Below are 111,863 nucleotides of genomic sequence, written 5' to 3'. Positions count from 1 at the left end.
ACTGGTAGCAGGGTTCTTTCATTTACAAACAAGGCTACCTGTGGTTTTGAAAATATTGCTTTAGCATACCAGTTACCCAAAATATTGTCTCCCTTTCCAGCGGGTTCGTTGACGCCTGAAGAGACTCGATCTAATAATTGTTTTGAGCAGTGTAAATAAAACATTGAAAAGTGTCTCTGATTAGGTTAAGGCTGGAATCAATGCATGTGTAACTCTAGGTAGTCCAGATTTACGAACTTGCCATAAGTCATAGGCTGCCTGTAAACCTAGCCAAACGCTAGCACTACCTCCATTTTTCTCGCCTAACCATGCCTCAATACGAAGAGCCATTTCTGGAGAAATACCAGCTTTACCATTGATCACTCTAGAAAAAGCAGCTCGAGTTACACCAAGCTGTTCTGAAGCATCTGTTACGGTTAGTTTTAACGCTGGAAGAATATCCTCTTTCAGAGTAAGGCCTGGGTGGGGTGGGTTATACATTTTAGTCATCATCATTCCTATTCTTTTAGTGATAATCTTGATAATCAACAAGTATTACATCTTCACCTTCAAATTTAAACGTCATTCGACAATTTCCATTTACCGAAATTGAATAGTGATCCTTTAGCTTATCTTTTAAAAGATGCAATCCCCAACCAGGTATATTCATATCTTCCCATTTTTTTGCAACATGTAATCTAGCTAGCTGCCTACTTAGCTTATTCGCATGAGCCGTCTGGATTCTAGACTTTTTACCTGTTTCAAAAAAGAGCTGTAAGCCTTTATGGCGAAATGTTTTAATCATGATGTATCGTATACTGATACTATACGATATGCAACTAGTGTAGTTAAATTATTAATCAATCGTTTTTCTAAGTATTGTTTAAAGTAACGTTCATCACCCCCATATTCCCCCAAAATCTCCCCATAAACCATCGCAACTAGCCACACTTTCTTTTGGCTAAATTGATCACTGTTTTTCCTCCAATCAGATTGTCCTAGCCTAGTGTCAGAAGCTAAAGTATGTGTATGTCAAATAAAAAAGAAAGTACACATCAACTCATACACCGTAACCTAACCCTCTATCAGCGCGAGCATAGTGCCGTATGGCAATGTCGCTATAAGGTAGATAACAAGTGGATTAGAGCTACAACTAAAGAAACCCAGTTTGATTTAGCGGTGAATAAGGCTAAAGAGCTATTGGTAGAAGCAGAAATTCGTAAACGCTCTGGCATCCCAGTGGTTACCAAGCGCTTTAAAGATATCGCTATATTAGCTATTGATCGGATGGAGCGAGCCATAAAAGGTGGCTTGGGTAAGTCAATCTATAAAGACTACATCCGCATCATTAATGAGCACTTCATCCCTAGTCTTGGGCAAAGACTCATTACCAATATTGACTACGATGCTCTGCAGCAGTACTACGATGACCGTGAAGCTAAGTATGGCTTAGCGCTATCGAACAGCAATCGCAAAACACAAAATGCTGCATTTAACAGGGTATTTGATGAAGCCATTGTTATTTATAAGATGCTTTATCTACCTATTTCTCGCTTTTTAAGCCTCAGTTAATTGGGTGTTGTTGGGCAGGTGTCAATTATTCGAGACTAGCTTCCCCATCCGTGCGATCAACATAAGTTTTTGGTTTCCAGTGAACATCGAGCTAAGCTTCAGTATGAAAGTGCTGCTGGAAGTGTTGAGATGAGATGGCACGCACCTAAGCAAAGATCCGAATCAGTAAATGATGAAGACATAGTCCAGGGAGTAGTGAGGGCTACGCAAAATTGAAGTCTTTGATCCTCTAATCAAGTACTGGTGTACCCTCCAGAAAAAGTAAACGCTCTTCAGAAATGATGAGAGGTTTTGGTATTAATGATCTTGGATGATTTTCTCAAATGCGTTTATGAACGACTGAGGAGCCTGAGCACCCTGTAAAAGATATCGATCATTTAGAATGATGGCGGGTACAGAGCGAATATCGGCGTTTGTATAAGTAGCTTCTTCATCCCGAACTTCTTTTGAAAATTCTTCTCCTTCTAGTATCTGTTGTGCTCTAGCTATATCTAATCCCGCTCGATTAACTGCATCCAATACATTGGCATGATCATCTAGATTTACTGCAAGGCAAAAGTAGGTAATCAGCAATTCTTTTTTTAAGACTGCTTGCTTTTGTAGGCCATGATCTTTGGCAGCCCAATACAGCAAGCGGTGCGCATGAAAAGTGTTGTATACCCTTTTTCGACCATCAGGGTGAAATTCAAATCCGGCTACAAGTGCCTTTGTCCTTATATTGGCTTGATTGATTTTGACTTGCTCCACGGCCAAGCCATATTTTTCAGTAAGGTGTTCTATGGCATCTTGACCGCCTTGGGCCATGTTGGGGTTAAGTTCAAATGGGCGAAAATGAACTTCAAAATTTACCCTCTCACTTAATGCGGCCATAGCTTGATTGAGATTACCTAAGCCCACGGCGCACCAAGGGCAAGCTACATCGGATACGTAATCTATTTTGATCGTTGACTTCATTGACTTTATTCTACAGAAGCCTACCGAGAATAGGTATTTATCAATGCAGTTTTTAAGTAATTGGCTAGCCCAGATATTTCTGAGTCAGCCGATCTTCTTTATGCCGCTTCTTTGACTTCCTCAATAGCAAACTTTGAGTTGCCACCAATCAAAATCTTACGCGGCAGTTTTTCTTCGGGAATCACATTTTCTAACTTGATAATGAGCAAGCCATTCTCGATATCTGCAGAGCGCACAATCACAGTCTCTGCCAATGTAAAGTCGTGGCTAAAATCCCGATTAGCAATTCCTTTGTATAGGTATTCTCCTGTTTGCTCAGTCTTCACTTTGCCGATAACCGTGAGTTTATTACCCTCGGCGGTAATATCAAGCTCATCATTTTTAAAGCCAGCCACTGCAATTTCTATTGCATAGTCGCGTTCATTTTTCTTGATGATGTTGTATGGAGGGTAGCTTAGCGCTTTGTTGAGCGTTTCTCCGGAATTCATTTCTTCAATCGCATTAATCAGGCGATCAAAGCCAACAGAGCTTAGTAAAACATTTCTACCAAATGGATAAGACATCGTTTTCTCCTTAAATTAAGCAAGTTCACAATTTCCTGGACCCCGAAGGCATCCAGTTAAGCAATACTTAAGGGTTAATTTTTTAGATTTCAAGGGGCTTGAAATTAGATTTTTTTGCCCATAAATAAATAAATGACGGCAAATATTCCCCATTCAAAAAAGGGTTATTTACTGCTGTCATCTTCAGGGAATTTAATAGCAAACTGACCTAATGGAGAAAATAAAATGCTCGATGCTGACCATTTAGAGCCCCAGGAAAATACCCGGGAGCCCATTACCAGACCCAAGCTAAAGCGCTTGATTCTGGAATACCTGCAAAAGAGAAGTCGGAAAGAAATTCTGTTGGAAGACCCTTGCGACCAGGACTCAGGCTCCCTCGAATAGGCGTTCAAAGGCTTTTTGGGGTCTTGAAATCGCCAACAATATCCCCAAATAAGGTTGATTATTCTTTTATGGGAAATGAAAAAATGACTGTTGCTACAAAAGAAACACTTGGATTTCAAGCGGAAGTAAAGCAGCTTTTGCAGTTGATGATCCACTCCTTATATTCCAATAAAGAAATTTTCTTACGTGAGCTTATCTCGAATGCTTCAGATGCTGCTGATAAGTTGCGCTTTGAGGGAATTGCTCACCCAGACTGGTATGGGGATGACCCAGAGCTGAAGATTAAGGTCGAATTTGATAAGGCCAGCAAAACAGTAACCATTTCTGACAATGGAATTGGCATGAGTAGGGAAGAGGTCATCAACAATCTGGGTACGATTGCACGCTCGGGCACAAAAGAGTTCTTTGCTAAGCTCTCTGGCGATCAGCAAAAAGATGCAGCTTTAATTGGTCAATTCGGTGTGGGCTTTTATTCTGGATTTATCGTGGCCGACCGAATCACTGTAGAGACTCGTCGAGCTGGACTTCCTCCATCTGATGGTGTTCGTTGGGAGTCTGATGGTTCTGGTGTATTTACAATCGAAACCATCGACCGCCCGCAACGTGGAACTTCAATTACCCTACATCTGCGCGAAGGTGAGGATGACTTCCTCAACTCATACAATCTTAAATCGATTATTCGCAAGTATTCAGACCATATTTCTTTGCCAATTCAAATGCGCAAGGAAGAGTGGGATGAAGATAAAAAAGAGCAGGTGATTCGGGATGAGTTTGAAGGCATCAATCAATCATCGGCACTGTGGGCTCGAAATAAAACAGAGATTACAGAAGATCAATATAACGAGTTTTATAAGCACCTATCTCATGATTATGAGAATCCCTTGTGCTATTCATTGAATCGAGTCGAGGGTAGAAGCGAATTTACGCAGCTGCTCTATGTACCAGCGCGTGCACCATTTGATCTGTGGGATCGCAATAAGCGGGGTGGTATTAAGCTTTATGTGAAGCGTATTTTCATTATGGATGACGCTGAGAAGCTGATGCCAATGTATCTTCGCTTTGTTACTGGCGTGATTGATTCGGCTGATTTGCCTTTGAATGTCTCTCGAGAAATCTTGCAAGAGTCTCGTGATATCAAAGTGATACGGGAAAGCTCTACTAAGCGTGTTTTGAGTATGCTTGAAGAATTAGCTAGCAGCGAAGATGAGGGCAAAAAGGAGAAATATCGCACTTTCTGGACCCAGTTTGGTCAGGTCCTTAAAGAGGGTGTAGGTGAGGATCAAGCGAACCAAGAGCGTATTTTCAAGCTTCTTCGTTTTGCAAGCACCCATACTGATTCTTCAGAGCAAACCGTGTCCTTAGCTGAGTATGTTTCTCGTATGAAAGAAGGGCAGGACAAAATTTACTATGTCACTGGCGAATCATTTAATGCTGCTAAAAATAGTCCGCATTTAGAAATCTTCCGCAAGAAGGGTGTTGAAGTGCTTTTGCTGTCTGATCGTGTAGATGAGTGGATGCTCTCATTTATCACCGAATTTGATGGTAAGCAGTTGGCATCTATTGCCAAGGGTGACTTAGACTTGGGAAGTCTGAGTGATGAAAAAGAAAAGAAAGAGCACGAGGAAACTGAGAAGCAATTCAAAGACCTGGTTGATCGTATGAAGAAGGTCTTGGAGAATAAGGCAAAGGATGTGCGTGTTACATTCCGCTTGACCGATTCCCCTGCCTGCTTGATTGCTGATGAAAATGAGCTTTCTGGAAATTTATTGCGAATGCTAAAGGCTGCCGGTCAAAATGCGCCAGATATGAAGCCCATCTTAGAAATTAATCCAGAACATCCATTGTTATCAAAACTAAAAGATGACGATCAGAAATTTGATGAGTGGACTAATCTCTTGTTCGATCAGGCCCTCTTGGCGGAGGGTGGGCAGTTAAATGATCCAGCAGGTTTTGTAAAACGCATGAATCATTTGCTATTAAATTAACCCGCTATCACTCTTCTGCTGCGGGTGTCGTATAACGGCTATTACCCTAGCTTCCCAAGCTAGAGACGAGGGTTCGACTCCCTTCACCCGCTCCAGTAATTTGATAAGCATGACTTCGGTTAATCACCATTCCTCTAAAAGTGCTTTGGGGTAATGAGGCGTTAGACGGTTGTTCTAAAAAATCCTTAGCTCCTAGCTTCAAGTCCTGGTGGGCCCATCAGAAATGGTGGGGGTTTATTTATTCAGAAGTACTTAAAATAGATTTTATCAACTGGGTGGATAGCAAAGAGGATAAAAAGGCTATGAAAAAAATTGGAATCATCGGCATTGGCAAAATGGGTAATGCTATAGCTATCAACTTAATAAAGCGTGGATATGCGGTAAATTTTTATACCCGTCGTCCCGGCTATTTCGAGGATAGGGTTATTTCAAGCGGCGGAAGCAAGAAGATTACAAAGGCTCAGCTAGCTCATGATTCACAAGTCATTCTGTTGTGTGTTACAGGAACGCCTGAAGTTGAGCAAATCATCTACGGTGAGGATGGCCTATTGGAAAGCATACTGCCTGGAACGATCGTCATTGACTGTAGTACATCCATCCCAGAATCAACCTTAAGAATTGCTGCGGATATTGAGGGGAAGAACGCGTATTACTTGGATGCGGCTTTGGCTCGCACTCCAAAAGAGGCGGAAGAAGGCCGGCTTAATCTATTGGTTGGTGCAAGTCAGGAATTATTTGATCAATGCCTACCAATTTTTCAGTGCTTTGCAGAAAATATTGAGCACGTTGGACCATTAAGCTATGGACATCGTTTAAAGCTAATTCATAATTTTGTCGCTCTTGGTTTTTCTGCCGTAATGGCTGAGGCGGTTGCCTGTGCAAAGGCTGCCGATATTGACATGAATTCGTTACTCGCAGTCCTTTCCAAGGGTGCCGGCGAGGGTACGATTATGCGGCGTTTTCAGCCCTATATTCTTGAGCAAGATGACGCAAGTTTTCGATTTACCATTTCCAATGCTTCTAAGGATATTGAATATTACTTGGCGATGGCTAAAGAGCACAACGCTTCGTCTGAGATGGCTAAAACGGCTGGAAAAATGTATGCAAATGCTGTAGTTAGAAGTGATCCAGAATCAACCGTGCCAAAAATGATCGATATTTTGGGTATAGCGCCTGCTTAAGTTTTTACTTTTATCACTGGCATTCTTTTGCCAATGGCTACAACTATTAAAACCGCGCTTGCAAAGAAGATGTTACTGATTGTTAAAGGTTCAAATACCAAAACACTCGATAGCGCGAGAGTACAAAAAGGTTGTAAAAGTTGTACCTGTCCGACATGAGCTATGCCGCCCATAGATAGGCCGGTGTACCAAAAGATATTGCCAACATAAGCAGAGAAAACGCTCACAAATATCAGCGCCATCCATGCTTGCAATGACGCATCCATAATAGGTGTAATAGAAGTCGCCGCTTGGGTGAGGTAGTAAATAGCAATTGGCAAGCTGGGTATAAGGGTAATAATAGCTACCCACGAGATGACTGCTATGCCACCCATTTTATGTGAAAGATTACCTGCCTCAGCATAACCATAGGAGGCTGAGGCAGCAGAGAGCAAGAGGGCAATATCGCTTGCTTGTAGAGTGCCATCACTTTGTTTAATGGAAAACGCAATAACCAATCCACTACCAATAATTGCAGTAATCCAAAATCCACGTGACGGCCTTTCGCCAAAACGCAGCGTCGCGAATAAGGCGGTGAGTAGTGGAGAGATGCCTAGAACAATTCCACCATGAGAGGATGGCAAGTTCTGCATTGCCATCGCAATGGAAATCGGAAAAACAAACGAAATTAGAACAGAAATGATTGCAAGAGTTGGAAGACCATTTCTTTTCGGAAGTGAAATATTTTTGATTAGCAGGTAAATTAAGGTTGCCAACCCTGCGATAGTGGCTCTGTAAAAAGACAGTGGCACGGCTCCAAAATCTGACACCGCCATTTTTGTTGCAGGCAATGTCATGCTAAAAATGACTACACCTACCAGGCCGAGCCAAAGCCCTTTAGTTTCTCTATCCAAATCGAAGTCTCATCATGATTTTTTTGCATTTATTAGCAAGAAGTTTACTAGAGGCTTGTTAGTATCGATCTCTGTTAAATTAAACATTTCGCATCAATAAAAGATTAGAGACGCTGATTATGAAGGTATTAATTACTGGTGGGGCTGGTTTCTTGGGGCAAAAACTTGCTAAGCAATTGTTGAATCAGGGTTCCCTGAAAGATTCTGAGGGTATGGTTCAAAAAATTGATGAGCTAATTCTTGTTGACGTGGTTCAGGCCAATGATTTTGGGGATTCCCGTGTTCAGGTAATCGCGGGTGATATCGCCGATCCTAAACTAATCAAAGGTTTAATTACTCCTGACATCAAATCGATATTCCATTTAGCTGCAATAGTGAGTGGACAGGCTGAGGCTGACTTTGATTTGGGTATGCGTATCAATTTGGATGCAGCCCGTCTATTGCTAGAGACTTGTTGTGAAGTAGGGCATAAACCAAAAATCATCTTTACTAGCTCTGTTGCGGTTTACGGCGGCTCCCTCCCAGAAGTTGTATTAGATACAACAGCACTTAATCCACAATCATCCTATGGAGCGCAAAAAGCCATTTGTGAATTTTTGCTTAATGACTACACTCGAAAAGGTTTTGTGGATGGCAGAGTATTGCGTTTACCCACAATCAGCGTTCGCCCAGGCGCTCCCAATAAAGCGGCATCTTCTTTTGCAAGCGGCATTATTCGTGAACCTTTAAATGGCAAGTCATCTATTTGCCCAGTTTCATCAGAATTACGGATCTGGTTACTCTCCCCGCGATATGCTATTGAATCTTTAATTGCTGGCCATGATTTACATTCAAGTGTTTTGGGCTTAAATAAATCAATCAATCTTCCTGGCGTATCGGTCAGCGTGGGTGAAATGATCGAAGCGCTTTGTAAGGTTGCAGGTGAAGAAGTGGCTTCAAGAATTTCAATGGAGCCAGATCCAAAGGTAGAGGCCATTGTCAGAAGTTGGCCTGGATCTTGGGATGCCAGCAGAGCCAAGAGCTTCGGTTTAAAAGCAGATCCTAATTTTGAAAGTATTGTGCAGGCTTATATTGAAGATGAGTTGAAGAGCTAAGACCTAATATAGTTAAGACTTCGGGATATTTTCAACAATATCTCGTGCTAAAGCACTACCTTCTTCTTTCCAGAAGCTTCTGTCGGCGAATTTAAGTCTCTCTGCAGCATTGATCATATGCCTACTGGCAGCTTGGCGGGCCAAATCGGCATTTCCAGAGGCAATTGCTGCAACTATTGCTTCATGTTCCTCTTGAACTTGTAGCGCAAAGTCTACTCTTCGATCCTCATTGGCTCTAGTAACACTGGTGGCTGCCCGAAGAGAATAGGAAAAAGTATCTACAAACTTGAGCCAATAAGGATTTCCGGTTGCCTGAGCAATCAGCATGTGAAAACGTACATCCTCTTCAACACCACATTCTCCTGCATTCGTTGCTTTTTCAATTTTTCTAAGAGCATCTTCAATGTCTGAGAGTTGCCCTGGCGTTCGTCGAACTGCAGCTAGTGCTGCTATCTCAGATTCAATCCCTCTTCGCACTTCAATAATGTCTTGCAGCGCATGCACAGATTGTTCGGTGACCTCATTCACCATTTCTGGATTGGGTTTGAACTTTTCTCCAATAAAAGTGCCGCTACCTTTACGAGACTCCAAAACCCCATCAGTCTTGAGGGTAGCAATTGCTTCACGAACTACTGTTCTGCTTACCTTGAAGTGTTTAGCAATAGTTGATTCAGAGGGAAGACGAGTTCTTGGACTTAAATTGTTTGCATGAAATTGAGTCAGCAGCGTATTGGCAATACGCGAACCAAGGCCTCCTGCTGAGAAGTGGCTTTTTTTAATTTCTATGTTTGCTAGTTCCAGAAATTGACTCATGAGCAACGATATGAAAAGTTGTCTAATTTAAATTAGAAAAAGTATACAACTTATTAGGGTAAAAGCTAGATATAAATCGTTGACCCCTATATTTTTTATGATTAGGATCCCTATGGTTAAGTTGTATAAAAGTTGTATAGTATCTTACAGAAAAATAAACGCTAATTTAATTTAGCCTCACAGGGAGACAGTAATGACTACTGCAAGTACGGGTACCCCGAGTGCCTTTGAAGATTTAACTTATAAGAAAGTCGCATGGCGCATCATGCCTTTGCTCATGATTTGCTACATCGTGGCATATCTTGACCGAGTCAACGTTGGTTTTGCTAAATTGCAAATGTTGACTGACTTAGGTTTTAGTGAGGCAGTTTATGGTTTTGGTGCGGGCGTATTCTTCTTTGGATATTTCATTTTCGAAGTGCCTAGCAACATCATCCTGCATAGAGTAGGCGCCCGAGTATGGATTGCTCGAATTATGGTGACTTGGGCAATAGTTTCTGGTGCCTGCATGTTTGTAAGTACACCAAGCTCCTTCTACATCATGCGCTTTTTACTGGGCTTGGCCGAGGCTGGCTTCTTTCCTGGCATCATTTTGTACCTCACATACTGGTTCCCATCGCAACGCCGCTCAAAAATTGTTTCAATCTTTATGGCTGCAATTCCTTTAGCAGGATTAATTGGCGGCCCTCTATCTGGTTGGATCATGGAGTCAGTTGCTGGTCTTAATGGCCTTACTGGATGGCAATGGATGTTTATGCTTGAGGCAATCCCAGCAGTGGTTTTGGCTGTGATCGTTTTCATTTACCTGGATGACAATATTAAAAATGCAAAGTGGCTTAATGCGAAAGAAAAAGCATTGTTAGCTGCCGATATTGAATCTGATCAGCAAACTAAAGTAGACCATGGTTCATTCGGTGCGATTCTTAAGGATGGACGTCTTTGGCTTGGTATCGTGGTGTACTTCTGTATCGTGATGGGTCAATACGGACTAACCTTCTTCTTGCCAACATTAATTAAGACTGCTGGCATCAAGGGAGTATTGAATATTGGCTTATTTACTGCAATTCCTTATGGTGCAGCAGTGATTTCCATGATTCTCTTTGGTCGTAGATCGGATAAAACTCGTGAACGCCGTTGGCATTTGGTTGTACCGATGTATATGGGCGCGATTGGTTTAACTGGAAGTGCACTTGCTGGTACAACAAATACTGAAATTGCAGTTGCCTTTTTGACCTTAGCGGCTGCTGGTGTATTGTCAGCTACGCCATTATTCTGGGCATTGCCAACATCTTTCCTGGCTGGGGCATCTGCAGCCGCAGGTATTGCTGCAATTAACTCCGTTGGAAATCTTTCTGGCTTTTTTGCACCATTTTTGATTGGTGCTATTAAGGACGCAACGGGCTCTTCGAATATTGGACTTTACGTTATTTCTGGCGTGCTAATTATTGGATCTTTTGCAGTTCTTAAATTCCCTGCGAAATTAGTCAACAAGTAAGCGTTCAGTAAATTAAGTGCCATCTGCATTGGATAGCGATGGCACTTTTTATTTAAAAGGTAAAAAATGAGTTCCCAGAAAAAATCCGTTGGTGTTATTGGTCTTGGTGCAATGGGACGTGGAATGGCGGGTTCGTTGCGGCGTGCAGGTTATGAAGTCTATGTTGCCGATGTTCGTAGAGAAGCTGCCGAAGAATTTGTTAAAGATGGCGGCGTTGCATGTTCGTCCCCAGCAGAAGTAGCTAAGCATTGCGACATTCTGGTGAGTGTTGTAGTCAATGCCGCACAAACAGAAGAAGTGTTATTCGGCAAAAATGGTGCAGCAAATGCAATGAAAAAGGATTCCGTTTTTGTGATGTGTTCTACGGTTGATCCTCATTGGTCTGTCGCATTAGAGGAGCGCTTAAATGATATGGGAATACTGTACCTAGATTCCCCGATCTCAGGAGGCGCCGCAAAGGCTGCTTCTGGCGAGATGACTATTATGAGCGCTGGCAAACCGCAGGCTTATGCCAAAGTAAGTGGCGCATTAGAGGCGATGGCTGCTAAAGTCTATCGCCTGGGTGATAGTGCTGGTGCTGGTAGCAAAGTGAAGATCATCAATCAGTTGTTAGCAGGCGTTCATATTGCAGCTGCTGCTGAAGCTATGGCATTGGGCTTGCGTGAAGGGGTTAATGCAGACTCACTATATGAAGTGATCACTAATAGCGCTGGCAATAGTTGGATGTTTGAGAATCGTATGGCTCACGTGCTGGCCGCCGATTACACCCCACTATCTGCAGTAGATATCTTTGTTAAAGATTTGGGATTGGTTTTAGATACGGCTAGGGCAAGTAAGTTTCCATTGCCGCTGAGCTCAACGGCTCACCAAATGTTTATGCAAGCATCGACTGCAGGATTTGGGAGAGAGGATGATTCAGCGGTAATCAAAATATTCCCTGGAATTGAGCTTCCAGTTAAAAAATAAATTATTTAGAAGAAAAGATATTTACTTATGGCTGTATTGTTGGGTTGCATTGCAGATGATTTCACAGGCGGTACTGATTTGGCTGGCATGCTAGTCAAGTCTGGGATGAAGACAATCCAATTAATTGGTGTCCCTACTGAGCCAGCACCAGATGATTTTGATGCAATCGTAATTGCTTTGAAGTCCCGCACAAACCCAGCAGCGGATGCCGTTGAAGAATCACTGCGTGCTTTACAGTGGTTAAAAAAGCAAGGTTGCCGGCAGTATTACTTTAAGTACTGCTCAACATTTGACTCAACTTCAAAGGGTAATATTGGTCCAGTAACTGAGACTTTAATGAAAGCGCTCAATGCAAAATTTACAATTGCTTGTCCAGCATTCCCGGCCAATAAGCGAAGCATTTACAAGGGGCATTTGTTTGTTGGTGATGAGCTATTAAGTGAGTCGGGTATGCGCAATCATCCTCTTACTCCTATGACAGATTCAAACTTGGTGCGAGTACTGCAAGCGCAAGTAAAAGGAAAAGTTGGACTTACGGATTACACTTTTGTTAAGGGCGGTGCCAGTCTAATTGATCAGCGTTTCGCTGATTTGCAAAAAGAGGGGTATCAATTTTCGATAGTGGATGCGCTTTCTGATGCTGATCTATATAGCATTGGTGCAGCCTGTGCCGATTTGTCTTTAGTCACGGGCGGCTCTGGAATAGCTATAGGATTGCCAGAGAACTTTAGAAAAAAAGGCCTACTTAAAATTACTGAAGATGCCAATAAGCTGGGGGCTGTTCGCGGCCTCAAAGCAGTTATTGCAGGTAGCTGTTCTTTAGCTACTCAAGAGCAAGTGCGGGTCATGAAAGAAAAATCTCCCGCATATTTTGTTGACCCCATTTCCTTGTTCGATGGTAAAGATGTGGTTGCAGAAGCGCTTGCTTGGGCATCTGAAAATATTGCAAAAGGCCCGCTCTTAATCTATGCCACGTCAGCTCCAGATGTCGTGAAAAGTATTCAGGAGAAAGTGGGTGCAGATAAAGCGGGCGAGATGGTAGAGCATGCTCTTGCACAAATTACTCAAGGCCTTATCAAGCTTGGTGTTGGTCAGTTAATTGTGGCCGGTGGCGAGACTTCTGGTGCGGTAGTGAAGGCACTCGGCATCTCTGGCTTGAGAATTGGTCCTGAGATTGCCCCGGGAGTACCTTGGACCAAGGCTGTTTTTGAACAGTCAGATAATGAGTCCTTGGTGCTGGCATTAAAGTCCGGTAACTTTGGTGGCCCTCAATTTTTTAATGAAGCCTGGGATTACATTCAATGATGATTTCTATTAACGCTCAGTCTGAAGAGTCAAAGCAACGTGAAAAAATAGTTGAGTTTGGAAAATCCATTTTTGACAGAGGGCTTACCGCTGGCAGTAGCGGCAACTTAAGTGTTCGCTTGGATGATGGTTGGCTTTTGACTCCAACTAACGCGTCTCTAGGTCGTTTAGATCCCGCCACCCTTACTAAATTAGATTGGGATGGCAACATGGTCAGCGGATTGCCACCCTCTAAAGAAGCGTTTTTACATCGTGCAATGTATAAGACCCGCAGTGGCGCAAAAGCGATTGTGCATTTGCACTCAACCTATTCCACTGCAGTTTCATGTATGTGTGGATTAAATCATGATAGCTGCATACCTCTTCTCACTCCTTACTTTGCAATGAAGGTGGGGCGCCTACCATTAGCTCCATATCACCGCCCAGGTGATCCTGACTTAGCTTCGGTAATTGAAAGCTTAGCCGTCAAAAATTCTTCGGTACTGCTAGCTAACCACGGCCCAGTTGTTTCTGCTAACTCCATTGAATCTGCCGTTAATGCTGCAGAAGAGCTAGAGGAGACGGCTAAGCTATTTTTGCTCCTTAAGGGAGTTGAGACTCGTCCATTGAATGAGACGCAGATTCAAGATTTAAAAAAACAGTTCAACCTCGATATTTAATCATTTTTGCTCAAGGGTATATCAGTGCCAAAGTTTGCCGCCAATTTAACGATGATTTTTAACGAGTATGAGTTTCCAGCTCGATTTCCCGCTGCTGCAAAAGCTGGATTTGATGCCGTGGAGTTTCTGTTTCCTTATGATTATCCACCTGCCGATGTAGGTCAATGGCTTAAAGAAAACAAGTTAAAAAATGTCTTATTTAATCTTCCTCCGGGTAACTGGGCTGGAGGTGAGAGGGGTATTTCAGCATTACCTGGAAGAGAGGATGAGTTTCGCGCTGGGGTTGTAAAGGCGATTGAATATGCGATAGCATTGGGAACGCCGCAATTGCATATGATGGCAGGCTTAATTCCTGCGAACTCTGATTTGACACTGCATAGCAGAACATATTTATCAAATATGAAGTTTGCTGCAAGGGAGTTGGCTAAGCATAAGCTCAATCTATTGCTTGAGCCAATTAATACACGTGATATGCCAGGTTATTTTCTCAACACCCAAGCTCAAGCACATGAACTTCTTGCTGAGTGTGGCGAGTCTAATGTCAGAGTTCAAATGGATTTCTATCATGCTCAAATTATGGAGGGTGATTTGGCTATGACTTTTAAAAGGTACTTTAAGAATATCGGACATATTCAAATAGCCAGTGTCCCCAGTAGAAATGAACCGGATGATGGCGAAGTAAATTACCCATTCCTATTTAAGTTGTTTGATGAAATGGGCTATGAGGGTTGGGTGGGTTGTGAGTATCGGCCCAGGGGAAAGACTGAGGATGGATTAAGCTGGCTTAAGCAATCCTAATGATGTAATGGCTCAAGAACATTCCCCGTATCGAATTGGTTTAGTTGCTAATAGGGCTCATCAGGATTTGCCGAACTCGACCTTGGTACAGCTTTTGAATGGGTCCAAAGCTTCCATCACCGAAGTTTTGAAACCACATTTTTCGGTAGTCGGTAGAACTATGGATAGCATGAAGGTCTATGATTTATTAACGGACTACCCGGATATTGAACGCCTCCCTTACGGGCATGATGGTGGTTTAATGCGTTTGGTTGCGAGGATTGTGGATCCAGAGCCAGCCAAGTCCTTAGATGCCATTATTTATTTAATGGACCCAGTTGATCCTTCCTCAGCTTTTCCTGAGGCCATCGCGCTTAAGCGCCAGTGCGTTATTCATGGGAAACCTTTTTTATCGACACTAGCTGGCGCAAGAGAGTGGATTGAATTGGAGGCAATGAATTTGACCGGGAAAACGAACCCAGTCCTAGATCCTTGCTTTGCATACGGGAGCCAGGGAATTGCATTAATTTCACATGATGCTATGAAGCCAGAAATGCTCAGGTTGGCAGAAAAGCATTTTGAATTACTCGATCGCTTTAAGGTGCGCTATGCAACAGGTACAACTGGTGGGTTGCTGAATGAATTAGCTAAACAGATGAAGGGCGGCAAGGAGGGGGATGGATGGGTGACTGCTTGCTTGAGTGGTCCAATGGGTGGCGATGCCCAAATTGCAGATCTGGTACTTGATAGGAGGTGTAGTCGAATACTATTTCTAGAGGATCCACATGTTGCGCGCCAGCATGAAGCTGATATTCAGCTGCTTGAACGAGCGGCCCGGGTTGTAACCGATTTTACATCTTGCAATAGTGACAATAAGAACGCTGATCGCTGGTTGGCACTTCTATCAAAAAGAGCCTAGTGTCTAAAATTTTCCCATTCATATCGCACTACCTATTTTATAAATAGTTTTTAAGTGTTTCCCCGCTCCATCCTAAGGGTTCGATTGTTTCGGTGCTGTGCCGATCAGTCTGAATGGGTAAGACTCTAAGGGTTTTATCTGATAGTGAAATCTTCTTTTTTAGCCGAATATCTATTTATTAACTCATATAGATGAGTAGATGAGACATTGGGGTGCTGTGATAGAAAAGAGTTCGCTGGGTTACGTTAATCTCGTCACCATATTTAAAAAGAAAATTGAGTCAGGGGCTTGGGGGATTGGGCAAGCTATTCCATCCGAGGCATCTTTGGCAAAAGAGTATGGTGTTGCAGTAGGAACAATCAGGCAGGCTATTGCTGAGCTTGTCAGTGATTCAATTTTAGTCAAGCGTCATGGAAAAAGTACTACTGTCAGTGGCGGCTTAAACGGCCAATCGATGCTACGATTTTTTCGGGGGAACGTTTCAGGGTCAAATCAGGCAATCCCAACTGCGACCGTGTTATCGGCAAAGGAGGTTCTAGTGGACAATGCTCTATCGGAATTAACTGCTTGGACGACTAAGAGCGCATTTAAGCTTCATCGCATACGATTCATTGATGGAATTTCAGTACTTTTTGAAACAATATATATCCCTTTGCCAAAATTTAAAAAGTTACTCAAGATTTCTCCCCAAGATTACGAGAGCTTGCTCTATCCAATGTATGCCAGCTTATGCGATGTGGCGGTAATTAAGGCCAAAGATACCGTAAGCTTTGAGCTACTTAAAAAAAGCGATGCTAAAGCCTTGAATCTAAGAGAGGGACACCCAGGGGTTCGAGTCGATAGATTGGCCTTTGATATATCTGGAATGGTTGTTGAGTTCCGAACATCCGTTGGAGATGCTATGGCATTCCAATATTCAGCCGAAGTCAATTGATTTGAAAATAGATATTCTAATTCCATTAAAGGAGACAGAGATGCTAAGTTGGTACAGAGAAGTTAGCGTTGTCGAAAGAAAAACTTTTTGGGCTTGTTTTGCCGGTTGGGCGCTAGATGCGCTAGATGTGCAAATGTTTAGTTTGGTGATACCTGCACTTATTGCAACATTTGGCCTAAGTGGTACAGAGGCCGGCTTAATAAGTGGCGTGACGCTGGTATCTTCAGCCCTGGGGGGTTGGTTAATGGGCTCGGTTTCCGATCGCATGGGTCGCGTTCGAGCACTACAAATCACTGTTTTGTGGTTCTCATTTTTTACGCTCCTTTCGGCATTCGCTCAAACCTTCCCGCAAATGTTGATTCTGAAGGCATTACAGGGATTTGGCTTTGGCGGAGAGTGGGCTGCGGGTGCGGTATTGATGGCGGAAATGATTCGTCCAGAACATCGTGGGAAGGCCATGGGGATGGTGCAAAGTGCATGGGCAATAGGCTGGGGTGGCGCTGTACTTTTATATGCCTTAATCTTTTCTTTGCTTGAGCCAACTGAGGCATGGCGCATATTGTTTGCAATTGGAATCTTGCCAGCTTTTTTAATTATCTATATTAGGAAAAATATTCCAGAACCAGCAAAAAGGGAAAAATCGAATTCTAGATCTTTGAACTGGATGGGATTTTTAGGAATTTTTAAACCTCAATTATTAAGAATCACTATCGTAGGGGCTTTAGTTGGTGTCGGAGCTCATGGTGGTTATTACGCCTTAATGACTTGGCTTCCAACATTCCTTAAGAGTGAACGCCATCTATCGGTATTGGGTACCGGCGGTTATTTAGCGGTGGTGATTGTGGCATTCTGGTGTGGATGTATGGCTAGCGCCTATTTATTAGATCGTATTGGGCGCCGTCTAAACCTCATTCTCTTCGCTGCTTGCTGTGCACTAACAGTGATGCTCTATACCTTTTTGTCCTTAACAGATCGAGAAATGCTTTTGCTTGGATTTCCATTAGGTTTTTTTGCGGCTGGAATCCCCGCAAGTTTAGGAGCACTTTTCAATGAACTTTATCCCGCCGAAGTCCGGGGCGCTGGTGTTGGTTTTTGTTATAACTTTGGTCGCATCGTTTCAGCAGGATTTCCCGTGCTAGTAGGGCACATGAGTTCCAGTATGAGTCTTGGGACCGCAATTGGGATTGATGCTTCTCTAGCCTATTCCCTGGTGGTGATCGCAGTCTTTTTCTTGCCAGAGACCAAGGGAAGGGATTTAGCGGCCGTAACAGCGTAAGTTTTCGTGGGGATATTTTATGAATCGACGCAACGCAGTAAAAATGATGATGGGTGGCTTGGCGGGCTTGACTCTGCCAACCCTTGAAGCGCTTGGAGTTGAAAAAATGAATGAACAATTAGTCCCTATGGATACCCATGCTCATATTTTCCACCGCGGTCTAAAGCTTGCCAATGCGAGGCGTTATGCTCCTGAATATGATGCTTATCTCGCAGATTATTTGCATGTTTTAGATGAAAACCATATTGGTAGAGGAGTATTAATACAGCCTAGTTTTTTAGGAACTGATAACTCTTATCTAGTTCAGGCCTTGCGTCAGTATCCAAATCGTTTGAGGGGTATTGCGGTAGTCGATCCCGCCATCACTTTAGATGAGATGAAGGCATTAGATCGCGATGGCATTAGAGGAATCCGACTGAATTTAGTTGGTCAAGAATTGCCGAATTTTTCAAAAGATCAATGGCCAGCTTTCCTAGAGCGTATTCAGTCATTGGATTGGCAAATTGAAATTCATCGAGAGGCGGCTGATTTGCCGACTGTTCTGCAGGCTTTATTGCCAAGAGATATCAAGTTGGTTGTCGATCATTTTGGTCGACCTGATCCAATGTCGGGCATTAATGATCCAGGCTTTAAGTTCATGCTGAATAAGGCGGAGAGTTCTAGAAAAATTTGGGTTAAGGTTTCAGGGGCATATCGAAACGGCAATAATGGCGCAGGCGAGAGAACTGCCCTCGAAGCAATGCCTTTGCTAAAAAAATACCTTGGCTACGATCGGATGGTTTGGGGGAGTGACTGGCCTCATACCCAATTTGAATCTTCGGAGAGTTATGCGAAAGAATTGACGCTTTTATCGGATTGGATTCCCAATAAGGAAGACAAGGATATTGTCTTATGCAAGACACCGGCAAAATTATTTGGTTTTTAAAGGCCCAAAAAGCGCATCCAGTTGTCCAATCAACTAGAACTGAGTTTATCTATAAAATATTTTGAAATTATTTCAACCCTATTTTTTAAAAATAATATAAGTGAGACTTTATGAATTCCACCATTAATCCCGGTAGTCAAGGGATAAAACTACGTTGGTACACAGGTTTAAATCCAAAACACTGGAGGGTGCTGGCGGCCAGTTGGTTAGGTTGGGTTTTTGATGGTTATGAGGCTTATGCATTATTTATTGTGATGCCTTTTGTGCTCAAGACCATGCTCACCCCGGAGATGCTTGCAAACAAAGCAATTTATGCAGGCATAGCAATCGGTATTACCTTATTGGGCTGGGGTATGGGGGGTATGGTTGGTGGAATCATGGCCGATTATGTTGGACGAAAAAAGATGATGGTCTATTCCGTATTCTTTTATGCTTTATTTACAGGGTTCACTGCCTGCGCCAATGATTTTTGGGTATTTTGTTTTCTCCGTTTTATCACTGGATTTGCAATGGGCAGCGAATGGAGTACGGGAGTGGCTTTACTGGCTGAAACCTGGCCCAATCATGCCAGACCAAAAGGCGCTGGATTTTTGCAGTCTGGCTTTGGCTTTGGAACACTCATTGCTGCCTTAACCTGGTTTGTACTCTCGCAAACAATGCCCTTGGGACAAGATACTTGGCGCCTAGTCTTCGTAGTGGGTGCCTTACCTGCTTTCTTCTGTCTCTATATTCGCCGTGCTGTAGATGAGTCTGAGAAATGGGTTCAAGCTATTCGAGCACAACGTTGGGCTGCAACCGAATCAGTTGACGGTGAGCAAAAGCAAGCTAAGCGACCATTTACTCTCACTGAGATATTTAGAGAGCCAGAGAGTCGCAAGCGGACTATTTTGGCTTTTATGCTTTCCCTCACTACGACTGTTGGTTGGTGGGCAATCTCAGCATTGCTGCCTGAGTACGCCGTACAAATTGCAAAAGCTGGCGGTGAATTGACCCCAGCTATTTGGGGCTTAAGAGCTGCTTTGTTGTATACCGGTGGGGCAGTAGTTGCATATCTGATCTCAGGATTTTTGGCTGATGCTATTGGTAGAAGATCTTTCATATTTTTTACCTATCTTGGGTCTTTAATCACTACGGTGATTACCTATCAGCTAGTGCACTCAATTGAGTTATTGATGGTATCTGCCTTTATCAATGGTTTCTTCACTCTAGGATTTGCCTATTCATGGATGGCTATTTATCCAGTAGAACTCTTTACTTCTAGTGTTCGAGCAACTGCTGCATCTTTCATCTTTAATGCGGCACGTTTGATAGCATGGGTTTTCCCAATTATTGCTGGTAGCATTATTAAAACGTTTGGCAGTATTCCGCAGGCCGCTACTTGTATCGGCCTTATTTATCTGATTGGTTTAGTAGTTCCTTGGTTTATGCCTGAAACAAGAGGCAAACCATTGCCAGAATAAATCAGTCAAAGATTGAGATAAATTAGAAATAAATTATGAGTAATCAGAGCGAAGCCACAGCAAAAAAAATGCCACTCGCAGGAATGAAGGTAATCGAATTGGGAACGCTGATTGCAGGTCCCTATGCTGCAAGTTTGCTTGCGCAATTTGGTGCGGAGGTGATTAAGATTGAATCCCCCGGGAATGGAGATCCATTGAGAAATTGGCGCAAGCTTCATCATGGGACATCTTTGTGGTGGTATTCCCAAAGTAGAAATAAAAAGTCTATGACACTGGATCTAAGGGCACCAGAGGGTCAGCAAATTGTGCGTGATTTAGTTAAGACGGCGGACATTGTGATTGAAAATTTCCGTCCAGGCACATTGGAAAAGTGGGGCTTAGGTTGGGAGCAACTCAAGCAAATTAATCCCGCTTTAGTAATGGTGCGGGTTTCTGGGTACGGGCAAACTGGCCCATATAAAGATCGTCCTGGATTTGCTGCGATTGCGGAATCGATGGGTGGCTTGAGAAGTTTGGCTGGTTACCCCGACCGTCCTCCCGTTCGTGTTGGAGTGAGTATTGGCGACACATTAGCCTCTTTATATGGTGTGATCGGTGCATTAATGGCCATGTATCACCTCAAGGTCAATCAAGGTGAGGGTCAGTTTATCGATGTTGCCCTATACGAGGCAGTATTCGGTGTAATGGAAAGTTTAATTCCAGAGTTCTCAGCTTTTGATTTTGTGCGCGAACGCTCAGGTGCCTCATTACCAGGGATTGCACCTTCTAATACGTATTTATGTGCAGATGGTCATTACATCATCATTGCCGGAAATTCAGATAGCATTTATAAGCGATTGATGCACGCTATCGGGCGTAGTGATCTTGCAGACGATCCTAGTTTGGCCCATAACGAGGGACGCGTTCAGCAAGTAGATATGCTTGATCAGGCAATTACAGATTGGACCACTCGACATCCATTGGAAGATGCTCTGGCCATTTTGGATAAGGCAGAGGTACCAAGTGGTCGAATCTATACTGCAAAAGATATCTCTTCTGATCCCCATTATGAGGCGCGAGAAATGCTCGAACCCCATACGCTTCCGAATGGTGATGTAGTTCATTTTTCTGGAATTGTGCCAAAGCTTTCTGGAACACCTGGGCAAACGCATTGGTTGGGCCCTCAGCTTGGAGAGCATACCGATCAAATTTTGCATGATTTGGGGTATGCACAGGAGCGCATTGCTGCTTTGCACGAACAAGGCGTTATTTAATCGAGAAGCATATGCCAACCAAACTATATATACAGGATGTGGCGGTGAGGGACGGATTTCAAATAGAGTCACAGTTCATTCCAACCGAGCAGAAAATTCATCTGATCAATAGCCTTTCTCATACCGGTCTGGCGAAGATTGAAGTCACATCTTTTTCTTCGCCTAAGGCGATACCTGCATTAGCGGATGCCGAAAAAGTGATGCGCGCAATAGAGCGCGTTAAGGGCGTGGAGTATGCGGTTTTAGTGCCCAACCTAAAGGGGTGTGAGCGTGCTTTAGCATGCGAAGTAGATGAAATTAATTTGGTGATGTCAGCAAGTCAAAGCCATAGTCTTGCTAATTTGCGCATGACTCCTGATCAATCCATTAAACAGTTTTCTGAGATTGCCAAGCTCGTTGGTAATTCTGCAAGTATTAATGTATCGCTTTCAACGGCATTTGGTTGTCCATTCGATGGCGACATTCCGCAAGAGCAGGTGTTAACTTATATCCAAAAAATAACTGACTTAGGAATTTCAAAGATTAGCCTATGCGACACCACGGGTGTGGCGAATCCTAGACAAGTTGAGCGCTTGATTCATGCAGTAGTCAATCGATGGCCTGATTTGGTCATTACTGCCCATTTTCACAATACCAGAGGCATGGGTTTGGCAAATGTCATGGCGGCACTGAATGCGGGGGTAACCCATTTCGATGCTTCATTGGGTGGTCTGGGCGGTTGCCCATTTGCGCCTGGTGCTAGTGGCAATGTATGCACTGAAGATATGGTGCATATGTTGCAAGCGATGGGGTACGACACCGGAGTGAACTTAACAGATTTACTCTCATGTGCAAATGAGCTTGAGTCTATTTTAGGTAGAGCGCTACCTGGTCAAGTGATCAAAGCCGGCCCTTCCACTCGTAGATACCCAATGCCTACAGGCGATGGTCAACAACGCCTTTCTGGGGTTAATTTATGTGAGGTTAATCCTACGAGGTAGGTGGCGCTGGTTGTTACGGATTGCAGTAATGACACTTAGCCGGATCAGCAGTGACCTGATTGGCAATCAACTCTTCTTTTTTGTCTCCACATTTAACGCATGACCAGATATTAGCGATAGGGAGATTTGTCGGGACTCCACAATGAGAACAAGGCAATCCTTTTTTAGTTTCCGTAATTGAGTATCCCGGGGATTTGCATCCAGGACAAAGCGAAGTCATTTTTTTAGCTAGATCTTGAGTTGCCTTCAGGATATTTTCCATCCGAGTCGGGTTTATGTGGGCTCGTAGGTCATTCTCTACAAATACATTGCCTTTTTTAGAGAGGTTTCTGGCCCAGTCATAGGCCTGTCTAAGTGATCTAATGGTGTCAATTCCTTTGCGACACTCAAGATGGTATTCATCATCAGGCTTTATAACCAAGTGATGGCTTGGAAACCGAGCCTCAGGTAGAAAGGCGGTGAGCTCATCCCAGCTCGATACTAGCATGTTCGCACTTTGGGCTTCACCACCATAAAAGCCAGTGATTTCTATCTCATGAATATCATCCACCAATATGACTAATTCGTAATTCCAGGGAATTATTCCAGCGAAAGGATCATTTGCAAAAGCACCTTCGCTTGCAATGCCTATTTGGGTGCCCGCAAGCTCCATACCTATCCTCGCTTTCTTCCTGGCAGCATCTAGTTGCGAACCATATCTTGGAATATCGCGAGTAAAGCTTCCTAATTTATCAGTGTCATACCCATTGACATGGCTTACCTCTAGGCCATTCGTACTCAGCAGTAGGGGGCAAATAACAGATTCTTTACCGTGCTGAGTTAAAAGGCTTGCCTGTAATCCGAGATAAGGCTTGAGATCGTTTGGCATATTGACTGTCAAATCCTTTAAGCAAAATAGTTAGCAATTGCGCTATAGATAGGGATTCCTAAAATAATATTCAAAGGAAAGGTAATACCTAGTGACATCCCCATGTAGAGGGCGGGATTCACCTCCGGCATAGCATGACGCAACACGGCTGGCACCGCGATATAGGAAGCGCTTGCTGCCAGAATCATTAGTAGAATCGTATCGCCAAGCGGTACATGAAATAAGTGACATAAGCTCAGCGCAATGAGCGCGTGAACGGGCGGCGCTATGAAAGCATATGCCAGAGTAATAGGCGGCTTCCCTTTAAGTTCACTGATACTTTTGGCGGCAACCAAGCCCATGTCTAGCAGGAAGAATGCCAATAGGCCTTTGAATAAATCAATCGAGAATGGCGCCATGACTTTATGACCGGCATCACCTGATATCAAGCCAACGACCAGTGATCCCAATAAAAGAAGCTGCCCGCCATCAGTAAATGACTCGTGCAACACTTTACCTAATGATGTATTGGAGGTTTTGCTATCGAGATTTTTTTGCCTAATATGGTTTGCAAGCAGGATGGCGATGATGATTGCAGGCGACTCCATCAGTGCCATCGCTGCAGCCATATGCCCCCCATAGCTAATGCCGTTTTGATCTAAGACTTGGGTGGTGGTGATAAAGGTGACTGCGCTAATTGATCCATACGTGGCAGCAATTGCAGCAGCATCCAGTTTGTCAAGCTTGTGCTTGAGAAGGTTGTAGCCTAGCAGTGGAATCAAAATGGCTAGTGTGATTGCCAGCCCAAGACTAAGGGCAATTTCAGGGGTAAATCCAGATTTATTGAGCGCAAATCCACCTTTTAATCCCAGCGCCATGAGGAGGTATAGCGACAGAAAGCGAGAGATGGGCTGTGGAATCTCTAAATTAGATTTAACCAAGCCAGCAAAGATGCCGAAGATGAAAAACAGAATGGATGGGTCTAGTAAATTGGTCATATATTTCCTTTTGGACTCATTCTAGGAAGGTAACTATATAAAGTAAAATCGAAATTAAGATAGTTATATATAGATAAATACCTATGAATATTACTTTTAGGCAATTACGCCTTTTTATGGCTTTGGCCGAGACTGGCAGTGTGAGTGCAGCGGCTCGCATGGTTCATGTAACTCAGCCCACTGCGTCGATGGGGCTCAAGGAAATCACCGATGCTATTGGGGTGCCACTTTATGAAGTGGTGGCCAGAAAAATTCATCTAACGCAAATGGGTCATGAATTAGCAAAAACGGCTAGAGCAATATCTGGTGAATGGGAAGCTTTTGAGCAGCAGGTCGATGGGGTCAAAGGATTAACGCGGGGTAAGTTAAAGGTGGCTGTGGTGAGTACTGCCAAATATTTCATTCCAAGAATATTGGGAATATTTTGTGCGAAATATCCACAAATAGACATTGCCTTAGAAATATTAAATCGGGACGGCGTGGTCAATAGGCTAGAAGAGAACTTGGATGATCTATACATCATGTCTCAGCCACCAGTGCATTTAGATATTGAAGACGAAGTGTTTATGCCAAATCCCCTGGTATTGGTAGCATCTAAGGCACACCCCTTTGCTAATAAAAAAAATATTGAGATTGCCTTATTAAAAGGCGATAAATTTATTTTTAGAGAAAAAGGCTCCGGCACACGAATGACAGCGGATGCGCATTTCAAAAGATTGAAATTTAAACCGGATGTTAGGCTTGAGCTAGGTAGCAATGAGGCTATTAAGCAGGCAGTGATAGGTGGTTTGGGTGTAGCCGTACTTTCTCAATATTCTCTTGGCGATAAAGCTGATCAAGAAGAGGTCGCCATTTTAAAGTGTAAAGAATTCCCAATAGAGTCGAGTTGGCATATTGTGAGTCCAAAGGGTAAGAAGTTATCGCCGATAGCAACTATATTTAAAAAACACTTATCTGAGCAATCCAAGGAATGGGTAAAGGCCTAATAAACCTATTTCATCCGTGCAGTTTGCTTATATTTAAAAAGCTGGGCTGGGGTAAATTTGTTGGGATATGTACTTACCATGTTTGTCTACCTTAACCAGGATGATGTCGCCGGTACTGACATTTTTCCCGATATATGATTCGATATTGACCTGGTGAGTAACTAAGATAAGCGGTGTTCTTGGATTTTCTTTGAGTTGAACTTGAATGAGTTTTTCTAAATCCTGAGTCTGTTTTTTGGCCGTACGCGCATCATCAAAAAAAGAGCCAAGCACAGGGGTGCTGCTGACCGGCCCTTTATTTAACAGCCTTGCTGTATCAAGACAGCGACACCAAGGGCTGCTAAAGATATTTGCAGATAGAATGCCTTGAGTACTTAACCACTGTCCAACCAAGATGGCCTGCTGCCTACCTTTATCCCCCAAATTTCTTTGTGTGGAGCATTGATCTATTTGGTAGCCTGCCGGGTCACCATAACCAGGCGCATCAGCATGGCGCATGAGTAATATATGCTGACCATCATCTAGATCATTTGCAAGATTGGCTCTGGCCTGTAAGGCAAAAAAACTCAGTAAGATAGCGATGAGCAGGGAGATTAGTGTTCTCATAGTTTTTAGACTCAAAAAGATGAAGGGAGTGCTTTGATCAGGGTTTAAGCGATTCTAATATCAGCTAAGGTGTTCTGATCTATCGAGAGGCGAACGCCGAGTGAGCCAGAGTTTGCAAAAACTGGTGATTTTCTCAAGCTAATTTCCAGCGATTGAATTTCGGGGTATTTTGAGCAAATTTGAATGATGCGCGTCATGAGTCTTTCCTGAGTTTCGTAATGACCATGACCTGCAATCTGAATAATCTCCAGGACTAGTGGATCATAGTCAAACACATTTTCCATGAGGTCTTCTGCAATGAAGACTAGTTTTGAGTCAATGAATAGCGTTAAATCTAATAGATGTTCTTTGGGTACGGTGGCATCGGGACCATAGGTGCCAATTTGTGTTTGAAGCTTCAGATCTTTTAATTCAATGCAGGCGTTTGATTGCATAAGGGGCTTTATAAATTGGTTTGGTGTTGTGTCTTTTGAATTTGGGAGGCTAAATGGTGGCCGCTGAGCCAGGCACCCTCCACTCTGCCTCCATTGAGCCAATCCCCGCAGTAGCCTAGTTTTAGATCTTCACAAAGTCTAAAGCCAGAGATTGGAGCGGCATGTCCGCTTGCATAACGCCAGCGGTGAATCGATATTTTGGCTGCATCGCAATTCAAGCCCAGTCTTTTTGCGCAATCAAGAATTTCCTTGGCAGCCTCATCTTTATCCCGCTCCACCCATACTTGACTCCACAGTGGATTGGCATGGATGGTCCACGTCTCCATTCCTGCTCGGTTTGGTTTTGAATTGTTTCGTGATAACCAGCTAATAATCTCACTATTAATGAAAGCCGCATCAAATGGCATATTGGTTTTTTCTGTAAGGGTGGCCATCACTGTCCAGCAAGCTTGCATATTTGCTCGCTTGACAACTTCTTCTATTGGCCGATCTATTGATTGAGTAATCACCAGCGCCTGTGGTGCCGGTAGTGCCAAAACAAGCCAATCAAATTGCTCCTGGATGGCGCCATGCTCTTGGCTATGCAGTAACCATTTGCCTTGATCATAGGCTATATGATGAATGGTTTGGTTTAATTTAACCACTAAGTTTTTGGCTAAATATTGACCAGGGGTGTTCATTGCAGGATTGCCTACATAGCGATTTTCCTTAGAGGCGCTATCTTGCCACTCGCCAGCCTTAAACACCTGAAGACGTGGTTCCCAAATCGCAGCTACATCGTCTTTGATCCATTGTTTGAGTTCATTAATAAATAGTGGATCTCTCGCTGTGAAATATTGAGCTCCATGATCAGCATTCCAATCTGCTGTGCTACGAGTACTCATGCGACCGCTTACCCCACGACTCTTCTCATAGACCCTGACTTGGTAGCCGAGTGCTTTTAAGCGAGTAGCGCAGCTTAATCCTGAAATGCCAGCACCAATGATAGCAACGCTGATTTCGGAGCAATTTTGCTCATGCATGATGAAGCTTCATTTTTCTAAAAGTTAAATTAATCCTGGGCGAATGAATCGTTTTTGTTTTTAGTAAGGCATGTTTCCAAAATTCTTGGGTAGGTGGGTGCATCACCAGGGCGCTACCATTCTCCAGTAAAAGGGTGCTAGTTTTTTTATCTTGTTTATGCTTAAAAGCAAATTTACGGGTAGCACCAAGACTTAATGAGGCAATGGGTGATTGTGAATCTAACTCTTTCTCATCATCACTGTGCCAACCCATGCCATCTTCCCCATCATGGTAGAAATTGAGTAGGCAAGAATTAAATTCTGCATGGGCAAGCTCTTCCATTCGATCCTTAATGACTAGTAATTCCGGGGTCCATACTCGAGGTTCTTTTTTGACGCCAGAGTAGGTATACGTGCATTGCGGATCGCCCACCCAGGCTACTTTGCGACGAGTGGTGATTTTTTTACCAAATAGGATTAATTGATCTGCTTCCCATGGAATTGAATGTTGCAGATGATGCATGAATTGGGCACTACTTTCGACATCCATAAAGGCCGATTGATAGTAAACAGAACCATCCTTTGGTAATCGGTTTAGCTTGGCTTGCTTTATATCGATTTCAAATAAGCTTGTTTGATTCATGAAGGGAGTATGGCCTGAGCGCAAAATCAATAAAAACTCTAGAATATCCTTAATTCTTATTTCTTGATGAGGTCCTACAATGAGTCAGTATCTTTACACCTCATTTATTACTTTGCTCACCATCTTATTGATGCTCGTCCTCAGCTTTAATGTAGGAAGGGCTAGAGGCAAATATCAAGTGAAGGCTCCTGCAGTTTCTGGACATGAACTTTTCGATCGTGCCTACCGGGTTCAGCTCAATACTATTGAAAACGTGCTTATGTTTCTACCGGCCTTGTGGCTCTATGCTGTTTTCCTTGGGGATAAAGGTGCAGGGGACTCCGGTGTGATTTGGCTCATTGCTAGAGTTTGGTATGCCGTTTCATATCAACTCAATCCAGCAAAACGTGGATTGGGTTTCTTAATCTCTATTTTAGTTATAGCTGGCTTGTGGACTGGCGCTGCTTATGGGATGTTTCATCAATTGATGAAGGGTTCAATATGAAAGCCCCAGATAAGCGATGCTGTGGATCGGGTGTTTGCATTATTAATGATGCAGGAGAATGCTGGTGTGGGCAAGTTTGGGATGGTGAAAAAATGACTGCGCCTAGCTTCAACTCCCAGCGAAACGCCAATCAGAATCAAACCGAAGATCCCACTGCACTCAAACCTGAAAAGTAGGCCTTCTGGGGCTGGATAAGGATTTTTAGGGTGCTTTAACCAGAAGATAGATAAAAGTGATTAACTGGAAAAGGTTAATTACTACACTGGCTCCATGAAGTAGGTGAAATTGCCTATTACGTCCACTATCTTTGGCCTTATTTATTTTCGCGGTTAAGTAGAAAAGGGTAAGGGCAAATAACGCTGCGCAGATTCCTAGCAATGCTCTACTGATTGAGTCTGAGGCAGTCCATATGCAGATTAATGTGAGCAACCCTAGAGTGGCGTAATACTTTGGAAAAAAAATCCGCACGTATTTGCTTGACCATTCAACCGGCAACACCTTAAAAACAGTAGGAGCTACTACCACAGTAAAAAAGAGCATGATGCCAACCATGCCAGATAAAAGATAGTTAGTAATCATGATCACTCTCTCAGGAAATTATCCGTAAACTCTACGAAGTGAGTGGGCAGCCACCCCATCTTTAAGAGCCTCACGCACAGGTATTGCAATAAAGTTGATACTCTTTTTAACTGCTAAGCGTTCAATGTAACTTGGGGTGGGCCTCTGAATCAGAGGGAAGGCCCAGTCAGGTAAATTCATCATGCCGGCTCGGCTTATGAGCTTTATAAAAGGTTTTGCAGTGAGATTACTTGGAAAGTTTTCTAATAAATGCACAATACTTCTAGCGCGCTCTCCAAAGTAAAGCTCGGGAATGTAAGATTTAATTGCCTCGCTGGTACTTTGATAAGTAACCGGTAAATCACTTGTACCCATTCTTTTCCCGATAAAGCTCATCTCCAAAAAATATTGATCTTTGTCTTGGGCACTCAGTTTTTCGTGTCGATAGTCTTCAAAGGAACCCATAAAGCTATAAGTCTCGGTCAGATGCACCCAAGAGAGTAAATGGGGGTCTGTAGCGGAATACGGTTTCCCAAATTCATCAAAGCCGGTAATTTTGGTATGAATTTGATTTACCTTCTCGATAATATTGTTGGCCATTTCGACAGAGCCATAGGTCGTTGCTGCTATGAAAAATGCCGTTCTGCCTAATCTACCTTTGAGATCTTGTCTGAAACTTGAGTGATCCCACACTCCCGCTAAGGCTTGAGGATGAAGAGCTTGCAAGATGAGTGAGCTGATTCCTCCAATCATCATGGAGATAAAGTCTGCATGTACTTTCCATGCGACAGATTCTGGTCCGAATAGACCGCGATCTCCTTTGGGGGTCAGGAATGCTACTGGGGGGCCGCCCCCGCCAACCATTTCTCGGATCGTTTTACGAATCAAATCATCAAGCATGGCGCTAATGCATCATGAAATTTTTTAAATCATCATCTTCAATGATTTCAGAAATAAGATCTAGCCTGATACGAGGATTGTTTTGGGCTAGCAAATGATTTTTTTGTGCAAGAGAGATGGGTAGAAGCTCTGCGAGACGATTTGATACCCAGCCACAGTCTTCTGTCATATAGGGCTTCTTAAACGGAGCATCGCTTAATAAATTTTCACTCTGAATCATTGTAATAATTTCGTCTAATAAATTTGCTACCCGCTGATGTTCTTTAGGAATGGGGATAAGCGGATCTTTTTCCAAAAGCATGATTTCACCAACCCACAGACCGTTTGCCTCTTGAGAGCTACTGAGTAACTGAAAGCGCTGCGTTCCAAATGATTTGGTCATGTATAAAGCGGGTTGAATTGGATCAAAGTCCTCGATGAGTGCAAGAGTACCAACGCTAGAGAATCTTGGGGTTGGGTTGTCATGACTGTCATCTTGATGTTGGATGATGCTAATTACGCCGAATTCAGTTTTTTCACGTAAGCACTGCTTGATCATGTCTAGATAGCGTGCTTCAAAAATTTTTAGAGCGATGACCCCATCAGGAAAAAGGACTGTTTCCAGAGGAAACAAGGGAATTTTGCGTAAGGCAACATTGAGATCATTCATCTGATCAATGTAATGGATTTGTAGATTTTCTGCTCAATAGGAAGTAAGGCTAAAACCATTTATTTCAATTTTTGAGGTCCGCCCTGCAATAAATGCAATTTCCGATTACATTGGATCCTTGATACCTGGAGAAACAGAATGATACAAAAACTACGCATCAAGCTTGCCCGTTGGATATTAGGAAAACATTGTCCATGCTATCAAATGGGTTATCACAGCATGGTCGACTTCCAGCAGCGAAGTGCTGATCAGCTGGCTAAATCTAAAGAGCGAAAAAATACTGCTTAATTTCTAGGCAAGCGAGTTTGGTATGAAAACTTGGCAAATGCGAAGAAATTGTGCACTCACGCCAAAACAGCTCCTTAGGTTTTATATTGCTTTAGTTTGCATTTCGGCGACGGTAGCCACTGGTTTTTTATTGGCTGGTGTTTGGGTTATTTTGATTTTCACATGCATCGAACTGAGCGTTGTCACTGCAGGGTTTTTAATTTACTGTAGACACGCGCTCGATTCTGAATCAATTGAAATTGATGGCAGTCGACTAATTGTCAAAAAATTTATTGCCTACAAAGAAACAGTGTATGAATTTAATACCAAGTGGGTAAAAATAGAATTACCCATCGGAGACGGAAAAACATTCTTTATCAGTCAATCTAATCTGCGTATTGAGCTCGGTCAGTTTTTGAGGCGAGAGCAGCAACTTGCTTTAATTTCTTCAGTTTGGGCCCACTTGAGATGATGTCAATCTGCTAAGACGCCATGCGGTTAGGCTACTTAGGGAAATCTGCGTCATTAGTAAGAGTGGGGTGAGGCAATTTAATATTAAAAAGTAGTTGGCGAAGGGTGAAAGCATGACAGGCATGCCATCATGTAGGGCTGTTTCGCGCAAGTAATCCCTACGGGGTATCAGAAGAAAGTTTGTAAAAGCGAGATCCAATATGAAAACGAGCGTCGGAGTGCGAATTGTTTTTAGTTGGAACAAACCTCTTTTAATTAATACATTGGAAACGCTCAATAGGATGAATGCTCCCCCTAAAAAATAATATGAAAGATGCTGGACCAAAAGGTCAGCTTTCATGCCGGCTGCCTGCGAGTCGAAGATGAAAAAGTACATCATTGCGCAAGCAAGGGCTTGTATGAGGGTGCCTCCAGCCAAAATATACGCAATCCATCTCAATAATCGAGTGGTGAGTGGATAAGGGGTTTGGGTAGTATCAACCATGAGATAAAAAGGGTTAAATAATGCATAGCAGCATGATGATTCATTCGGTTTCATACTAACCCCAACTTCATTTTTTTGTCAAAACGTCATGGAAATCACCAAAGCAGTCAAAGCAGCTCTGAATACCCTTATCGATATTGCAAGCCATTCGCCAAATGGTGAGTTAGTACCAGTTCCGGAGATTGCCAAACGACAGCATTTATCCATTAGCCGAATTGAATTGTTACTGCGTCCTTTAAGGGAGTCAGGAATGGTGGTTGGCGTTAAAGGGCGTACTGGTGGCTATCAACTTTCCAAAGATCCTAGAGTGATTACTATTAAAGACATTGTTTTGGCAATGAATCAGATCAAAAAAAGAAAAGTAGAAGTAGCGGACATTGCCAAAGACCTGTATCAGTCACTTGAGGCTTATATGATGAGCTGCATCTCGAATGTCACTTTAGCCTCTGCTATTAAGGACCATGTCCCGGTATTTAGTGAGTTGCAAACGGCGCCAGAGCGCAAATCCTATTTGCCCAAAGAGCCTCAAGCTCAATTGAAGCGAGAAAAAAAACACACAGCCGAGATTAAAAAGGTAGTTTTGACTCATTTCAAGAAGGCGGAGGAAGTTCTGCGCGGTCCAAATTCAGTTTTTGACTTTGCTAATTACCTAAACCGCACCCCTAATTAAAGCGTTTTAGGATAATCAAGGGTCCATGGTTTCAGCTATTTTCGTTGCGTTTGCATTTTCATGAAAAATCAATCAGGGGAGTATCCTGCGCTTGCTTTTGTAGATATTGAAACTACGGGCTCACATTTCGAACGAGATCGTATTACGGAAATCGGAATTAAAACGTTTTTCAAAAATAAGGTGAGTATTTGGGAGAGATTAATTAATCCCCAAGTCTTTATTCCGCAAAATATACAAAGACTCACCGGTATTACGCAACATATGGTGTCGAATCAAGCCACTTTTGAGGATGTAGCAAAAGAAATAAAAGAAGAGCTTGAGGGAAAAATTTTCATAGCGCATAACGCTCGCTTTGATTATGGCTTTCTGAAGGCTTCTTTCAAAAGAGTGGGGATTGATTTCAAGCCTAAAGTGCTGTGTACAGTCAAGCTTTCCAGATTGCTGTTCCCCGATCAAGCTCGTCATAACCTGGACACCATTATTCAGGCTCATGATCTAGAGGTGAGTGCGCGACATAGGGCGCTCGGTGATGCAGATTTACTTTTTCAGTTCTGGCAAGTTTGCGAAAAAGAAGTTGGTAAAGAGCGATTAATAGAGCTTATTCACCAGCTGATAGGCAATGCCAGCCTGCCCCCCAATATCGATCAAGGCTTGATTGATTCCATTCCAGATGCGCCAGGGTGCTATATCTTTTATGGAGAAAATAAGCTTCCCTTATACATTGGCAAAAGCATTTCTCTGCGCAGTAGAGTGATGGGGCATTTTCAGGGAGCGTTAACCCAGCGTAAGGAAATGAAGCTATCCCTGCAAGTGAGGGATATTGACTGGATAGAAACCAGCGGAGAATTAAGCGCACTCATTTTGGAATCTAGGCTCATCAAAGAGCGGATGCCCAGCATGAATATCAAACTTCGACGCTCCAAAGATCTGTGTGCATGGAGTTTGGAAGAGGATTTAGCTGGAATATTGAAACCAGTGCTGAAAAGCCACAAAGATTTATCCCCAGGTCTTCAAGATAATTTGTATGGATTGTTTTATAGCAAAAGAGAGGCTCACTCCTACTTAAGGGCAGTGGCTAAAAAATATCGCTTATGTGAGGTGCTGCTTGGGTTGGAAAAGGGCGAAGAGGGAAAGGCTTGTTTTGGGTATCAAGTAAAACAATGTGGCGGTGCCTGTATAGGATTGACCCCCGCGGAAATGCATAATCTGCAGCTTAAAACTGCAATGAGCTTATACAAGGTACAAGTCTGGCCATTTAAAGGTCCAATCGCCATTAATGATGGCGGTGAAATGATTGTGTTGGATAAGTGGTGTTATCTGGGTACAGCGATCAATGAGGATGAGATATCTGAGCTCACACACTCTGGCGATGCCGAATTTGACCTCGATATTTATAAGATTGTTAAAAAAGCCCTGACAGGGTCATATAAAAATCAAGTCATACCCTTAAGTTAAAAATGACCACAATCATCTACTGGTTTAGGAATGATCTTCGCCTAGAAGATAACCCGGCATTTAAGGAAGCATGTAGAGATGCCACTCTTCTTTTGCCCATTTATATCCATGCAAATTACAAAGATGAGTTGACTCATTGGGGGTTCCCAAGAATCGCCAATCACGCCAAAGCATTTTTACAAGCTTCCCTAAAGGATCTTCGTAGTCAATTGGCTGCAAAAGGTTCGACCTTATTGGAGTTCAAGGGTGATGCAGCAGAAATAATGCAAGTGCTGAGAGATCAGACCCAATCTGGACTGGTGTACTGTGAGCAAATTGAAGCTCCCGAGGAGCTTGACCAAGTTACTGTCATTGAGGGTCTGGGATTTAAGGTTAAACAATTTTGGCAATCCAGTATGTTAGATCCAAGAGATTTGCCATTTGATTTGAAAGATATGCCCGATATCTTTACGAGGTTTCGCCAGGATATCGAGCGTGATGGCCTTTCTTATGCGCTCCCAATAGTGGCGCCAGAATTCATCCCGCCTTTGCCTTGCTTGAATCAGCATGAGGGGCAGCGGGAGAGTCTATTGAGTAAACAAAGTGAATCCCCATTTGTAGGCGGTGAGTGCAGTGGTCTAGCTCACTTGTCTCAATACTTAGATAGGCGACTACCAGATACCTATAAACAAACTCGTAATCAGCTGATGGGCATGGATTATTCCAGTAAGTTCTCGCCTTGGTTATCCCTTGGGTGTTTATCGCCAAGAGTGATCGCTGACAGACTTAAAAATTACGAGTTAATACATGGCGCTAATGATGGAACGTATTGGCTTTGGTTCGAATTATTGTGGAGGGATTATTTCCGTTTTTTGCACTTTAAGTACGGAAGGAAACTTTACCAACCTAAGGGCTTGGGTAAGCAACAGCCAAATAGCTTTCATGAGGAACAGTTTTACCAATGGAGTTCTGGTCTCACAGGTGAGGATTTGATTGATGCCGGCATGCGTGAACTTCAACAAACTGGCTTTCTATCAAATCGGATGCGCCAAGTGCTAGCAAGCTATTGGATTTATGACATGAAGGGCGACTGGCGTGCAGGGGCCGCTTGGTTTGAATCTCAATTAATTGACTACGATGTATATAGCAATCAAGGAAATTGGTTATATATCACCGGAGGTGGTACAGACCCACGCGGTGGAAGACCATTTAATGTTCAGAAGCAAGCTAAGGACCATGACCCCGACGGGGTTTACAGGGCAATGTGGTTGGCAAAATAGGCTTTAAAGTATTGCCAAAGCCGACTATTGCCTTGATGCTTCTATAACAATATTGAGTGTTACCTCATCCCCAACAAAGGGCGTATATTTCCCCAGGTCAAAATCAGAACGGCTTATTTTGGCGCTTGCGTTTGCGCCACACATGTATTGAAGGGTAAGTAGGTTTCTACTGCAATTAAAGTGATCCACTTCAATGCGCACTGGCTTGGTAATCCCCTTGATGGTGAGCTCACCATAGATTGCGGAGATATCATCTTGATTAAAGATAATACTATCGGATTTAAATGTAGCTAGAGGGAACTTCTCGCTTGAAAAAAAGTCCTCGGATTGAAGGATGTGGTTGAAAGTGGGTGACCCAGTACTGATGGAGTTGGTGTTGATGGTCATCTCTACGCTTCCCCCATCATTTTTATCATTGACTCTCACTATGCCACTGACCGCATCAAATCGACTGGTTTGAACAGAGTAATTCAGATGCCTATAGCTAAAACTGACAAAGGTGTGCTCAGGATCAGTTTTATATATTTCGTCAGCCTGAGACAGGCTAACAATAGATAAGCTCAATGCTAACAGGGCCAGCAACTTCAGATACATGATTGAGCTTTATCAGTGTGAGTGAGATGATCCTATTTGACTATGACTTCAATTGATTTCTCAAGCTTCGGGCCATAAGACTGATGTGCTCCATTGGCAAATTGCATAGTGAGTTTATATTTACCTGGGGGGAGTGTCACTTCAGTTTCAGTTTGACCCTTGCCAAAGTGCTTATGCATTTCATCCATCGGGATTACGGTGCCTTCGGGAATACTTTCGGCATTAATGAGGAGATGATGGTGCCCTGTATTGGGCGTCATATCACCTGCGGGTGCCACATTCATTCCTGTAACCGCAAAAATTACTTTAAATGGACTGCTAACAATTGCACCATTTTTGGGTTCTATAAAATCAACTGATTCTGCGAAGACTAGGTGACTGGAGAGGGTTAAGAGAGCGCCTATCAATAGAGAGTGAAGTTTCATGCGATGTTCCTCGTAATATGGTGTGCTTCACTCGCAAAATGAGTGAGCCTTATTCATACTACAGATATATTTGATTACTTGCTTTGAGTATGTTTCCGGCTAATTTGCAAAGACTGGAAAGAATGGCTCCTCAACGAGGATTTGCACCATCTGCTATGCTTTATTGATAGTGAATATAGATAGCCCCGCAATGAATATCAACGCCGATTACAGTCAAAAGGTTGTAGTTAATCACCATGATCTGCCATGGATTCCGAGCCCCGAGCTAGGGATTGAGAGGCGTATGCTTGAGCGCTGTGGTGGTGAAGTGGCAAAAGCAACTTCCATTGTTCGCTACCAAGCTGGATCGAAGTTCCCAATGCATTTCCATGAATTTGGTGAGGAAATCTTCGTTTTGGATGGGATCTTTAGCGATGAGTCTGGTGATTATCCTGCTGGTTCATACATCATGAATCCCCCTGGTTCTTCCCATGCGCCATTTAGTGATTTTGGCTGCACATTGTTTGTGAAGTTACGACATCTGGGCCCTGATCAAGAGAGTGGAGAAGTGATTGATGCGAAAACGGCGGATTGGTATCAAGGGATGGTTCCAGGTCTGCATGTAATGCCATTAATGCGCCAAGGTAGTGGATCGACTTTAGTACGGTGGGCTCCGCAAACCTATTTCAATCCACACAGACATTATGGCGGTGAAGAAATCTTTGTAATCGATGGCGTCTTTGAGGATGAGCATGGTCGTTATCCCGCTGGTTCTTGGATTAGAAGCCCTCATATGAGCCTGCATCAGCCGTTTAGTAAAGAGGGCTGCACTATCTTTGTTAAGACTGGCCACCTACTGGAATGATCTAGATCAGTCGAATTTTTGGGCTGATTTCTAAAGTTAAGGCACTCTCGTTCTCCCAAATAGTTCTCAAAACATCCATCAATCATGCCGGAGCCCTTGTCTCTGGGGGTAATATGTTGACAATAGAAAAATATTAAAAATATAAATCAGGAGAACTCATCATGAAATTAGTAAAAGGGATTGTCATTGCTGCAGGTGTCTTTATATTTGGCGCTAGTGCCTCTGTATATTCTCAGAGCGTAGGTTTAACACGATCAGTAGTGCTGAAAGAGGATGTTTCCGTTCCCAATCGTGAAGCAGTGATTGCGCGTGTTGAAATCGCTCCCGGCGGTGTGGCGGATTGGCACACTCATCCGGGTGATGAGATCAGCTATGTAGCCGATGGCGATATAGTGCTGTTTGTTGCTGGACAGCCGCCACGTAAGATTTCTAAGGGTGAAGGATTTGTAGTTCCTGCTGGGATAGTTCATAGTGCAAAAAATGAAGGGACTACTCCTATCAAACTGGTTGGTGTGTATGTTGTTGAAAAGGGTAAGCCTTTAGCGTCACCAGCCCCTGCGCCGGCGCAGTAATATCAAAAGAGGCGACTTAGTATTTATTGCTTTGTCACTTCTTTCTACTGCCACATGAAAGGTAAAGATTAATGATTCAATGTCATGAGCAAGATGGCATTCTGACCATTCAATTTAATCGCCCGGATAAAAAGAATGCTTTTACTGGCGCAATGTACTTGCAATTGAGAGATGCGCTGATCGCGGGAGATTTAGATCCCGCAGTAAAAGTGATTTTGATTTGTGGCTCTGGAAAAATATTTAGTGCTGGTAATGATATTGCTGATTTTCTTCAATCCAGTTTTGATGAGACAGCTCCCCCAATTCTTTTGTTAGGAGCGCTAGCTCAACTTAAGAAACCGCTGATCGCTGCAGTAGATGGACCTGCAGTAGGCATTGGATCGACTATGCTGTTCCATTGTGATCTGGTATACGCCCAGAAAGATGCTCAATTTATATTTCCATTTGTGGCCTTGGGCCTTGTTCCCGAGGGAGCGGCTACATTATTACTGCCTCGTCTAGTCGGTCATCAAATCGCTTCCGAGGTATTGTTCTTTGGTGAACCTCTTACTGCGGAGCAGGCGTACAAAATGGGTTTTGTAAACAAAGTTATCTCTGAGGAATCCTCTCTTTCATATGCGCATGAGCGTGCCAAGGCTTTAACGGCCCTGCCTTTGGGATCTATTCTGGAAACAAAAGCGTTGCTAAAAAGCGGCAGGGTGAAGGCCGCAATCTTGGACCAAATATCTATTGAGGCACAGGCTTTCATGCAAAGACTCAAGGGCCCAGCCGCTAAAGAGGCTCTGACGGCGTTTATGGAAAAGAGGGTGCCAAAATTTGATCTCTTGGATTAGTAAAAACAGCTGAATCAGTTGTGAAATATTGATCTGCGTCATCGGTCTAGTAATGTAGCCCTGAGTTAAAATCAATCACAAGAAAGAATATCAGAGAGACATGAGAACAGCTGCCCTACTCAACTTCTGCGCTTCAATTGGAAGCACACAGCTCAGTATATGGATTCAGGATCATGGTGAATCTTTTGTGCCAGCGGTGCAAGTCATTCACATTCTTTCAATTTCGGCAATTCTTATTTCTACTTTGATGATTAACGCCAGAATATTGGGTTTTGGTTTTTCGGATAGACCATTAAATTTAGTAATCAAGCGTTTTTCGCCCGCCATCTATTTAGCGCTGACCTGTTTGCTGTTGACTGGTGTAGCAATGATTGTTGGTGAGCCGGCAAGGTCACTAGCCAACATCGCCTTTCAAGTAAAAATGCTGTTTTTATTAAGCGCTCTCCTGATCTTTTTTATCTTTAAAAAAACCGCAAATCAAGATCCTCAGTATTGGGAAAAGAGTCATCAGCGTCAATTCTTTGCAAAACTTCTTGCCCTCACTTCTATAGTTCTTTGGATTGGGATTGTCTTTGCGGGCCGTTGGATTGCCTACCTATAAGAGTCCTACATGCTAATGAACACAATCATTGATTTATTAAATTGGCTCAACGATTCGCAGCTTGCGGTATTAATTAGCGAAAATGATTACCTATTTCCGTGGATAGAGTCTATTCATGTCTTGGCCATTACAATTTTTTTTGGCTCACTCGCCCTGGTTGATTTGCGATTGATGGGATTGGCCTTTTTAGAAAAGACGATCTACAGGGTGAGTGAGGCCATTCTGCCATTGACGTGGATTGCTTTTGGTATTGCGCTCATCACTGGGTCACTACTCTTTATTAGTAAAGCAATCACCTATTCTCACAATGCCTTTTTTCTGGCAAAAATGTGCCTGTTAATTTGTGCCGGAATCAATATGATGATTTTTCAGAAAATCACTGGTCGAGATATGGCTGATTGGGGGGTGGGCAATCACATTCCTCTATCAGCTAGATTGGCTGGATTGATCTCCTTGCTTTTGTGGATCTCAATCATCATCTGTGGTCGCTGGATTGGTTTCACTTTGACACCAACAATGGGAAGTTAATCATGTCGTCTAAACACATCATCCAATTTGTGTTGCGCTTTTGCGCTTATAGCCTTGTTGGATACAGCATTCTCGCCAGCAGTGCTCATGCTCAAGAAAAGCCCATCATTAATCGAGCCCCTGTTGCTAAAGATTATGCTGACTTGGGCAAATTGCCTGATTGGAGCGGTACTTGGAATCCAAATATTAGCGATCAGTTTAATCAGGTCAATACGAATATGCCCCCCTGGAAACCTGAGCAGGCCAAGGTCATTCAGTTTCAGCTTGTAGAAGAGAAGGCCGGTCGTCCGGCTCCCCTCTTCACCAATTGCCTTCCTGAATCAATGCCTTCATGGGCTTTGATTACGCATAACTCGATTGAGTTTTTGTTTACCCCAGGTCGAGTAACTATTCTGGGAGAGTCTGATTCAAACCGTTTACGTCGCATTTATACAGATGGTCGAGCAATGCCCGATGATCCGGATCCAACCTTTCATGGCTACTCAGTGGGGCATTGGGAGGGTAATACTTTGGTGGTAGAAACCACTGGCATTCGACCTCAAACCTATTTGGCAGTAAGTGAAGCGGTGGGCGTACCCAACAATGGCGATGTGCGGGTAATTGAGCGTTTTCATCTTGCAGGTAAAGATATCATGCATGACGATATTGAAATCATTGCCCCGAATGTGCTGACCAAGCCTTGGAAAACCACTCGCGAGTATTTCAGGCAACGTGCGCGCAAATATGAAATTATTGAAGGCGTTTGCTTAGAGGGTTCCTTTTCCGAATCTAAAGATCAGACTGGAAACGATATCTTTGTTCCAATAAAGTATGATGTTGGCGGCAACCGTATTCCGCCTCAATAATCCATTTTTTCTAAATCATGAAATGAACCCGATGAAAACCATCACTAATTTATTTAAATTGGCCTTATTCATAGCAACTGGAATAGTTCCTTTTGCCGTCAATGCCCATCATTCCACTACGATGTTTGATCGCACTCAAGTGGTGACCATCACCGGTGTAGTGAAAGAAGTGCAGTGGACCAATCCGCATGTGGCGATCTTTGTTTCAGGCGCGGTAAAGGAAGGTGATGAGCAATCCTTATGGTTAATGGAGATGACTAGCCCTGGCAATTTAATCCGTGTGGGTGGATGGTCTAGAACGGCAGTGAAAGCTGGAGATAAAGTGGTCGTTGAATTTTTTCCGCTGCGAAATGGTGGCAAAGGCGGTGCTTTAAAGAAAATTACAGAGACTCAAACGGGCAAAGTGTATACAGCGGACATCTTTGCTCAAGAGAATGCAAATCTGGAACAATCTAAATAGTTTGGGTTTCTCTCGGATAATTAAAATACCACCGCTACGGTGGTATTTTTTATAAGACTACATCAGCCACAGTAATATTGCTTTCATGAAAAAAAAGATATTCATTTTATTTTTCTCACTCCTCGCATTACTTGGGTGTGAAAAGTCAGAGCCTCCCCCTAAGCCACCATTTAATGTAAGCTTAACTTTGCCCCAGCTCATGGATTGGGTTCTGGATCCCGCCGCTGATGGAATTTGGGATGCTGTTGCTTGGATCAGCACCACCAAGGGCGAGAAAGTAATAGCGCCCCATACTGAGGCCCAGTGGGACGCTTTGCGTAATAGCGCAGCCACATTGATGGAGGCGAGTAACTTGCTGATGCTTGAGGGTAGGGCGAAAGACAATGGCCCGTGGATGACATATTCGCGAAGGTTGAGTAATGCGTCTGAAAAAACGCTCAATGCTATTGCCAACAAAGATACACAAGCTATTTTCGACGCAGGCTCGGAAATTGATAGCGCTTGTGAAGCATGCCATATTCAGTATGCAAAATTTGACCAAAAAGCCCCTCAAAAATAAGTAATTAGATCTTTTGAGTCGTGTATTTTTGACTATAAAACCCTAATAATTTTATGGTTTTGGCTTGTTTTTGAGCCCATTTTGACCTGCTTAAATAACAGTAAGTCTATGATTTATATATAAATAGTGGTCTTACACCCTATTTATGTTGCGCCGCCGCAAATAATGCTTGATCACTTAGAAGTTTGGTCGTACTATGGTGCATCGCAACAAATTAAACCTTCTTTACTTACATTAGGAAAATTACCATGGCACAAACTCTATTAAACGACCAATTAACTGCTGCTCAAGCTAAAGCTGTTGAAACTGCAAAACATTTGGCACAAGTTGCTGTACAAAGCGCGCAAGAGTTAGCTGAAATCAATCAAGCTGCCGCTAAAGATGCTTTAGTTGCTGCACAAGAAGCAAGCACACAATTGTTGTCAATCAAGGATCCACAAGAATTGGCTAAGTTGGCTCAGCCAGAAGCTACTCAAGAGGTTGTTAAGTACGCTACTTCCTACCAAGCTAAGGTTAGCAAAGTAGTTCGCACTAGCAATAAACAAGTTGCTGAGGTCATTGATGCTTCTATTGATGATGCACGTGATGACTTAGTTAAATTTGTTAAAGAAGCTACTAAGACTGCACCAGCTGGTTCTGAGTCTTTTGTATCTGCATTCAAATCTATTTTTGAAACTTCAGTTCAGCAATTTGATCAGGCTCGTGCAAGCGCAGCTGATGCATTCGCAAATTTTGAAAAGTCTATTGACGCTGCTTTGGCAAACGTTCAAGGTCAATACGCAGTTGCTAAGCCTGCTGCTAAAACACGTAAAGCTGCTTAATACAAAGCTACTCAATACGTATTCTGTTGTACATGAGAAACCGCCCTCGGGCGGTTTTTTGTATTTTTAAGCTTTATGTTCAATTGGCTGCCTTCTAATGGTGCAAGTTAAGTATTTTTGTCATGAATGATCTGTACAGTCAGTTTTATAGGTGGCTTATATTGGCCAACATACTTTGATTGGAGAAGACTTCAATGAAGAAAGAGTTATTTAATTTACTCATGGAAGTTAAGGCTGAAATTCTCAAGTCGATACAGCCTTTGGGCGGAAAGAAAACAATCATCGAAATTCAAGAGCAGCCGCATATGCAAGTGCAATCCTTAGTCAAGGTAGAAAGTACACCTTCGGTAGTGGAAAGGGATGAAAAGAACTTGCTAGAAACGCTTTACTATGAAATTCAAGATGGGGCGCGCCTTAGGAAAATTGCTTATACCGTCTCTGGTTCAATTGATGCAGAAAATATTCTGCTTTGCTTACCGGGGCTATTGGAGACCAAAGCCTCTTTCTTGGGAATCCACCATTTCTTTTTAAAGACCCCTAACTACAAAGTCATTAGTGTAGATTTTTCAGGTCGCGGTCAATCTGACTATCTAGATTCTGACCAATCCTACAAGATGTCACTCTACCTATCTGATCTAAGTCAATTTGTTGAGGGAGTGTTGTTTCGCGATCAAAGCAGGCGCCCTAAGCTCACAGTGCTTGGAACTAGCATGGGCGGTGTACTGGCAATGTATCTTTGCAAGGTATTTGGTTCAAAGATATTCGGCATCGTATTAAATGATATTGCGCTCACCGTCAATTGGACCTCGCTGTACTCACTCTATAAGTCGATGAAAAATGATGCTGGATTTAAAGAGGCAAGAGAGCTCGCCAGGGAATTTGATGTGGATGAGAAAGCGATGTCCGATGTCCAACTGCCCACTCATTTTGATCTTGCTTACCAAGCAGATGTGTGGGGTATGAACTTCCATGAATCTTTAGAGGGATATAAGGGGAGAGTGAGCTTGATCTATGGGGGCGATTCAAAAATTTGTACTAAGCGGCGTGTTTCCGAGGCCAAGACTCACATACCCCGTCTCAAGACCTTTGAGGTTCCTGGTGCGGGACACCCAGCACCATTTACGGTTCCAGTATGTGAGTTTATTCAATCGGCAATGATTTAATTGGCGCCATCTCTTATTTATAAAGTTGATGGAGGGTGCTGATTTCTTTGACTTCTAGCTCGCCAAAAATAAATGATTCTGATCGAATGAGCTGCCACCCTAGGTCTTGGAAGATATCCTGATAGGAGCCAGAAAATTTCTGTGAAATTCCATAGAAAATGTCTGTCAGCTCATCCTCTAATGCCTCTGGAACGGTTTGTGAGAAGTAGATTACTTTTTCGCTGTTGTATGTCTCGCGAATCTGTGCGCCTTTAATATCGGCGATGCAAATGCCAATGTGGGGTAGATAGTTTTTTAAAAATATTGGCTTTTGTTCGGTTACTACTGAACCTAGCTTCCAAACTAAGCCACATTTGATCTCCATGTTGTCGCTTTGAAATACTTCACGTTCAACAATGGATCCTAGCTCTAGGGGAATAATTTGATATTGCATCTTTGACTTCCTTCATTTTGTGGAGTCTTGATGCGTTTGATTATTTCATTGCATTATGACAATTGAGCGATGCCACTCATCTGACTAATATGACAGTTTGATGTCAGCAGCGCGAATATCGGAGACTTTCAGTGTCATACAATAAGTGCTTACTAAATAGGGTTCGTGCCTTGTTTAAACCGGTAGAACTAGATGAATGATCTGAATTCCGCTCCATTCCCGATTGATGGAGTCGTTTTTGCTTGGGCAATGCGATCAGGCAAGAGTGATGAAATCCCCCCAAATCAAATTGGGAATGCCTTGGCTGATCCTGATCAATCAGTATGGCTGCACCTCAATCTATCTCATTCACAGGTTCAGCGTTGGCTTGAAAAAACCAATCTAGTGCCAGAGCGTGCTGTTGCGATGATCCGTGAGGGCGTTACACGCAGTCGCCTCGAGAGAATTGAAAAGTTAGATGACTGCTTGTTGATGGTGATGAATGATTTTCATCAGGAGTTTGGGGGTGCTGATGGGGAAGCTAGTCTAGGTACTTTGTGGGCTATTTTGACCCCGCACTTGATGATCTCCCTTCGAAACAAGCCACTCAATACAACCGATAAACTCAGGGCTGATTTACGCGCAGGAGAGTTGCATCCACATTCTGCGATTGAGTTATTTCATGAACTAATTGATTTGCGTGCAGAGCATTTGAGAACCTTGCTATTTCGTGTATCTGAAAAAATGGATGACTTAGAGGAGTTGCTTCTTAAAGGCAGGGATATACCAGAGCACGAAAATTTGGGTGCCATTCGAATTCAATGCAGTCGTTTGCGACGCCAATTTGCTCCTGAGCTCGTTGCGTTACATCGCTTACAAAAACATCCTCCTTTTTGGTTTTCTAATGAGGACAAAATTCGATTAGCTGATGATTTGGATTTGCTGTCTTTCTTGGTCCAAGATATATCCAACCTGTACGATCGGGCAAGAGTGCTGCAGGATGAGCAGGCTGCCCATGTTGCCGAATTTAATGCGCGTAATTTACAGGTCTTGTCTGTGATGACCGTTATCTTTCTGCCAATGACCCTGATCACGGGAATCATGGGTATGAATATGGAGGATCTGCCGGGCCTTAAAGGGTCTTTTTACGAGATCATGTTCATCATGGGCTTAGCTGGTGCACTGGTTTATGCAGTGCTAAAGCAACGAAGAATTATTTAGCCTACTTAAAACTCTCAGAAACTTATTTGCTTGGCTATCACTTTCTACTATCAATCACTTCCTGTATTTGCCCTAAAACCGTTTTATCTTCCATAGTGCTAATGTCACCTGGATCACGTCCTTCTGCAATCGCTTGCAGAGCACGGCGTACTATTTTTCCGGAGCGTGTTTTAGGAAGTAAATTGACTAAGTAAATTTTTGCTGGCCTTGCTAGTGCGCCTAATTTGGAATCAACGATTTTCATTAACTCTGATTCGATTTCTGGGTCGTTCGAGCCGTCTTTGGTAATGACAAAACCTATAGGTACTTGTCCTTTGAGTTGATCCTCAATGCCTACAACTGCTACTTCGGCAACGTTGCTATGACTGGAGAGGCACTCTTCAATTTCTCGGGTGCCCAAGCGATGTCCGGCAACATTAATCACATCATCAGTGCGCCCAAGAATAAAAAAATACCCATCTTTATCTTTAATTCCCCAATCAAAAGTCGAGTAGGTGAGTTTTCCAGGTACAGTTTCCCAGTAAGTACTAATAAATCGTTTGTCATCACCCCAAACAGTTTGCATGCAACCAGGGGGGAGGGGGCCTTCAATCACAACCACTCCTTTTTTGTCTGGACCCAATTCTTCTCCGGTATTTTCATCGAGTAGTTTGAGGTTGTATCCAAATACTGGTACGCCAGGAGAGCCAAATTTATGCGGCATCACCTCAACCCCCCTTTGAATGGCCATCATGGGCCAGCCTGTTTCGGTCTGCCAGTAGTTATCTACGATTGGTTTTTTAATGGCCTCATGGATCCAGCTTGCTGTTGGTTCATCTAGTGGTTCGCCAGCAAGAAAGAGTAAGCGCAAGGACGATAAGTCATATTTACTTAAATAAGCAGGATCTTGTTTTTTAAGAACCCGAATTGCAGTTGGCGCAGTAAACATCACTGTTACTTTATATTTTTCAACTAATGACCACCAAATGCCTGGATCGGGTCTGAGAGGCGTACCTTCATACATGATTGAGGTCATGCCATTAATCAAGGGGCCATAGACTGTGTAGCTGTGACCTACAGCCCAGCCGACATCAGAGGCGGTGAACATGGTTTCGCCAGCTTGACCGCAAAAGATATATTTCATCGAAGCTGCTAAGGCAACTGCATGGCCCCCGGTATCTCTTTGAATTCCTTTTGGTTTACCGGTTGTGCCTGAGGTATACAAGATATAGGATGGATGAGTAGCATCAACCCATTCCACCGGAACGAGCTCATCATGATATTTTTGATATTCGGTGGCGTAATCTAAATCGCGCTCTGCGATTTGGGTAAACGGTGTCAGGCCCCGATTGACGATCAAGACTTTTTTCGGCTTGTATTTGGCTAACTCAATGGCCTCATCTAGCAGTGGTTTGTAAGGGACAATTTTGCCTGCGCGCATGCCAGCTTCAGCAGTCACAATCACCACTGGCTCCGCATCATCAATTCGAGTGGCCAGGCTATGCGAAGCAAAGCCGCCAAATACTACTGAGTGAATGGCGCCAAGACGAGCGCATGCCAGCATGGCAAAGGCGGCCTCAGCAATCATTGGCATATAAATTAATACGCGATCACCTTTGCTAACCCCGTTCGCTTTCAGGATGGCTGCCATGCGATTCACCTCTGCATAGAGCTCTTGATAGGTATAGATTTTTTCTTGATTGGTCTCTGTAGATACTGCTACTAGAGCTAACTGATCGCCGCGCTGCGCAAGGTGGCGATCAATTGCGTTGTAACTGAGGTTCGTTAATCCGCCCACAAACCATTTGGCAAATGGGGGGTTTGAGTAATCCAATGCCGAGTCATAAGGTTTTTTCCAGTCAATCAGCTTGGCTTGTTCTGACCAAAAATCGCTAGGGTTCTCAATAGATAATTTGTGGAACTCGATATAAGACATACACACTTTCTTTATAGAGATGCTTTAGAAATAATTCTAATTTTGACAATTGAGTGTAAGTGCTTTGCAGTAAAGATCAATCTTCGGGATTACCCTGCATCTCTGATCTAAGGTTTTCCCTAATAAGGCACAAAACTAAATTATTTGAATACATAATTAGCAAGTTGTTAATCTTTCATAAAAAAAATTAAATAGGAGCTATTGATGTCTACAGCAATCAAGGCAGTCCCGATGTCGGCAGAAGAGCGTAAGGTTATTTTTGCTTCATCACTGGGTACCGTTTTTGAGTGGTATGACTTTTTCCTTTATGGTTCACTTGCAGCCATCATTGCGAAACAGTTTTTCTCTGGCCTTGATGCGGGCTCAGCTTTTATTTTTGCTCTCTTAGCATTTGCGGCTGGCTTCATTGTTCGTCCATTTGGCGCCTTGGTCTTTGGTCGCCTTGGAGACATGATTGGTCGTAAATACACTTTCTTAGTAACCATCCTCATTATGGGTGGCTCAACCTTTGTAGTCGGTTGTTTGCCAAGCTATGCATCTATTGGTGTTCTAGCGCCGGTGATCTTGATTGCCTTACGTATGCTTCAGGGTTTGGCTTTAGGTGGTGAATACGGTGGTGCAGCAACCTATGTTGCCGAGCATTCACCAAATGGTAAACGCGGTGCTTATACATCTTGGATCCAGATGACTGCTACTGGGGGCCTATTCCTCTCATTGCTAGTGATCCTGTTTACACGTGAACTCACAGGCGCCGATTTTGATGTTTGGGGCTGGCGGATTCCATTTATCGTTTCCATCGTATTACTTGGCATATCTGTTTGGATTCGTTTATCAATGAGTGAATCTCCTGCTTTCCAAAAAATGAAAGCAGAAGGTAAGTTATCCAAGGCTCCGATTTCAGAATCATTTGGCCAATGGAAAAACTTGAAAGTCGTTTTATTGGCGCTCTTTGGTTTGGTTGCTGGCCAGGCAGTAATTTGGTATACAGGTCAGTTCTATGCCTTGTTCTACCTCACGCAAGTATTGAAAGTGGATGGTAAAACGGCCAACCTATTGATGGCTCTAGCACTAGTTATCGGTACGCCATTCTTCGTGGTCTTTGGCTCACTCTCGGACAGGATTGGTAGAAAGCCTGTGATCATGGGTGGCCTATTACTGGCGGTGATTTTGTATATCCCAAATACGCCGATCTCATTGTTTAATAATTTGACCCACTACGCCAATCCAAAATTGGAAATGGCAATGGCAAATTCGCCTGCGGCAATCACCGCAGATCCGGCTGAATGTTCTTTCCAGTTCAACCCAACCGGCACTACAAAATTCACTAGCTCATGCGATATTGCTAAGCAGGTAATGGCTAATAACTCTGCAAGTTACAGCACTATCCCTGCTTCTGCTGGAGCAGTTACTAAGGTGAAGATCGGCGATCAAGAAATTGAAAGCTATAACGCTAAGGGCCTAGCTCCAGATGAGCTCAAAGCCAAAGATGCTGCGTTTAAGAAGTCGATTCGCGAAGCCTTGGATGCTGCTGGTTATCCTGCTAAGGCAGATCCTGCTCAAATTAACATGGTGATGGTAGTTGTTTTGTTGGCAATCTTGGTTATCTTGGCAACGATGAGCTACGGACCTTTAGCGGCAATATTGGTTGAAATGTTCCCAACCCGTATTCGTTATACCTCCATGTCACTGCCATACCATATCGGTAACGGTTGGTTTGGCGGCCTCTTGCCAACCATCTCGTTTGCTTTGGTTGCTCAGAATGGCAATATTTACTATGGTCTTTGGTATCCAATCATCATTGCGTCGATGACTTTGGTAATCGGAACCTTATTTATCCGCGAAACAAAAAATGTGGATATTTATTCCCGGGACTAAGTAGTCAGTCTTTAATATAGAAAAAGGCCCAATTTTTTGGGCCTTTTTCTTTAGATCGATGCCTCACGCTTAATGCAATCCCAGACTAAATTCATGCGCTCAATTTTTTTATACTCATTGGGCATAATCATCCAAAAGCTCCGTATTACCTCTATCTCTTTGGGGAGAACTAGCTGTAGGCTGCTATCGGGAGCCACCATAAAACTAGGGAGGATTGCTACCCCTAGTCCAGAGCGCGCTGCTTGTAATTGAGATTGAATGCTGGTGCTGCGAAAAGAAATTTGTTTTGGTTTGCAGATTTCATCTAAGTAGCTTAATTCTTTACTAAAGAGCAAATCATCTACATAGCTGATAAATGTCTGCTTATCCAAATCACTACGTGTTGTAATTTCAGGATTGGATTCCAAGTATTCCTTGGAGGCATAAAGCTTTAACTCGTAGTCTCTTAGTTTGGTGACGATGTAAGGCCCTCTTGTGGGTCTTTGCAAGGTGATGGCAATGTCAGCCTCGCGCCGCGATAAGTTCACAATGCGTGGCAATGAAAGTAAGTCGATCGAAATGCGGGTGTACCTCTTACTGAGGCGATGCAAAATTGGCCCGATGACATAGGTCCCAAACCCCTCTGTAGCGCCTACGCGTACCGTGCCAGTAACCTCGGTATTTTCTGCATAATTATTTTTATTGATGCCATGAATCTGGCGCTCTACTTTGTGTGCAATATCTTGCAGCTGTACTCCAGCTTCAGTGAGCTCAAATCCAAGGTTATTGCGAATAAAGAGCTGAACCCCCATTTCTCGTTCTAGTGCTTGAATACGCCGCGAAACTGTGGTGTGGTTTACCCCTAAAGAGCGTGCTGCTACCACTAGCCTTCCATCCTTGGCTAGCGCTAAAAAATACTGTAAATGATCCCAATTCATTGAATTCATTATATTTTTATTGGTAACAAGTGGTTTTCATTGTGTGCATTATTGCAGATTAAAGTTGCAATTTATAGTGTTGTTAATACATTTTTATGCAGCTATGCTTGATCCATTCATACACCAGTGTGTTTTTACTAATCCACTCACTTCAAGCAAGCTAAAGGAAATCCTCATGGCCATAAACCCTCCCAATGTCCCCTTATTTATCGATGGCAAATTGGTTCAATCAAAAACACAGGAATGGCGTGATGTGGTGAACCCCGCAACGCAAGAAGTGTTGGCGCGTGTTCCTTTTGCTACTGCTGATGAATTAAATGCGGCAGTTGCAAGCGCTGCCAAAGCATTTGCTACTTGGAAAAAAACATCTATTGGCGCAAGGGCGCGCATTTTTCTCAAGTACCAACAGTTAATTCGCGAGAATATGAAAGAACTTGCAGCCATTTTGACGGCAGAGCAAGGTAAAACTCTGGCTGATGCTGAAGGTGATGTTTTTCGCGGGTTAGAAGTGGTTGAGCATGCTGCTGCAATTGGAAATTTGCAATTAGGTGATTACGCAAACAATGTAGCGGGCGGTGTAGATACCTATAGTCTCCTACAGCCCATTGGTGTGTGCGCAGGAATTACCCCGTTTAATTTTCCTGCCATGATTCCTTTGTGGATGTTCCCAATGGCTATCGTGACTGGCAATACATTTGTTCTCAAGCCTTCTGAGCAAGATCCGATGGTGACGATGCGTTTAGTTGAGTTGGCGGCAGAGGCTGGTGTCCCAGCAGGCGTATTAAATGTGGTGCATGGTGGTGAATCGGTTGTGAATGGTATTTGCGATCATCCATACATCAAAGCGGTTTCTTTTGTTGGATCTACGCGTGTTGGTACGCATGTGTACAACCGTGCCACCTTGAGTGGCAAGCGGGTTCAATGCATGATGGGTGCAAAAAATCACGCGATCATCATGCCTGATGCTAACAAAGAACAGACTCTCAATAACTTGCTCGGCGCATCTTTTGGTGCGGCTGGTCAGCGCTGTATGGCGATCTCCGTAGCAATTATGGTTGGTGATGCTAAAAATTGGGTAGCCGATTTAGTAGAGAAATCTAAAACCTTAAAAGTGAATGCTGGTGTTGAAGCGGGCACGGATGTTGGGCCATTGGTGTCTCAGGCGGCCTATCAACGAGTCAGTGGCTTGATTGAAAAAGGCATTACTGAAGCCAAGCTCGAATTAGATGGCAGAGCTATTAAGGTGGCTGGCTATGAGAATGGCAACTTTGTAGGCCCAACCATCTTCTCAGATGTCAAACCAGGGATGACTATTTACGAGCAAGAAATTTTTGGCCCCGTGTTGTGTCTCAGTTTTGCAAAGGACATTGATGAGGCGATTGCCATGATTAACAAAAATCCCAATGGCAACGGCACGGCGATCTTTACCCAGTCTGGTGCCGCAGCCCGTAAGTTTCAGGAGGAGATTGATGTTGGTCAGGTTGGCATTAACGTGCCTATTCCAGTACCGGTGCCGATGTTCTCCTTTACTGGCTCCCGTGCGTCTAAACTAGGTGACTTGGGGCCGTATGGCAAGCAAGTAATTGCCTTCTATACTCAAACCAAGACCGTAACCGCACGCTGGTTTGATGATACGACCGCGACTGCTGGTGTAAATACAACCATTAGCTTGAAGTAATGAAAGCCTTTATGACCTACGAAAATCTTATTGTTACCAATCATGGCAAAGTAGCTCTGATTACACTCAATCGCCCAAAGGCCTTGAATGCATTAAGTCCAGATCTCACTAGAGAGCTAGGTGATGCACTAGACGTATTAGAGGCGGATAACGCAACTGCTGCAGTAGTTCTCACGGGGAGTGAAAAAGCGTTTGCTGCGGGTGCCGATATTAAGGCAATGAAAGATTGGTCTTACATGGATGTATACAAGTCTGATTTCATTACGGCAACTTGGGAGCGTATTACCAAATTTCGTAAGCCCACCATTGCAGCCGTTGCTGGTTATGCACTTGGTGGCGGTTGTGAATTAGCCATGATGTGCGATTTCATTATTGCTGCAGATAATGCTAAATTTGGCCAGCCAGAAATCACGATTGGCACCATCCCTGGCGCTGGTGGCACTCAACGCTTGACTCGACTGGTGGGTAAGTCAAAAGCCATGGAAATGGTTTTAACTGGGCGCATGATGGATGCTACTGAGGCTGAGCGAGCTGGCTTAGTGACGCGTATTGTGCCTTTAGATGAACTCATTCCGGATGCCTTAAAAACAGCCCAAAAGATTGCCTCTATGTCTCTGCCAATTACCTTGATGGCTAAAGAGGCAGTCAATAGTGCATATGAAATGACTTTGAACGAAGGCATTCATTTTGAAAGACGTCTGTTCCATTCAACCTTTGCTACTGAAGATCAAAAAGAGGGTATGAATGCTTTTTCTGAAAAGCGACCACCCGTATTTAAAGATCAATAGAAATTAAGGGGCTCATCATGAAATTAGGATTTATTGGTTTAGGTAATATGGGCGCACCTATGGCTCGTAACCTGCTCAAAGCAGGCCACGACTTAACCGTGTTTGATGTAGTTCAGGCTAACGTGGACGCCCTAGTGAAAGCTGGTGAGGGTCACGCACAATCTGCCAGTACGCCAGCAGCTGTTTTGGAGTCAGGGGTTGATGCAGTGATCACTATGTTGCCAGCAGCTCAGCATGTCAAATCAGTCTATCTTGGCGAGCAAGGTATTTTGTCGGCCAATGTAGTCGGTGTCGTTTTAATTGACTCCTCTACCATTGACCCAATGTCGGCTCGCGATGTTGCCAAGGCAGCAGCGCAAAAGGGTGCCTTGATGTTAGATGCTCCCGTGTCCGGGGGAACTGGAGGCGCAGAAGCTGGGACGCTTACTTTTATGGTTGGCGGCGAGGAGGCTTTATATGAGCGCATGAAGTCACTGTTAGCATGCATGGGCAAGAATATTGTTTATTGCGGCGGAGCGGGTAATGGCCAGGTGGCTAAGGTCGCTAACAATATGCTTTTAGGCATCTCTATGATTGGTACTGCCGAGGCAATGTCCTTGGGCGTGTCATTGGGCATGGATCCTAAAGTGTTGGCGGGCATTATTAATACTTCAAGTGGCTGTTGTTGGAGTTCAGATACCTACAATCCATATCCAGGCGTTTTAGAAAATGTTCCAGCCTCCCGCGGATATACCGGTGGCTTTGGCGCAGATTTAATGCTGAAAGATTTAGGTTTGGCAACCGAGGCAGCCAAACTTGCAAAACAACCAGTTCCACTTGGCAGCTTAGCGCAACAGATTTATCAAACCTTTAGCTTGCAGGGTAGCGGTAGTCTGGATTTCTCAGCAGTGATCAAGTTATTCACTAAAAAATAAGATGAGTAACGATATTTTTTTTGAGAAGAGAAGCGGACTTGGTCTGATTACCTTGAATCGTCCAAAGGCATTAAATGCGTTGAATTATCCAATGATTCAATTAATGCACCAAACGCTCAAGGAGTGGGAGAAGGATCCAGAGGTGCTAGCAGTTTTAGTGAGAGGCGAAGGTGAGAAGGCCTTTTGTGCTGGAGGCGACATACGCAGTCTATATGAGAGTATTACCTCAGGACGGGATGAGCACGCTCATTTTTTTCGCGATGAATATGATTTGAACGAATATATATATCGTTATTCAAAGCCCTATATTGCTCTCATGAATGGTTATGTGATGGGTGGTGGTATGGGAATTTCTCAAGGCGCTAGTTTTAGAGTGGCAACCGAGCGTTCAAAAATATCTATGCCTGAAGTAGCAATTGGTTACTTTCCAGATGTTGGTGGCAGTCATTTCTTATCGAAATGCCCCGGAAGTATTGGGCAATACTTGGCTTTGACGGGCGTCACCCTGGGTGCTGAAGACGCTTTGTACGCACACCTGGTCGATTGGATTTTGCCTTCAGAACAATTAGCCAGATTTCAAGAGTGTTTAGAAGCTTTGGATCAGCAAAAATCTACTGCAGATCAAATTAAAGTAATTTTGCTCGATTTAGGTGCGCGTAATAAACCTCACAATGCGCAATTGATGGAAAGGCAGGAGCTCATTGATGCTACTTTTTCATTAGGAAGCGTAGGGCAAATAATTGCTCGCTTGGATCAGCTTGCCGCAAATGCCCCCGCTTGGATTGGTGAGACAGCTGAGCTTATGAAAAAAAGATCCCCAATTGCTATGGTCGGCGCCCGTGAAACAGTGAGTCGAGGTAAACATCTCAGTATTTCGCAATGCTTTGCGATGGAACTCGCCTTATCTAGTCGCTGGATTGAGGTCGGCGATTTTGTAGAGGGGATTCGGGCTTTGATTATTGACAAAGATAATTCACCTCAGTGGGCTTACACTTTGGCGGAATTAAATGAACAAAAAATACGTGAATTATTCCCATTACTAAGTCAGTATTGATAATTCCTGAAGGATATAGGTATGGCGTTTCTCGAACTCTCAGAAGAGCAAATTATGGTTCAGGACATGGCAAGAGATTTTGCCAAAAATGAACTCGCCCCACATGGTGAGCGTTGGGATCATGAGGGTTGGATTGATGATGGGGTCATAGCCCAAATGGGTGAATTGGGTTTATTGGGTATGAATGTGCCTGAAGAGTGGGGTGGAGCTAATGTCGATTATGTTTCTTATGCTCTTGCGGTAGAAGAGATTTCTGCAGGTGATGGCGCAGTTGGGGCCATTATGAGTATTCATAACTCGGTTGGTTGTGGCCCGATTATGAAATACGGCACAGATGAGCAGAAAGAAACTTGGTTGAGAGAATTGGCAACTGGTCGCGCAATTGGCTGCTTTTGCTTGACTGAGCCTCAAGCTGGATCGGAAGCGAATAATTTAAGAACTAAAGCAGTCTTAAAAGATGGCTCCTGGACTCTCAATGGCTCCAAGCAGTTTGTGAGTAATGGTAAAAGAGCCAGGTTGGCCATTGTTTTTGCTGTGACAGATCCTGAGCTTGGTAAAAAGGGCATTTCCGCCTTCTTGGTTCCAACCGATACTCCCGGTTTTATAGTGAATCGAGTTGAAAAAAAGTTGGGAATCCGTGGGTCTGATACCTGCGCAATTACTTTAGATCAGTGCGTTATTCCAGAGTCCAATTTGCTTGGTCCCCGCGGGAAAGGTTTGGCTATTGCACTTTCCAATCTAGAGGGTGGGCGTATTGGTATTGCTGCCCAAGCGCTTGGAATTGCTAGAGCTGCCTTTGAATCAGCACTTAAATACTCAAAAGAGCGAATTCAGTTTGGCATTCCCTTAATTGATCACCAGAGCATTGCGAATTTCTTGGCGGACATGCAAACTCAGATTAATGCGGCACGTTTATTGATATTGCAGGCTGCAAGCATGCGCGAACGCGGATTACCTTGTTTGTCTGAAGCTTCTCAAGCTAAATTATTTGCTTCTGAAATGGCAGAGTCAGTATGCTCAAAAGCGATTCAAATTTATGGTGGCTATGGCTATCTAGAGGACTATCCTGTTGAGCGTTACTACCGTGATGCACGTATTACCCAGATTTATGAGGGCACTAGTGAGATTCAACGCCTAGTGATCGCCCGTGCGTTGAAAGATCTTGATCTGTAGGCTTTAGTTTGGGGAAACTCGAATTGCATTGAACTTTTCTTCCAGTTCTTTACGCATTTCTTTTCTGAGGATCGCGCTTTTATTACGCCGAATTTCATCAGGCGTCGTTGGGATAAATTTTGGCACTGCAATCGGCTTGCGATTTTCGTCCATGGCTACCATCGTTAAGAAGCAGCTATTCACGTGCCTGACTACTTTGGTCAAAATATTTTCAGCGATTACCTTGATGCCCACTTCAATAGAAGAGGTGCCAGTGTGATTGACCGATGCTAAGAAGGTTAATAGCTCACCTACGTGAATAGGTTGCTTAAAGGTGACCTGGTCAACGCTGAGGGTGACTACGTGTCGACCGGCGTAACGACTGGCACAAGCATAGGCTACTTGATCGAGTAACTTCAGAACATCTCCACCATGCACATTGCCAAAAAAATTCGTTTTATCGGGGGTCATTAAGACCGTCATGGTCAGTTGGTGTGATGGCAGATTCATGGAAATAGTTTAATCTAATGAGTCATAAGAGCTAAGATTTGCCAATCACACTCAGGAGTAAACCAATGACAATGCACCAATTTAGAACACTTGCCTCCATTCTGATATTGGCGCTCGGCTGGCTGAGCCTGGATGTTCATGCCGCAGCCATTACGAAAAAATACTCTAATTTCACATACACAGAGGTGGCTGGAATTGAGATTTCGGGTGGCGCTGCCGTCACTGAAACTTTGGACGGCACATTAAAGTACAAAGGAATTTTCTATCCCTTTAAGATTTACGGCCTCAAGTTAAGCGCTTATCCCAAGGAGTATGGCTTGCTGATGAAAGGTCAAACGGCAGATTTATTAGGCTTAGATATCTTTTCTGGCACATACTCTCAGCCTGATGGCGCAATTGTGATTGAGCTCGGTGTCAATGGGGCGGATCTTAAAAATCAATATGGTGTGATTATGCGCATCACCGATCTCATGGTTGATGCGCAGTTAAGTATTGACGCCAATGGCGCTACTGCCAAACTCGATCCAAAAGAGCAATGATTCATTTGCTGTTCGCTAGCACTTTTTGATAGGCGTCTTCCATAGCCTGTGCTAGCAGAATATCTAATTGAGTCAGTGCCTTTGCTGAGTGGGTACTCAGACTTACGCTGACCTTATTCCAAGAGTTTGACCAGTCAGGATGATGATCAATCTCTTTGGCGTATTGTGCGCACAGCGTCATAAACTCAAAAGCGTAGTCAAAGTTTGCGAATATAAATTCGCGGGTGATTTCAGTTCTTGCCGGGTTAAGACTCCACTTGGGGGTTACTTTCTGAAAATCAAAATGTGGGGCTAAAGCCGTTGGTTTGGGGTGTGTAGTCATATATTGGGTTTATGGGCGTTTATCTTTAAGTCGACTGCTTTTGCGCGCTTTCTCGTAAAACCCGCTAGGTTTTGATTGAACCCAGCCGATGAAGCGTTGCATTTCTGGTGCTGATCTGAGTGCATCTGAGTTATTGAGCTCAATCGCCAGTTCTGTTTCAGTAAATAAAGCATGAATTTGTCTATGGCAGATTCTGTGAAGGTATTGGGTGGTTTTACCGCCTTTTGATTTTGGCGCTAAATGATGGGCATCCTTTTGCGATGGTGGAATAGGGCGCTCACAGATTGGGCAGATGACTTCCGTTTCCTTTTGCTGGGAAGTTGATTGAATAGTGCATAGCTTTCTGCGAATTTTTCCAATCATGCCGACAGGCCTGTAAATATAGTGACTTTCTGCCAGTTTAGTTAAAAAGTCTTAAACTTGCACAGTGCCAAATCTCTCCTTAAACATACTCTCCTCAGCTGATTTATCCCGCCTGATTGAAATGGCTTGGGAAGATAGAACCCCCTTTGATGCTATTGAAAGGCTCTATGGACTCAATGAGTCGCGGGTGATCGAGATCATGCGCTCAGAGCTCAAACGCAGTTCTTTTGAATTGTGGCGTAAGCGCGTGACTGGCAGAGTCACAAAACACAAGGCATTGAGAAGTAAGGATGTAGGACGAGCCTACTGCCCCACTCAGTATAAGAATAAATGACTCTATCCAAGAAGTTGGTGCTGATTCTGGGCGATCAGCTCGATATAAATAGTGCTGCCTTAAGGGACTTTGATCAAAAGGTTGATCGAGTCATCATGATTGAGTCAGTGCAGGAGGCTCAATATGTCTGGTCCCATAAGGCAAAAATTGCATTGTTTTTAGCGGCAATGCGCCACTTCGCACATACGCTTGAGAAGTTACATTACCCTCTTACTTATATCAAGGAATCCCCTTTCTCGATTGTTGAGACTCTCAGGCAGCAAATTCTTGAAGATCGAGTTACTCATTTGGTATGTATAACCCCGGGTGAATGGCGTTTAAAGCAGGAGATTGCACTACTCGCTCAAGAGCTCGATTTACGTTTGGAGATGCGCGAAGATGAACACTTTTTTTGCTCACACCAGGAGTTTGAGCTGTGGGCCGCTAATCGAAAAGAATTTAGGCTGGAATATTTTTATCGACAGATGCGCAAGACCCACCGTATCTTGGTTGATGAGGAGGGCAACCCAATTGGGGGTCAGTGGAACTTCGATCAAGATAATCGCAAGCCTTATCCAAAAAAAGGCCCCGGGATAATAGATCCGCCCGCGAGCTTTGAAATTGATTGCATCACAAAAGAGGTTATTGATTATGTTGAAGCGACCTATCAAGATCATCCTGGTTCATTGCTTGCTTTTAACTGGCCTGTAAGCAGAGATCAAGCGCTTGAAGCGCTTGCTTATTTTGTTGATTATCGCTTGCGAAATTTCGGCGTGTATCAAGATGCGATGTGGACTGATACCCCATTTGGTTGGCATTCGATTCTTTCAAGTGCGCTGAATCTGAAGTTACTAAATCCACGAGAAGTCATTGCAAGCGTTTTAGAGGCTTGGAAAAAATACACCTTAGATCTGGCAACGGTGGAAGGTTTTATTCGCCAAATTTTGGGTTGGCGGGAATTCGTGCGTGGTATGTACTACCTAGATATGCCCAAAATGGCGCAAGATAACTATTACGAACACAGTAGGGCCTTACCCAATTGGTATTGGACGGGGGAGACAGGCATGTCCTGTATGAGGGATGCCATTGGTCAAACTCTCCGGTATGGTTATGCTCATCATATTCAGCGCCTGATGGTGACTGGAAACTTTGCCTTATTAGCAGAAATACTGCCAAGGGAAGTATGCGATTGGTATTTGGCAATCTATGTAGATGCGATTGAATGGGTTGAGTTGCCCAATACGGCTGGAATGGCTTTGTTTGCCAATGGTGGCCGCTTTACCAGTAAGCCCTATATTGCTAGCGGTGCGTATATTAAGCGCATGAGTAACTATTGCAACACCTGCAAATATAAGCCTGACATTCGCTTCGGTGAAACTGCTTGCCCAATAACAACGCTGTATTGGAATTTCTTGATCAAGCATCGCGCTCAATTTGAGGCTAGCCCCAGAACAAGATTGATGACGGCCAACCTCAATAAAATTAGCCAGGAGGATCAAGATCAAATTGTCCTGCACGCTCAACAATTACTGCACAATCTCGATCAACTCTAGAAATAAGCAATGACTGTCACCTTTAAAGGAAATAAAAGTACCTTGCCCAGCAAAACCTGCCTGGTATGCAAAAGAGAGATGGTATGGAGAAAATCCTGGGCAAAAAATTGGGAAGAAGTGAAGTACTGCTCAGATGCTTGTAAGAAGCTCAAAAATAAGAATGCCTAAGGGCTAATTTTTTTGAAAATGGGCAGCCGTTATGATGGTTTGATAGTGAATGGCAACTGTGGAATCAATTGACTTGCCATACCCTCCAGCCATTGAAAATGCGATGGGTATTTGAAGATCTTTTGCATACTGAAATACAGCCTCATCTCTTTTTCGCATGCCTGCTTGGGTAATCTTCAGTCTACCTAGTCGATCATTTTCATGTGGATCTGCGCCCGCCAAGTAAATGATGCAATCCGCTTGAAAGCGGGTGCTTAATTGATCCAATCCCATCAGCAATGAATTGAGGTATGTCGCATCGGTGCAGCCATCCGCCAGGCCAATATCTAAATCGCTATTTTCTTTTTGAAAAGGGTAGTTGCTTTCACCGTGAATCGACATAGTAAAAATGCTGGAGTCATTTTCTAAAATAGATGCGGTGCCATTACCTTGATGCACATCTAAATCAATAATAGCAATTTTCAATTTCGAGTGAACTTCTCGTTGCAGACTTCGAGCAGCAATTACCGAATCATTAAAAACACAAAATCCGCTACCCTTGTTGCGATACGCATGGTGTGTTCCACCTGCAAGATTGGCAGCAATGCCTTCCTTGAGAGAAGTTTTGGCCGCCGCAATCGTAGCCCCCGCTGATCTGCGGGATCGTTCGACCATTTGAGTACTCCATGGAAAACCAATCTCTCTTTGTTCTTGGGCGCTAAGACTTCCTTCTAAGACATGGATAAGATACACAGGATCATGAGCATACAAAATTTGAGTATCACTTGCCGCAGGTGCTTCAACTAACTCTACACCATCTATTGCGCTGACCAAGTCTCTTAATTGAGCATACTTTTCCATCGGAAAGCGATGACCCTCCGGTAGTGGCAGTACGAAATGATCCGCATAAAAAGCTTTCAAACGACTCCCTTTTACTCTGCAGATTTCATTTTGCTTAAATCAGGTTTGGCAATCTCCATCAGGATTTCATTCCTGCGAAACATCGGCAGAGTCCATGGCGGGTTATATCTCGCAAGTTGCGCAGTGCTTCTAATGGTTAATCCTTGATCTTTTGACCAAGCTTGTAGTTCATGAGAACGTTGCTGTACCTTTCCAGCTGTATTAAAACCAGAGTATTGAAGTGCTACAAAATATTGCTCAGGAAGTTCTTTTAACTGAACTGAGCTATCTTTTGGCTTTGGAATATTGGCAAGTGTGTATTGGCTAGGCATCACAAAATGCACGCGCCATTTTTGTGAGCTCACCAAATTTCCCTCTTGAGATTGGGGTTCAATGGCCACTGGTGCTGTCATTGGGATTTTTTCAGCTTGAGGTTCTATAGTCACAGGGGTCGTCATGGCGATTTTCTCAGGATCCGATTGGGTGACCGACTGATTGTTGCCAAAAATATAGCTGGCAATCAAGCGAAAGCCTTTGTTAGAAGCTTCATCCATATCGCCATCGACATATACCTGCGCAATGAGCATGGGGGCATATTGTCTAATTTCGATATTTTGACTGCTATAAAGCACTTTGTACTGCGGCTCATCGTAGGCCATCACATGCCCCATAAAAATTAGATTTATAAGAAATGCTAAAAATAAGCTTAGTTTCATGATTTGATTCTAATCTGTCGCCTTTGGAGGGGCTAGGCATCCTTGATGCGACCATTTTTACCCCATTTAGGTGCGTAAAGCGAATATGATGTTTTTAGTCGGCCGAAGACTGAGGTAAATTAAAAAAAGAATATATTGATAGGGGATAGTATGAAATTGCTCAAACTAGTTTTATTTGCATTAATCACTTTTTTTACTCAAGCTATGTACGCACAAAATTTCCCGGACTGGCATCAGATGAATCAGCAAACTCTGGATGATTCATACAATAATTCAAAAGCTGTTCCAGAGAGCAAAGCCATGTTTGATGGTTGGGTTGAGCGCAGTCAGGCATTTAGAGCTGCGCATCCAGAGTATTTAGATATTTCTTATGGCCCATTGGAGCGCGAAAAGATTGATTACTTCTCAGCTGGAAAAAATACTCCAGTTGTGATTTTTATCCATGGTGGTTTTTGGCAAATGCGCTCAAAAAATGATTTTGCATTCATTGCTGATCATTTCTTAAAAGAGGGAATTAGCGTTGCCATGGTGGGTTATCCATTGGCGCCGCAAGCGAATATGGACGAGATTGTTTCATCTTCCAAAAAAGCAGTTGAATTCATCGGCAATCATCTTGCACAGTGGGGCGGAAATCCCAATCAAGTTATTTTGACGGGCTGGTCATCTGGCGGCCATCTCACCATCACTTCAATGGATAGCGTCAAAATGAAAGCTGCTATTCCTATTAGCGGTATTTATGAGCTAGAGCCTTTAATTGGCTCTTATTTAAATACAAACCTCAAAATGGATCAGGCGATTGCGGATAAAAATTCTCCGATGATGCATGTGCCCCCAGGGAAGACGCCCATCTATATTTTTGTAGGCGGAGCGGAGTTGAGTGAAATGCGACGCCAATCCCATAACTTTACTAAGAAGATTGCCAAGACTGCTCACCCTAATTCTTTTGTAGAGATTCCGGGTAAGAACCACTACACCATGCTAGTACAGCTAGAGCAGCCTACTGGGCTGATTCATCAAAAAATTCTGGAAACTTTCAAGCAATAAGTGATTAAAAATACCAGCTTACGGGCTGGTATTTTTGTATTTAAGGTATACATGTTGAAAGAATTGAGCTTGGCTCTGGTTCACCCCATTTGTTTGTTGGGACTTTGGGGTAGGCAGAGCCAAAAATTTGTTGGACTACTTCAAACTTTTCTGGCAGGCCATCTGCGTTGTAATGAATAATCCAAAAATAGTCGTAGTTTGAGTCTGGCCAGGTCTTTGGTACCTTGGGATCTTTTAGGGTATCTAGTTTTAAAAGTTGCCTGAGTGTGACTTCTTGATTGGGAAAAGACTTTTCAAGTTCGGCATTTGCTATGTGGAAATGCTCCCATGACAATACAACCGTCTTTCCATTCCAGTAGGGATTTTCAAAAAGCCCTTTTGCAAGTTCTTGAGTTTGTTGATTCAGTGACTGCGTGAGTGCGCTGGGACTTTTATGGGATGCTTGAACCACATAAGCAATCACCGGCATTTTCCATGTGCCTGCAATAGGGCCAATAAACTCTAGCGTGTGAAGGGTAATTGCAAAGAAAGCGGCAGGTGGTGAAAGAGTAAATAAGGAGCTTTTTGCCCCTTGGCCCAGATAATATTCCGTTAATGCTTTTGAGCGTAATTTTCCGGTGGCACATAAATCAAACTCATTACGCTTTTCACCGTGCCTAAGAATGATGATTTGCGCAGGCGCTGCAAAAAGGGGCATTGTAAATAAAAGTGCTATCACCAATACGAATGCTTTAATTAATGAGCTACTTGCTTTCATTTGGGTTCCTGAAGAGGATAGGTGCCAGATTGACTCTTATCAGGTACTATAAAGTCAAAATGCTGCAATCGCCCTGTTCGCAAAAAAACATGACTAAAACCTCCACCAATAAGTTTCCTGGATTTGATCCCAAGGCCTTTCTATTTTTAGAGGCATTGACCAACAACCAAAACAGGATCTGGTTTGCAGAGCATCGCTCGGAGTATGAGGACTTCGTACGCGAGCCAATGAAGTCCTTTGCTGATGCCTTATCTGCGAGCTTGGCTGCAAAGGAGGTGCCATTGTGGGGTGACCCCAAAAGATCCCTTTATAGAATTAATCGCGACGCTCGATTTTCAAAAGCCAAACATCCATACAACATGCATGCTAGTGGTTTATTTACAAGAACAGGCGATAAACATTCCTCTGGCGTGCTGTACTTTCGTCTTGATCCATTAGGCAGTAGGGTGGCGGCTGGATATATGCAGCCAGAACCACCTGTCTTAAAGAAATTGCGACAAGGAATTTTAGATAACCCTAAGGCCTGGCTATCTCTAGAGAAGTCCTTAAAGCGTAAGGGTTATGAACTCGATTACTCTCATACCTTAGCTCGCATTCCTAGGGGATTTGATGAGGTTCCAGTGGAGCTTGAAAAAGCCCTTAAGCTAAAAGGATGGATTATTCGCAAGCAATTGCCACGCAATATTGTTTGCTCAAACACGCTCATTAAAGAGGTCACTGCATTCGCGGTAGATCTACTCCCCTTACTCAGCTTTGGCTGGCATGCCCTTGAAAAGTATGCTGGCTAGACTCGGCTGTGATTGTGGCCGAGTCTTTAAGCCTAATTGCTTGGAAGATGGCTATTTCAAGCTACATTAATCACAAAATCCTCTGTAGGGCGTCTGACTTTCTTCAGGTTAACTAGCCAATCTTCATCTAATTGTCTATAACCTAGTGGGAGCATTAGAACGCTACGCAGGCCTTTTTCCTTGAGATTGAGAATGACGTCAAGGGCAGCTGGATCAAAGCCTTCCATCGGGGTGCAATCGACTTGCTCGTAGGCTGCAGCAATGAGGGCTGTACCTAGGCCAATGTAGGCTTGTTTAGCGGCATGTGTGAAATTGATTTCAGGATCCCTGGTGGGGTAATTCTTGAGGAGGTTTTGGCGATAGGCCATGGCCGCTTCGCTCTTGATATTGCGCTCCTCATTAGCAAAATCGTACATCTGATTGATGCGATCAGCTGTATAGGTATCCCAGGCTGCAAAAACTAGTAAATGGGAGCAATCCGTAATTTGTGACTGGCCCCAGGCAATTGGTTTTATCTGTTCCTTCACCTCCTGATTGGTTACTACCAGCACTACATAGGGCTGCAAACCACTGGAACTTGCAGTAAGGCGGATTGCCTCCAGAATTTGCCCGACCTTCCCCTCAGGCACCGGCTTGCTCGGATCCATCTTTTTTGCTGCATAACGCCATTTTAATTTTTCAATCAGACTCATTTTTATTCCTTTTTAAGCTGTGTGGTGACCGTAAGTGTATTTGGATATTAAAAAATGAGCTGCAAGCAAAAATAACGAATAGGTATTAATATGCTCAATTGGATAGAATTCTAACGAATATGCACGATTTCCTCATGACTACGCTAGAAGAGCAATTTTCTGTCATGCTTCATAGTGCCGCTCGCGCTTACAAGCAGGCTCTCGATCGTCGTCTGAAGGATTTGGGTGTGGGGCAAACCGGGTGGATGACAATTGCATTTATTGCGCGCTCCGATGAACCGCTCTCACAAATTGAATTAGCCAAGCGAGTGGGGGTTGAGCCTCCTAGCATGGTTCCAATGATCGATAGATTGGTTCGGCATGGCTTAGTATCACGTCAACCATCTACTGTTGATAAGAGGATGAAATTTGTTTTACTTACCAAGAGTGGCGCCGCTCTCTATAAAAAGATTGAAATTGAGGCGGATCGTTTTCGAGCCGCTCTTTTATCAAAAGTGAACAAAAAAGACCTCAGTTTGATTGTTAAATTTTTGGAGCAGGTGTATGAGGCTGCTGAGTCAATCTGAGCAAAAGAATAAAAAAGAGATGAAAAATACTAATACTAGGAGTGCGTCTTAAATGTGGATTGTTCGTTTAGCGCTCACACGACCGTATACCTTTATTGTGATGGCGATTGTTATCCTTTTTGCCACCCCGTTGGCAATCATGCGCACACCAGTGGACGTGCTGCCAGATATTAATATCCCTGTCATTAGTGTTATTTGGACCTATAACGGCCTATCAGCCCAAGAGATGGCTTCTCGGATCATTCAGACCGATGAAAGAAGCTTAACAACCACTGTTAATGACATTGAGCGGATTGAGTCGCAAACTTTGCCTGGTATTGGTATTGTGAAGATTTATTTTCAGCCGAACGTCAATATTGAGATGGCAATTGCACAGGTCGTTGCAGTATCCCAGGCTCTGCTGAAGAATTTCCCACCGGGAACCTTGTCCCCCCTGATTATCAAATATACCGCTTCCAGCGTGCCGGTGATTCAGATTGGTTTATCTAGTAAGACGCTATCCGACCAAGAATTGTTTGATAGTGCTACCAATATTATTCGGCCACCATTGGTGACCATTCCGGGGGCCGCCATTCCCTACCCATATGGTGGAAAAATTAGGGTAGTTTCTGTGGACTTGGATCCAAGCGCTTTGTTGGCAAAGGGTCTTTCTTCAACCGACATCATTAATGCGGTCAATGCGCAGAACTTGATCTTGCCTTCAGGAACCGCAAAGATTGGTGAAACTGAATACACCGTAGCCCTCAATGGTTCGCCTAATTCTATTGAGGGATTAAATGCCATCCCAGTGAAGACAAGCAATGGAGCCACTACCTTCTTGCGAGATGTTGCTCACGTGCGCGATGGATTTAACCCTCAAACCAATATCGTTCACCAAAATGGCTCACGTGGGGTTTTGCTCTCTGTACTTAAAAACGGCGGCGCATCTACTTTGGATGTTGTGGCTGGTATCAAAGAGAAGTTGCCTGGCGTGATGGCTCTTGCACCCAAGGGTATTGAAACCAACTTCTTAAGTGATCAGTCGATCTTTGTTAAGGCGGCTGTGAATGGTGTGATCCATGAGGCTTTAATTGCAGCGCTCTTAACAGCCTTGATGCTCTTATTGTTTTTGGGTAACTGGCGGATAACCACCATTATTGCCATCTCCATTCCCCTATCGATTTTCTCTTCAATTCTGGCCTTACACGCGATTGGGGAAACCATCAATATCATGACCCTGGGTGGTTTAGCTCTTGCGGTGGGTATCTTGGTCGATGATGCAACGGTAACCATCGAAAACATTGAGCGTCACCTGCACATGGGTACCGATCTCTATAACGCAATTTTGGATGGCGCTGGCGAGATAGCAATTCCTGCATTCGTATCTACCTTGTGTATTTGTATTGTGTTCGTGCCTATGTTCTTTTTGGGTGGTGTGGCACGTTACTTGTTTGTACCCTTGGCTGAGGCTGTGGTTTTTGCCATGCTGGCCTCTTATATCCTTTCGCGCACTTTGGTTCCTACATTGGCTTTGATGATGATGGGGCATCAGGAAAGTACCAATAAAGTGACTGCATGGATTCATCATGTGCACAGTCGTTTTAATGAGCATTTTGAAAGCTTTCGGGCTGGTTATGTCTTGCTCCTGAGCTTTTTATTAACCCATCGCAAGCAATTTATGCAGGGTTTTTTGACCTTTTGTATTCTTTCTTGTGGAATTTTCTTATTCTTAGGGCGAGACCTGTTCCCTCAGATTGATACGGGTCAAATTAAGTTGCATGTACGTGCGCCTACCGGAACGCGGATTGAAACAACGGCCCAAATAGTCAATCAAGTCGAGGGTGTAGTTCGTGAGGTAATCCCAGAAGATCAAATGGGCGCCATTCTTGATAACATCGGCCTACCATATAGCGGCATTAACTTGTCTTATAGTAATTCGGGAACCATCGGTACGATCGATGCCGATATTCTCATTTCTTTGACTGAGGACCACAAGCCGAGTAACTATTATGTTGAGCAGTTGTTGCCGCGTCTGCGTAAGGACTTTCCAGGTGTGGAGTTTTATGTTCAGCCGGCTGACGTAGTTACACAGATTCTGAATTTCGGCATACCGGCTTCTATTGACGTGCAGGTGCTCGGCAAGAACTATGAAGCAAGTGAAAAATATGCCAGCACATTACTGAGTCAGATTACCAGTATTCCTGGCGCCGCAGATGTGCATATTCAAGAGCGCTTGAATAATCCAACGCTGAAGCTCAATATGAATCGGGCAAAGATTCAGGGTATGGGATTAAACCCAGTAGATGTTGCGCAGAACATCTTGTTGCCACTATCTGGAAACGTAGTAACTGCCCCTGCGTTTTGGTTGAACCCTGGCAATGACATTGTTTATAGCGTTAATGTGCAGGCACCTCAATACAGGATCAGTTCAGTAGATGATTTATTGGGTCTACCCATTGGAGGATCTACTAATTCTCCTGCGAATATGAACGGTACTGGCGCAAAGGCTCCTAATCAAATTTTGGGAAATTTGGTTGATCTCACACCAGGCACTGAATTTGCGGTAGTGGATCGTTTTGATATTCAGCCGGTAATTAATATTTATGCAAACGTACGTGGTAAAGATTTGGGTTCAGTGGCCAATGCGGTGCAGGATGTGATTGATGGGGCTAAAGCAGATTTGCCCCCGGGCACGAGAGTGGTTTTGCGTGGTCAGATTACCACCATGCGTTCTTCTTATATGGGCTTAGGCTTTGGTATTTTGGGTGCGATGGTTCTGGTTTACCTGCTCATCGTAGTCAATTTCCAGTCTTGGCTGGATCCCTTCATCATCATTACCGCGCTCCCTGCAGCGCTAGCAGGAATTGCATGGATGCTGCTGCTCACTGGCACTAATTTAAGTGTGCCAGCCTTAACGGGAGCGATTATGACGATGGGAGTGGCTACTGCCAATAGTATTTTGGTGGTGTCATTTGCACGTCAGCGCATGCAAGAAGGCTTGCCAGCCTTATCTGCAGCCCTGGAAGCGGGTTCCACCCGTTTGCGCCCTGTATTGATGACGGCTTTAGCGATGATCATCGGTATGATTCCGATGGCCATTGGCTTTGGAGAGGGCTCTGAGCAGAATGCACCTTTAGGCCGAGCTGTTATTGGCGGTCTTTTATTCGCAACAGTTTCAACCGTATTATTTGTACCAGTGCTCTTTGGATCGCTCCACCGACAGATTGCATTGCGTAAGGAAGAAAGGAATACCGCAACATGACCGACGAACGCCACGCCAACCGAGGTTTACCCACTTCGGATCTTCATGGCCCCGAACATGATCTCGCTAAGCGTAAACGTATACTGCGTTTAGCCCGCAATATTCTGATTGCGATTGCAATTATTTTATTGCTTGGCGTCATTCGTATTGTGATTTTGCGTTTGATGAATAACAGCACATTGGAAGAGCGTGCTGCTCAAAATAATCTCATGAATGTGATTGTCGTTCAGGCTAATGGTGGTACTGCAGACGCGCATTTAACCTTGCCAAGTACGGTGGAGAGTTACAACGAAACCTTGATTTACGCCCGCACTCCAGGTTATGTAAAAGAATGGTTTAAAGATATCGGCGCACCTGTAAAACAGGGCGATGTCTTGGCGATTCTAGAGACTCCAGAGGTAAATAAACAGGTTGATGAAGCTAACGCCGCTTTTAATCTAGCAAAAGTAGCTTTTGAGCGCTGGACTTTATTGCGTAAAGAAGATGCGGTTTCTCAACAGGAATTGGATGAGAAGAGTGCAGCCTATAAACAGTCACGAGCTACTCTGCAAAGAACAAAAGAGCTATTGAAGTTTGGCAAGATCGTCGCTCCATTTGATGGCATTGTCTCTCGCCGTAACGTCAATGTGGGTGACTTGGTGAACCCTGGTAACGGTGGTAGCCCCCAAGCTTTATTTGGAGTATCGCAAACCAAAAACTTACATTTGTATGTGTATGTTCCACAAGCGCGCTCAGAGTCGATTACGATTGGGCAGGAGGTTTCGGTCTACAAACCAGAGGCGCCAGATAAAGTGGTGGAAGGAAAAATTGTCCGAACTGCTGGCGCAATCGATGTCGCTACCCGGACTCTACAGGTAGATATTGAGATTCCGGATGGGCAAACCTTTTTATTGCCCGGCGTCTTTGTGCAGGCATCCTTGCCCTTAGATAATCAAGGTCGTCTGATATTGCCAACCAACACCCTCATGTTTGGCTCTCAGGGCACTCAAGTTGCGGTAGTACAGAATGGTCAAGTGCTTAGAAAGACGGTAGCGCTTGGAATTGATTATGGCCGCTCTGTACAAATTGTTGGGGGTCTTGATCCCGCCGATCAGGTGATTGTCAATCCAATGGACTCAATTGCAAATGGTCAGAAGGTAGTGATTGCCGCGCCTCCAAAACCAGCAGAGGCTGCCAAACCAGCTCCTCAGGATAAGAAATGAAATACAGTCGTTTATATCTCTGCGCACTTTCGCTGGTGATAACGGCTTGCTCTCCTATTGGTCCCGACTATGTCAGGCCCACCGTTGATTTGCCTGATACCTGGAAAACGACCAAGGATGCCGATGGGATTGTATGGGCGCCCGGCAATCCTAAAGACGCCATTCCCAAGAAGGATTGGTGGACTATTTTTGGTGATAAGGAGCTTAATGAGCTTGAGGCAAAGTGCCTAGCAAATAACCAAACCTTGCAAGCGTCTATAGCAAAACTGGATCAAGCAAAAGCGCAGTATGGTATTCAATTTGCTGCATTTATGCCAACTGTACAGGCTGGGGCAGTAGCAGAGAATCAAAGGGTTTCAGCAAATCGTCCGCTAACTAATTACAAAGTTCCAAACGCCACCACTATTCAGAATAACTTCAGTCCTTATGTATCTGCTAGTTATGAGTTTGACTGGATTGGGCAAATTCGTCGAAGCGTTGAGGCAGCGCAGGATACCGTTCAGCAAGCGCAGGCTGATAAAGAAAATACCCAGTTAATCCTCACAGGTCAATTAGCGCAGGCCTACTTTAGATTAAGGCAGACCGATGAAGAAATTCGTGCGCTCAAAGATTCGATTGGCTTACAAGAGAAAGTCTTAACTTTAATTACCAAGCGACATGATCTTGGCGCATCGAGCGAAGTAGATATGGTTCAACAGGCTGCATTGACCGAGTCGACAAAGGCGCAAATAGAGCAACTTCGTGCGCAGCGTAATGAGTTAGAGAATTTAGTAGCCACTTTGGCCGGCATTCCTGCGGCGGGATTTCATTTGCCTGGTGGAAAGTTGCCCGATACTTTGCCAGTCGTCCCTGTAACGGTGCCAAGCGCTTTATTGGAGCGTCGCCCCGATATTGCTTCAGCTGAAAGGGCGATGGCTGCGGCGAATGCGCAAATTGGCGTTGCCAAGTCTGCGTATTTTCCTATGCTGACTTTGTCTCCAACCTATGTTGGTTATCAGTCAAATAGCATCCCAAGTCTATTTGCAGTGCCTTCTATGATTTGGTCTTTTGGTTTACAAGCAGCGCAAACTTTATTTGATGGTGGAAGAATTAGCTCAGGCGTAGATTATGCAAGTGCGGGCTATGCGCTTTCATTGGCTAATTACAAACAAACTGTTTTGACTGGCATTCAGGATGTTCAGGATGCGCTAGGCAATGTTCAGCAGCTTAAGCTTGCGAGGGCAAATGAAGATAAATCGGTGGCTAATCTAAATCGGGCTTATGAGCTCTCCTATATTCGCTATCAGGCAGGGCTAGATACAGCCTTAGCATTGGCTTTGGTTCAGCAAAATCAATTAACGGGTATTCGCGTTCAGGCCCAAATAAAGGGTAGTCAATTTACCTCTACCGTGGGATTGATTAAGGCACTTGGTGGATCCTGGGATGCCCCAGCTGCCCCTGCAGGGCAGAGTTCAAACTAATTGATGGGTAACAAGGTAATCTCAGAGAGAGATTACCTTGTTTATCTTAAGAGCGGATCAAGAAGTCAAAAGCAGATAATGCCGTTTTGGCGCCTTCACCCATCGCAATAATGATTTGCTTGTAGGGGGCAGTGCTGCAATCTCCGGCAGCAAAGACGCCTGGCACAGAAGTTTCACCTTTTGGATCAACCATGATTTCTCCGCGAGGGGATAAATCAATCGTGCCTTTGAGCCATTCTGTATTTGGCAGCAAGCCAATTTGTACAAAGATGCCCTCTAGTTCAATAGTATGCATTTCATTGGTGGTGCGATCTTCATACTTTAAGGCACTTACTTTGCTGCCATCGCCCAATACTTCTTTAGTAAGGGCACTCTTAATCACTGTGACATTGGGTAGGCTGAAGAGTTTTTTCTGCAAAATAGCATCAGCACGGAGTGCGCTGTCAAACTCAATGAGGGTAACGTGGCTAACGAGTCCGGCCAAATCAATCGCCGCCTCAACACCAGAATTTCCACCGCCAATGACTGCAACGCGTTTACCTTTAAATAGAGGACCATCGCAATGGGGGCAGTAGGCCACACCTTTGTTGCGGTATTCGGTTTCGCCTGGGACATTCATTTCTCTCCAGCGGGCACCGGTGCTGATAATGACCGATTTACTTTTGAGTACCGCACCATTGGCTAACTCAAGCTCAATACCATTGTCTGAATGACGTAATGCGCTAGCGCGTTGCAAATTCATGATGTCGACATCGTAGCTCTTGACGTGTTGCTCCAGTGCCATAGCAAGTTTAGGGCCATCAGTCTCTTGGACAGAAATGAAGTTTTCAATCGCCATCGTATCTAAGACTTGACCGCCAAAGCGCTCAGCTACAACACCAGTGCGAATTCCTTTGCGTGCGGCATAGATAGCAGCAGCTGCACCAGCTGGACCGCCGCCTACGATCAACACATCGTATTTATCTTTTGCATTGAACTTGGCCATGTCCTCGGCTGGATTATTGGCATTCAATTTAACAATAATTTCTTCAATACCCATGCGACCTTGGCCAAAGGATTCTTTATTCAGAATGACGGTTGGCACAGCCATAATTTGATGGGCATCAACCAATTCCTGATACAGGGCGCCATCGATCATTTCATGTTCGATATTGGAGTTAAGGGCAGCCATCAAATTTAAGGCCTGCACTACATCTGGACAGTTGTGACACGACAAGGAAATGAAGGTCTGAAATTTCAGTTTTTGCGTAATGCCTTTAATCTGCGCAATCACTTCATCTTCTACCTTGGGTGGATAACCGCTCACCTGCAAAATAGCCAAGATGAAAGAAGTCATCTCATGACCCATTGGTAATCCAGCAAATGTAATGCGAGCTGCTTCACCAGCTTTACTGACGGTGAAGCTAGGCTTGTTAGTGGCATTGCCATCCGTTTTGATCGTAATCTTGTCAGATTGCTCAGCAACCTCATTTAAGAGCTCGAGCATTTCTCCGGCAGCTGGGCTGTCATTGAGTGATGCGGTGAGAACGATTGGTTGAACAATCCTCTCAAAGTAGGTCTTTAACTGGGATTTGATATTGCTATCTAACATGGTAATTCCTTGATTGGTGTATTTAGGCAGTCTATTGGAGAGAATCTGAGTTCTCTCCAATAGACTCTCTAAGAGAGTCTATTGTGAAGAATGCTTTATTAGATCTTGCCTACTAAATCTAAAGAAGGAGTCAATGTAGCTGCGCCTTCTTTCCATTTTGCTGGGCAAACTTCACCTGGGTGAGCGGCTGTGTACTGTGCAGCTTTGAGCTTGCGCAGAGTTTCAGATACATCACGAGCGATTTCGTTTGAATGGATTTCAGCTGTCTTGATAACGCCTTCTGGATTGATGATGAATGTGCCGCGCAAGGCTAAGCCTTCTTCATCGATGTGTACGCCAAAACCACGTGTAAGGGTGTGTGTTGGATCGCCAACCAATGGGAACTTCGCCTTACCTACAGCTGGGGAAGTCTCATGCCAAACTTTGTGTGAGAAGTGAGTATCAGTTGTGATGATATAAACTTCAGCACCCATTTTTTGGAATTCAGCATAGTTCTCTGCTGCATCTTCAATTTCTGTTGGGCAGTTGAATGTGAATGCTGCTGGCATGAAAATCAATACAGACCAATGGCCCTTGAGTGACTCTTCAGTCAGGGTAATAAACTTACCATTGTGGAAAGCTTGGGTTTTAAATGGAATTACTGGAGTGTTAATAATGGACATGGTGTTCCTTTCTTGTTTAAAAAATGAGTGACAACTTGGACATTGTCTAGGCTAAGTAATTATTTGTCTAATGAATAGAATTGATAATAGTTATCGATTTATTGGATTAAGAAAAAAAGCGCCTACAGCCAGTATCGCTCTTTTGGATAAATAAAATGTGTCTAGGCTGCAGTGCTGCTAAATTGAGTTCAAAGCTAAAAAAGAGATCATTCAGACCATGAAATCAAGCAATCAAGGCGATAAACCAGCCAGCAAGGCTATTGGGTTAAATATAGGCGCCATTGTCTTGGCGGCTGGCGAGGGAGTCAGAATGGGTTCTATCCCCAAAGCCCTCATTCAGATGGAGGGCATCCCACTCATTGAGCATATGTTGCGGGCATTATCAGAGGCTGCTGTCGCTGAAATACTTGTTGTAACAGGCTATTACCATGCATTTATCGAGCCAGTCCTTAAAGATCATCCGGTCCGGATAGTTCGCAATCCCAATCCCGCTTTGGGACAGCCCTCATCAGTGCGCTTGGGGTTGGAAGCCATCAATCAAGATCTCGATGGGGTGATCATGCTGCTTTGTGATCAGCCTTTAATTAATGCCGCAGACATTGCCCAATTAATAGAGGCATTTATGAATCGAGGGTCTGGCGAGATTATTTTGCCCATGGTCGATGGCAAAAGGGGTAATCCAGTTTTGATTGGCAGAAATGCCTTAAAGCAAATACTGGCATCTGGACCTGAGATGGTATGCCGCAATTTTATGGATCAACATCCAGAAATGGTCAGTCTGCTTGAAACTAGCAATGCCCACTTTCTATGGGATGTGGACTCCATTGCCGATTTGCAGAAGTTCAGGCAAGAGTTGGGTATGGTGTTGACACTTCCAAATCTACCCAATTGAACTAAGATTGGCTTTATGGAAAATGTAGATCTTGTTGTACTGCGCACTTTATTGGACTGGAGAAGGTCTGGTAAGAGGGCCTTATTAGCTACAGTAGTGCGCACCTGGGGCTCCTCGCCAAGACCGATTGGATCGATCATGGCGCTTTGTGAGGATGGTAGTGTTGTGGGTAGTATCTCGGGCGGCTGCATTGAAGATGATTTGATTCGTAGCTATGGCGCCAGCAAAGAATTCCCTTCTGGGCCTCCCCAATTTTTAAAGTATGGCATCACGGCAGACGAGGCTCATCGCTTTGGACTACCTTGTGGAGGTACTTTGGAGCTATTGCTGGAGTTTGAGATTGATGTGGAGATGTTGAGTCAGTTAGTTCAGCAACTCTCCTCTGGGTTGTTGGTGCAGCGAATTACTCGTTTGAATGATGGGGTAGTGCAGCTGAGTAAAGTCAATGCACCAGAAGCATTGTCAGTAAGCTCTCAGGAATTAAGGAATACCTTTGGCCCTGAATACCGTATGTTGATTATCGGGGCTGGGCAGTTATCTGAGTATCTAGCCATCATGGCCTTATTTAATGGCTTTAATGTCACAGTTTGTGATCCCCGCGCTGAATATCGAGGCAGCTGGAAAGTGGAGGGCGTGACCCTGACATCCGAGATGCCTGATGATGTCGTCATTGCCATGAAGTTAGATAGTCGTAGTTGCGTAGTGGCTTTAACGCATGATCCCAAGTTAGATGATTTAGCTCTGCTAGATGCCTTGCAGACTAAAGCTTTTTATATTGGCGCCATTGGTTCTCGCAGAAATAGTGAGGCACGTAAGCAACGTTTAATTGAGCACTTTGGACACACTGAGGAATCTATTTCAGGATTAAGAGGCCCGATTGGAATTTATATTGGCAGCAAAACACCCTCTGAAATTGCAGTCAGCGTCATGGCGGAAATACTTGCCGTAAAAAATAGTGTTCAGCTGCCAAGAGATATGCAAGTGGCTATAGCGAAGGGGGGCGCGGGCATCAAACAAGATGATCCGGGCGCATTGAGCTGCGGTATCTAAAAAGTACTCATCAGCAGTAAAAAATAAAGCCCCATCGAGGGGGATTTATTCATATACGCGGTTAGATTAGAAGCGGTAACCAACACCAACAATAAAGTCAGTGCCTGTACCTTTCGTGGTTGAATTAATAGTGCCCGCATCTGTGGCTATGGTGACTGATTTAGGTGAGAAGGCTGCATAGTTCACCTCGCCAAAACCATAAAATGAGTCGCTAAACATCTGCTTGTAGCCCAAGCCTGTAGCAAAGCCGCCAACACTGATGTTTTGTTGGCTGAAAATGGCTGAGCTTGACTGGTAATCCCCCCTTATTTAACCGAACCTAAAAGTAGGATTAGTTAAGCAACCATGGCCAGTCGCTGTTTCGGGGTAATGCCGCCCAATGCCATATTTGGACGTTGATGATTGTCCCGCGGGATTCCCTTCGGTCTATTTATACATCCATTGCGTTGCAAACTCCTGAACTTCGTTAATGCTTTCCCAATAATGCTGTGATAACCATTCGTATCTGACGGTGCGATTAAAGCGCTCTACATAGGCATTTTGTTGTGGTTTACCTGGTTGGATATGTTGTATGTGGATTTGATGCTTTGCTGCCCACTCCATCAGTCTGCCACTGACAAGTTCCGGGCCATAGTACATGCAGAATGGTAGTCAGCCGCAGCAATTTAAGCCATGCTGGTGATTGCGAGATCATCAATAAGGAGTATTGCTATGGCTGACCACTTAAACAATAAACCCTATGGGGCATGGATTGCAATTGATATTGCCAAGGACTTTAATACCGTGTTAAGCGAGACTAAAGAAGGTAAACGACAGCATTTTCGGATGGCTAATTCTGCTGCCGATCATGATCGTTTTATTGCTTTTCTAAAGAGCTTACCGCCGCCTTGCATTATTGGGTTTGAGGCAACCGGCAATTACCACCGCGCATTAGGGCATCGCTTGGTAGCGGCGGGGTTTGAAGTCTGTTTTATTTCCTCGGTAGCTAGTGCCCGGTACAGAGAGGTGATGTTCAACTCCTGGGATAAAAATGACCCCAAGGATGCTGCAGTGCTTTTAGAGCTGCTTAAGCAAGGGATTATTCAACGTTATGTTGACCCATTAATTGCAGGGCATCATGATCTCCAAGAGTTATCTAAAACCTACTATCAAGTGACCTTGAGTCGCACGCGCTTACAGCATTCCCTCCTTACCCATTACCTGCCACTATATTTTCCGGAGATGGGTAAATGGTGGAACAGTACTCGCGCAGACTGGTGGATTAATTATCTTTTGCACTTCCCCATCCCTAGCGCAGTAACGAAGCACTCTCAAGAAGCGTTTTGCCAGATTGCCAGCCCTGTCATTGGCCGCAAGGTTAATAAAGCGGCTAAGCTTATTGAGCTCTATGAGACCGCCTTGCATAGCATTGGACTACCTGTTGAGGCAGATTCCTTGGCTTGCAAAACCTTTCAAATACAACTGAGACGCTATCAAGAGATCAATGCTTGTCGCAAGCAATTAGAAGAGACAGCTCAAGCAGTATTGGCCGATAACCCGGATTCTGCCATCTTGCAAAGTGTGCCGGGGATTGGCCCGATTAATGCCCTAACGATTCTGGCGGAAGGCGGGGATCTACGTCGCTTTAGCCATCATCGTCAGTTCTTGAAGTATTGCGGGTTTGATCTAGCCAAAAATCAATCAGGCAACTACCGTGGTCAAGAACAAATCTCTAAACGAGGTAATGCGCGTTTACGTTTGGCGTTATGGATGGCAGTGAACACTGCTATCGCTCAACCAGAAAATAGTTTTCAGCAAAAATATAGCCGCTATATTAAAGGCGCACCGCAGGATAAGGATTTACAACGTAAAGCAAGGACTGCGGTGGCAGCGAAGATGGCGCGTGTAGTGTATGGATTAGTGAAGTCAAAACAGATGTATCAAGGTTACTATGAAAAAGCTTTACCCAGTGGATCGATCCCTCTCTGTAGGGCCGTAGAGGCCGCAAGGACCTCGTAGATAATGTTTGGACCTTCCACTGGGACCTCAGATTGTTTTAAGTAGGGTAAAGACCAAAACGTGAAGTGGCGGATCTTGTGTTAATTATGGTTAATCGGGACCCCTGATTTATTTGTGGAAGTGACCGTTTGGGTATAGACAAGTAGTAAGTTTGATTTTTTTAACTGCAAATTGCAGTTACGGTATGGCTTTGCCTATCGCTGGAAAAAGTTCTTGCATTTAGTACGTTGTCCGCTCGTATAACAGCAGGCTTACCTCGCCAAGCAATAATTTGATCTAAGCTACGAACTACTCGCTCTGCCGGCAATGAGAAGTCCACTTCAATACCTAAGGCTTCACGATTAAAGTCATCAATCACATTAAACAGACGGATACTTCTGCCATCTTGCAACTGGTCATGCATAAAGTGACCGAAGGGAATCCCGCGGGACGATTGACCAGACTTGGTTAATACTCAGCGGCACGACCAATGCATCTGGCTTATCTCGCACCAAACGCTTACGGGGTTTGATGCGCAGGTTGAGCTCAAGCTCGCGGTAAATCCGGTAGATGCGTTTGTGGTTCCATGTGTAGTTCTTGACATTGCGTAGATACAAATAACAAAGGCCAAACCCCCAACTGCGGTTGTTGTCCGTTAAGCGGATCAGCCAGTTGGCAATGAGCTCGTTCTGCACATTGTTCTTCGCTTCATAGCGATAGCAGGTCTCGCTCACGCTAAAGATAGCGCAGGCCAATCGAATGGGGATTGCCTTCTCTCTGACTGCCTTTTGGGCCATCTCACGTCTGTGAGATTGGGCTCACCACTTTTTTGTGATGGCCTCGTTTAAGATCTCCGCCTTGAGCTTCTCTTCGATGTACATCTTCTTAAGCCTGGCATTTTCAGCCTCAAGCTCCTTCATGCGGGCCATCATGGAAGTGTCCATGCCGCCATATTTAGAGCGCCACTTGTAGAAAGTAGCAGTGCTGATACCCAGTTCACGACAGATTTCTGGAACTGCTAGGCCAGCATCCACCCGTTTTAGGGCATCCATGATCTGGCTATCAGTAAATTTAGAACGCTTCATGTAGAACTCCTCTATATTCGAGAAAATTCTACCTCTGAGCTCAGTTAACCTGTGGGGGGATTACCCGTGCAATGACATATGCCGGATTCTTTCTAGCTGCCTGTGCGGTTTGGATGGTGACTGGTAGCGTAGAGGCAAGCATGATGAATGGATCAATTGAAGCTCAAAACAATCCACATCAGATTCCAAATGAGCTCAATCCTAAATTTCCTCGCATTTACGAGAAATTAGAGGCAATGAAGACCAAGGCTGCTGGATTAATGGTTGAGTCTAGCGAGACATTGCATAGTCTGGCATTGAGCGGTCAAAAAATTAAAGATGTCCCAACCTACGATTACACAACAGGGACATCTAACTAAATTCAAAATCTCAATGGCGTATTTTGGATATTGACAACCACTCTTCGGGGTGGTTTTTTTGCCTGGAAACATCCAATGCTGGGTTTTTTAGGCTTGCCGCAGGTCAAGGATCACTATTTCTATCAATGCTATGATTTCCCTAGATGCTTAAAGGGTATTTATAACTAAAAATATAGAAATAGGAGATAAGCGGTGACCTTACGCATGACGAAATTGAGTCAATTGTTGCTTGCCTTATCCCTTTGCCTTGGCTTGGGTTCTGCCTTTGCAGCAAGCAAAATCCAAATGGCCGAATACATGATTCCTAGCGATACCGCTGGGATTTCGCTCTATGTGCGCAATAAGCATTTGGCTGGGATGAAGACATTCTCCCCGGAAAAGACCGTTCTCTATGTTCATGGTTCAACCTACCCCGCCGAAACGGCTTTTGATCTGCCCCTTGGTGGAGTCTCTTGGATGGAGTACATGGCCGCCAGAGGTTACGACGTCTGGTTGGTGGATTTACGGGGTTACGGTAAATCAACTCGCCCCCCTGAGATGGATCAGCCTGCTGAACAAAATGCTCCTTTGGTAACTACCGATGTGGCAGTGAGGGATGTATCGAGCGCTGTCAATTACATTCTCGAGCAACGCCATATCGCCAAACTCAATTTGCTTGGCTGGTCTTGGGGCACCACCATCATGGGCAAGTACACCACCGAGCATAACGATAAGGTGAATAAATTGGTGCTGTATGCACCGCAATGGTTGCGCCAAGGCGGACCATCCCTCACGGATAAAGGGGGAGTATTGGGAGCGTATCGCGTGGCTTCGGTAGCTGATGCAAAGGCGCGCTGGCTTACTGGGGTGCCCGAAGATGCCAAGAGCACACTCATTCCAGAAGGCTGGTTTGATCAATGGGCAAAAGCAACCTTTGATACCGATCCTTGGGGCAGAAATCAAACGCCGCAAAAAGTGCGCGCCCCCAATGGCACTGTCAAAGATGTCCGCGAGTATTGGGCTGTAGGTAAGCCTGTTTATGACCCAGCTAACATCCACGTGCCAGTGATGTTGGTGCATGCGGAGTGGGATGCTGATTTACCAAGCTACATGCTTTATGAATACTATACAAAGCTTGTCAATGCGCCATACAAAATTATGTTACAAATTAGCGAGGGCACTCATACCTTGATCATGGAAAAAAATCGGATGCTCATGTTTGCAGGGGTGCAAGAATTTTTAGACACCACATTTAAGCCTGAAAAATAAAAACCAAGCTTTACTTTTTATGACTGACACATTCAAGGAATTCTGATGGATGATACAAATCAAGATTTAAAAAATAGCTCACGTCGCCAGCTCCTCAAGGGAGCTCTGGTGGGTGGTGCCGTGATGGGTGCCCCGGGGGTATCCAGCGCACAATCGTTGCTTGTTCAAAAGAATGGAGACGCTAGCGCCCCAATCGCGGCTTATGTTTTTCTGACGCCAATCGAGGCTAGCTTTGTTGAGGCCTTCGTTGATCATATGGTACCCGCCGATCAATTCACCCCCAAGGGCACTGATCTAGGTATCAATATTTTTATTGACCGCGCTTTAGCGGGTAGCTGGGGTAAAGGGGATCGCATGTATATGCAAGGCCCCTGGTCAGTTGGGTTACCCACTCAGGGGTATCAGTCTCCTTTGTTGCCATCGCAGGTTTATCGCGCAGGTATTGCGGCAACTAATCAGCACTGCGAATCGCTCTACGGCAAAACATTTGACTTGCTAGATACTTCTAAAAAAGAAGAGGTTTTGAAGTCTCTTGATTCTGGAAAAATGGTTTTTGAGGGCGGCCTCTCATCCAAGTTCTTTTTTGATATTGCCTATAAATCTGTTGTAGAGGGTTTATATGCTGATCCAATTTATGGCGGTAATAGCAATAAAGCGGCGTGGAAAATGATTGGCTTCCCAGGCGTAATTGAAACCAATGCACGCAATATCGTTGAGTATAAAAATAAGTTCTACCCAGGAAAAGTCTTGGGTATTGCGGACGTCAGTTAAGGCAAAGTCATGGCAAAAAAACTTCCAGAAGTAGACGTTGTAATTGTTGGCATGGGATGGACTGGCGGCATTCTGTCAAAAGAGCTCTCCGAGAGCGGCTTAAAAGTGGTGGCCTTAGAGCGTGGTGCGCCACGCTCGGCAGAAGAAGATTTTTCTGTGCCGCATATTCGTGATGAGCTGCAATTTGGTATTCGGCATGGCTTGATGCAAGACTTGCGCAGAGACACTTTAACGGTTCGCAATAACCCTAGTCAAACTGCATTGCCAATGCGCCAGCTAGGATCATTTTTGCTCGGCGAAGGCTTGGGCGGTGCGGGTGTTCACTGGAACGGTCATACTTGGCGTTGGACTGATATGGAGTTCAAGATTCGCTCGATGTACGAAGAGCGCTATGGCAAGAAGTTCATCCCTGACGATATGACAATTCAAGACTGGGGCATTACCTATGCAGAGCTCGAGCCTTACTATGACAAGTTTGAAAAAATTGCAGGTATTTCTGGGCAAGCAGGTAATCTCAATGGGCAAATAGTTGAGGGCGGTAATCCATTTGAGGCGCCACGTAAATCACCTTATCCGTTGCCGCCTCTAGAGCGTAGCTTGGCAAATGATTTATTCGCTGGCGCTACCAAAAGCATGGGACTACATCCTTTCCCAATGCCAGTTGCCAATGCTTCTAGACCTTATACCAATCCAGATGGCGCTAAGCTGGGTCAATGTCAGTACTGTGGGTTTTGTGAACGTTTTGGCTGTGAAGCCAACGCCAAAGGAAGCCCATTAATCACAGTGATCCCTTTTGCAATGAAGCAGCCGACTTTTGAATTGCGCACACTTAGTGTGGTCAGTAAAGTGCATATGGATAAGCAAAAGAAAGTGGCTACTGGTGTAACTTATACCAATTTGCAGACTGGGGAAGAGTTTTTTCAACCGGCAAAAATTGTGATTTTGGCGGCATATGGATTAAACAATACACATTTGATGCTGACTTCTGGTATTGGCAAGCCCTACGATCCAGTGACGCAAAAAGGTGTGATTGGAAAAAATTATGCTTACCAAACAGGTGTTGGAGCCACACTGTTTTTTAATGACAAGATCTTCAATCCCTTTATGTCCACTGGCGGCCTGACAACGCTAGTTGACGATTACAACGGCAACTGGAACTTCGATCGCTCCGGCCCTAACTTTGTTGGTGGTACCACTTTAAATGGCGGCATGTATGGTGGCCGTCCGATTGATTTCCACCCAGTTCCTCCCGGCACGCCCAAGTGGGGTAAGGCTTGGAAAGAAGCGATGGCTAAGTGGTATTCACGCTCGATGACAATTAATTCGGCCGGTAGCGTCATGGCCAATCGCTATAACTATCTTGATTTAGACCCAACTTATAAGAATGCCTTGGGAATGCCATTGTTGCGCATGACCTTTGACTACAAGCCCAATGAGCATCGTCTTTCGGAATTCACGGCTCAAAAAATTAATGAAATTGCTAAGAGTCTGAATCCCGACTTCTTGAGTCCTGCGAAAGCAAAGACAGCACCATGGTCGGTCGTTCCATATCAAACCACTCACAATACGGGTGGAACCATTATGGGCACCAACCCAACCAATAGCGCGGTGAATAAGTACTGCCAATCATGGGATGCGCATAATTTATTCATTATGGGCGCCTCTTTGTTCTCGCATAACGCTGCCTACAATCCCACTGGGCCAGTTGGTGCATTAGCCTATATGACTGTGGATGTCATTAAAAATCGCTATATCAAAAACCCTGGATCTTTAGTTTAAATAGGTAAAGTAATGCGCTATTTTTCATCATCATTGTTTCTCTTATGCCTTTTCTCACAGGCATCGTTTGCCCAAGACGTTGCTGCAGGCAAGAATGCTTTTCAAGAATGCGTTGCTTGCCACAGCATTAAGCCGGGTGAAAATTTATTGGGGCCGAGTTTGGCTGGAGTGTATGGGCGTCAGGCAGGAACTGTCGAAGGCTTTCGTTATTCAAGTGCCTTGAAGAAGAGTGGTATTACTTGGGATGAAAGTTCTTTAGATCAATACATTGCCAATCCTCAAGCCTTAGTTCCTGGTAGCCGCATGCCTTACTCAGGTATGGCTGATGAGGCTGAACGCAAAAATCTCATCGCTTATTTAAAAACGATGAATTAATTTTGACTTGCGCGTTTCCGAATGCTTTTGTAGAGCGGAATAAAGCCCAGCAGTAAACTACCAATAGCGATGGTTGAGGTGAGGGCATCAAACCCCTTGATGGCCATCACCGCAGCCCACCAAAGTGCCAGGGCCGATAGCACTGGCCAAATGACCATGGTGATGGTCAGCTTAATAGATCCGAGCGCCTGTCTTCTAAAACACCAAGCACAGGCAAAGCCTGCTAGGCCATAGTAGTAGGCGGCCTGCACTCCAATAATGTTGATGGATGCCATCATCACATCAGCAATACTTTTGGAGCTGATCGATAGCAGCAAAAGTATTGCACCAATTGAGGCAATTAAAAAGGTCGCAGCATAAGGTGTTTTCCATTGGGCATGGACTTGAGACCAGCGAATATGAAAGATGCCTTCACGCGATTTAGAAAACATCGTCCTAGAAAATTGCAGCATGGAGGTTTCAATGGTGCCAATCGTCGAGAGGATGAGTGCTAGTACTGCTAGATAACTCCAAGGAGCGGGAAGCACCTTGTCAGCCACTGAAAAAATAATATTAGTACCCGATTGAGAAATTTCTTCGTTAGATAGTGCAAGTAAGGAGATGGTTGCAAACGCCGTGAAGGCGGCAATGATGACCAAAATGGCTCCGACAACTCCGTAACCTGGCGCTTTCTCTGGGTTTTTAGTTTCTTCGTTCAAATTAATCGAAACATCCCAGCCCCAAAAAAAGAAGAGTGCAATGACAGCGCCGTTTGCAAAACCACTGGGCGTAAAGGCGGAGGGCGAAAAGCTATGCCAAGAAAGTTCATGGAGCGCTGCGCCCCCAAAGCGGAAAATCACTAACAGAGAAATGCCCGACAAAATAAGTAATTCAATTAAGGTCATCACAATCTGAACCTTGGCGGTCAGGCCAATACCCTTGACTACTAAGATGGTGATTAGAGTAAGCCAAGCAACTGCACACAGGGTGACTGCCACTTGAGAGTCGGCATATTCGGGGCGCAATAGCAGCAGGGTGGCAGCCCCTGCAGGAATGCTAGCTGAGACCATAAATAGGGCAGAGGCAACTAGCAATGCCCAGCCAGCAAAAAATCCCAGGGAGGTGCCAAATATTTCGGTAACCCAGGCAAAGGATGCACCTGAATTTGGGCGGTGCGCATTTAAATGCATATAGGCTAAAACGATGCCGACCATCATGAGGCCGCAATACAGAAGGCTGGCTGGCGCCAGGACACCAACGGCAGCTATGAGGGCTGCCATCGTTGCCGAAATACTAAAAGAGGGGGCTGAGCCGGCAACCCCAATAATGAGGGACTGAAAAATGCCTAACGTATCTTTTTTAAGCTCTGATGTCATCGTTAAATTATCTTACGAGAGCTAGAAGTTTGCCAAGAATATCTTTAATTGATTTACTATTATTAGAAGCTGATTATCCCAGCATTGAATTACATATACTTTAATAGGAATCCATATGGCACTTACACGTTCAGTACTCATTTCACTTGGCACTGCATTTATATTGATGGGCCATGCGGCCTATGCCGATAGCACCAAGCCCTTGGTTGAGGATGCCATCGTAGTGGCTGAAAAGTATTCAGTCATGGAGGGCGCAGTAACAAAAATCGACTCTGCCACTCGCACAGTCACATTAAAAAATGAGCAAGGCGAAACACAGTTTGTTGCTAGTCATGCCATTAAGAACTTTCCCCAAATCAAAGTTGGCGATCATTTAAATATCACTTTTGAGATCGGTGTTGCTGTTGAATTGCTCAATTCCAAGGGCAATATCCGCAAAGAAGATCAAACTACTACCGTTACTTCAGCGGCTCCTGGTGACAAGCCAGCCGGTGCTGTAACTAACACTACATCAGTGATTACTGATGTCATGGAGATTGATAAAGCCAAACGTAATATTGCAGTGAAAGGGATGGATGGAGAGATTCATGTCATCCACATTAAGAATAAGAAATTATTTAAGCAAATTGCGCTACATGATCAAATTAAGGTGATTTATTTTGACGAGATGAAAGCAGCAATCACAGCTCCCAAGAAATAATGGAATGCTGATTTGATTCATAAACACCAATCTACGGATTGGTGTTTTTTTGAGTACATCCAATTGGCATGGTTTGATTTCGGGCGTAAGATAGAGCTAGATATTGCTTAAAGAAGGGTAATTTAATGATTACAAACCCACACACCCCATTTTCGAAGAAGCTCCTTGTTACTGTACTTTCAGGATTCATTGCCGGTACCCCACTGGCGTATGTGCAGGCACAACCCAATCCTAATGCACCTTCCGCTGCCACCCAGAGTGGGCCGATCTTAAATCAATCCCAACTGGGATCTTTAGTGGCACCCGTTGCTCTATACCCAGATTCATTATTAGCCCAGGTTCTCATTGCCGCAACTTATCCTTTGGAAGTGGCTGAAGCTGATAATTGGCTGCGCAATAATGCACAGCTTACTGGCAGCGCTAGAGAAGAGGCATTAAAGACTCAGCCCTGGGATAACAGTGTCAAATCTTTAATTGAATTTCCCGATGCATTGAACTTAATGGGCAAGGATTTGGCGTGGACTCAAAAATTAGGCGATGCTTATCTGGCTCAACCAAAGGATTTATTTCAGGCAGTGCAGACTTTGCGGGCTAAAGCGCAGGGTGCAAATAATCTCAAATCTGGTCCACAGCAAACAGTTAGCACTGAAAATCAGGATGGCCAAAAAATCATCGTGATTCAACCTACCAATCCTCAAGTGATTTATGTGCCTGCGTACAACCCGTATTTAGTGTATGGCCCCTGGCCTTATCCTGGTTACTATCCGCCACCCTTCTATCCTTATGCACCATCGCCAGGCGGCATGTTCTTTTCCTTTGGTGTTGGTTTGGCTGTTGGTGCTGCTCTTTGGGCGACGCCGCATTGGGGTAGCGGATCAGTGGTAATCAACAACACCACCTACAATAATTTCAATCATGGCTATAACAATGCCGCCAATATGGGTCCCAATCATTACGGCAATCAAAGTGATTGGAAGTACAACCCAGCGCATCGCGCTAACGTGCCTTATTCCAACCCTGCACTAAATAATCGTTACGGCAATATCAATCAAAGCCATCAGGCTGCGACCCAGGCGGCACGTCAACAAAGTGCCCGTAATTACTGGAATCAAAATGCCAGCCCTCAGGAAAAGCAGGCTGCGCAACAAACGCGTGAGAACGCTCAAAAAGCTTGGAGTAACGCTAGTGCACAACAAAAGCAAGCCGTACAAAACACTACAAAAGCTGTACAAAATAATCGGTCAACAGGCGCTCCACACGTGAATGCTGCCCCCCGTGAAGAGTTTAGAGGTGGTGGTGAAATGCGCGAGGGTGGATTCCGGAGATAACTCAGTAGCGTATGAATTTATAAACCACCTACGGGTGGTTTTTTATTACTCGCCCACGGTCAGAGTTTATGCAAACACCCCTAAAGCACCAATACAGCCGCCGATTAAAAGCAGTAGTAGCATGGGCACTTTGGTGCGAAGAACCATTAGCACTGTTAGGCCTGCCAATAGCCAGAGCTTAAAATCATTGTGACCATTCCCATTGGCGCCCGCTAATACGATCCCAGAAGAAATCAGCAGTGCAACCACAATTGGGCTCATGCCAGCCTTGAAGGATTTCACTAAGCGACTGCTTCTATTCTTTTCCACCCAGTTGGCTGTGATGTAAAAAAGAATGCTGCTGGGAACAACATAAGCAAATAGACAGCCAAGAGCGCCGAGTAGAGCTAAGAAATAACCACCGGCTTGCAGACCCATATTCCATCCCAGTAGCGCCAGAAATAAAATATTGGGGCCTGGTGATGCCTGCGCAATGACGATGGAATCGGTAAATTGAGCATTACTGATCCAGCCATGCTCCGTGACGAGGTAGCGATGAATGTCAGGGATTAATCCCATCGGTCCACCCACCGAGAAGAGTGAGAGTATGCCGAAATGCAAAAAGAGGGCCGACCAGTCGGGTATGTGAATCATGCTGACTCCCTGGGTACGCTAGAGGCAAATTTAAAATAGGCCAAGATGCATGCCAAGGGCCCAAGACAAATAAGAACGGTCGCTAGGGGGTAATGTGCAAGTGCAATTAACCCAAAACAAGACAAGCCCAAAATAGCGCAAATAGTTTTACCGAGGGGATTGACTTTCAGGGGTTTAATTAATTTCACGCCTGTGGATATCAAAAGTCCAGCAGATACGGCGCCCATTCCTTGTAATGCGCCAACAATCCGGGGGTCTTCCCCGAAATAAGCAAATGCGCACACTAATAGCAAAATCAAAATGAGAGGCAACAATAGAATGCCCGTTAGTCCTGCTAGTGCACCCATAACGCCAAAGTGTCTAGAGCCAATCATGATACTTAGATTCATTACGGGGGCACCGGGCATCGTCTGAGCAACAGCCCAATCCTCTAGAAACTCTTTGCGTGAGAGCCATCTTTTCTTTTCTACCACCATCTGTTCTGCAAAGACGATGATCCCCCCAAAGGCCTTAATGGAAAGTCCTGCAAAGGAGAAAAACAGGTCGCTAGGGGATTTTGGGGTGTTTAATGGCTGCTCGTTCATCATTGGATTTTCCCCGAAAATAGTCAATAGCGCTTGCAGCTATCCGGGCGGTGCTAAAAGGTATGCATCTATTGATATAGGTCATAGCCCGACTTCCTTTTGCAATGCAATAAAGTTAGTATGGGGTATTGGGTCCAAGGATGAAAGATGGGCGGTATTTTCAGGCTGGCTTTGAAGTTGCTCATGAATGACAGGGGAAAATTTTCAGCCCTGTTAATGGGGGTCACCTTTGCTGTTTTTTTGATGGTAATGATGATGTCCATGTTCTCGGGGATTCTTTTAAGGGCATCTTCTTCGGTTGAAAATGTTGGAGCACAAATTTGGATCATTGATCCTGCTGTAAATAATGTTTCCAGTAGCATCCCTATGCCGGATTACGTTCTGGATTTTGCAAAAAGTATTCACGGGGTGAAACACGCTGAGCCAATTTATTTTGGTGGTGCTCTCGTTAAATTGAGCGATGGCACCTATCAAGGCGTCAATGTAATTGGTCTAGATGATGTCACCCTATACGGACGCCCTCTGTTGTTAGAGGGAAATATAGAAGATATTTTTGCGGAAAATGGTTTTATTGTTGTTAAAGATGCGGAATACGACAAGCTTGAAAACCCAAAAATTGGCACCGAATTTGAATTAAATGATCATCGCGGAAAAATTGTGGGCATTGCCCAGGTTCCGCAATCTGGTTTGTTTGGGGTGCCAACCCTCTATACAACGTATCACCGTGCGATTACTTACATACCCTCATCTCGCTTCACCATGTCTTTCGTGCTAGTAGAGCCCAAGACAGCTGCTGATATTTCTTACATCCAAAAGCAGGTTAAAGATTTGGGCTATCAGGCTTTAACTCGAGAGCAATTTACCCAAAAGATTTCTGACTTCTATAAATTTAAAACTGGCATGGGAATGAATGTATTAATCATGACCATTATTAGCTTCATTGTTGGGCTTTCAATCTCAGGCCAAACTTTTTATAGCTTTGTGCTGGAGAACTTAGATAAATTTGGAGCCCTAAAGGCAATAGGCGCCAAAGGGCGTGAGTTGGTATGGATGATCATGGTGCAATCCACCTTCACTTGCCTCTTGGGTTATGGACTGGGTGTGGGTTTGGCTACAACAGCAATGATTTTGGCTAAATTAAGGATGCCCGATTACGCTGCACAAGTCACTTACCCTAACTTAAGTTTGGCCTTCTTGTTGGTGATCATTATTGCCATCTTCTCGAGCTACATCAGCATTCGAAAAGTATTGCAAATCCAACCATTTGATATTTTTAGGGGTTAAATGAAAAAAGTTGCCCTAAGAGCTAGTAAGCTGAGCAAGTGGTTTGGTGAGGGTGAGGCTAAAACCTTTGCTGTGAGGGATATCAGTTTCGAGGCCTATGCTGGCGAGATTCTCTTTATTGTCGGTCCATCCGGTAGCGGCAAAACGACATTGCTTAGTATGATTTCTGGAATTTTAGAGCCTAACTCTGGTGAGGTATGGGTCGGTGAAAGTGATCTATGGAAACTTACCTCCAATCAATTGGCTAATTTCCGCCTCAATAAAATTGGTTTTGTATTTCAAGACTTTCATTTATTCCCCAGGCTCACAACTGCAGAGAACGTGGCAATTCCTCTCATTCTGAGAAGGGTAAACTGGGCTGAGGCAGTAGATACGGCTCGCAAGTATTTGGACATTGTGGGTTTAAAAAACAAGGCCGATCTTCCGCCAATGAAGTTAAGTGGCGGCGAGCAACAAAGAGTGGCTATTGCGCGAGCGATTGCTGCACAACCAGATATCTTGATTTTTGATGAGCCTACCGCCTCTTTGGATGGCGATACCGGCAGGAAGATACTCGAATTTATTAGGGCAGAAATCTTAAATCCGAATCGGTGCATCATTATTGTTACGCACGATAGCCGTATATTTGAATATGCTGATGCCATGATGAAGATGGAAGATGGAAAATTAATCGAAATAGAGAGACTGGCAAATGAAAAATAAAATCATTATTGCCTTAGCGATCCTAGGGGTTGTACTGGCAATAGGAACGGCCTTTTATTGGGGTCAACGTCAAAATCCTCTGCCACCAGCTTTCACTCCAGCCTCTAATCCCTATGAGAATGGTATTTATGCCGAGGGTATTGTTGAGGCCTTGCAAGCCAGCGGATCCAATGTCAATATTTATCCCGAAGTGGCTGGCACCGTAAATCAGATCAATGTCAAAGAGGGGCAAGACATTGCTGCTGGCGCACCTCTTTTATCAATGGATGATTCGGTGCAGCGAGCAACAACACAGCAAGCAAAGGCGCAAATTGCAGTAGCGCGTGCCTCCCTAAAAACGGCAGAAGATGCATATCAAAAACAAAAAGCGGCAGCAGATATTGATCCGAGAGCGGTTAGCAAAGACGCTTTAGATGGTGCTAGAGATGCGGTGGGGCTGGCTAAGGCAAACTTAGATGTTAGTCAAAGGCAATATGAGACTGCTACTAGTTTATTGGCCAAGTACCATATTCACGCGCTATCTGCGGGTAAGGTCATCTCTATCAATACCGCGCTAGGAAGTTATATTTCTGCGCAAGGTGTGTATGACACTTATACGCAGCAAAATCAGCCCATCATGGTGCTTGGGGCAAGCGGAGATGCTCTTGCAGTGCGCTGTTATATAGATGAAGTCTTGCTGCAAAAGCTACCAAGTATGGTTGATATTGATGCGTATATGTTTATTCGCGGATCCAATACCAAGGTGCCTTTGAAAATTGTTCGCTTTCAGCCCAATGTGTCACCCAAAATTGAGTTATCTAATCAACGTACGGAGCGTGTCGATGTGCGCGTACTGCCAGTCATTTTTAGTTTTGATAAGCCAAAAGAATTGACGATTTATCCTGGTCAATTAGTTGATGTGTATGTGGGCAAACGTGCAAGTCAATAAACATAAGCCCTTCTTTATTATTCTGCTTGCCTTGTTTCTGGGCTCATGTGCTGTTGGACCTGATTTTGTCTCACCCCAAGCTCCCGAGGGGGCTGCATATCTAAAAAATGATGAGCCTTGGCAAACCATTCGTGCAGATGGCAAGACGCAAATGTTTCATTCTGGAACATGGACCGATGCAAATTGGTGGATGATGTTTCAATCAGAAACCTTAAATGCAGAAGTGGAGCAAGCTCTAAAACAAAATCCATCTTTACTGGCATCTGAAGCAAGCTTAAAGCAAAGTCAGGATTTAATGCGTGCTGGCTATGGCGTCTTCTTTCCTCAGGTCTCCGTTGGTTTGGGTGCAAGCAGGATAGCGAATGCCCCTATGCAGTTAGGCTCTGCTGCGCCGGGATCTATATTTAATTTACTCACTGCTAGTGCCAGCGTGAGTTACGTGCTCGATATATTTGGTGGTGAGCGCAGGCAAGTAGAGGCTCTAAGAGCGCAAGTAGATTATCAAAAATACTCTACCAATGCGGCTTATTTGATGCTGTCTGCCAATGTGGTGAACACCAGTATTGCTCGGGCTGGCTACTTAGAAGAAATTAAGGTTACTGAAGAATTAATCACTTTGGAAAAAGAGCAACTGAAGGTAGCGCAGGCACAGGTGACGGGAGGTACGGCTGCTTACGCTACGGTGTTAAGTATTCAGAGTCTTATCGCTAGTAATGAGGCGTCGATTGCGTCATTGCGCCAGCGTGTCAGTCAAGCAGAGCATTTGTTGGCAGCTCTTGAGGGGGTTGATCCTTCTCACGTTACTCTGTCCACGATCACTTTAGAGAGTTTGACCCTACCGGCCGATATTCCGGTGACCCTTCCTTCTGATTTAGTGCGCAATCGACCCGATATTTTGGCTGCTGAAGCGCAAATGCATGTCGCTAGTGCCAACATTGGGGTGGCTACTGCCGAGATGTTTCCTAGTGTAAGTCTGAATGCCACTTATGGGGTAGCTAGCAATACATTCTCTAGTCTTTCTGGGCCAAGTCAGCAATTTTGGTCTGCCGGTCCTGGCATAAGTATTCCTATCTTTAAGGGCGGTAGCCTCTACTATGCAAGGCAGGCCTCTCTAGATGCTTATGAGCAGACCCAGGCTAGTTATAAGCAGATTGTATTAAATGCTTTTGCAGAGGTGGCCGATTGCTTGACGGCTCTGGTGCATGATGCCCAGGCTGTGCAGGGTCAGCTAGATGCTAAAACAGCTGCCGCAGAGGCATTAAAGCTAATGCAAATCAATTACAACGCTGGTTTGGTTGACTACCTCAGCGTATTAATCGCCGATGTTCAATATCATCAAGCTAGTATTGCTTACGTTCAAGCCTTGGCTCAGCGTTATCAAGATACGGTTGCTTTGTATGTAGCGCTTGGTGGTGGTTGGGGCGAGGTTAAAAATTAAACAACTGAGGTGAAACAGTGAACTCTTTTTATTCGTATGAGCCAAAGAATGGCCACGGCTTGCCGCACGACCCATTTAATTCGATTGTGGGTCCAAGGGCGATTGGGTGGATATCAACCAAGAGTAGGGCTGGTGTATGTAATTTAGCGCCTTACAGTTTCTTTAATGCCTTCAATTACATTCCCCCCATCATTGGCTTCTCAAGCATTGACTATAAAGACACAGTCAGAAATGTTCAGGAGACCGGAGAGTTTGTTTGGAACCTCGTGACATTGGACTTGGTTGCAGCGATGAATCAAACCTGCGCACCTTACCCTCCAGAAGTGAGTGAGTTTGAGATGGCCGGTCTGACTCAAATGGATTCAACTATTGTTACGCCTCCTCGCGTTGCAGAATCAAAAGTGTCCTTTGAGTGCAAGGCGACTCAAATCATTCAGCTAGAAACCATCAGTGGATCAAAGGTGGAGAGTTGGCTGGTCCTGGGCGAAGTGGTGCAGATTCATATTGATCAAACTTGCCTTAAGGATGGTATCTACCAAACTGCTGAAGTAGGCCATGTTTTGCGCGCTGGAGGCGCTGGGGATTATTTTACTATTGGGCCTGAACAGTTATTTAAGTTAAATCGGCCGAAATAAGTAGATCGACAATACAACCCCAGTCCACCTTGCTGGGGTTTTCCTTATTTAAGCAGTCAAAAAATATGGTTACTATGGATTAATGCACCCAATCTTTACTTAAGGGCTTTGAAATGAAATTAATTCGCAACCTCACTTTCTTGACATGTTTATTGGGCATCTTCCAGTCAGCTACTGTCGCCGCCAGCCCTGGGGCAGACATAATCTTTTATGGCGGACCAGTTTTAACTGTCAATTCTAAGAATGAGGAAGTCCAGGCTCTAGCAGTGCAGGGCGGGAAGATTGTGGCAGTGGGTACAAAGGCTGCAGTAAGCAAAAGATGGCAGACCGATACAACCCAATTGATTGATCTAAAAGGTCAAACCCTAATGCCTGGTTTTGTTGAGCCCCATATCCATATTATTGGCACCGCTTTATCAGAGGGGTTGGGATTAAATTTATCCAACTTTACATTGCCTTATGACACCTTAGACACCATAGAGGCAAAGTTACGTGCGCGCCTCAGCAGTATTCCAGCTGGCGGATGGTTATTTGCATTTGGAGTAGACCCCTCGCGAACCTCCCCTTTTATGGCGGAGCTCACCGCTAATGATTTGGATAAAGTTTCAACTACTGTACCTATTTTTATTATTAATCAGTCTGGCCACATTGGCTATGTGAACCACAAAGCTTTGGAGCTGGCCGGCGTGACAGAAAGCACTGCTAACCCCTCTGGTGGCGGTGTTTATGTAAAAGACGCTCAAGGTAAGTTAACGGGTAAATTAATTGAGCCACCATCATTCACGCCGTTTATGGCAAAAATGCCTGCTCCTCCCGCGGCTGATTTGATCAAGGCCATCAAAAAAACCACTCAATATATTGCCTCTGCTGGCGTGACTACCTCGGCTGAGATTACCGTGGGGTTTGATTCCCCTCTCGAGGAGCAAGTCAAGCTCTACAAGGACTTAGCGGCCAATGAGGGTTTACCAATTCGAGTACGCGCTTACCTCTATGGACCTGCCATTCCAGCTGGCTATGATGGTTTAAAACCCAATGAGGGGGATGATCGCCTGCGCTTTATTGGTGTGAAATTTATTTCAGATGGTTCCACTCAGGGATTAACTGCTGCGCTAAATCAGCCTTATGACTATCCAAGCAATACGAGTAATCGGGGCACCTTAGATTACGGCACAGAAGATCTTTACCAGCAAATGAAGATTTACTTCGATCAAGGTTGGCAGATAGCCGTTCACGCCAATGGTGATAGTGCAATTGATCAAACGCTAAATAACTATGAAGAGTTATTGGCTGGTAATGCGCATCCTGAGGAGCGGCGCTTACGCATCGAGCATTTCACTATCAACACGCCTGAGCAGGTAAAAAAGGCAGTCAAGTTAGGCGTCATTCCTGGTTTTACGATTGGACATGTTGATTATTGGGGAGGGGCTTTCCATAACCATATTGTTGGTCCTGAACGTGCCAATCGCATTGATCCCTCAGCAGCATTTAAGAAAGAGGGTGGCCGCTTTGCTTACCATAGTGATTCACCGGTTTCTAATGTAAGCCCATTGAATTACATCTCCGAGGGTGCTGGCCGCCTATGGCAAAAACCACCACGTGAAGTCTTGGGTCCAGATCAACGCGTGACAGTTGATGATGCAATTCGTGCGGTTACCATCAATGCGGCCTATGAAATGTTTTCAGACGACAAGATCGGTAGCTTAGAAGTGGGTAAGCAGGCTGACCTTGTTATTTTGGGGGCTAATCCACGTACGACACCCGTTGACCAAATTCGTAACATCAAGGTTCAGGAAACTTGGATTGATGGCAAAAAACAGAGTTGGTAAATACTATACTGATGCAAAGGCTGTCATATTTGCTAACTCCTATTCATCATTGAAGTTAGCAAGGCTAGCAACTTCGTTTATTTTGATTTATTTAACTAAAAGGGTTATTTATGCGTTTTGGCAAACAGATATTCATAGCATTAATGATGTTGGTTTTAGGCTCTTTGGTCGGCTGTGTAACTGAATCCAGTTATAACAATCTTGATAGGGCTTATTCACAGTTACAGCAAGCTTACCAAGGTGATGAGGTAGAAATTCGCCAGCTGCAGGGTGAGTTGCGCATTACGATCAAGGACAAAATCCTCTTTCCTGAGGGCGGCTTTAACTTAAATGCAAAGGCTGATCAAGTTCTAGCAAAAATGGCTCCTACATTGTCTGGGTTTAAAAACACCAAGGTGGTTGTTAAGGGTTACACCGACAACGTGCCAGTTGGTGCAGATATGCACAAATACGGCATTCGCACCAACTTAGATCTTTCTTCTAAACGTGCAGATAACGTGGTGGACTATCTGATCAAAAAAGGCGTGTCACAGAGTTTGATTTCTGCTCAAGGTATGGGTGAGTCCAATCCTGTCGCATCTAATGCCACTGCTGAAGGCCGTGCTCAAAACCGCCGCATCGAGATTACCTTGGTTGGTCCTGGTAACTAATTAAACGATTAAAGGAAAAAAATATGAACTTTCAATGGAAAATGTTGGGAGGCATTTGTTTTGCAATTGCCTTGAGCGCATGCTCAACCACTCCAGATGTAGCTACACCTTCATCCGACTTTATGAAGATCAACAACGGCATCATGACCAGCAGCTATGGCAAAACCGTGTATACCTTTGACAAGGATCAGCCTGCTTCTGGAGTATCTGAGTGCGTAATGACTTGCGCCACAAATTGGCCACCTGTCTACGTAGAGCCTGGCATCAAAGTGTCTGGCGACTTTAATTTCATTACTCGCAAAGATGGCCAGAAACAATTGACCTACAAGGGCAAGCCTTTGTATTTCTATGCGAAAGATAGCAAGCCAGGCGATCAACTTGGTGAGAACGTCAATAACGTATGGCACGTCGTTAAGCCGTAAATCATCGTTTTATTACATGAGAGAGCCACCTTCGGGTGGTTTTTTCATTTAAAAACAATGGTTTATCAAATAATTGTTGCTTTGCAGCAAATATTGCTTGCTATTGGCCTGAGGGGTATTTATTATGGTGCAATGCAACATAACCAATTACCAAAGGATCATCATGTTTAAAAATCAATTCGCAGAAAACCAAGCTAAGTCGATCGAAACAGCTCGTGCTTTAGGCCAAACCGCTTTAGAAAATGCTCAAGAATTAGCTCAAATCAATTACCAAGCTGCGCAAGAAGCAGTTGCTCAAGCCCAGGCAAAAGCAGCTGAACTGCTTAAAGGAAAAGATGCTAAAGCGGCTTTAGAGTTGTTACAAAGCCCAGAAGTTCAAGAGGCTGTCGCTAAAGTTGCCCAATATCAAAAGAAGGTTGCTGAAGTATTGCGTCGCGGCAATCAAGAGTTGGTTGAGGCAGTTGAAGCTGCTATCGATCAATCACAAGAAGATTTGAAAGAATTTATGGCAGCTGCTGCATCTAAAGCCCCAGCTGGCTCTGAAGCCTATGTCAGTGCCTTTACAAATGCATTTAACACAGCCATTCAAAACTTTGATCAAGTGCGCTCTACCGCTCAAGATGCATTCAGTAACTTCGAGAAAAGCGTTGAAACTGCAATGAATACAGCGAAAGGTCAATTTGCTGGTCAAGCTGCTAAACCTGCAGCCAAGCGTCGCACTAAGTAATTACTGTACTCCAGAGGGTATAAAATACCTTCTAGAGCATTGTTTGCTAGCTTTAAACAAGGCCCTGGCTAGAAATAGCTGGGGTTTTAAGTTTTTTGTACGAGTGTTTTTGAAAATAGGTATCTCATATGAACCGCATTATGTTGTTGTCTAAAATTCATCGCGCAACCGTGACAGAAGCTGATCTGCACTATGAAGGTTCATGCGGAATTGATGAGGATCTATTGGATGCCGCTGGAATGCGTGAGTTCGAAAAGATTGAGTTGTATAACATCAATAATGGCGAGCGTTTTTCTACTTACATTATTAAAGCAAATCGTGGCTCAGGGGCCATCTCTTTAAACGGTGCAGCCGCCCGGAAGGCTCATGTTGGTGATCACCTAATCATTTGCACTTATGGGCAAATAAGCGATGCTGAAGTAGCCCAGCACTTTCCAAAAATTGTTCTGGTGGGCGAGGGCAATACCATTAAAGAAATCAAGCAGCCAAGTTAGTTGTATTAGTTTTAGGCTGGTTTTTGATGGGTAATGACTGTCCTCAATAAGTCAGCAGCGGTTCTTACTTTGAGTTTATCCATAATGTTAGAGCGATGCGCTTCAACAGTCTTGAGGGAAATTCCTAAATCATCGGCCACCTGCTTATTAATTCGCCCGGCCACAATACGCTCTAAGACTTGATTTTCACGGGGGGTTAATGTGGCCAGCAGTTTTTGAGCCTCACTCGACTCCCAGCTTTTTTTGTTGTCAAGACGAGCTTGTTCGAGCATGCGTTCAATCACGTTTTCAAGCTCCTCCTCGCGAAAGGGCTTTTGAATAAAGTCCATTGCACCCTGTTTCATGGCTTCTACAGCCATTGATATATCTCCATGCCCTGTCATCAAAATAGTTGGCATGCGGTGCTCTGATTTTGAGAGCCTTGTATGCAACTCCATGCCTGACATGCCGGGCATACGAATATCCATAATGGCGCATGCAATGGCGGATTGATCAGTGTTTTGTAGGGCTTGTAAAAATCGGTCTGCATTCTCGTGGCAGCGCACCGAATAACCTTTACCCTCAAGCAGCCATTGTAGTGAATCGCGCATGGCTTCATCATCATCAATCACGTAAACGATTTCGGGGGTGCGGGATTTTTCTGTAAACATGATCGGCAGTGAATAGGTGGACTATCCATATTGCCATTACCAGCCCAATAGTCTTTTAGGGCATACCTTTATAGGACATTCCCTAAGCTAAAGCTAAATAGCCTTTTTTTTCGTATTTCCCTATATAAAATGGCGACATTATTAATCTTATTCACTAGGAGAAGCGTATGTCTGATGCTGTCGTGGCACGCATAGAGGCAAATCCAAAATACCAAGAGCTCAAGCATAAGCGCAGCACTTTTGGTTGGACCCTCTGTATCTTGATGTTTATCGTTTATTACGGCTTCATTGCCTTAATTGCATTTGATAAACCATTCTTGGCTCAACAATTCGGAGATGGTGTAACTAGTCTTGGTATTCCTATTGGTATGGGTGTAATTGTTTTCACTATTTTGATTACCGCTATCTATGTTCGTCGGGCGAATGGTGAGTACGACACTTTGACAGCTGAAATCCTGAAGGAAGCCTCCAAATGAAACGTATCGAAAAATTACTCAGCGCCTTGGCGCTCATGGCGCTGCCTTTGTTTGCATTCGCATCTGGTGATGTCGGTCAAATTGATAAGCAAGCAACTAACTGGGTTGCGATTGGGATGTTCACCGCCTTCGTAGTGGCTACTTTGTTTATTACGAAGTGGGCGGCATCGCGTACTAAGTCTGCAGCGGACTTCTACACGGCAGGTGGTGGTATCACGGGATTCCAGAATGGCTTAGCCATTGCTGGTGACTATATGTCAGCAGCCTCTTTCTTAGGCATCTCTGCAGCGGTAATGGCTAACGGCTATGACGGCTTGATCTACTCTATTGGCTTCTTAGTTGGCTGGCCAGTAATTACTTTCTTAATGGCAGAGCGTTTGCGTAACTTGGGTAAATTTACTTTTGCCGACGTGGCAGGCTATCGTTTCCAGCAGGGTCCAATTCGTGCATTTGCAGCCTCAGGCACCTTAATTGTAGTTGCCTTTTATTTGATTGCTCAAATGGTGGGTGCTGGCCAACTAATTAAATTACTCTTCGGCCTTGATTACTGGATGGCAGTGGTGATTGTGGGTTGCTTGATGATGATATACGTCTTGTTTGGCGGTATGACTGCCACAACTTGGGTGCAAATCATTAAAGCCTGCATGCTGCTCGCCGGTGTAACGTTCATGGCATTTATGGTCTTGTCTCAATATGGTTTTAGTCCAGCAGCTTTATTTGCAAAAGCAGTAGAGGTGAAAACAACCATTGCAACCAATGCTGGTAAAACTCCAGAAGAGGCATTGAAGGCCGGGATGAGTATCATGAGCCCCGGAGGATTTATTAAAGATCCAATCTCTGCAATTTCTTTTGGTATGGCATTGATGTTTGGTACTGCTGGATTGCCACACATTTTGATGCGATTCTTTACCGTACCTGATGCAAAAGAAGCACGTAAATCTGTTCTGTGGGCAACCACTTGGATCGGTTACTTCTATGTGTTGATCTTCATTATTGGTTTTGGTGCTATCACTTTAGTGCTGACCAATCCTGAGATGGCTGATGTAGCAAAGGGCGTGATTAACGGTGGCGCTGGCTCTGCAAACATGGCTGCGGTATTGGTAGCTAAAACTGTAGGCGGTAACGTGTTCTACGGATTCATTTCCGCGGTAGCATTTGCTACGATTTTGGCGGTAGTTGCTGGCTTGACTCTGTCGGGCGCGTCTGCAGTGTCACATGACCTGTATGCAACCGTGTTCAAAAAAGGGAATGCTGATAGTGCATCTGAGTTGCGAGTATCTCGTTTGACCACGCTTGCTTTGGGTGCAATTGCGGTATTGCTCGGCATCGTTTTTGAAAAGCAGAACGTAGCTTTCATGGTTGCCTTAGCATTTGCTGTCGCTGCCTCTGCAAACTTCCCAGTATTGTTTTTATCTGTACTTTGGAAAGATTGCACTACGAAGGGTGCCGTGATTGGTGGCTTCCTCGGCTTAGCATCTTCAGTAGCCTTGACGATTGTCTCTCCAGCGGTATGGGAAGCAGTATTGGGCAACCCTAAAGGCAGTGCATGGTTTCCTTACTCATCACCTGCCTTGTTCTCAATGACAGTCGGCTTTGTTGGGGTATGGTTGTTCTCTGTACTCGATAATAGCCAGAATGGAAAAAATGAACGTGCCGCATTTAAAGCGCAGCAAGTTCGTTCAGAAACTGGCTTTGGTGCATCAGGAGCGTCGGGTCACTAATTGCTAATTAGTTACTCTATAAATAAAAAACCAGGAGCAATCCTGGTTTTTTATTGGGCAAACCATTTTTATTTTTAAAGTTTAAGTAGCTGCCGCAATTTAATAAATGCCATGCCAGTCATAACCGCATCATTGATGGCATCATGCGCATCTCTGACAGGTAGACCTAGATCAGACATGATTTTGTTAAAGCGCAAATCAATATTGCCATTGCGTTCATTGCTGGGCAATTGACGATTTTTATAGTCATAGTACAAGGAGGATACTTCAATCTTAGGTTGGGGTAGGCCTAATCCCAGCATACGCCAGATCACTTTATTGAGCATTGCCAAGTCAAATTCAAGGTAGTAGCCGACAATGGGTCGACTACCAATAAAGTGCATCAATTGACTCACGGCCACTTCGGGATTTAAGCCATTGGCAACATCTAGTTCCCGTAAGCGATGAATTTTGACGCTCTCAGGAGAAACTCTTTTTTCTGGCTTCACTAATAGCTCTAGGCGCTCACTGGTCATGAGGGTATTGCCTACAATCTTGATTGCCCCAATCGAGATGATTTCATCTTTAGATACATTTAGTCCGCTTGTTTCGCAGTCAAGCACTACCCATTCATTTTGGGGAGGTGGCTCGAACATGAAGCGATACTGCTGATCTGCCAAATGAAACAGTAGCCATTCTCGCCAAATGGAGCGATATAGCTTTCGGATCACTCCTGGGGCTAACTTACTCATGCAAAGTCGAGACGAAAATGTTGGTGTAAAAATAGCTTGAATGACTTCACTACATTCAGGGAATCTTTTAGAAGATCACGCTCTAAACTGGAGAGGGCACTCATGTTCACTTCGCCACTAACTGGCTTACCTGTTTCTAGTTCGGCTAAACCACTATCAAGTTTGAGTCCCATTAAGACATGCAGTGATTCAATCACATCATTGGCAAGATCCTTGGGGATCTTATTTTTCTTGACTAGTTCGTGGACGCGTCCCTCGGTTGAGTTGGCCCAAATATGGTTTTCTAGGGCAAGCGATCGAACACCATGAACAATCGCAAAGATTCCAGCTTTTTTGAGATTGATGCGATTCTCAGAATGCTCGCCGCTCAAGGTGAGTAGGCGGTTCCACCAGCCTACCTCGGAAGAGATGGACTCAATTGCTGAAGTAAATCTCGCGAGCAATATTTGATTGTCATTGATGAGGTCAAACAAACCTTCTTTGACTATCTTCAATAATTGTATGTCACCACAGACTGCATGCGCATCTAGAAAGATGGCTAAATTCATGAGGCTTTCTGGGGTTGGATTGAGTAACCAGTTTTTGCTGGTACTGCTAAATTCACTCTCAGACATGCGCCAGTCAGCATTATTGACCACGATTCTTCCCGGACATTCTGGATAGCCAAAGCTCGTTAAGGCCAGGGAAAATTGTTCGCAAGCATTGATTACTTCCTGCGTAATGGGGTAGTCATTGCTAAGGATTAATCCATTATCTTGATCGGTCTTTAAGATTTGCTCGCCGCGACCTTCGCTTCCCATCACAAAAAGGCAGCTATGCTCAAAGAGTTCTGGGCTAGCAATTAAGGTCCAGGCCCTCTCAAATAATTTGGCATTTAACTCCTGCACCAAACGTGCAATCATGCCCACTTTGGTGCCATTACGATGCAATAGGCTAATGAGATTCGTGATTTGTTCTGCCGGTAGTCTTAAATCATCCAGTGTCGTTGCTTGGAATATTTTTTGAGCAACGAGAGATGAGCTATTTGCAATAAAACTGAGTAAATCTACTTGCTCTAAGATGCCCATGACTTCGCTGCCATCCATCACCACTACGCGATGAACTGAATGGCGAATCATGGTGGCTAATGCCTCATACAGGTGATCATTTGCTTGAACAGTAATGAGCTCGTAAATACTCAATGGTCCTATTGGAGTCGATTGAATCGGAAGATTTGCTAATAACGCTTTTTGTAGGGTAGTTGTTGTGAAGATCCCAAGTCCGGCACCTTCCCGGGCGCCTTCTCTTACCAGCACGCTAGTGGTCCGATGTTTCTGAAAAATTTCTACCGCTTCATAGATGCTGGTTTTGGCATCAACTATATTCACTGGGCGTAAAAAAGCTTGACTCACTTGAGCTAGGCTCAGGGAGTTCATCTCATATTGACTACGTCTTTTTGCCAAGGCATTTAATTTGTTGGAGAGGTCAGCAAAGATGAGGGCGCCAAAAGTAGCGTTGTCTGAAATCAGCTCTCGCACCGTTGCCTTTGCTAATTGATAGGCAATTACTTCTTCAGCAGCAATAAATTGACTAGACACTTTACCCGCCATTAAGCCTCGACCATCAAAGGCATCATCTGGGCCATATACAGCCAATTCTTCATCATTTTCGTATTGACGCACAAATCCTTTGATGATGACAAAGAGATGGGTTGGGGTTGATCCAATGTCCAGAATAATTTCGCCTTGTTTGAAGTAGGCGATATCTACACTATCGGCAACTAGCCTTTGCTCCTGCTTGTTAAGGCAGTCAAAAGGAGAGGCGGAAAAAGGAAAGGCGTTAGGCATGTTTCATTTTATTGCTTAGGTGGTGCTAATGGTGCGACCTAGGCAAAAACCCCTATGTAAATCAAGCTTCTAGCGCCACAAAACCAATTTTCATGCAACTGATAAACGGGAATGAATGGCTTAATGTATGATTATTTTTCAAGAAAAATAAATAGGTGACACATGACAACAGCACGCGTAGTAAGTCTTACTGAAATGGGTAGTGCAGATGTAATTAAGTTGATTGATAAAGAACTGCCGCCTCCAGCAAAGGGCGAAGTTCAATTACGCCAAACAGCGATTGGTTTTAACTTCATCGACGTCTATCAACGCTCGGGAGTGTATCCATTGGATTTGCCTACTGGCTTAGGTCACGAGGCGGCAGGTATTGTTCAAGCTGTTGGTGAGGGTGTTGAACACTTCAAAGTCGGTGATCATGTCATGTATATGAATGCTGGCCTCGGTGCTTATGCCAGCGCTCGTAATGTACCTGCAGAAAAACTAGTTCCCATTCCCAAAGGGGTTTCGGATGAAGCGGCAGCAGCGATTTTTTTTAAGGCAATGACCGCACAATATTTAGTGCAAAAAACTTATAAAGTTAAAGCAGGTGATGTGGTGTTGGTTCATGCTGCTGCTGGCGGGGTCGGTCAAATCTTAGCGAGTTGGGCAAAGGCATTGGGCGCGTTTGTGGTTGGTACGGTAGGTTCTCCAGCCAAGTTTGCTGCTGCTAAGGAGGCGGGATGCGATGCGGTAATTGATTACTCAAATGCCACTTGGCCTGAAGAGGTATTGAAGGCCACTGGTGGTCGTAAGGCGAATGTGGTCTATGACTCTGTTGCCAAAACCACTTTTATGGGCTCTTTAGATTGCACGGCTCCTTTTGGTACGGTAGCTCTGTTTGGCGCAGCTTCAGGGCCGGCGCCTGACATTAACCCGGATATCCTGAATAAAAAAGGTTGCCTCTTTTTAACGAGACCTTCTGTATTCCCGCACAACGCTACTCCAGCACTATTTCAAGAAAATGCTAAAGCCGTTTTTGATGCGATTGAAAGCGGCAAAATCAAGGTTGAAATTGGTGGTAGATTTCCGCTGGAGCAGGCTGCTGATGCGCATCGAGCTGCTGAGGGTAGAAAATTATCTGGCGCCATTATTTTGGTTCCGTGATTCTGTCGACTTCACATCGGACGTAAATGAGAACCCCGTTTTAACGGGGTTTTTTTATAATGAATTGGGCTCAATGTCTCCTGTTGGCATTAAGATAAAAGGGATAAATGTTCCCGTTTTGCATCCCCCTAATGGAGAATGACAATGAATCAGAAATTGATTAAACATATATTGGCCACCAGCTTTTTGAGCCTGTCTTGTTTTATTGGCCAAATTGCATATGGGCAAATTCCAGATACACAACACTCTATGGGAGTTGCCTATATTTCAGGTGGTGTGGGTGAGGGTGAGGCCGACTCAATATTGGCAGAAGCCAAAGAGTGGCCTCTCATGTTGGAGCTTTCGCAGCTCGATGGCGGCAGGGGAGTTTGGATTTTTGGTGCCCGCATTAGTATTTTTAATGGCAAGCGGCTGGTCTTTGATGCTGTGGCGGAGGGACCATATATTTTGATCAACCTAGATCCCGGTCAATACCTGATTCAGGCTGCTTATCAGGGTTTAGAGCAAAAGCGCTCAGTCTCTATTGCTTCTGGGCAAGCTCAAAAACTTTCGCTCTTTTGGAAATAAATTGGAATATCCAACTTTAAATAGTTGGACAATGTCTTCATGAAAATCATCGCCTACCCCCTCATTGCACTTTCCTTTTTGTTAATCGGATGCCAATCTACCGGCAAAGATGGTAAGCCGCTCACCCCGGCCGAGATTGTGCAAAAACGGGATGCCAATATCAAAATGGCTCAGACCGGTTTGGCAGCATTTCTCAAGCAAGATCCTACTGCTAAAAAACTCATTTCTGAATCTGCAGGCTATGCAGTATTTAATACTACCAATGTCAATATCGTATTGTTGGTGGTTGCCAGGGGCCAAGGGGTTTTGTATGACAAGCGCCGTAAAGATCCTGTCTTCATGGACGCTCTCAAAACAGGTGAAGGTGTTGGTGCTGGTTATCAAGAGCAATATCAAATCATCTTCTTTAAAACACCTGGCGCAATTGATCAATTTTTGTTGACATCCATTGATGGACAAAAGGGTGGCGTGGATGTGGATGCCAATTTCTCAGCTGGGTCTGGCGGAGAGATTCGCTCTTTTAATCCTGAAATTACCTTCTATACAGTAGGCCTCTCTGGGTATGACTTGCAAGCAAACTATGGCGGCACACTCTATCTGGTGGATAAGCAATTAAACGATGCTCAGACCCTACAGTCCTTACCTAGCAAGCCTGCCAGCAGTAAGTAAGGTTATTTCAATGCGCTCTTAATGGGGCGCACACCCAACTTCAATTTCTTTAGGTAAATTGGTGCGTTGCCGCACCGATTCAAAAGTGGATTCTGCGTTATCCTTTTCTGATTGAATAACCAATTCACAATCGGAGATAGCGTATGCGCAGCGTGTTCAGTTCAACAAAAAAGATGATTCAGGCGGGTTTATTGACCCTGTCTTTGTTCGGAATGGCTTCTTATGTGCAGGCGGTAGACGCTTCAGCAACAGCCAAAACAGACGTTCTCTGGTTTGGCCAGGCCGGCTTTCGGATTAAGACCCCAGAGGGGAAAATGATTTTGATAGATCCGTGGATCACAGAAGGACCCAAAACTCCGTTGATCTATAAAAATGATTTATCTGCAATTGGCCCCATCGATGTTTTGCTGGTAACCCATGCTCACGTAGATCATTTGGGTGATGCCCCTACGGTAGCTAAGACAAATAACATTAAGCTCTATGGCCCAGCTGATATGGTGACGCCTTTAATTACCCTTGGCATCTTGCCTGCCGAGCTTGGGCATCGTTTTAATAAGTCTGGTCAAGTAACGCCAGCACCGGGTATCAAGGTGACCGCAGTGCACGCCGATCACTCCTCATTATTAGTTTGGAAGAATCCAGCAACCAATAAACCAGAGGCGCATCCTGCCGGAGAACCAGTAGGCTACATCATTGAACTTGAAAATGGCTTCAAGATTTGGCATATGGGTGATACCGGCCTCTTTAGTGATATGAAATTTATTAGCGAACATTACAGGCCTGATTTGGTGATGGTTCCTATTGGGGGCAATTTCACAATGGGTCCAGCTGATGCGGCATACGCTCTACGTACTTGGATTAAGCCCAAGATGGTGATTCCAATGCATTACAACTCCAATCCGATGACCAAAGGGACTTTGGCTGAATTTCAAGAGGCTATGAAGGGCAGTAGCATCAAAATTGTGCCGATGACAGAGGGTCAAACGGTCCAGTTTTAATGGGGCTTGCATTTAGTTCGAGTTAGTACTAAAATAGTTCTAATACGAACTAAATTAGCAAACAGTGAACTTTTTACCAACCTTAAGAGACTTAGTTATTGTCTACCAAGCCTTTGAGCGTTATTCAGCGCCGAATATAAAGACTTTGGGTTTGACGATGACTCAGTTTGATGTCATTGCTACGCTGGGAAATCAACCGCCCATGACATGCAAGGAGTTGGGGGAGAAGACCCTGGTAACTAAGGGGACTCTTACAGGAGTGCTTGAACGTTTAGAGCTTAAAGGGGTCATTTTTCGTGAGGCAAATTCTGGGGATGGTCGCAGTCAATTGATTGCCCTGACCAAAGAGGGTCAACAGTTATTTGAAAAAGTGTTCCCCGAGCATTTAGATTTTTTGAATCAAGCGTTTTCTAAATTATCGAATGAAGAGAATGTGGAAATTCAACATGCTTTAAAGAAGTTAAACAGCATTTTTTAATTTAAATTCAAGTGAGGATAAGAGAATGACTACAGTCGCCGTTGTATTTCATAGTGGTTATGGCCATACCCTTAAACAAGCCGAAGCGATCGCTAATGGGGCTGCAGGTACATTAATTGCAATTGATGCCGAAGGTAACTTAACAGATGCTCAATGGGAAATTTTGCATGCAGCAGATGCAATTGTTTTTGGTTCTCCAACCTATATGGGTTCAGTGAGTTGGCAATTTAAGAAATTTGCTGATGCAAGCTCAAAGCAGTGGTTTACCCAGCAATGGAAAGACAAGGTATTTGGCGGATTTACAAATTCAGCCACTATGAATGGTGACAAGCATTCCTCTTTGCATTATTTCTTTACATTGGCGATGCAGCATTCTGGTCTATGGGTTGGCACTGGCTTAATGCCTTCAAATTCAAAGGCGGCAAAGCGCGATGACGTCAATTATGTTGGATCATCTACGGGCGCGATGATGCAAACCCCTTCCGATGCCAGTGCTGACGAGGTCAATAAGGGTGACCTAGAGACGGCTCGTTTGTATGGCGAGCGTATCGCGAAAATTACAAAGCAGTTGCGTGGCTAATGAGTACCGTTCGCTATAACCCAATCTCGGTGGCATTTCATTGGCTAATGGCTGCAATTATTGTGGTAACTTGGTCTATTGCGATAGTTGTGAGTGATATGCCTTTGAGTCCTGCGCGCATTACTGGGTATAGTTGGCATAAGTGGCTTGGGGTGACGGTATTTTTTTTGGTGATACTGCGCCTAGTTTGGCGGGCAACGCACCCTGCACCTGAACTCGAAATAAAAATGCCAGTCTGGCAAGAGCGGGCGATGCAATTAACCCATTTTGCCCTTTATTTATTGATGATGGTAATACCCCTAGTTGGATGGCTGATGAGCTCTGCTAAAGGCTATACAGTAAATTATTTTGGATTATTTGAGTTGCCCGATCTACTGTCTAAAGATAAAGCTTTGGGACATCAACTGAAAGACTTGCATGAGTACCTAGCGGATATTTTGGTTGCTCTGGTATGTTTGCATGTGCTTGCAGCGCTAAAGCATCAATTTATCGATAAAGACGGTTTGCTTTCTCGTATGTCGTTTTGCTCTTGTAGCAAGAAGAAGGATTAATATGAAAAATTATTTTGCATCGACCTTAAGAGCTTCGGTGGCGATAGCGGCTACCCTTTTTGCAATCCAGGTATTTGCTGCCCAATACTCAGAAATTGATATCGCTAAAAGTAAGATTTCTTTTGCTAGTAAGCTAATGGGATCGAACTTAAGTGGAAGCTTTGGCAAGTTTTCTGGCAAGGTTACCTTTAATCCTGATGAACCAGAAAAAGCGAAGGCTAGCTTAGCGATAGATATTGCCAGCTTTACTGCAGGAGGTGAGGAATTGCAAGAAGAGGCTAAAGGTAAGGATTGGTTTAATACCAAAAGCTTTCCCACCGCTAATTTTGTCAGTGAGTCAGTCAAAAATTTGGGCGCTGGAAAGTTGGAAATTCATGGTGTATTAACTATGAAGGGCAAGAGCGAGCCTGTTTTGATTAGTGCCGCTTACCATGTGCAGGGCAAGCAAATGATCTTTGATGCTAACTTTCAGTTACTAAGATTGCAGTACGCCTTAGGTTCAGGAAGTTGGTCAGACACCTCTGCAGTAGCAAATGAGGTTCCGGTCAAAGTGCATTTAGTTTTAAATCAGAAATAAATCTTAATTTAGCTATTCTTTTTATTAACGGAGAAATGAATGAAATCCAAATTACTTATTGCTTTATTTGCAACCCTTGGCATGAGTATGACAGCCATTGCCGCCCCAGTAACTTATACCGCTGAAGCAAATCATACTTTTGCTCAGTTTGAATATAACCATCTTGGGTATTCCAATCAGACTAGTCGTTTCAATACGGTTACTGGTACGGTCACTATTGATCCAGCTGCAAAAAAAGGGAGTGCAGATATCACGATCGATACCAAGTCTGTGGATACTGGATCTGCAGTCTTTAATGGTCACATCCAAGGCGAAGATTTTTTATCTACCACTCAGTTTCCAACGGCCACTTTTCAGTCTGATGACATGATTTTCAAGGGCGATAAACCAGTCGCACTGAAAGGTGTTTTGACATTGAAGGGCGTAAGCAAGCCAGTAACACTCAACATTACCAATTTTGCTTGCAAAAAGCATCCAATGAGTGGCGTTGATGCTTGTGGTGCCAACGCGGAAACTAAGGTTAAGCGCAGTGATTTTGGTATGGCTAAATATGTACCGGCTGTTGGCGATGATGTCACTATCCTGATCGCAATCGAAGCAGTGAATAAGCAGTAATTTTTCTGTAGTTGTAGGGTAAAAAGCCACCCGATGAGGTGGCTTTTTGCTTTCTAAACCACCTTGTAGATGCCTTAGAAACTTTTAGTCGGGCTTTTGGCTCTTGCTGTCCGTATTTATTATCGCAGTGCTGTCCAATTTGCTTTAAATCAAATTACTATGCCTTAAATGCCTTCATACTGAACCTGTTCAAAACTGGAAATAAAGCGACTATGGATCAGCATTACCTCTCTTATTTATTTAAGCCAAAATCCATTGCTGTTTTCACAGGATCGCCTCAAGGTGATGACTGCGTTGATTATTCGAGAGCCTTACTGGAGATCTTGGGATCGAGTCATTTTGAGGGACCAATTTTTTATTTTGATATTTGTTTGCCCGATACCTTGGTGGGGCCTGGAAAGGCACACCCTGAGTTAGCCATTCTTTCTGTAGCGCCAGCTGATATGTTGAGTACTTTAGAAATGGCCGCACGCATGAAATGTAGGGCGGTCCTGGCGTTTGGATCTGGTGTTTCGCATGAGTTAGCCCAGGCTTTAGCGCAAGCTGCGCGTCGTCATGGCATACATATGCTCGGTCCAAATAGCCTGGGATTTCAAAATCCATTGCTTGGTTTGAATGCAAGTGTCATTGGGCCTTTAGCAAGTGTTGGCCCGGTGGCATTGGTTTCTCAATCTGGTGCTTTGGCCGCATCTATTTTGGATTGGGCTGCGCAAAATCAGGTTGGCTTTTCAATCGTTACTTCTATTGGGCCTCATTCTGAAGTGGATCTTGCTCAAGTGCTTGATTATTTAGCTTCTGATGGGCATACACACAGCATTGTGATTTATATGGAAGGCATTATCAATGCACGGGCATTTATGAGTGCGCTCCGTTCGGCGGCGAGAGCGAAGCCTGTAGTGGTGTTAAAGGCGGGCAGAAAGGCCGCAGCCAATCGGGCTGCACAAACGCATAGCGGGGCAATTGTCGGTAGTGATGAAGTATTTGATGCAGCCTTGCGAAGAGCGGGTGCAGTCAGGGTGAGTTCTTTTGTGGAGCTATTTTCTGCAGCGAAATGTTTAGCATCGCGCTATCGTCCTGTGGGTAAGCATTTGGCTGTCATTACCAATGGCGGTGGACCTGGCGTATTAGCGGCAGACTGGATTTCTGAGATTGGTCTTGAGCTTGGCAAGCTGTCCGCTGACTCGATGGAAGCTCTTAAGTCAAAGCTATCCGTTAATGCCAGCCTATCTGACCTAATTGATCTATCTGAAGAGGCCACTCCTGAGCACTATGCTGCTGCAATTGAGGCGGCGAATCATGATCGAAGTATTGATGGAATTCTAGTGATCCATTCTCCTAAAATAGGGGTCAATGGCTTAGCAATTGCACAGGCGATTGTTGATGTGAAGAAAGATATCGGTAAGCCTTTGTTATGTTGTTGGATGGGTGACTCCACTGTGCTGGAAGCGCGTGAACTGATTGCACATGCAGTCATGCCAAGCTTTAGAACGCCCGAGGCAGCCGTGGGTGCCTTTGGCAATATTGCTAGTTTTTATCAGAACCAACTTTTATTGCAGCAAACGCCGCCACCCCTATCGGATCTCGCTAAGCCAGATATAGAGGGGGCACGCTTATTAATTGAGAATGTCCTTTCAGAGCGGCGCAATATTCTTACTGAGATGGAGTCTAAGGCACTCTTGGCGGCGTTTCACATACCAGTGACTCAAACCATCTTGGCTTCTAGTGCAAACGAGGCAATGATGATTGCAACCCAGTTGGGTTATCCGGTTGCTCTAAAGATTGACTCACCCGATATTAGTCATAAATCGGATGTGAATGGAGTGGCATTAAATGTCATGAATGCTGCAGGAGTGCGAGATGTCTTCGGCAATATTATTGAGAATGTTGCCATCATGGCGCCTAAAGCCCGCATTAATGGAGTTACCGTTCAGAGAATGGTAAGAAATAAAAGAGCGCGAGAGCTCTATATTGGCTTGGTGAATGATGAACCATTTGGCCCCATGATTGCGTTTGGTGCCGGCGGCACCATGATTGAATTGTTTAACGATCGCACGATGGAATTGCCTCCTTTAAATCAGTATCTCGCACATCGCATGATTGAGCGGGCTAGGATTGCTGAAACATTAGGTGATTGGCGTGGCGCCAAGGCAGTAGACATAACAGCCTTGGAGCATATATTGCTCAGGGTTTCTGAGATGGCGTGCGAGTTGCCTCAATTGCGTGAGATGGATATCAATCCGATCATTGTCGATGAGTCTGGTGCAGTGGCTGTAGATGCGCGCATTGTGATTGATCGCACTAGTACGCTAAGTGATGGTCAATCGAGCTCCTATGGACACCTTTCTATACTTCCATATCCTTTGCGTTACGAGCAAACATGGTCATTAAAAGGTGGCGGCGAGTATGTCATCCGCCCTATTCATCCCGATGATGCAACGATGTTGCAGGAGTTGGTGGGTGGTTTATCTCCAGAAAGTCGCTACTTCCGTTTTGTGGCGACTATTTCTGAGTTATCACCAGCTATGCTCGCGCGTTTTACCTTAATTGACTATGACCGTGAAATGGCTCTAGTTGCTGTTTTGAGAGAGAGAAAAGTCAATGAAGAGGGAATTTCAGTGGAGACGCAAAAAATTATTGGTGTATCTCGATACATTACCAATCCAGACGCCATCAGTTGTGAGTTCTCCCTGTTGGTTGCCGATGAATTTAATGGCAAAGGTTTAGGTTCCCGTTTAATGATGAGCATCATGGATGTTGCTCGTGATAAGGGCTTAAAAGAGATTGATGGCTTAGTACTTGCCAATAACCCAGGAATGTTGAAATTGATGTCTAGCTTGGGCTTTAGTATCAATGAGTTTGCAGAGGATCCAGATTTCAAATTGGTAAAACATGCCCTATAAATCAATGGCGATCTTGGTGGGAGCCTAATCTAGGGGCAAATAAGAAATTAAGGGTTTGACAGGCTCTGAAGGCTCTTGGACAATGATTGGGGCGCTTAATGCCCAGTCTTTCTATCCATGACTACCCTCTCTTCCACCTCCCTGCCTGAATCACTGATTAATCATAATTTTCAGGCAGATCGATTGTCGTGTATGCGCGGAGATCGCATGCTATTTACTGGCATCGGATTTCAATTAAAGGCTGGGGAGTGGCTCCATGTACGCGGTGAAAATGGGGTTGGGAAAACAAGCCTATTACGATTGCTAGCCGGCCTATCAAAACCTCTTGAAGGAAGTATTGATTGGAACGGCATTTCTATAGAGGCAGATCCAACCAGTTACCGACGTGAGTTATTCTTTTTAGGTCATCGTGATGCCCTCAAAGATGATCTAACCGCGTTTGAAAATGTGCTGATTGCTTCGGCCTTAGACGGCTCAGCCGTTTCTCAGGACCAGGCATTGAGCGCGCTCTGCCGCTTTGGCTTGCGAGGGCGCGAACTTTTGCCGGTCAGTTGCCTATCAGCCGGCCAAAAGCGTCGAGTCATTTTGGCTCGCCTTTTACTTCGCAAGGCAACGCTTTGGATTTTGGATGAACCTTTTAATGCCTTGGATAGTAGGGCGGTTGAATTGCTGTCCAACTTAATTGCAGAGCATCTTGCTAGCGGTGGAATGGCGGTATTAACGAGCCATCAATCCATCCCCTTGCCCAATGCAAAGGTGCTGTCTTTATGAGCGCTTTCTTTGCAATCATTCGCCGTGATTTATTGCTGGTGTTTCGTCGCAAAAGCGAGGTACTGACAATTTTGTTCTTTTTCATCATTGTGACCAGTCTATTTCCGCTGGGGATTGGAGCTGATTCTGGACTTTTGCGCAAAATAGCGCCGGGCATTATTTGGGTAGCAGCCTTGCTGGCCACTATCTTGGGGCTTTCACGCTTATTTACCAGCGATTATGCCGATGGAACTCTAGAGCAAATGACTTTATCACCGACCCCACTCGTTTTGTTGGTGGGGGGTAAAATTACAGCGCATTGGATCGTATGCGGCCTCCCTTTGGTGCTGCTCGCTCCAGTCATAGGAATTCAGTTTGATTTGAATTCAGAGACCTTAGGGACGTTGATTTTGGCTTTATTACTAGGTACACCGATTTTGTCTTTGATTGGCGCTATTGGCGCAGCGCTTACTTTGGGGGTGAGGGGCGGTGGCGTCTTGCTCAGCCTTTTGGTTTTACCCTTATATATCCCCGTGCTGATTTTTGGAGCGGGTGCCGTTTTTGCATCCAGTGTTGGCTTGGACGTAAGTGGCCATTTCTCCTTATTGGCGGCATTATTGGTTTTATCCCTTGCTTTTGCACCTTGGGCTACTGCCGCTTCCATTCGAATTGCGATTGAATAACGCTTATGTATTCATCCCCTCGCAATCGCTTGATGAATTGGTTTTCATTTTCTAGTCCAGCTACGTTCTACCCCTTGGCGGGGAAGCTCA

At 44.3% G+C, this 111,863-nt stretch carries 124 protein-coding genes, 1 tRNA gene and 2 pseudogenes (2 of these 127 running past the window's edge); 88 read left to right on the top strand and 39 right to left on the bottom strand.

Features of this window, described 5'->3' with window-relative positions; genetic code table 11:
* The 3 genes in view from M2125_RS06670 to M2125_RS06660 are tightly spaced (at most 16 nt apart) and all read right to left on the bottom strand, a layout consistent with a single transcriptional unit that may run on beyond the window.
* On the bottom strand, positions 1-164 hold the start of the coding sequence (locus tag M2125_RS06670; protein ID WP_076023919.1) for a DUF6933 domain-containing protein. The gene continues 337 nt to the left of window position 1, outside the view; 164 of the gene's 501 nt are visible here — the first part of the coding sequence; the start codon lies at positions 162-164; its stop codon lies off the left edge, out of view.
* A gap of 16 nt (positions 165-180) precedes the next feature.
* Complete coding sequence (locus M2125_RS06665) at positions 181-489, bottom strand: HigA family addiction module antitoxin (RefSeq protein WP_280742761.1); 309 nt, start codon at positions 487-489, stop codon at positions 181-183.
* A 16-nt stretch (positions 490-505) separates the two neighbouring features.
* Positions 506-784, bottom strand: a complete 279-nt coding sequence (locus M2125_RS06660) for a type II toxin-antitoxin system RelE/ParE family toxin (RefSeq protein ID WP_280742747.1) — start codon at positions 782-784, stop codon at positions 506-508.
* Positions 785-1,008: 224 nt separating this feature from the next.
* Between M2125_RS06660 and M2125_RS06655 the strand changes: the two genes are divergently transcribed.
* Complete coding sequence (locus M2125_RS06655) at positions 1,009-1,551, top strand: hypothetical protein (protein ID WP_280742746.1); 543 nt, start codon at positions 1,009-1,011, stop codon at positions 1,549-1,551.
* A 297-nt stretch (positions 1,552-1,848) separates the two neighbouring features.
* Here M2125_RS06655 and M2125_RS06650 read toward each other — a convergent pair whose 3' ends face one another.
* A complete protein-coding gene (locus tag M2125_RS06650; protein WP_280742745.1) occupies positions 1,849-2,505 on the bottom strand; it encodes a DsbA family oxidoreductase in 657 nt (218 codons plus the stop codon).
* Between the two features lie 98 nt (positions 2,506-2,603).
* Positions 2,604-3,068, bottom strand: coding sequence for an Hsp20 family protein (locus M2125_RS06645; RefSeq protein WP_076023914.1), 465 nt, complete (start codon positions 3,066-3,068; stop codon positions 2,604-2,606).
* 467 nt (positions 3,069-3,535) lie between these two features.
* On the opposite strand from M2125_RS06645, the gene htpG reads away from it, so the two are divergent.
* The 3 genes from htpG to M2125_RS06630 all read left to right on the top strand — a co-directional run bounded on the left by htpG (position 3,536) and on the right by M2125_RS06630 (position 6,618).
* Complete coding sequence (gene htpG / locus M2125_RS06640) at positions 3,536-5,437, top strand: molecular chaperone HtpG (RefSeq protein WP_280742744.1); 1,902 nt, start codon at positions 3,536-3,538, stop codon at positions 5,435-5,437.
* 20 nt (positions 5,438-5,457) lie between these two features.
* Positions 5,458-5,532, top strand: a tRNA-Gly gene (locus M2125_RS06635).
* A 207-nt stretch (positions 5,533-5,739) separates the two neighbouring features.
* Positions 5,740-6,618 (top strand): NAD(P)-dependent oxidoreductase, encoded by an 879-nt coding sequence (locus M2125_RS06630; RefSeq protein ID WP_280742155.1) that lies wholly within the window; start codon positions 5,740-5,742, stop codon positions 6,616-6,618.
* Here M2125_RS06630 and M2125_RS06625 read toward each other — a convergent pair.
* Entirely contained in the window at positions 6,615-7,511 is an 897-nt protein-coding gene (locus M2125_RS06625; RefSeq protein ID WP_280742743.1) for a DMT family transporter, read from the bottom strand. The two genes, M2125_RS06630 and M2125_RS06625, sit on opposite strands and share 4 nt — an antisense overlap.
* Before the next feature lie 119 nt (positions 7,512-7,630).
* On the opposite strand from M2125_RS06625, the gene denD reads away from it, so the two are divergent.
* Positions 7,631-8,605 carry a D-erythronate dehydrogenase gene (gene denD, locus M2125_RS06620; RefSeq protein ID WP_280742742.1) on the top strand — a complete coding sequence of 325 codons (975 nt, stop codon included), beginning with the start codon at positions 7,631-7,633 and terminating at the stop codon, positions 8,603-8,605.
* Positions 8,606-8,617: 12 nt separating this feature from the next.
* Here denD and M2125_RS06615 read toward each other — a convergent pair whose 3' ends face one another.
* Positions 8,618-9,418, bottom strand: a complete 801-nt coding sequence (locus tag M2125_RS06615) for a FadR/GntR family transcriptional regulator (protein ID WP_280742152.1) — start codon at positions 9,416-9,418, stop codon at positions 8,618-8,620.
* 193 nt (positions 9,419-9,611) lie between these two features.
* On the opposite strand from M2125_RS06615, the gene M2125_RS06610 reads away from it, so the two are divergent.
* The 12 genes from M2125_RS06610 (at position 9,612) to M2125_RS06555 (ending at position 22,367) form a co-directional block, all read left to right on the top strand.
* On the top strand, positions 9,612-10,913 hold the full coding sequence (locus tag M2125_RS06610) for an MFS transporter (RefSeq protein WP_280742741.1): 1,302 nt from the start codon (positions 9,612-9,614) through the stop codon (positions 10,911-10,913).
* 66 nt (positions 10,914-10,979) lie between these two features.
* The gene (gene ltnD, locus M2125_RS06605; RefSeq protein WP_280742740.1) at positions 10,980-11,879 is read left to right on the top strand and encodes an L-threonate dehydrogenase; all 900 of its coding nucleotides are present in this window, start codon (positions 10,980-10,982) and stop codon (positions 11,877-11,879) included.
* 27 nt (positions 11,880-11,906) lie between these two features.
* Positions 11,907-13,184, top strand: coding sequence for a 3-oxo-tetronate kinase (otnK, locus tag M2125_RS06600; RefSeq protein WP_280742019.1), 1,278 nt, complete (start codon positions 11,907-11,909; stop codon positions 13,182-13,184).
* Complete coding sequence (gene otnC, locus M2125_RS06595) at positions 13,181-13,843, top strand: 3-oxo-tetronate 4-phosphate decarboxylase (RefSeq protein WP_280742020.1); 663 nt, start codon at positions 13,181-13,183, stop codon at positions 13,841-13,843. The genes otnK and otnC overlap by 4 nt, the downstream gene beginning before the upstream one ends.
* Before the next feature lie 24 nt (positions 13,844-13,867).
* The gene (gene otnI / locus M2125_RS06590) at positions 13,868-14,641 is read left to right on the top strand and encodes a 2-oxo-tetronate isomerase (RefSeq protein WP_280742739.1); all 774 of its coding nucleotides are present in this window, start codon (positions 13,868-13,870) and stop codon (positions 14,639-14,641) included.
* A gap of 7 nt (positions 14,642-14,648) precedes the next feature.
* Positions 14,649-15,539 (top strand): methylglyoxal synthase, encoded by an 891-nt coding sequence (locus M2125_RS06585; RefSeq protein WP_280742738.1) that lies wholly within the window; start codon positions 14,649-14,651, stop codon positions 15,537-15,539.
* Positions 15,540-15,738: 199 nt separating this feature from the next.
* Positions 15,739-16,473, top strand: a complete 735-nt coding sequence (locus M2125_RS06580; RefSeq protein WP_277542504.1) for a GntR family transcriptional regulator — start codon at positions 15,739-15,741, stop codon at positions 16,471-16,473.
* Positions 16,474-16,513: 40 nt separating this feature from the next.
* Complete coding sequence (locus M2125_RS06575; RefSeq protein ID WP_280742737.1) at positions 16,514-17,749, top strand: MFS transporter; 1,236 nt, start codon at positions 16,514-16,516, stop codon at positions 17,747-17,749.
* Between the two features lie 19 nt (positions 17,750-17,768).
* The gene (locus tag M2125_RS06570; protein ID WP_280742736.1) at positions 17,769-18,674 is read left to right on the top strand and encodes an amidohydrolase family protein; all 906 of its coding nucleotides are present in this window, start codon (positions 17,769-17,771) and stop codon (positions 18,672-18,674) included.
* Positions 18,675-18,784: 110 nt separating this feature from the next.
* Complete coding sequence (locus tag M2125_RS06565; protein ID WP_280742735.1) at positions 18,785-20,134, top strand: MFS transporter; 1,350 nt, start codon at positions 18,785-18,787, stop codon at positions 20,132-20,134.
* A gap of 35 nt (positions 20,135-20,169) precedes the next feature.
* Complete coding sequence (locus M2125_RS06560; RefSeq protein ID WP_277542498.1) at positions 20,170-21,387, top strand: CaiB/BaiF CoA transferase family protein; 1,218 nt, start codon at positions 20,170-20,172, stop codon at positions 21,385-21,387.
* A gap of 11 nt (positions 21,388-21,398) precedes the next feature.
* On the top strand, positions 21,399-22,367 hold the full coding sequence (locus tag M2125_RS06555; protein ID WP_277542496.1) for a hydroxymethylglutaryl-CoA lyase: 969 nt from the start codon (positions 21,399-21,401) through the stop codon (positions 22,365-22,367).
* A gap of 13 nt (positions 22,368-22,380) precedes the next feature.
* On the opposite strand, the gene M2125_RS06550 is transcribed toward M2125_RS06555, so the two are convergent.
* Both M2125_RS06550 and M2125_RS06545 read right to left on the bottom strand, forming a co-directional pair.
* Positions 22,381-23,235, bottom strand: coding sequence for a DUF6671 family protein (locus tag M2125_RS06550; RefSeq protein WP_076023913.1), 855 nt, complete (start codon positions 23,233-23,235; stop codon positions 22,381-22,383).
* Positions 23,236-23,252: 17 nt separating this feature from the next.
* The gene (locus M2125_RS06545) at positions 23,253-24,212 is read right to left on the bottom strand and encodes a sodium-dependent bicarbonate transport family permease (RefSeq protein WP_076023912.1); all 960 of its coding nucleotides are present in this window, start codon (positions 24,210-24,212) and stop codon (positions 23,253-23,255) included.
* An 83-nt stretch (positions 24,213-24,295) separates the two neighbouring features.
* Here M2125_RS06545 and M2125_RS06540 point away from each other — a divergent pair, with 83 nt between their 5' ends.
* Positions 24,296-25,198 (top strand): LysR family transcriptional regulator, encoded by a 903-nt coding sequence (locus M2125_RS06540; RefSeq protein ID WP_280742025.1) that lies wholly within the window; start codon positions 24,296-24,298, stop codon positions 25,196-25,198.
* Positions 25,199-25,231: 33 nt separating this feature from the next.
* On the opposite strand, the gene M2125_RS06535 is transcribed toward M2125_RS06540, so the two are convergent.
* Genes M2125_RS06535 through M2125_RS06520 form a run of 4 tightly spaced genes read right to left on the bottom strand, consistent with a single transcriptional unit; the run spans position 25,232 to position 27,882 of the window.
* On the bottom strand, positions 25,232-25,804 hold the full coding sequence (locus tag M2125_RS06535) for a SixA phosphatase family protein (protein WP_277542491.1): 573 nt from the start codon (positions 25,802-25,804) through the stop codon (positions 25,232-25,234).
* A gap of 44 nt (positions 25,805-25,848) precedes the next feature.
* Positions 25,849-26,238, bottom strand: coding sequence for a dihydroneopterin aldolase (locus tag M2125_RS06530; RefSeq protein WP_076023910.1), 390 nt, complete (start codon positions 26,236-26,238; stop codon positions 25,849-25,851).
* 8 nt (positions 26,239-26,246) lie between these two features.
* Positions 26,247-27,260: an NAD(P)/FAD-dependent oxidoreductase gene (locus M2125_RS06525; protein WP_076023909.1), complete on the bottom strand. Its 1,014-nt coding sequence runs from the start codon at positions 27,258-27,260 to the stop codon at positions 26,247-26,249.
* On the bottom strand, positions 27,253-27,882 hold the full coding sequence (locus M2125_RS06520) for an alpha-ketoglutarate-dependent dioxygenase AlkB family protein (protein WP_076023933.1): 630 nt from the start codon (positions 27,880-27,882) through the stop codon (positions 27,253-27,255). The genes M2125_RS06525 and M2125_RS06520 overlap by 8 nt, the downstream gene beginning before the upstream one ends.
* A gap of 79 nt (positions 27,883-27,961) precedes the next feature.
* Between M2125_RS06520 and M2125_RS06515 the strand changes: the two genes are divergently transcribed.
* On the top strand, positions 27,962-28,366 hold the full coding sequence (locus tag M2125_RS06515) for an MAPEG family protein (RefSeq protein ID WP_076023908.1): 405 nt from the start codon (positions 27,962-27,964) through the stop codon (positions 28,364-28,366).
* The gene (locus M2125_RS06510; RefSeq protein ID WP_076023907.1) at positions 28,363-28,542 is read left to right on the top strand and encodes a hypothetical protein; all 180 of its coding nucleotides are present in this window, start codon (positions 28,363-28,365) and stop codon (positions 28,540-28,542) included. Before M2125_RS06515 ends, M2125_RS06510 begins: the two co-directional genes overlap by 4 nt.
* A 25-nt stretch (positions 28,543-28,567) precedes the next feature.
* Here M2125_RS06510 and M2125_RS06505 read toward each other — a convergent pair whose 3' ends face one another.
* The 3 genes from M2125_RS06505 to M2125_RS06495 are packed head-to-tail and all read right to left on the bottom strand — an operon-like array spanning position 28,568 to position 30,473.
* Positions 28,568-28,945 (bottom strand): DUF4149 domain-containing protein, encoded by a 378-nt coding sequence (locus tag M2125_RS06505; protein WP_076023906.1) that lies wholly within the window; start codon positions 28,943-28,945, stop codon positions 28,568-28,570.
* A gap of 18 nt (positions 28,946-28,963) precedes the next feature.
* Complete coding sequence (locus tag M2125_RS06500) at positions 28,964-29,824, bottom strand: oxygenase MpaB family protein (RefSeq protein WP_076023905.1); 861 nt, start codon at positions 29,822-29,824, stop codon at positions 28,964-28,966.
* A gap of 4 nt (positions 29,825-29,828) precedes the next feature.
* Positions 29,829-30,473, bottom strand: coding sequence for an LON peptidase substrate-binding domain-containing protein (locus tag M2125_RS06495; protein ID WP_280742734.1), 645 nt, complete (start codon positions 30,471-30,473; stop codon positions 29,829-29,831).
* 138 nt (positions 30,474-30,611) lie between these two features.
* On the opposite strand from M2125_RS06495, the gene M2125_RS06490 reads away from it, so the two are divergent.
* The 6 genes from M2125_RS06490 (at position 30,612) to M2125_RS06465 (ending at position 35,079) form a co-directional block, all read left to right on the top strand.
* Positions 30,612-30,761, top strand: coding sequence for a hypothetical protein (locus M2125_RS06490; protein ID WP_158025480.1), 150 nt, complete (start codon positions 30,612-30,614; stop codon positions 30,759-30,761).
* A gap of 22 nt (positions 30,762-30,783) precedes the next feature.
* Positions 30,784-31,212 carry a DUF2244 domain-containing protein gene (locus tag M2125_RS06485; RefSeq protein WP_280742733.1) on the top strand — a complete coding sequence of 143 codons (429 nt, stop codon included), beginning with the start codon at positions 30,784-30,786 and terminating at the stop codon, positions 31,210-31,212.
* Positions 31,213-31,524: 312 nt separating this feature from the next.
* Positions 31,525-31,653, top strand: coding sequence for a hypothetical protein (locus M2125_RS06480; protein ID WP_277542477.1), 129 nt, complete (start codon positions 31,525-31,527; stop codon positions 31,651-31,653).
* Between the two features lie 130 nt (positions 31,654-31,783).
* On the top strand, positions 31,784-32,365 hold the full coding sequence (locus M2125_RS06475; protein ID WP_280742732.1) for an RrF2 family transcriptional regulator: 582 nt from the start codon (positions 31,784-31,786) through the stop codon (positions 32,363-32,365).
* A 60-nt stretch (positions 32,366-32,425) separates the two neighbouring features.
* Complete coding sequence (locus tag M2125_RS06470; RefSeq protein WP_280742731.1) at positions 32,426-33,820, top strand: 3'-5' exonuclease family protein; 1,395 nt, start codon at positions 32,426-32,428, stop codon at positions 33,818-33,820.
* A 2-nt stretch (positions 33,821-33,822) separates the two neighbouring features.
* The gene (locus M2125_RS06465; RefSeq protein WP_280742730.1) at positions 33,823-35,079 is read left to right on the top strand and encodes a DASH family cryptochrome; all 1,257 of its coding nucleotides are present in this window, start codon (positions 33,823-33,825) and stop codon (positions 35,077-35,079) included.
* A gap of 24 nt (positions 35,080-35,103) precedes the next feature.
* Here M2125_RS06465 and M2125_RS06460 read toward each other — a convergent pair whose 3' ends face one another.
* Together M2125_RS06460 and M2125_RS06455 are read right to left on the bottom strand one after the other, a co-directional pair.
* The gene (locus tag M2125_RS06460) at positions 35,104-35,673 is read right to left on the bottom strand and encodes a YceI family protein (protein ID WP_076023900.1); all 570 of its coding nucleotides are present in this window, start codon (positions 35,671-35,673) and stop codon (positions 35,104-35,106) included.
* 32 nt (positions 35,674-35,705) lie between these two features.
* Positions 35,706-36,098, bottom strand: coding sequence for a DUF4399 domain-containing protein (locus M2125_RS06455; RefSeq protein ID WP_277542470.1), 393 nt, complete (start codon positions 36,096-36,098; stop codon positions 35,706-35,708).
* 190 nt (positions 36,099-36,288) lie between these two features.
* On the opposite strand from M2125_RS06455, the gene M2125_RS06450 reads away from it, so the two are divergent.
* From M2125_RS06450 to M2125_RS06405, 10 genes are all read left to right on the top strand, one after another.
* Positions 36,289-36,942, top strand: coding sequence for a cupin domain-containing protein (locus tag M2125_RS06450; RefSeq protein WP_280742728.1), 654 nt, complete (start codon positions 36,289-36,291; stop codon positions 36,940-36,942).
* A 161-nt stretch (positions 36,943-37,103) separates the two neighbouring features.
* On the top strand, positions 37,104-37,514 hold the full coding sequence (locus tag M2125_RS06445) for a cupin domain-containing protein (protein ID WP_280742030.1): 411 nt from the start codon (positions 37,104-37,106) through the stop codon (positions 37,512-37,514).
* A gap of 71 nt (positions 37,515-37,585) precedes the next feature.
* Positions 37,586-38,347 carry an enoyl-CoA hydratase gene (locus tag M2125_RS06440; RefSeq protein ID WP_280742727.1) on the top strand — a complete coding sequence of 254 codons (762 nt, stop codon included), beginning with the start codon at positions 37,586-37,588 and terminating at the stop codon, positions 38,345-38,347.
* 100 nt (positions 38,348-38,447) lie between these two features.
* Positions 38,448-38,948 (top strand): DUF6644 family protein, encoded by a 501-nt coding sequence (locus M2125_RS06435; protein ID WP_076023896.1) that lies wholly within the window; start codon positions 38,448-38,450, stop codon positions 38,946-38,948.
* A 9-nt stretch (positions 38,949-38,957) separates the two neighbouring features.
* Complete coding sequence (locus tag M2125_RS06430; protein ID WP_083657538.1) at positions 38,958-39,476, top strand: DUF6644 family protein; 519 nt, start codon at positions 38,958-38,960, stop codon at positions 39,474-39,476.
* A gap of 2 nt (positions 39,477-39,478) precedes the next feature.
* Entirely contained in the window at positions 39,479-40,321 is an 843-nt protein-coding gene (locus tag M2125_RS06425; protein ID WP_076023895.1) for a hypothetical protein, read from the top strand.
* Between the two features lie 22 nt (positions 40,322-40,343).
* Complete coding sequence (locus M2125_RS06420) at positions 40,344-40,781, top strand: DUF6152 family protein (RefSeq protein ID WP_280742031.1); 438 nt, start codon at positions 40,344-40,346, stop codon at positions 40,779-40,781.
* Positions 40,782-40,866: 85 nt separating this feature from the next.
* On the top strand, positions 40,867-41,340 hold the full coding sequence (locus M2125_RS06415) for a hypothetical protein (protein ID WP_277542459.1): 474 nt from the start codon (positions 40,867-40,869) through the stop codon (positions 41,338-41,340).
* Positions 41,341-41,588: 248 nt separating this feature from the next.
* The gene (locus M2125_RS06410; RefSeq protein WP_076023892.1) at positions 41,589-42,161 is read left to right on the top strand and encodes a phasin family protein; all 573 of its coding nucleotides are present in this window, start codon (positions 41,589-41,591) and stop codon (positions 42,159-42,161) included.
* Positions 42,162-42,355: 194 nt separating this feature from the next.
* Positions 42,356-43,324 (top strand): alpha/beta fold hydrolase, encoded by a 969-nt coding sequence (locus M2125_RS06405; protein WP_076023891.1) that lies wholly within the window; start codon positions 42,356-42,358, stop codon positions 43,322-43,324.
* 13 nt (positions 43,325-43,337) lie between these two features.
* On the opposite strand, the gene M2125_RS06400 is transcribed toward M2125_RS06405, so the two are convergent.
* Positions 43,338-43,757 carry a hypothetical protein gene (locus M2125_RS06400; protein ID WP_076023890.1) on the bottom strand — a complete coding sequence of 140 codons (420 nt, stop codon included), beginning with the start codon at positions 43,755-43,757 and terminating at the stop codon, positions 43,338-43,340.
* Between the two features lie 192 nt (positions 43,758-43,949).
* On the opposite strand from M2125_RS06400, the gene M2125_RS06395 reads away from it, so the two are divergent.
* Positions 43,950-44,957 (top strand): CorA family divalent cation transporter, encoded by a 1,008-nt coding sequence (locus tag M2125_RS06395; protein ID WP_076023889.1) that lies wholly within the window; start codon positions 43,950-43,952, stop codon positions 44,955-44,957.
* 37 nt (positions 44,958-44,994) lie between these two features.
* Here the strand turns inward: M2125_RS06395 and M2125_RS06390 are convergent, their stop codons facing one another.
* Positions 44,995-46,872, bottom strand: a complete 1,878-nt coding sequence (locus tag M2125_RS06390) for a propionate--CoA ligase (RefSeq protein WP_076023888.1) — start codon at positions 46,870-46,872, stop codon at positions 44,995-44,997.
* 204 nt (positions 46,873-47,076) lie between these two features.
* Here M2125_RS06390 and M2125_RS06385 point away from each other — a divergent pair, with 204 nt between their 5' ends.
* A complete protein-coding gene (locus M2125_RS06385; protein ID WP_076023887.1) occupies positions 47,077-48,747 on the top strand; it encodes an MFS transporter in 1,671 nt (556 codons plus the stop codon).
* Positions 48,748-48,797: 50 nt separating this feature from the next.
* On the opposite strand, the gene M2125_RS06380 is transcribed toward M2125_RS06385, so the two are convergent.
* Positions 48,798-49,673, bottom strand: coding sequence for a LysR family transcriptional regulator (locus tag M2125_RS06380; protein WP_342394124.1), 876 nt, complete (start codon positions 49,671-49,673; stop codon positions 48,798-48,800).
* 166 nt (positions 49,674-49,839) lie between these two features.
* Between M2125_RS06380 and M2125_RS06375 the strand changes: the two genes are divergently transcribed.
* The 5 genes from M2125_RS06375 to M2125_RS06355 are packed head-to-tail and all read left to right on the top strand — an operon-like array spanning position 49,840 to position 55,271.
* Positions 49,840-51,342, top strand: a complete 1,503-nt coding sequence (locus M2125_RS06375; protein WP_076023886.1) for a CoA-acylating methylmalonate-semialdehyde dehydrogenase — start codon at positions 49,840-49,842, stop codon at positions 51,340-51,342.
* An 11-nt stretch (positions 51,343-51,353) separates the two neighbouring features.
* Positions 51,354-52,130, top strand: a complete 777-nt coding sequence (locus M2125_RS06370; protein ID WP_076023930.1) for an enoyl-CoA hydratase — start codon at positions 51,354-51,356, stop codon at positions 52,128-52,130.
* Between the two features lie 17 nt (positions 52,131-52,147).
* On the top strand, positions 52,148-53,044 hold the full coding sequence (mmsB, locus tag M2125_RS06365) for a 3-hydroxyisobutyrate dehydrogenase (RefSeq protein WP_076023885.1): 897 nt from the start codon (positions 52,148-52,150) through the stop codon (positions 53,042-53,044).
* Position 53,045: 1 nt separating this feature from the next.
* Positions 53,046-54,098 (top strand): enoyl-CoA hydratase/isomerase family protein, encoded by a 1,053-nt coding sequence (locus M2125_RS06360; protein ID WP_280742726.1) that lies wholly within the window; start codon positions 53,046-53,048, stop codon positions 54,096-54,098.
* 21 nt (positions 54,099-54,119) lie between these two features.
* Positions 54,120-55,271 (top strand): acyl-CoA dehydrogenase family protein, encoded by a 1,152-nt coding sequence (locus tag M2125_RS06355; RefSeq protein WP_280742725.1) that lies wholly within the window; start codon positions 54,120-54,122, stop codon positions 55,269-55,271.
* A 3-nt stretch (positions 55,272-55,274) separates the two neighbouring features.
* Here the strand turns inward: M2125_RS06355 and M2125_RS06350 are convergent, their stop codons facing one another.
* On the bottom strand, positions 55,275-55,760 hold the full coding sequence (locus M2125_RS06350; RefSeq protein WP_076023883.1) for an acyl-CoA thioesterase: 486 nt from the start codon (positions 55,758-55,760) through the stop codon (positions 55,275-55,277).
* 65 nt (positions 55,761-55,825) lie between these two features.
* Here M2125_RS06350 and M2125_RS06345 point away from each other — a divergent pair, with 65 nt between their 5' ends.
* Positions 55,826-56,299, top strand: a complete 474-nt coding sequence (locus M2125_RS06345; protein WP_076023882.1) for a hypothetical protein — start codon at positions 55,826-55,828, stop codon at positions 56,297-56,299.
* A gap of 1 nt (position 56,300) precedes the next feature.
* On the opposite strand, the gene M2125_RS06340 is transcribed toward M2125_RS06345, so the two are convergent.
* Entirely contained in the window at positions 56,301-56,621 is a 321-nt protein-coding gene (locus tag M2125_RS06340) for a 4a-hydroxytetrahydrobiopterin dehydratase (RefSeq protein WP_076023881.1), read from the bottom strand.
* 9 nt (positions 56,622-56,630) lie between these two features.
* Positions 56,631-56,984 (bottom strand): HNH endonuclease signature motif containing protein, encoded by a 354-nt coding sequence (locus tag M2125_RS06335; protein WP_280742724.1) that lies wholly within the window; start codon positions 56,982-56,984, stop codon positions 56,631-56,633.
* Between the two features lie 64 nt (positions 56,985-57,048).
* Between M2125_RS06335 and M2125_RS06330 the strand changes: the two genes are divergently transcribed.
* Genes M2125_RS06330 through M2125_RS06320 form a run of 3 tightly spaced genes read left to right on the top strand, consistent with a single transcriptional unit; the run spans position 57,049 to position 59,018 of the window.
* The gene (locus M2125_RS06330) at positions 57,049-57,318 is read left to right on the top strand and encodes a TIGR03643 family protein (protein WP_280742723.1); all 270 of its coding nucleotides are present in this window, start codon (positions 57,049-57,051) and stop codon (positions 57,316-57,318) included.
* Entirely contained in the window at positions 57,315-58,850 is a 1,536-nt protein-coding gene (locus M2125_RS06325; protein ID WP_280742722.1) for a cryptochrome/photolyase family protein, read from the top strand. The genes M2125_RS06330 and M2125_RS06325 overlap by 4 nt, the downstream gene beginning before the upstream one ends.
* A 9-nt stretch (positions 58,851-58,859) precedes the next feature.
* The gene (locus M2125_RS06320) at positions 58,860-59,018 is read left to right on the top strand and encodes a DUF2256 domain-containing protein (protein ID WP_076023877.1); all 159 of its coding nucleotides are present in this window, start codon (positions 58,860-58,862) and stop codon (positions 59,016-59,018) included.
* Between the two features lie 3 nt (positions 59,019-59,021).
* On the opposite strand, the gene M2125_RS06315 is transcribed toward M2125_RS06320, so the two are convergent.
* Together M2125_RS06315 and M2125_RS06310 are read right to left on the bottom strand one after the other, a co-directional pair.
* The gene (locus tag M2125_RS06315; protein ID WP_277542444.1) at positions 59,022-59,918 is read right to left on the bottom strand and encodes a histone deacetylase family protein; all 897 of its coding nucleotides are present in this window, start codon (positions 59,916-59,918) and stop codon (positions 59,022-59,024) included.
* A gap of 11 nt (positions 59,919-59,929) precedes the next feature.
* The gene (locus M2125_RS06310; RefSeq protein ID WP_076023875.1) at positions 59,930-60,613 is read right to left on the bottom strand and encodes an SOUL family heme-binding protein; all 684 of its coding nucleotides are present in this window, start codon (positions 60,611-60,613) and stop codon (positions 59,930-59,932) included.
* 150 nt (positions 60,614-60,763) lie between these two features.
* Between M2125_RS06310 and M2125_RS06305 the strand changes: the two genes are divergently transcribed.
* Positions 60,764-61,657, top strand: a complete 894-nt coding sequence (locus M2125_RS06305) for an alpha/beta hydrolase (protein ID WP_083657535.1) — start codon at positions 60,764-60,766, stop codon at positions 61,655-61,657.
* A gap of 40 nt (positions 61,658-61,697) precedes the next feature.
* Here M2125_RS06305 and M2125_RS06300 read toward each other — a convergent pair whose 3' ends face one another.
* Positions 61,698-62,414 carry a hypothetical protein gene (locus tag M2125_RS06300; protein WP_076023874.1) on the bottom strand — a complete coding sequence of 239 codons (717 nt, stop codon included), beginning with the start codon at positions 62,412-62,414 and terminating at the stop codon, positions 61,698-61,700.
* A gap of 89 nt (positions 62,415-62,503) precedes the next feature.
* On the opposite strand from M2125_RS06300, the gene M2125_RS06295 reads away from it, so the two are divergent.
* A complete protein-coding gene (locus tag M2125_RS06295; protein ID WP_280742035.1) occupies positions 62,504-63,202 on the top strand; it encodes a DUF2461 domain-containing protein in 699 nt (232 codons plus the stop codon).
* Positions 63,203-63,258: 56 nt separating this feature from the next.
* Here M2125_RS06295 and M2125_RS06290 read toward each other — a convergent pair whose 3' ends face one another.
* Positions 63,259-63,894: an NAD(P)H-dependent oxidoreductase gene (locus M2125_RS06290; protein ID WP_280742721.1), complete on the bottom strand. Its 636-nt coding sequence runs from the start codon at positions 63,892-63,894 to the stop codon at positions 63,259-63,261.
* Positions 63,895-64,028: 134 nt separating this feature from the next.
* Between M2125_RS06290 and M2125_RS06285 the strand changes: the two genes are divergently transcribed.
* The 4 genes from M2125_RS06285 to M2125_RS06270 are packed head-to-tail and all read left to right on the top strand — an operon-like array spanning position 64,029 to position 70,363.
* Complete coding sequence (locus M2125_RS06285) at positions 64,029-64,460, top strand: MarR family winged helix-turn-helix transcriptional regulator (RefSeq protein WP_280742720.1); 432 nt, start codon at positions 64,029-64,031, stop codon at positions 64,458-64,460.
* 52 nt (positions 64,461-64,512) lie between these two features.
* Positions 64,513-67,701 (top strand): efflux RND transporter permease subunit, encoded by a 3,189-nt coding sequence (locus M2125_RS06280; protein ID WP_076024270.1) that lies wholly within the window; start codon positions 64,513-64,515, stop codon positions 67,699-67,701.
* Positions 67,698-68,903 carry an efflux RND transporter periplasmic adaptor subunit gene (locus M2125_RS06275; RefSeq protein ID WP_280742719.1) on the top strand — a complete coding sequence of 402 codons (1,206 nt, stop codon included), beginning with the start codon at positions 67,698-67,700 and terminating at the stop codon, positions 68,901-68,903. Before M2125_RS06280 ends, M2125_RS06275 begins: the two co-directional genes overlap by 4 nt.
* Positions 68,900-70,363, top strand: a complete 1,464-nt coding sequence (locus M2125_RS06270) for an efflux transporter outer membrane subunit (protein ID WP_280742718.1) — start codon at positions 68,900-68,902, stop codon at positions 70,361-70,363. Before M2125_RS06275 ends, M2125_RS06270 begins: the two co-directional genes overlap by 4 nt.
* A 46-nt stretch (positions 70,364-70,409) precedes the next feature.
* On the opposite strand, the gene ahpF is transcribed toward M2125_RS06270, so the two are convergent.
* A complete protein-coding gene (ahpF, locus tag M2125_RS06265; protein WP_280742717.1) occupies positions 70,410-71,954 on the bottom strand; it encodes an alkyl hydroperoxide reductase subunit F in 1,545 nt (514 codons plus the stop codon).
* Positions 71,955-72,052: 98 nt separating this feature from the next.
* Complete coding sequence (gene ahpC / locus M2125_RS06260; protein WP_076024266.1) at positions 72,053-72,616, bottom strand: alkyl hydroperoxide reductase subunit C; 564 nt, start codon at positions 72,614-72,616, stop codon at positions 72,053-72,055.
* Between the two features lie 217 nt (positions 72,617-72,833).
* Here ahpC and M2125_RS06255 point away from each other — a divergent pair, with 217 nt between their 5' ends.
* Both M2125_RS06255 and M2125_RS06250 read left to right on the top strand, forming a co-directional pair.
* Positions 72,834-73,508, top strand: a complete 675-nt coding sequence (locus M2125_RS06255; RefSeq protein ID WP_280742715.1) for a nucleotidyltransferase family protein — start codon at positions 72,834-72,836, stop codon at positions 73,506-73,508.
* 15 nt (positions 73,509-73,523) lie between these two features.
* Complete coding sequence (locus M2125_RS06250) at positions 73,524-74,558, top strand: XdhC family protein (protein ID WP_280742713.1); 1,035 nt, start codon at positions 73,524-73,526, stop codon at positions 74,556-74,558.
* Positions 74,559-74,624: 66 nt separating this feature from the next.
* On the opposite strand, the gene M2125_RS06245 is transcribed toward M2125_RS06250, so the two are convergent.
* Together M2125_RS06245 and M2125_RS06240 are read right to left on the bottom strand one after the other, a co-directional pair.
* A complete protein-coding gene (locus M2125_RS06245; protein ID WP_158025488.1) occupies positions 74,625-74,777 on the bottom strand; it encodes a hypothetical protein in 153 nt (50 codons plus the stop codon).
* Positions 74,778-74,893: 116 nt separating this feature from the next.
* Positions 74,894-75,188 (bottom strand): annotated as a pseudogene (locus tag M2125_RS06240) (integrase core domain-containing protein); the annotation flags it as partial.
* An 81-nt stretch (positions 75,189-75,269) separates the two neighbouring features.
* On the opposite strand from M2125_RS06240, the gene M2125_RS06235 reads away from it, so the two are divergent.
* The gene (locus tag M2125_RS06235; RefSeq protein ID WP_280742712.1) at positions 75,270-76,556 is read left to right on the top strand and encodes an IS110 family RNA-guided transposase; all 1,287 of its coding nucleotides are present in this window, start codon (positions 75,270-75,272) and stop codon (positions 76,554-76,556) included.
* 226 nt (positions 76,557-76,782) lie between these two features.
* Here M2125_RS06235 and M2125_RS06230 read toward each other — a convergent pair.
* Positions 76,783-77,620, bottom strand: a pseudogene (locus M2125_RS06230) (transposase); the annotation flags it as partial.
* Positions 77,621-77,691: 71 nt separating this feature from the next.
* Here M2125_RS06230 and M2125_RS06225 point away from each other — a divergent pair.
* The 5 genes from M2125_RS06225 to M2125_RS06205 all read left to right on the top strand — a co-directional run bounded on the left by M2125_RS06225 (position 77,692) and on the right by M2125_RS06205 (position 82,152).
* Entirely contained in the window at positions 77,692-77,979 is a 288-nt protein-coding gene (locus M2125_RS06225; RefSeq protein ID WP_076023439.1) for a DUF2408 domain-containing protein, read from the top strand.
* A gap of 204 nt (positions 77,980-78,183) precedes the next feature.
* Positions 78,184-79,227, top strand: coding sequence for an alpha/beta hydrolase (locus M2125_RS06220; protein ID WP_076023440.1), 1,044 nt, complete (start codon positions 78,184-78,186; stop codon positions 79,225-79,227).
* 45 nt (positions 79,228-79,272) lie between these two features.
* Complete coding sequence (locus M2125_RS06215) at positions 79,273-79,998, top strand: gluconate 2-dehydrogenase subunit 3 family protein (RefSeq protein WP_076023441.1); 726 nt, start codon at positions 79,273-79,275, stop codon at positions 79,996-79,998.
* 9 nt (positions 79,999-80,007) lie between these two features.
* Positions 80,008-81,777 carry a GMC family oxidoreductase gene (locus tag M2125_RS06210; protein WP_280742047.1) on the top strand — a complete coding sequence of 590 codons (1,770 nt, stop codon included), beginning with the start codon at positions 80,008-80,010 and terminating at the stop codon, positions 81,775-81,777.
* Positions 81,778-81,789: 12 nt separating this feature from the next.
* Positions 81,790-82,152, top strand: coding sequence for a c-type cytochrome (locus M2125_RS06205; protein ID WP_280742711.1), 363 nt, complete (start codon positions 81,790-81,792; stop codon positions 82,150-82,152).
* On the opposite strand, the gene M2125_RS06200 is transcribed toward M2125_RS06205, so the two are convergent.
* Positions 82,149-83,507 carry an APC family permease gene (locus tag M2125_RS06200; protein WP_076023444.1) on the bottom strand — a complete coding sequence of 453 codons (1,359 nt, stop codon included), beginning with the start codon at positions 83,505-83,507 and terminating at the stop codon, positions 82,149-82,151. The two genes, M2125_RS06205 and M2125_RS06200, sit on opposite strands and share 4 nt — an antisense overlap.
* Positions 83,508-83,622: 115 nt before the next feature.
* Between M2125_RS06200 and M2125_RS06195 the strand changes: the two genes are divergently transcribed.
* Complete coding sequence (locus tag M2125_RS06195; protein WP_076023445.1) at positions 83,623-84,207, top strand: hypothetical protein; 585 nt, start codon at positions 83,623-83,625, stop codon at positions 84,205-84,207.
* A 125-nt stretch (positions 84,208-84,332) separates the two neighbouring features.
* Positions 84,333-85,535 (top strand): DUF3300 domain-containing protein, encoded by a 1,203-nt coding sequence (locus M2125_RS06190; protein WP_280742710.1) that lies wholly within the window; start codon positions 84,333-84,335, stop codon positions 85,533-85,535.
* A gap of 66 nt (positions 85,536-85,601) precedes the next feature.
* On the opposite strand, the gene M2125_RS06185 is transcribed toward M2125_RS06190, so the two are convergent.
* Together M2125_RS06185 and M2125_RS06180 are read right to left on the bottom strand one after the other, a co-directional pair.
* A complete protein-coding gene (locus M2125_RS06185; RefSeq protein ID WP_076023447.1) occupies positions 85,602-86,168 on the bottom strand; it encodes a chromate transporter in 567 nt (188 codons plus the stop codon).
* Positions 86,165-86,755: a chromate transporter gene (locus M2125_RS06180; RefSeq protein WP_280741901.1), complete on the bottom strand. Its 591-nt coding sequence runs from the start codon at positions 86,753-86,755 to the stop codon at positions 86,165-86,167. Before M2125_RS06180 ends, M2125_RS06185 begins: the two co-directional genes overlap by 4 nt.
* A 144-nt stretch (positions 86,756-86,899) precedes the next feature.
* Here M2125_RS06180 and M2125_RS06175 point away from each other — a divergent pair, with 144 nt between their 5' ends.
* From M2125_RS06175 to panD, 10 genes are all read left to right on the top strand, one after another.
* Positions 86,900-88,036 (top strand): ABC transporter permease, encoded by a 1,137-nt coding sequence (locus M2125_RS06175; RefSeq protein WP_076023449.1) that lies wholly within the window; start codon positions 86,900-86,902, stop codon positions 88,034-88,036.
* Positions 88,037-88,738, top strand: coding sequence for an ABC transporter ATP-binding protein (locus M2125_RS06170; RefSeq protein WP_280742709.1), 702 nt, complete (start codon positions 88,037-88,039; stop codon positions 88,736-88,738). It abuts the gene before it with no gap.
* Positions 88,728-89,666: an efflux RND transporter periplasmic adaptor subunit gene (locus M2125_RS06165; RefSeq protein ID WP_076023451.1), complete on the top strand. Its 939-nt coding sequence runs from the start codon at positions 88,728-88,730 to the stop codon at positions 89,664-89,666. The genes M2125_RS06170 and M2125_RS06165 overlap by 11 nt, the downstream gene beginning before the upstream one ends.
* On the top strand, positions 89,641-91,104 hold the full coding sequence (locus M2125_RS06160; protein ID WP_076023452.1) for an efflux transporter outer membrane subunit: 1,464 nt from the start codon (positions 89,641-89,643) through the stop codon (positions 91,102-91,104). The genes M2125_RS06165 and M2125_RS06160 overlap by 26 nt, the downstream gene beginning before the upstream one ends.
* Before the next feature lie 17 nt (positions 91,105-91,121).
* Positions 91,122-91,739, top strand: a complete 618-nt coding sequence (locus tag M2125_RS06155; protein WP_076023453.1) for a flavin reductase family protein — start codon at positions 91,122-91,124, stop codon at positions 91,737-91,739.
* A gap of 113 nt (positions 91,740-91,852) precedes the next feature.
* Complete coding sequence (locus M2125_RS06150; RefSeq protein WP_280741899.1) at positions 91,853-93,565, top strand: amidohydrolase; 1,713 nt, start codon at positions 91,853-91,855, stop codon at positions 93,563-93,565.
* A gap of 110 nt (positions 93,566-93,675) precedes the next feature.
* Positions 93,676-94,215: an OmpA/MotB family protein gene (locus M2125_RS06145; protein WP_076023454.1), complete on the top strand. Its 540-nt coding sequence runs from the start codon at positions 93,676-93,678 to the stop codon at positions 94,213-94,215.
* A 23-nt stretch (positions 94,216-94,238) separates the two neighbouring features.
* Positions 94,239-94,637 carry a COG4315 family predicted lipoprotein gene (locus tag M2125_RS06140; protein WP_277542402.1) on the top strand — a complete coding sequence of 133 codons (399 nt, stop codon included), beginning with the start codon at positions 94,239-94,241 and terminating at the stop codon, positions 94,635-94,637.
* A 163-nt stretch (positions 94,638-94,800) separates the two neighbouring features.
* A complete protein-coding gene (locus tag M2125_RS06135; RefSeq protein ID WP_076023456.1) occupies positions 94,801-95,364 on the top strand; it encodes a phasin family protein in 564 nt (187 codons plus the stop codon).
* A gap of 128 nt (positions 95,365-95,492) precedes the next feature.
* Positions 95,493-95,858 carry an aspartate 1-decarboxylase gene (panD, locus tag M2125_RS06130; RefSeq protein ID WP_076023457.1) on the top strand — a complete coding sequence of 122 codons (366 nt, stop codon included), beginning with the start codon at positions 95,493-95,495 and terminating at the stop codon, positions 95,856-95,858.
* Positions 95,859-95,869: 11 nt separating this feature from the next.
* On the opposite strand, the gene M2125_RS06125 is transcribed toward panD, so the two are convergent.
* On the bottom strand, positions 95,870-96,508 hold the full coding sequence (locus M2125_RS06125) for a response regulator transcription factor (protein WP_277542400.1): 639 nt from the start codon (positions 96,506-96,508) through the stop codon (positions 95,870-95,872).
* A gap of 167 nt (positions 96,509-96,675) precedes the next feature.
* Between M2125_RS06125 and M2125_RS06120 the strand changes: the two genes are divergently transcribed.
* Positions 96,676-96,984 carry a DUF485 domain-containing protein gene (locus M2125_RS06120; RefSeq protein ID WP_076023459.1) on the top strand — a complete coding sequence of 103 codons (309 nt, stop codon included), beginning with the start codon at positions 96,676-96,678 and terminating at the stop codon, positions 96,982-96,984.
* Positions 96,981-98,705, top strand: coding sequence for a cation acetate symporter (locus M2125_RS06115; RefSeq protein ID WP_280742706.1), 1,725 nt, complete (start codon positions 96,981-96,983; stop codon positions 98,703-98,705). Before M2125_RS06120 ends, M2125_RS06115 begins: the two co-directional genes overlap by 4 nt.
* A 74-nt stretch (positions 98,706-98,779) precedes the next feature.
* Here the strand turns inward: M2125_RS06115 and M2125_RS06110 are convergent, their stop codons facing one another.
* Together M2125_RS06110 and M2125_RS06105 are read right to left on the bottom strand one after the other, a co-directional pair.
* A complete protein-coding gene (locus M2125_RS06110; RefSeq protein ID WP_076023461.1) occupies positions 98,780-99,436 on the bottom strand; it encodes a 3'-5' exonuclease in 657 nt (218 codons plus the stop codon).
* The gene (locus M2125_RS06105; RefSeq protein ID WP_280742705.1) at positions 99,433-101,262 is read right to left on the bottom strand and encodes a putative nucleotidyltransferase substrate binding domain-containing protein; all 1,830 of its coding nucleotides are present in this window, start codon (positions 101,260-101,262) and stop codon (positions 99,433-99,435) included. Before M2125_RS06105 ends, M2125_RS06110 begins: the two co-directional genes overlap by 4 nt.
* A gap of 162 nt (positions 101,263-101,424) precedes the next feature.
* On the opposite strand from M2125_RS06105, the gene M2125_RS06100 reads away from it, so the two are divergent.
* The 13 genes from M2125_RS06100 to ccmC all read left to right on the top strand — a co-directional run.
* On the top strand, positions 101,425-102,405 hold the full coding sequence (locus tag M2125_RS06100; RefSeq protein WP_076023463.1) for a quinone oxidoreductase family protein: 981 nt from the start codon (positions 101,425-101,427) through the stop codon (positions 102,403-102,405).
* Between the two features lie 144 nt (positions 102,406-102,549).
* Positions 102,550-102,972, top strand: a complete 423-nt coding sequence (locus M2125_RS06095) for a peptidase associated/transthyretin-like domain-containing protein (RefSeq protein WP_280742704.1) — start codon at positions 102,550-102,552, stop codon at positions 102,970-102,972.
* A gap of 39 nt (positions 102,973-103,011) precedes the next feature.
* Positions 103,012-103,641, top strand: a complete 630-nt coding sequence (locus M2125_RS06090; protein ID WP_280741896.1) for a lipid-binding SYLF domain-containing protein — start codon at positions 103,012-103,014, stop codon at positions 103,639-103,641.
* A 143-nt stretch (positions 103,642-103,784) separates the two neighbouring features.
* Entirely contained in the window at positions 103,785-104,639 is an 855-nt protein-coding gene (locus tag M2125_RS06085; RefSeq protein ID WP_143742150.1) for a metal-dependent hydrolase, read from the top strand.
* 64 nt (positions 104,640-104,703) lie between these two features.
* Positions 104,704-105,117, top strand: a complete 414-nt coding sequence (locus M2125_RS06080) for a MarR family winged helix-turn-helix transcriptional regulator (RefSeq protein WP_280741895.1) — start codon at positions 104,704-104,706, stop codon at positions 105,115-105,117.
* Between the two features lie 25 nt (positions 105,118-105,142).
* The gene (locus M2125_RS06075) at positions 105,143-105,697 is read left to right on the top strand and encodes a flavodoxin family protein (RefSeq protein WP_076023468.1); all 555 of its coding nucleotides are present in this window, start codon (positions 105,143-105,145) and stop codon (positions 105,695-105,697) included.
* A complete protein-coding gene (locus M2125_RS06070) occupies positions 105,697-106,248 on the top strand; it encodes a cytochrome b (protein ID WP_280742703.1) in 552 nt (183 codons plus the stop codon). The genes M2125_RS06075 and M2125_RS06070 overlap by 1 nt, the downstream gene beginning before the upstream one ends.
* 1 nt (position 106,249) lies before the next feature.
* Positions 106,250-106,825 (top strand): YceI family protein, encoded by a 576-nt coding sequence (locus tag M2125_RS06065; RefSeq protein ID WP_076023470.1) that lies wholly within the window; start codon positions 106,250-106,252, stop codon positions 106,823-106,825.
* 39 nt (positions 106,826-106,864) lie between these two features.
* Positions 106,865-107,440: a YceI family protein gene (locus M2125_RS06060; protein WP_277542384.1), complete on the top strand. Its 576-nt coding sequence runs from the start codon at positions 106,865-106,867 to the stop codon at positions 107,438-107,440.
* Between the two features lie 212 nt (positions 107,441-107,652).
* Entirely contained in the window at positions 107,653-110,340 is a 2,688-nt protein-coding gene (locus M2125_RS06055; protein WP_280742701.1) for a bifunctional acetate--CoA ligase family protein/GNAT family N-acetyltransferase, read from the top strand.
* A 117-nt stretch (positions 110,341-110,457) separates the two neighbouring features.
* Positions 110,458-111,111 (top strand): cytochrome c biogenesis heme-transporting ATPase CcmA, encoded by a 654-nt coding sequence (ccmA, locus tag M2125_RS06050; RefSeq protein ID WP_076023473.1) that lies wholly within the window; start codon positions 110,458-110,460, stop codon positions 111,109-111,111.
* Positions 111,108-111,773 carry a heme exporter protein CcmB gene (gene ccmB / locus M2125_RS06045; RefSeq protein ID WP_076023474.1) on the top strand — a complete coding sequence of 222 codons (666 nt, stop codon included), beginning with the start codon at positions 111,108-111,110 and terminating at the stop codon, positions 111,771-111,773. Before ccmA ends, ccmB begins: the two co-directional genes overlap by 4 nt.
* A 5-nt stretch (positions 111,774-111,778) precedes the next feature.
* Positions 111,779-111,863, top strand: partial view of a heme ABC transporter permease CcmC gene (gene ccmC, locus M2125_RS06040; RefSeq protein ID WP_280742700.1) — the 5' portion only. 677 nt of this gene lie beyond the right edge of the window; only the first 85 of its 762 coding nucleotides appear in the window; its start codon is at positions 111,779-111,781; its stop codon lies off the right edge, out of view.

This window comes from Polynucleobacter sphagniphilus, assembly GCF_029892205.1.
GTDB lineage: Bacteria > Pseudomonadota > Gammaproteobacteria > Burkholderiales > Burkholderiaceae > Polynucleobacter > Polynucleobacter sphagniphilus.
This window is presented reverse-complemented; position numbering and strand designations above follow the sequence as displayed.

Bases quoted from the DNA above. Each gene is read 5' to 3' on its own strand.
- M2125_RS06665 (WP_280742761.1), bottom strand. From the start codon at position 489: ATGACTAAAATGTATAACCCACCCCACCCAGGCCTTACTCTGAAAGAG.
- M2125_RS06660 (WP_280742747.1), bottom strand. From the start codon at position 784: ATGATTAAAACATTTCGCCATAAAGGCTTACAGCTCTTTTTTGAAACA.
- M2125_RS06655 (WP_280742746.1), top strand. From the start codon at position 1,009: ATGTCAAATAAAAAAGAAAGTACACATCAACTCATACACCGTAACCTA.
- M2125_RS06650 (WP_280742745.1), bottom strand. From the start codon at position 2,505: ATGAAGTCAACGATCAAAATAGATTACGTATCCGATGTAGCTTGCCCT.
- M2125_RS06645 (WP_076023914.1), bottom strand. From the start codon at position 3,068: ATGTCTTATCCATTTGGTAGAAATGTTTTACTAAGCTCTGTTGGCTTT.
- htpG (WP_280742744.1), top strand. From the start codon at position 3,536: ATGACTGTTGCTACAAAAGAAACACTTGGATTTCAAGCGGAAGTAAAG.
- M2125_RS06630 (WP_280742155.1), top strand. From the start codon at position 5,740: ATGAAAAAAATTGGAATCATCGGCATTGGCAAAATGGGTAATGCTATA.
- denD (WP_280742742.1), top strand. From the start codon at position 7,631: ATGAAGGTATTAATTACTGGTGGGGCTGGTTTCTTGGGGCAAAAACTT.
- M2125_RS06615 (WP_280742152.1), bottom strand. From the start codon at position 9,418: ATGAGTCAATTTCTGGAACTAGCAAACATAGAAATTAAAAAAAGCCAC.
- M2125_RS06610 (WP_280742741.1), top strand. From the start codon at position 9,612: ATGACTACTGCAAGTACGGGTACCCCGAGTGCCTTTGAAGATTTAACT.
- ltnD (WP_280742740.1), top strand. From the start codon at position 10,980: ATGAGTTCCCAGAAAAAATCCGTTGGTGTTATTGGTCTTGGTGCAATG.
- otnK (WP_280742019.1), top strand. From the start codon at position 11,907: ATGGCTGTATTGTTGGGTTGCATTGCAGATGATTTCACAGGCGGTACT.
- otnC (WP_280742020.1), top strand. From the start codon at position 13,181: ATGATGATTTCTATTAACGCTCAGTCTGAAGAGTCAAAGCAACGTGAA.
- M2125_RS06585 (WP_280742738.1), top strand. From the start codon at position 14,649: ATGGCTCAAGAACATTCCCCGTATCGAATTGGTTTAGTTGCTAATAGG.
- M2125_RS06580 (WP_277542504.1), top strand. From the start codon at position 15,739: ATGAGACATTGGGGTGCTGTGATAGAAAAGAGTTCGCTGGGTTACGTT.
- M2125_RS06575 (WP_280742737.1), top strand. From the start codon at position 16,514: ATGCTAAGTTGGTACAGAGAAGTTAGCGTTGTCGAAAGAAAAACTTTT.
- M2125_RS06570 (WP_280742736.1), top strand. From the start codon at position 17,769: ATGAATCGACGCAACGCAGTAAAAATGATGATGGGTGGCTTGGCGGGC.
- M2125_RS06565 (WP_280742735.1), top strand. From the start codon at position 18,785: ATGAATTCCACCATTAATCCCGGTAGTCAAGGGATAAAACTACGTTGG.
- M2125_RS06560 (WP_277542498.1), top strand. From the start codon at position 20,170: ATGAGTAATCAGAGCGAAGCCACAGCAAAAAAAATGCCACTCGCAGGA.
- M2125_RS06555 (WP_277542496.1), top strand. From the start codon at position 21,399: ATGCCAACCAAACTATATATACAGGATGTGGCGGTGAGGGACGGATTT.
- M2125_RS06550 (WP_076023913.1), bottom strand. From the start codon at position 23,235: ATGCCAAACGATCTCAAGCCTTATCTCGGATTACAGGCAAGCCTTTTA.
- M2125_RS06545 (WP_076023912.1), bottom strand. From the start codon at position 24,212: ATGACCAATTTACTAGACCCATCCATTCTGTTTTTCATCTTCGGCATC.
- M2125_RS06540 (WP_280742025.1), top strand. From the start codon at position 24,296: ATGAATATTACTTTTAGGCAATTACGCCTTTTTATGGCTTTGGCCGAG.
- M2125_RS06535 (WP_277542491.1), bottom strand. From the start codon at position 25,804: ATGAGAACACTAATCTCCCTGCTCATCGCTATCTTACTGAGTTTTTTT.
- M2125_RS06530 (WP_076023910.1), bottom strand. From the start codon at position 26,238: ATGCAATCAAACGCCTGCATTGAATTAAAAGATCTGAAGCTTCAAACA.
- M2125_RS06525 (WP_076023909.1), bottom strand. From the start codon at position 27,260: ATGCATGAGCAAAATTGCTCCGAAATCAGCGTTGCTATCATTGGTGCT.
- M2125_RS06520 (WP_076023933.1), bottom strand. From the start codon at position 27,882: ATGAATCAAACAAGCTTATTTGAAATCGATATAAAGCAAGCCAAGCTA.
- M2125_RS06515 (WP_076023908.1), top strand. From the start codon at position 27,962: ATGAGTCAGTATCTTTACACCTCATTTATTACTTTGCTCACCATCTTA.
- M2125_RS06510 (WP_076023907.1), top strand. From the start codon at position 28,363: ATGAAAGCCCCAGATAAGCGATGCTGTGGATCGGGTGTTTGCATTATT.
- M2125_RS06505 (WP_076023906.1), bottom strand. From the start codon at position 28,945: ATGATTACTAACTATCTTTTATCTGGCATGGTTGGCATCATGCTCTTT.
- M2125_RS06500 (WP_076023905.1), bottom strand. From the start codon at position 29,824: ATGCTTGATGATTTGATTCGTAAAACGATCCGAGAAATGGTTGGCGGG.
- M2125_RS06495 (WP_280742734.1), bottom strand. From the start codon at position 30,473: ATGAATGATCTCAATGTTGCCTTACGCAAAATTCCCTTGTTTCCTCTG.
- M2125_RS06490 (WP_158025480.1), top strand. From the start codon at position 30,612: ATGATACAAAAACTACGCATCAAGCTTGCCCGTTGGATATTAGGAAAA.
- M2125_RS06485 (WP_280742733.1), top strand. From the start codon at position 30,784: ATGAAAACTTGGCAAATGCGAAGAAATTGTGCACTCACGCCAAAACAG.
- M2125_RS06480 (WP_277542477.1), top strand. From the start codon at position 31,525: ATGCTGGACCAAAAGGTCAGCTTTCATGCCGGCTGCCTGCGAGTCGAA.
- M2125_RS06475 (WP_280742732.1), top strand. From the start codon at position 31,784: ATGGAAATCACCAAAGCAGTCAAAGCAGCTCTGAATACCCTTATCGAT.
- M2125_RS06470 (WP_280742731.1), top strand. From the start codon at position 32,426: ATGAAAAATCAATCAGGGGAGTATCCTGCGCTTGCTTTTGTAGATATT.
- M2125_RS06465 (WP_280742730.1), top strand. From the start codon at position 33,823: ATGACCACAATCATCTACTGGTTTAGGAATGATCTTCGCCTAGAAGAT.
- M2125_RS06460 (WP_076023900.1), bottom strand. From the start codon at position 35,673: ATGTATCTGAAGTTGCTGGCCCTGTTAGCATTGAGCTTATCTATTGTT.
- M2125_RS06455 (WP_277542470.1), bottom strand. From the start codon at position 36,098: ATGAAACTTCACTCTCTATTGATAGGCGCTCTCTTAACCCTCTCCAGT.
- M2125_RS06450 (WP_280742728.1), top strand. From the start codon at position 36,289: ATGAATATCAACGCCGATTACAGTCAAAAGGTTGTAGTTAATCACCAT.
- M2125_RS06445 (WP_280742030.1), top strand. From the start codon at position 37,104: ATGAAATTAGTAAAAGGGATTGTCATTGCTGCAGGTGTCTTTATATTT.
- M2125_RS06440 (WP_280742727.1), top strand. From the start codon at position 37,586: ATGATTCAATGTCATGAGCAAGATGGCATTCTGACCATTCAATTTAAT.
- M2125_RS06435 (WP_076023896.1), top strand. From the start codon at position 38,448: ATGAGAACAGCTGCCCTACTCAACTTCTGCGCTTCAATTGGAAGCACA.
- M2125_RS06430 (WP_083657538.1), top strand. From the start codon at position 38,958: ATGCTAATGAACACAATCATTGATTTATTAAATTGGCTCAACGATTCG.
- M2125_RS06425 (WP_076023895.1), top strand. From the start codon at position 39,479: ATGTCGTCTAAACACATCATCCAATTTGTGTTGCGCTTTTGCGCTTAT.
- M2125_RS06420 (WP_280742031.1), top strand. From the start codon at position 40,344: ATGAACCCGATGAAAACCATCACTAATTTATTTAAATTGGCCTTATTC.
- M2125_RS06415 (WP_277542459.1), top strand. From the start codon at position 40,867: ATGAAAAAAAAGATATTCATTTTATTTTTCTCACTCCTCGCATTACTT.
- M2125_RS06410 (WP_076023892.1), top strand. From the start codon at position 41,589: ATGGCACAAACTCTATTAAACGACCAATTAACTGCTGCTCAAGCTAAA.
- M2125_RS06405 (WP_076023891.1), top strand. From the start codon at position 42,356: ATGAAGAAAGAGTTATTTAATTTACTCATGGAAGTTAAGGCTGAAATT.
- M2125_RS06400 (WP_076023890.1), bottom strand. From the start codon at position 43,757: ATGCAATATCAAATTATTCCCCTAGAGCTAGGATCCATTGTTGAACGT.
- M2125_RS06395 (WP_076023889.1), top strand. From the start codon at position 43,950: ATGAATGATCTGAATTCCGCTCCATTCCCGATTGATGGAGTCGTTTTT.
- M2125_RS06390 (WP_076023888.1), bottom strand. From the start codon at position 46,872: ATGTCTTATATCGAGTTCCACAAATTATCTATTGAGAACCCTAGCGAT.
- M2125_RS06385 (WP_076023887.1), top strand. From the start codon at position 47,077: ATGTCTACAGCAATCAAGGCAGTCCCGATGTCGGCAGAAGAGCGTAAG.
- M2125_RS06380 (WP_342394124.1), bottom strand. From the start codon at position 49,673: ATGAATTCAATGAATTGGGATCATTTACAGTATTTTTTAGCGCTAGCC.
- M2125_RS06375 (WP_076023886.1), top strand. From the start codon at position 49,840: ATGGCCATAAACCCTCCCAATGTCCCCTTATTTATCGATGGCAAATTG.
- M2125_RS06370 (WP_076023930.1), top strand. From the start codon at position 51,354: ATGACCTACGAAAATCTTATTGTTACCAATCATGGCAAAGTAGCTCTG.
- mmsB (WP_076023885.1), top strand. From the start codon at position 52,148: ATGAAATTAGGATTTATTGGTTTAGGTAATATGGGCGCACCTATGGCT.
- M2125_RS06360 (WP_280742726.1), top strand. From the start codon at position 53,046: ATGAGTAACGATATTTTTTTTGAGAAGAGAAGCGGACTTGGTCTGATT.
- M2125_RS06355 (WP_280742725.1), top strand. From the start codon at position 54,120: ATGGCGTTTCTCGAACTCTCAGAAGAGCAAATTATGGTTCAGGACATG.
- M2125_RS06350 (WP_076023883.1), bottom strand. From the start codon at position 55,760: ATGAATCTGCCATCACACCAACTGACCATGACGGTCTTAATGACCCCC.
- M2125_RS06345 (WP_076023882.1), top strand. From the start codon at position 55,826: ATGACAATGCACCAATTTAGAACACTTGCCTCCATTCTGATATTGGCG.
- M2125_RS06340 (WP_076023881.1), bottom strand. From the start codon at position 56,621: ATGACTACACACCCCAAACCAACGGCTTTAGCCCCACATTTTGATTTT.
- M2125_RS06335 (WP_280742724.1), bottom strand. From the start codon at position 56,984: ATGATTGGAAAAATTCGCAGAAAGCTATGCACTATTCAATCAACTTCC.
- M2125_RS06325 (WP_280742722.1), top strand. From the start codon at position 57,315: ATGACTCTATCCAAGAAGTTGGTGCTGATTCTGGGCGATCAGCTCGAT.
- M2125_RS06320 (WP_076023877.1), top strand. From the start codon at position 58,860: ATGACTGTCACCTTTAAAGGAAATAAAAGTACCTTGCCCAGCAAAACC.
- M2125_RS06310 (WP_076023875.1), bottom strand. From the start codon at position 60,613: ATGAAACTAAGCTTATTTTTAGCATTTCTTATAAATCTAATTTTTATG.
- M2125_RS06305 (WP_083657535.1), top strand. From the start codon at position 60,764: ATGAAATTGCTCAAACTAGTTTTATTTGCATTAATCACTTTTTTTACT.
- M2125_RS06300 (WP_076023874.1), bottom strand. From the start codon at position 62,414: ATGAAAGCAAGTAGCTCATTAATTAAAGCATTCGTATTGGTGATAGCA.
- M2125_RS06295 (WP_280742035.1), top strand. From the start codon at position 62,504: ATGACTAAAACCTCCACCAATAAGTTTCCTGGATTTGATCCCAAGGCC.
- M2125_RS06290 (WP_280742721.1), bottom strand. From the start codon at position 63,894: ATGAGTCTGATTGAAAAATTAAAATGGCGTTATGCAGCAAAAAAGATG.
- M2125_RS06285 (WP_280742720.1), top strand. From the start codon at position 64,029: ATGACTACGCTAGAAGAGCAATTTTCTGTCATGCTTCATAGTGCCGCT.
- M2125_RS06280 (WP_076024270.1), top strand. From the start codon at position 64,513: ATGTGGATTGTTCGTTTAGCGCTCACACGACCGTATACCTTTATTGTG.
- M2125_RS06275 (WP_280742719.1), top strand. From the start codon at position 67,698: ATGACCGACGAACGCCACGCCAACCGAGGTTTACCCACTTCGGATCTT.
- M2125_RS06270 (WP_280742718.1), top strand. From the start codon at position 68,900: ATGAAATACAGTCGTTTATATCTCTGCGCACTTTCGCTGGTGATAACG.
- ahpF (WP_280742717.1), bottom strand. From the start codon at position 71,954: ATGTTAGATAGCAATATCAAATCCCAGTTAAAGACCTACTTTGAGAGG.
- ahpC (WP_076024266.1), bottom strand. From the start codon at position 72,616: ATGTCCATTATTAACACTCCAGTAATTCCATTTAAAACCCAAGCTTTC.
- M2125_RS06255 (WP_280742715.1), top strand. From the start codon at position 72,834: ATGAAATCAAGCAATCAAGGCGATAAACCAGCCAGCAAGGCTATTGGG.
- M2125_RS06250 (WP_280742713.1), top strand. From the start codon at position 73,524: ATGGAAAATGTAGATCTTGTTGTACTGCGCACTTTATTGGACTGGAGA.
- M2125_RS06245 (WP_158025488.1), bottom strand. From the start codon at position 74,777: ATGTTTAGCGACTCATTTTATGGTTTTGGCGAGGTGAACTATGCAGCC.
- M2125_RS06235 (WP_280742712.1), top strand. From the start codon at position 75,270: ATGGCTGACCACTTAAACAATAAACCCTATGGGGCATGGATTGCAATT.
- M2125_RS06225 (WP_076023439.1), top strand. From the start codon at position 77,692: ATGACATATGCCGGATTCTTTCTAGCTGCCTGTGCGGTTTGGATGGTG.
- M2125_RS06220 (WP_076023440.1), top strand. From the start codon at position 78,184: ATGACGAAATTGAGTCAATTGTTGCTTGCCTTATCCCTTTGCCTTGGC.
- M2125_RS06215 (WP_076023441.1), top strand. From the start codon at position 79,273: ATGGATGATACAAATCAAGATTTAAAAAATAGCTCACGTCGCCAGCTC.
- M2125_RS06210 (WP_280742047.1), top strand. From the start codon at position 80,008: ATGGCAAAAAAACTTCCAGAAGTAGACGTTGTAATTGTTGGCATGGGA.
- M2125_RS06205 (WP_280742711.1), top strand. From the start codon at position 81,790: ATGCGCTATTTTTCATCATCATTGTTTCTCTTATGCCTTTTCTCACAG.
- M2125_RS06200 (WP_076023444.1), bottom strand. From the start codon at position 83,507: ATGACATCAGAGCTTAAAAAAGATACGTTAGGCATTTTTCAGTCCCTC.
- M2125_RS06195 (WP_076023445.1), top strand. From the start codon at position 83,623: ATGGCACTTACACGTTCAGTACTCATTTCACTTGGCACTGCATTTATA.
- M2125_RS06190 (WP_280742710.1), top strand. From the start codon at position 84,333: ATGATTACAAACCCACACACCCCATTTTCGAAGAAGCTCCTTGTTACT.
- M2125_RS06185 (WP_076023447.1), bottom strand. From the start codon at position 86,168: ATGATTCACATACCCGACTGGTCGGCCCTCTTTTTGCATTTCGGCATA.
- M2125_RS06180 (WP_280741901.1), bottom strand. From the start codon at position 86,755: ATGATGAACGAGCAGCCATTAAACACCCCAAAATCCCCTAGCGACCTG.
- M2125_RS06175 (WP_076023449.1), top strand. From the start codon at position 86,900: ATGGGCGGTATTTTCAGGCTGGCTTTGAAGTTGCTCATGAATGACAGG.
- M2125_RS06170 (WP_280742709.1), top strand. From the start codon at position 88,037: ATGAAAAAAGTTGCCCTAAGAGCTAGTAAGCTGAGCAAGTGGTTTGGT.
- M2125_RS06165 (WP_076023451.1), top strand. From the start codon at position 88,728: ATGAAAAATAAAATCATTATTGCCTTAGCGATCCTAGGGGTTGTACTG.
- M2125_RS06160 (WP_076023452.1), top strand. From the start codon at position 89,641: ATGTGGGCAAACGTGCAAGTCAATAAACATAAGCCCTTCTTTATTATT.
- M2125_RS06150 (WP_280741899.1), top strand. From the start codon at position 91,853: ATGAAATTAATTCGCAACCTCACTTTCTTGACATGTTTATTGGGCATC.
- M2125_RS06145 (WP_076023454.1), top strand. From the start codon at position 93,676: ATGCGTTTTGGCAAACAGATATTCATAGCATTAATGATGTTGGTTTTA.
- M2125_RS06140 (WP_277542402.1), top strand. From the start codon at position 94,239: ATGAACTTTCAATGGAAAATGTTGGGAGGCATTTGTTTTGCAATTGCC.
- M2125_RS06135 (WP_076023456.1), top strand. From the start codon at position 94,801: ATGTTTAAAAATCAATTCGCAGAAAACCAAGCTAAGTCGATCGAAACA.
- panD (WP_076023457.1), top strand. From the start codon at position 95,493: ATGAACCGCATTATGTTGTTGTCTAAAATTCATCGCGCAACCGTGACA.
- M2125_RS06125 (WP_277542400.1), bottom strand. From the start codon at position 96,508: ATGTTTACAGAAAAATCCCGCACCCCCGAAATCGTTTACGTGATTGAT.
- M2125_RS06120 (WP_076023459.1), top strand. From the start codon at position 96,676: ATGTCTGATGCTGTCGTGGCACGCATAGAGGCAAATCCAAAATACCAA.
- M2125_RS06115 (WP_280742706.1), top strand. From the start codon at position 96,981: ATGAAACGTATCGAAAAATTACTCAGCGCCTTGGCGCTCATGGCGCTG.
- M2125_RS06110 (WP_076023461.1), bottom strand. From the start codon at position 99,436: ATGAGTAAGTTAGCCCCAGGAGTGATCCGAAAGCTATATCGCTCCATT.
- M2125_RS06105 (WP_280742705.1), bottom strand. From the start codon at position 101,262: ATGCCTAACGCCTTTCCTTTTTCCGCCTCTCCTTTTGACTGCCTTAAC.
- M2125_RS06100 (WP_076023463.1), top strand. From the start codon at position 101,425: ATGACAACAGCACGCGTAGTAAGTCTTACTGAAATGGGTAGTGCAGAT.
- M2125_RS06095 (WP_280742704.1), top strand. From the start codon at position 102,550: ATGAATCAGAAATTGATTAAACATATATTGGCCACCAGCTTTTTGAGC.
- M2125_RS06090 (WP_280741896.1), top strand. From the start codon at position 103,012: ATGAAAATCATCGCCTACCCCCTCATTGCACTTTCCTTTTTGTTAATC.
- M2125_RS06085 (WP_143742150.1), top strand. From the start codon at position 103,785: ATGCGCAGCGTGTTCAGTTCAACAAAAAAGATGATTCAGGCGGGTTTA.
- M2125_RS06075 (WP_076023468.1), top strand. From the start codon at position 105,143: ATGACTACAGTCGCCGTTGTATTTCATAGTGGTTATGGCCATACCCTT.
- M2125_RS06070 (WP_280742703.1), top strand. From the start codon at position 105,697: ATGAGTACCGTTCGCTATAACCCAATCTCGGTGGCATTTCATTGGCTA.
- M2125_RS06065 (WP_076023470.1), top strand. From the start codon at position 106,250: ATGAAAAATTATTTTGCATCGACCTTAAGAGCTTCGGTGGCGATAGCG.
- M2125_RS06060 (WP_277542384.1), top strand. From the start codon at position 106,865: ATGAAATCCAAATTACTTATTGCTTTATTTGCAACCCTTGGCATGAGT.
- M2125_RS06055 (WP_280742701.1), top strand. From the start codon at position 107,653: ATGGATCAGCATTACCTCTCTTATTTATTTAAGCCAAAATCCATTGCT.
- ccmA (WP_076023473.1), top strand. From the start codon at position 110,458: ATGACTACCCTCTCTTCCACCTCCCTGCCTGAATCACTGATTAATCAT.
- ccmB (WP_076023474.1), top strand. From the start codon at position 111,108: ATGAGCGCTTTCTTTGCAATCATTCGCCGTGATTTATTGCTGGTGTTT.